This is a genomic window from Actinoplanes sp. NPDC048988 (assembly GCF_043197815.1).
Classification (GTDB): domain Bacteria; phylum Actinomycetota; class Actinomycetes; order Mycobacteriales; family Micromonosporaceae; genus Actinoplanes.
Window position 1 is genome coordinate 1 of record NZ_JBICTW010000019.1, and the last position, 111,755, is coordinate 111,755.

At 71.2% G+C, this 111,755-nt stretch carries 108 protein-coding genes and 1 riboswitch (1 of these 109 running past the window's edge); of the genes, 68 read left to right on the top strand and 40 right to left on the bottom strand.

Features of this window, described 5'->3' with window-relative positions; translation table 11 throughout:
* Positions 1-160 precede the first annotated feature (160 nt).
* Positions 161-883: a hypothetical protein gene (locus ACGFJ7_RS38925; RefSeq protein WP_360251680.1), complete on the bottom strand. Its 723-nt coding sequence runs from the start codon at positions 881-883 to the stop codon at positions 161-163.
* A gap of 78 nt (positions 884-961) precedes the next feature.
* Between ACGFJ7_RS38925 and ACGFJ7_RS38930 the strand changes: the two genes are divergently transcribed.
* The 3 genes from ACGFJ7_RS38930 to ACGFJ7_RS38940 are packed head-to-tail and all read left to right on the top strand — an operon-like array spanning position 962 to position 5,297.
* Positions 962-3,592 carry a valine--tRNA ligase gene (locus ACGFJ7_RS38930; RefSeq protein WP_360251683.1) on the top strand — a complete coding sequence of 877 codons (2,631 nt, stop codon included), beginning with the start codon at positions 962-964 and terminating at the stop codon, positions 3,590-3,592.
* Positions 3,589-4,914 carry a bifunctional folylpolyglutamate synthase/dihydrofolate synthase gene (locus ACGFJ7_RS38935; RefSeq protein ID WP_392646947.1) on the top strand — a complete coding sequence of 442 codons (1,326 nt, stop codon included), beginning with the start codon at positions 3,589-3,591 and terminating at the stop codon, positions 4,912-4,914. The genes ACGFJ7_RS38930 and ACGFJ7_RS38935 overlap by 4 nt, the downstream gene beginning before the upstream one ends.
* Positions 4,911-5,297 (top strand): DUF4233 domain-containing protein, encoded by a 387-nt coding sequence (locus tag ACGFJ7_RS38940; RefSeq protein ID WP_360251689.1) that lies wholly within the window; start codon positions 4,911-4,913, stop codon positions 5,295-5,297. The genes ACGFJ7_RS38935 and ACGFJ7_RS38940 overlap by 4 nt, the downstream gene beginning before the upstream one ends.
* An 18-nt stretch (positions 5,298-5,315) precedes the next feature.
* Here the strand turns inward: ACGFJ7_RS38940 and ACGFJ7_RS38945 are convergent, their stop codons facing one another.
* The gene (locus tag ACGFJ7_RS38945) at positions 5,316-8,375 is read right to left on the bottom strand and encodes a VOC family protein (protein WP_392646949.1); all 3,060 of its coding nucleotides are present in this window, start codon (positions 8,373-8,375) and stop codon (positions 5,316-5,318) included.
* A 185-nt stretch (positions 8,376-8,560) separates the two neighbouring features.
* On the opposite strand from ACGFJ7_RS38945, the gene ndk reads away from it, so the two are divergent.
* Complete coding sequence (gene ndk / locus ACGFJ7_RS38950) at positions 8,561-8,977, top strand: nucleoside-diphosphate kinase (protein ID WP_360251692.1); 417 nt, start codon at positions 8,561-8,563, stop codon at positions 8,975-8,977.
* On the opposite strand, the gene ACGFJ7_RS38955 is transcribed toward ndk, so the two are convergent.
* The 4 genes from ACGFJ7_RS38955 to ACGFJ7_RS38970 are packed head-to-tail and all read right to left on the bottom strand — an operon-like array spanning position 8,974 to position 12,543.
* Positions 8,974-9,759 (bottom strand): ABC transporter permease, encoded by a 786-nt coding sequence (locus tag ACGFJ7_RS38955; RefSeq protein WP_360251695.1) that lies wholly within the window; start codon positions 9,757-9,759, stop codon positions 8,974-8,976. The genes ndk and ACGFJ7_RS38955 overlap by 4 nt on opposite strands.
* Positions 9,756-10,526 carry an ABC transporter permease gene (locus ACGFJ7_RS38960; RefSeq protein ID WP_360251698.1) on the bottom strand — a complete coding sequence of 257 codons (771 nt, stop codon included), beginning with the start codon at positions 10,524-10,526 and terminating at the stop codon, positions 9,756-9,758. Before ACGFJ7_RS38960 ends, ACGFJ7_RS38955 begins: the two co-directional genes overlap by 4 nt.
* Positions 10,523-11,500 carry an ABC transporter ATP-binding protein gene (locus tag ACGFJ7_RS38965; protein WP_360251701.1) on the bottom strand — a complete coding sequence of 326 codons (978 nt, stop codon included), beginning with the start codon at positions 11,498-11,500 and terminating at the stop codon, positions 10,523-10,525. The genes ACGFJ7_RS38960 and ACGFJ7_RS38965 overlap by 4 nt, the downstream gene beginning before the upstream one ends.
* 29 nt (positions 11,501-11,529) lie before the next feature.
* The gene (locus ACGFJ7_RS38970) at positions 11,530-12,543 is read right to left on the bottom strand and encodes a helix-turn-helix domain-containing protein (RefSeq protein ID WP_360251704.1); all 1,014 of its coding nucleotides are present in this window, start codon (positions 12,541-12,543) and stop codon (positions 11,530-11,532) included.
* Positions 12,544-12,603: 60 nt separating this feature from the next.
* Between ACGFJ7_RS38970 and ACGFJ7_RS38975 the strand changes: the two genes are divergently transcribed.
* From ACGFJ7_RS38975 to ACGFJ7_RS38985, 3 genes are all read left to right on the top strand, one after another.
* Entirely contained in the window at positions 12,604-14,130 is a 1,527-nt protein-coding gene (locus ACGFJ7_RS38975; protein WP_392646953.1) for an alkaline phosphatase D family protein, read from the top strand.
* 210 nt (positions 14,131-14,340) lie between these two features.
* Positions 14,341-17,460, top strand: coding sequence for an isoleucine--tRNA ligase (gene ileS / locus ACGFJ7_RS38980; RefSeq protein ID WP_392646954.1), 3,120 nt, complete (start codon positions 14,341-14,343; stop codon positions 17,458-17,460).
* A gap of 157 nt (positions 17,461-17,617) precedes the next feature.
* Positions 17,618-18,289 carry a lysophospholipid acyltransferase family protein gene (locus ACGFJ7_RS38985; RefSeq protein ID WP_360251710.1) on the top strand — a complete coding sequence of 224 codons (672 nt, stop codon included), beginning with the start codon at positions 17,618-17,620 and terminating at the stop codon, positions 18,287-18,289.
* Between the two features lie 16 nt (positions 18,290-18,305).
* On the opposite strand, the gene ACGFJ7_RS38990 is transcribed toward ACGFJ7_RS38985, so the two are convergent.
* Entirely contained in the window at positions 18,306-18,875 is a 570-nt protein-coding gene (locus tag ACGFJ7_RS38990) for a hypothetical protein (RefSeq protein WP_392646956.1), read from the bottom strand.
* Positions 18,876-19,806: 931 nt separating this feature from the next.
* Between ACGFJ7_RS38990 and ACGFJ7_RS38995 the strand changes: the two genes are divergently transcribed.
* The 11 genes from ACGFJ7_RS38995 to ACGFJ7_RS39045 all read left to right on the top strand — a co-directional run bounded on the left by ACGFJ7_RS38995 (position 19,807) and on the right by ACGFJ7_RS39045 (position 33,268).
* Positions 19,807-20,604 carry an alpha/beta hydrolase gene (locus ACGFJ7_RS38995; protein ID WP_360251716.1) on the top strand — a complete coding sequence of 266 codons (798 nt, stop codon included), beginning with the start codon at positions 19,807-19,809 and terminating at the stop codon, positions 20,602-20,604.
* Between the two features lie 10 nt (positions 20,605-20,614).
* Entirely contained in the window at positions 20,615-23,119 is a 2,505-nt protein-coding gene (locus tag ACGFJ7_RS39000) for a SpoIIE family protein phosphatase (protein ID WP_360251719.1), read from the top strand.
* Positions 23,116-23,460 carry an STAS domain-containing protein gene (locus ACGFJ7_RS39005; RefSeq protein ID WP_360251722.1) on the top strand — a complete coding sequence of 115 codons (345 nt, stop codon included), beginning with the start codon at positions 23,116-23,118 and terminating at the stop codon, positions 23,458-23,460. The genes ACGFJ7_RS39000 and ACGFJ7_RS39005 overlap by 4 nt, the downstream gene beginning before the upstream one ends.
* Before the next feature lie 19 nt (positions 23,461-23,479).
* A complete protein-coding gene (locus ACGFJ7_RS39010; RefSeq protein ID WP_360251725.1) occupies positions 23,480-25,426 on the top strand; it encodes a TIGR03960 family B12-binding radical SAM protein in 1,947 nt (648 codons plus the stop codon).
* A gap of 1 nt (position 25,427) precedes the next feature.
* Positions 25,428-26,204: a TIGR03936 family radical SAM-associated protein gene (locus ACGFJ7_RS39015; protein ID WP_360251728.1), complete on the top strand. Its 777-nt coding sequence runs from the start codon at positions 25,428-25,430 to the stop codon at positions 26,202-26,204.
* Positions 26,205-26,356: 152 nt separating this feature from the next.
* Positions 26,357-29,878, top strand: coding sequence for an Rne/Rng family ribonuclease (locus tag ACGFJ7_RS39020; RefSeq protein WP_392646959.1), 3,522 nt, complete (start codon positions 26,357-26,359; stop codon positions 29,876-29,878).
* 118 nt (positions 29,879-29,996) lie between these two features.
* Complete coding sequence (locus ACGFJ7_RS39025) at positions 29,997-30,482, top strand: hypothetical protein (protein WP_360251734.1); 486 nt, start codon at positions 29,997-29,999, stop codon at positions 30,480-30,482.
* Between the two features lie 154 nt (positions 30,483-30,636).
* The gene (rplU, locus tag ACGFJ7_RS39030; RefSeq protein ID WP_360251737.1) at positions 30,637-30,951 is read left to right on the top strand and encodes a 50S ribosomal protein L21; all 315 of its coding nucleotides are present in this window, start codon (positions 30,637-30,639) and stop codon (positions 30,949-30,951) included.
* Between the two features lie 14 nt (positions 30,952-30,965).
* A complete protein-coding gene (gene rpmA, locus ACGFJ7_RS39035) occupies positions 30,966-31,223 on the top strand; it encodes a 50S ribosomal protein L27 (protein ID WP_097320297.1) in 258 nt (85 codons plus the stop codon).
* A 77-nt stretch (positions 31,224-31,300) separates the two neighbouring features.
* Positions 31,301-32,809 carry a GTPase ObgE gene (obgE, locus tag ACGFJ7_RS39040; protein WP_360251741.1) on the top strand — a complete coding sequence of 503 codons (1,509 nt, stop codon included), beginning with the start codon at positions 31,301-31,303 and terminating at the stop codon, positions 32,807-32,809.
* 60 nt (positions 32,810-32,869) lie between these two features.
* Positions 32,870-33,268, top strand: coding sequence for a GNAT family N-acetyltransferase (locus ACGFJ7_RS39045; RefSeq protein ID WP_360253125.1), 399 nt, complete (start codon positions 32,870-32,872; stop codon positions 33,266-33,268).
* On the opposite strand, the gene trpS is transcribed toward ACGFJ7_RS39045, so the two are convergent.
* Complete coding sequence (gene trpS / locus ACGFJ7_RS39050) at positions 33,257-34,231, bottom strand: tryptophan--tRNA ligase (RefSeq protein WP_360251744.1); 975 nt, start codon at positions 34,229-34,231, stop codon at positions 33,257-33,259. The two genes, ACGFJ7_RS39045 and trpS, sit on opposite strands and share 12 nt — an antisense overlap.
* A gap of 203 nt (positions 34,232-34,434) precedes the next feature.
* On the opposite strand from trpS, the gene pepN reads away from it, so the two are divergent.
* Complete coding sequence (pepN, locus tag ACGFJ7_RS39055; protein WP_360251747.1) at positions 34,435-36,930, top strand: aminopeptidase N; 2,496 nt, start codon at positions 34,435-34,437, stop codon at positions 36,928-36,930.
* A 52-nt stretch (positions 36,931-36,982) separates the two neighbouring features.
* Entirely contained in the window at positions 36,983-38,488 is a 1,506-nt protein-coding gene (locus tag ACGFJ7_RS39060; RefSeq protein ID WP_360251750.1) for an ATP-binding protein, read from the top strand.
* A 31-nt stretch (positions 38,489-38,519) separates the two neighbouring features.
* Here the strand turns inward: ACGFJ7_RS39060 and ACGFJ7_RS39065 are convergent, their stop codons facing one another.
* Positions 38,520-39,659, bottom strand: a complete 1,140-nt coding sequence (locus ACGFJ7_RS39065) for an FAD-dependent oxidoreductase (protein WP_392646963.1) — start codon at positions 39,657-39,659, stop codon at positions 38,520-38,522.
* Between the two features lie 80 nt (positions 39,660-39,739).
* Between ACGFJ7_RS39065 and ACGFJ7_RS39070 the strand changes: the two genes are divergently transcribed.
* From ACGFJ7_RS39070 to ACGFJ7_RS39095, 6 genes are all read left to right on the top strand, one after another.
* Positions 39,740-40,327 (top strand): helix-turn-helix domain-containing protein, encoded by a 588-nt coding sequence (locus ACGFJ7_RS39070; RefSeq protein ID WP_360251756.1) that lies wholly within the window; start codon positions 39,740-39,742, stop codon positions 40,325-40,327.
* Positions 40,328-40,391: 64 nt separating this feature from the next.
* Positions 40,392-40,976: a nicotinate-nucleotide adenylyltransferase gene (gene nadD, locus ACGFJ7_RS39075; RefSeq protein WP_360251759.1), complete on the top strand. Its 585-nt coding sequence runs from the start codon at positions 40,392-40,394 to the stop codon at positions 40,974-40,976.
* 62 nt (positions 40,977-41,038) lie between these two features.
* The gene (gene rsfS / locus ACGFJ7_RS39080) at positions 41,039-41,428 is read left to right on the top strand and encodes a ribosome silencing factor (protein ID WP_360251762.1); all 390 of its coding nucleotides are present in this window, start codon (positions 41,039-41,041) and stop codon (positions 41,426-41,428) included.
* On the top strand, positions 41,425-42,054 hold the full coding sequence (locus tag ACGFJ7_RS39085; RefSeq protein WP_360251765.1) for a histidine phosphatase family protein: 630 nt from the start codon (positions 41,425-41,427) through the stop codon (positions 42,052-42,054). Before rsfS ends, ACGFJ7_RS39085 begins: the two co-directional genes overlap by 4 nt.
* A 172-nt stretch (positions 42,055-42,226) precedes the next feature.
* Positions 42,227-42,520, top strand: a complete 294-nt coding sequence (locus tag ACGFJ7_RS39090) for a hypothetical protein (protein WP_360251768.1) — start codon at positions 42,227-42,229, stop codon at positions 42,518-42,520.
* A 28-nt stretch (positions 42,521-42,548) separates the two neighbouring features.
* The gene (locus tag ACGFJ7_RS39095) at positions 42,549-43,394 is read left to right on the top strand and encodes a DegV family protein (protein ID WP_392646966.1); all 846 of its coding nucleotides are present in this window, start codon (positions 42,549-42,551) and stop codon (positions 43,392-43,394) included.
* On the opposite strand, the gene ACGFJ7_RS39100 is transcribed toward ACGFJ7_RS39095, so the two are convergent.
* Positions 43,391-44,611, bottom strand: a complete 1,221-nt coding sequence (locus tag ACGFJ7_RS39100) for a hypothetical protein (protein WP_392646968.1) — start codon at positions 44,609-44,611, stop codon at positions 43,391-43,393. The genes ACGFJ7_RS39095 and ACGFJ7_RS39100 overlap by 4 nt on opposite strands.
* Before the next feature lie 4 nt (positions 44,612-44,615).
* Entirely contained in the window at positions 44,616-45,383 is a 768-nt protein-coding gene (locus ACGFJ7_RS39105) for a putative protein N(5)-glutamine methyltransferase (protein ID WP_360251775.1), read from the bottom strand.
* Between the two features lie 469 nt (positions 45,384-45,852).
* Between ACGFJ7_RS39105 and ACGFJ7_RS39110 the strand changes: the two genes are divergently transcribed.
* The 5 genes from ACGFJ7_RS39110 (at position 45,853) to ACGFJ7_RS39130 (ending at position 51,237) form a co-directional block, all read left to right on the top strand.
* Positions 45,853-46,671 (top strand): helix-hairpin-helix domain-containing protein, encoded by an 819-nt coding sequence (locus ACGFJ7_RS39110; protein WP_392647096.1) that lies wholly within the window; start codon positions 45,853-45,855, stop codon positions 46,669-46,671.
* Positions 46,668-49,001, top strand: coding sequence for a ComEC/Rec2 family competence protein (locus ACGFJ7_RS39115; RefSeq protein WP_392646970.1), 2,334 nt, complete (start codon positions 46,668-46,670; stop codon positions 48,999-49,001). The genes ACGFJ7_RS39110 and ACGFJ7_RS39115 overlap by 4 nt, the downstream gene beginning before the upstream one ends.
* A gap of 7 nt (positions 49,002-49,008) precedes the next feature.
* Positions 49,009-49,548: a GNAT family protein gene (locus tag ACGFJ7_RS39120; RefSeq protein WP_360251781.1), complete on the top strand. Its 540-nt coding sequence runs from the start codon at positions 49,009-49,011 to the stop codon at positions 49,546-49,548.
* 226 nt (positions 49,549-49,774) lie between these two features.
* Positions 49,775-50,752: a DNA polymerase III subunit delta gene (gene holA / locus ACGFJ7_RS39125; protein WP_360253129.1), complete on the top strand. Its 978-nt coding sequence runs from the start codon at positions 49,775-49,777 to the stop codon at positions 50,750-50,752.
* A complete protein-coding gene (locus ACGFJ7_RS39130) occupies positions 50,749-51,237 on the top strand; it encodes a hypothetical protein (RefSeq protein WP_392646972.1) in 489 nt (162 codons plus the stop codon). Before holA ends, ACGFJ7_RS39130 begins: the two co-directional genes overlap by 4 nt.
* A 139-nt stretch (positions 51,238-51,376) precedes the next feature.
* Here the strand turns inward: ACGFJ7_RS39130 and rpsT are convergent, their stop codons facing one another.
* Entirely contained in the window at positions 51,377-51,643 is a 267-nt protein-coding gene (gene rpsT, locus ACGFJ7_RS39135; protein WP_360251787.1) for a 30S ribosomal protein S20, read from the bottom strand.
* Between the two features lie 155 nt (positions 51,644-51,798).
* Positions 51,799-52,776 carry a phosphotransferase gene (locus ACGFJ7_RS39140; protein ID WP_392646974.1) on the bottom strand — a complete coding sequence of 326 codons (978 nt, stop codon included), beginning with the start codon at positions 52,774-52,776 and terminating at the stop codon, positions 51,799-51,801.
* 54 nt (positions 52,777-52,830) lie between these two features.
* Between ACGFJ7_RS39140 and ACGFJ7_RS39145 the strand changes: the two genes are divergently transcribed.
* From ACGFJ7_RS39145 to ACGFJ7_RS39160, 4 genes are all read left to right on the top strand, one after another.
* Positions 52,831-53,364 (top strand): DUF4240 domain-containing protein, encoded by a 534-nt coding sequence (locus ACGFJ7_RS39145; protein ID WP_360251793.1) that lies wholly within the window; start codon positions 52,831-52,833, stop codon positions 53,362-53,364.
* Positions 53,365-53,436: 72 nt separating this feature from the next.
* Positions 53,437-54,423, top strand: coding sequence for an MOSC domain-containing protein (locus ACGFJ7_RS39150; RefSeq protein ID WP_392646976.1), 987 nt, complete (start codon positions 53,437-53,439; stop codon positions 54,421-54,423).
* Between the two features lie 298 nt (positions 54,424-54,721).
* Positions 54,722-56,602 (top strand): translation elongation factor 4, encoded by a 1,881-nt coding sequence (gene lepA, locus ACGFJ7_RS39155; RefSeq protein ID WP_360251799.1) that lies wholly within the window; start codon positions 54,722-54,724, stop codon positions 56,600-56,602.
* Positions 56,603-56,685: 83 nt separating this feature from the next.
* Positions 56,686-56,961, top strand: coding sequence for a GlsB/YeaQ/YmgE family stress response membrane protein (locus ACGFJ7_RS39160; protein ID WP_097320277.1), 276 nt, complete (start codon positions 56,686-56,688; stop codon positions 56,959-56,961).
* Positions 56,962-57,028: 67 nt separating this feature from the next.
* Here the strand turns inward: ACGFJ7_RS39160 and ACGFJ7_RS39165 are convergent, their stop codons facing one another.
* From ACGFJ7_RS39165 to ACGFJ7_RS39175, 3 genes are all read right to left on the bottom strand, one after another.
* Entirely contained in the window at positions 57,029-58,666 is a 1,638-nt protein-coding gene (locus tag ACGFJ7_RS39165) for a PAS domain-containing protein (RefSeq protein WP_360251803.1), read from the bottom strand.
* 140 nt (positions 58,667-58,806) lie between these two features.
* The gene (locus ACGFJ7_RS39170; RefSeq protein WP_360251806.1) at positions 58,807-59,673 is read right to left on the bottom strand and encodes a hypothetical protein; all 867 of its coding nucleotides are present in this window, start codon (positions 59,671-59,673) and stop codon (positions 58,807-58,809) included.
* A gap of 52 nt (positions 59,674-59,725) precedes the next feature.
* Positions 59,726-60,505: an enoyl-CoA hydratase-related protein gene (locus ACGFJ7_RS39175; protein WP_360251809.1), complete on the bottom strand. Its 780-nt coding sequence runs from the start codon at positions 60,503-60,505 to the stop codon at positions 59,726-59,728.
* Positions 60,506-60,541: 36 nt separating this feature from the next.
* Here ACGFJ7_RS39175 and hemW point away from each other — a divergent pair, with 36 nt between their 5' ends.
* Positions 60,542-61,744: a radical SAM family heme chaperone HemW gene (hemW, locus tag ACGFJ7_RS39180; RefSeq protein ID WP_360251812.1), complete on the top strand. Its 1,203-nt coding sequence runs from the start codon at positions 60,542-60,544 to the stop codon at positions 61,742-61,744.
* Between the two features lie 33 nt (positions 61,745-61,777).
* Here the strand turns inward: hemW and ACGFJ7_RS39185 are convergent, their stop codons facing one another.
* Positions 61,778-62,332, bottom strand: coding sequence for a DUF4870 domain-containing protein (locus tag ACGFJ7_RS39185; protein ID WP_360251815.1), 555 nt, complete (start codon positions 62,330-62,332; stop codon positions 61,778-61,780).
* A 153-nt stretch (positions 62,333-62,485) separates the two neighbouring features.
* On the opposite strand from ACGFJ7_RS39185, the gene hrcA reads away from it, so the two are divergent.
* Both hrcA and dnaJ read left to right on the top strand, forming a co-directional pair.
* The gene (gene hrcA, locus ACGFJ7_RS39190; protein WP_360251818.1) at positions 62,486-63,508 is read left to right on the top strand and encodes a heat-inducible transcriptional repressor HrcA; all 1,023 of its coding nucleotides are present in this window, start codon (positions 62,486-62,488) and stop codon (positions 63,506-63,508) included.
* Between the two features lie 17 nt (positions 63,509-63,525).
* Positions 63,526-64,668: a molecular chaperone DnaJ gene (gene dnaJ, locus ACGFJ7_RS39195; RefSeq protein WP_360251821.1), complete on the top strand. Its 1,143-nt coding sequence runs from the start codon at positions 63,526-63,528 to the stop codon at positions 64,666-64,668.
* 258 nt (positions 64,669-64,926) lie between these two features.
* On the opposite strand, the gene ACGFJ7_RS39200 is transcribed toward dnaJ, so the two are convergent.
* The 3 genes from ACGFJ7_RS39200 to ACGFJ7_RS39210 all read right to left on the bottom strand — a co-directional run bounded on the left by ACGFJ7_RS39200 (position 64,927) and on the right by ACGFJ7_RS39210 (position 67,900).
* Positions 64,927-65,235 carry a hypothetical protein gene (locus ACGFJ7_RS39200; protein ID WP_360251824.1) on the bottom strand — a complete coding sequence of 103 codons (309 nt, stop codon included), beginning with the start codon at positions 65,233-65,235 and terminating at the stop codon, positions 64,927-64,929.
* A 364-nt stretch (positions 65,236-65,599) separates the two neighbouring features.
* Entirely contained in the window at positions 65,600-66,460 is an 861-nt protein-coding gene (locus tag ACGFJ7_RS39205) for an IclR family transcriptional regulator C-terminal domain-containing protein (RefSeq protein WP_360251827.1), read from the bottom strand.
* A gap of 3 nt (positions 66,461-66,463) precedes the next feature.
* Positions 66,464-67,900, bottom strand: a complete 1,437-nt coding sequence (locus ACGFJ7_RS39210; protein ID WP_360251830.1) for an amidohydrolase family protein — start codon at positions 67,898-67,900, stop codon at positions 66,464-66,466.
* 178 nt (positions 67,901-68,078) lie between these two features.
* Here ACGFJ7_RS39210 and ACGFJ7_RS39215 point away from each other — a divergent pair, with 178 nt between their 5' ends.
* The 5 genes from ACGFJ7_RS39215 to ACGFJ7_RS39235 are packed head-to-tail and all read left to right on the top strand — an operon-like array spanning position 68,079 to position 72,148.
* Positions 68,079-69,200: a CaiB/BaiF CoA transferase family protein gene (locus tag ACGFJ7_RS39215; RefSeq protein ID WP_392646980.1), complete on the top strand. Its 1,122-nt coding sequence runs from the start codon at positions 68,079-68,081 to the stop codon at positions 69,198-69,200.
* Positions 69,185-69,964 carry a citryl-CoA lyase gene (locus ACGFJ7_RS39220; RefSeq protein WP_360251836.1) on the top strand — a complete coding sequence of 260 codons (780 nt, stop codon included), beginning with the start codon at positions 69,185-69,187 and terminating at the stop codon, positions 69,962-69,964. Before ACGFJ7_RS39215 ends, ACGFJ7_RS39220 begins: the two co-directional genes overlap by 16 nt.
* Positions 69,965-69,966: 2 nt before the next feature.
* Positions 69,967-70,830, top strand: a complete 864-nt coding sequence (locus ACGFJ7_RS39225; RefSeq protein WP_360251839.1) for an extradiol ring-cleavage dioxygenase — start codon at positions 69,967-69,969, stop codon at positions 70,828-70,830.
* Complete coding sequence (locus ACGFJ7_RS39230; RefSeq protein WP_360251842.1) at positions 70,827-71,189, top strand: hypothetical protein; 363 nt, start codon at positions 70,827-70,829, stop codon at positions 71,187-71,189. Before ACGFJ7_RS39225 ends, ACGFJ7_RS39230 begins: the two co-directional genes overlap by 4 nt.
* Complete coding sequence (locus tag ACGFJ7_RS39235; RefSeq protein WP_360251845.1) at positions 71,186-72,148, top strand: zinc-binding alcohol dehydrogenase family protein; 963 nt, start codon at positions 71,186-71,188, stop codon at positions 72,146-72,148. Before ACGFJ7_RS39230 ends, ACGFJ7_RS39235 begins: the two co-directional genes overlap by 4 nt.
* Before the next feature lie 216 nt (positions 72,149-72,364).
* Here the strand turns inward: ACGFJ7_RS39235 and ACGFJ7_RS39240 are convergent, their stop codons facing one another.
* Positions 72,365-73,429, bottom strand: coding sequence for a sigma-70 family RNA polymerase sigma factor (locus ACGFJ7_RS39240; protein ID WP_392646983.1), 1,065 nt, complete (start codon positions 73,427-73,429; stop codon positions 72,365-72,367).
* 139 nt (positions 73,430-73,568) lie between these two features.
* On the opposite strand from ACGFJ7_RS39240, the gene ACGFJ7_RS39245 reads away from it, so the two are divergent.
* The 3 genes from ACGFJ7_RS39245 (at position 73,569) to ACGFJ7_RS39255 (ending at position 75,860) form a co-directional block, all read left to right on the top strand.
* A complete protein-coding gene (locus ACGFJ7_RS39245; protein ID WP_360251848.1) occupies positions 73,569-74,024 on the top strand; it encodes a carboxymuconolactone decarboxylase family protein in 456 nt (151 codons plus the stop codon).
* A gap of 71 nt (positions 74,025-74,095) precedes the next feature.
* Positions 74,096-75,088: a hypothetical protein gene (locus tag ACGFJ7_RS39250; RefSeq protein ID WP_392646985.1), complete on the top strand. Its 993-nt coding sequence runs from the start codon at positions 74,096-74,098 to the stop codon at positions 75,086-75,088.
* Between the two features lie 37 nt (positions 75,089-75,125).
* On the top strand, positions 75,126-75,860 hold the full coding sequence (locus ACGFJ7_RS39255; protein ID WP_360251854.1) for a 16S rRNA (uracil(1498)-N(3))-methyltransferase: 735 nt from the start codon (positions 75,126-75,128) through the stop codon (positions 75,858-75,860).
* 15 nt (positions 75,861-75,875) lie between these two features.
* Here the strand turns inward: ACGFJ7_RS39255 and ACGFJ7_RS39260 are convergent, their stop codons facing one another.
* Complete coding sequence (locus ACGFJ7_RS39260) at positions 75,876-76,715, bottom strand: hypothetical protein (protein WP_392646987.1); 840 nt, start codon at positions 76,713-76,715, stop codon at positions 75,876-75,878.
* Entirely contained in the window at positions 76,715-77,089 is a 375-nt protein-coding gene (locus ACGFJ7_RS39265) for an S-adenosylmethionine decarboxylase (protein ID WP_392646989.1), read from the bottom strand. Before ACGFJ7_RS39265 ends, ACGFJ7_RS39260 begins: the two co-directional genes overlap by 1 nt.
* 1,353 nt (positions 77,090-78,442) lie before the next feature.
* On the opposite strand from ACGFJ7_RS39265, the gene ACGFJ7_RS39270 reads away from it, so the two are divergent.
* The 3 genes from ACGFJ7_RS39270 (at position 78,443) to ACGFJ7_RS39280 (ending at position 82,260) form a co-directional block, all read left to right on the top strand.
* Positions 78,443-79,969, top strand: a complete 1,527-nt coding sequence (locus ACGFJ7_RS39270; protein WP_360251866.1) for an ABC transporter ATP-binding protein — start codon at positions 78,443-78,445, stop codon at positions 79,967-79,969.
* A 91-nt stretch (positions 79,970-80,060) separates the two neighbouring features.
* Positions 80,061-81,791: an ABC transporter ATP-binding protein gene (locus ACGFJ7_RS39275; protein ID WP_360251869.1), complete on the top strand. Its 1,731-nt coding sequence runs from the start codon at positions 80,061-80,063 to the stop codon at positions 81,789-81,791.
* A gap of 40 nt (positions 81,792-81,831) precedes the next feature.
* A complete protein-coding gene (locus ACGFJ7_RS39280) occupies positions 81,832-82,260 on the top strand; it encodes a PleD family two-component system response regulator (protein ID WP_392646991.1) in 429 nt (142 codons plus the stop codon).
* On the opposite strand, the gene ACGFJ7_RS39285 is transcribed toward ACGFJ7_RS39280, so the two are convergent.
* Entirely contained in the window at positions 82,257-84,620 is a 2,364-nt protein-coding gene (locus ACGFJ7_RS39285; protein ID WP_392646993.1) for a glycoside hydrolase family 3 protein, read from the bottom strand. The genes ACGFJ7_RS39280 and ACGFJ7_RS39285 overlap by 4 nt on opposite strands.
* Before the next feature lie 51 nt (positions 84,621-84,671).
* Between ACGFJ7_RS39285 and ACGFJ7_RS39290 the strand changes: the two genes are divergently transcribed.
* From ACGFJ7_RS39290 to ACGFJ7_RS39335, 10 genes are all read left to right on the top strand, one after another.
* Positions 84,672-85,025 carry a histidine triad nucleotide-binding protein gene (locus ACGFJ7_RS39290; RefSeq protein WP_360251878.1) on the top strand — a complete coding sequence of 118 codons (354 nt, stop codon included), beginning with the start codon at positions 84,672-84,674 and terminating at the stop codon, positions 85,023-85,025.
* Positions 85,022-86,401, top strand: a complete 1,380-nt coding sequence (locus ACGFJ7_RS39295; protein ID WP_392646995.1) for a serine hydrolase domain-containing protein — start codon at positions 85,022-85,024, stop codon at positions 86,399-86,401. Before ACGFJ7_RS39290 ends, ACGFJ7_RS39295 begins: the two co-directional genes overlap by 4 nt.
* 145 nt (positions 86,402-86,546) lie before the next feature.
* Entirely contained in the window at positions 86,547-87,623 is a 1,077-nt protein-coding gene (locus tag ACGFJ7_RS39300) for a PhoH family protein (RefSeq protein WP_392646997.1), read from the top strand.
* Between the two features lie 22 nt (positions 87,624-87,645).
* Positions 87,646-88,116, top strand: a complete 471-nt coding sequence (ybeY, locus tag ACGFJ7_RS39305) for an rRNA maturation RNase YbeY (RefSeq protein ID WP_360251887.1) — start codon at positions 87,646-87,648, stop codon at positions 88,114-88,116.
* A gap of 66 nt (positions 88,117-88,182) precedes the next feature.
* Complete coding sequence (locus ACGFJ7_RS39310; protein ID WP_392647098.1) at positions 88,183-89,499, top strand: hemolysin family protein; 1,317 nt, start codon at positions 88,183-88,185, stop codon at positions 89,497-89,499.
* Complete coding sequence (locus ACGFJ7_RS39315) at positions 89,492-89,839, top strand: cytidine deaminase (protein ID WP_392646999.1); 348 nt, start codon at positions 89,492-89,494, stop codon at positions 89,837-89,839. The genes ACGFJ7_RS39310 and ACGFJ7_RS39315 overlap by 8 nt, the downstream gene beginning before the upstream one ends.
* A gap of 441 nt (positions 89,840-90,280) precedes the next feature.
* Positions 90,281-90,709: a hypothetical protein gene (locus ACGFJ7_RS39320; protein ID WP_392647001.1), complete on the top strand. Its 429-nt coding sequence runs from the start codon at positions 90,281-90,283 to the stop codon at positions 90,707-90,709.
* Positions 90,710-90,721: 12 nt separating this feature from the next.
* The gene (locus ACGFJ7_RS39325; protein WP_392647103.1) at positions 90,722-90,907 is read left to right on the top strand and encodes a hypothetical protein; all 186 of its coding nucleotides are present in this window, start codon (positions 90,722-90,724) and stop codon (positions 90,905-90,907) included.
* A gap of 161 nt (positions 90,908-91,068) precedes the next feature.
* The gene (gene era, locus ACGFJ7_RS39330) at positions 91,069-91,962 is read left to right on the top strand and encodes a GTPase Era (protein WP_360253131.1); all 894 of its coding nucleotides are present in this window, start codon (positions 91,069-91,071) and stop codon (positions 91,960-91,962) included.
* Between the two features lie 83 nt (positions 91,963-92,045).
* A complete protein-coding gene (locus ACGFJ7_RS39335) occupies positions 92,046-93,104 on the top strand; it encodes an acyltransferase (RefSeq protein WP_360251899.1) in 1,059 nt (352 codons plus the stop codon).
* Between the two features lie 9 nt (positions 93,105-93,113).
* On the opposite strand, the gene ACGFJ7_RS39340 is transcribed toward ACGFJ7_RS39335, so the two are convergent.
* Both ACGFJ7_RS39340 and ACGFJ7_RS39345 read right to left on the bottom strand, forming a co-directional pair.
* Positions 93,114-93,848, bottom strand: coding sequence for a thioesterase family protein (locus ACGFJ7_RS39340; RefSeq protein WP_392647003.1), 735 nt, complete (start codon positions 93,846-93,848; stop codon positions 93,114-93,116).
* 7 nt (positions 93,849-93,855) lie between these two features.
* On the bottom strand, positions 93,856-94,641 hold the full coding sequence (locus ACGFJ7_RS39345; RefSeq protein ID WP_392647004.1) for a DUF4097 family beta strand repeat-containing protein: 786 nt from the start codon (positions 94,639-94,641) through the stop codon (positions 93,856-93,858).
* Between the two features lie 100 nt (positions 94,642-94,741).
* Here ACGFJ7_RS39345 and recO point away from each other — a divergent pair, with 100 nt between their 5' ends.
* Together recO and ACGFJ7_RS39355 are read left to right on the top strand one after the other, a co-directional pair.
* Positions 94,742-95,530, top strand: a complete 789-nt coding sequence (recO, locus tag ACGFJ7_RS39350; RefSeq protein WP_360251908.1) for a DNA repair protein RecO — start codon at positions 94,742-94,744, stop codon at positions 95,528-95,530.
* Positions 95,527-96,309 carry an isoprenyl transferase gene (locus tag ACGFJ7_RS39355; protein ID WP_360251911.1) on the top strand — a complete coding sequence of 261 codons (783 nt, stop codon included), beginning with the start codon at positions 95,527-95,529 and terminating at the stop codon, positions 96,307-96,309. Before recO ends, ACGFJ7_RS39355 begins: the two co-directional genes overlap by 4 nt.
* On the opposite strand, the gene ACGFJ7_RS39360 is transcribed toward ACGFJ7_RS39355, so the two are convergent.
* Together ACGFJ7_RS39360 and ACGFJ7_RS39365 are read right to left on the bottom strand one after the other, a co-directional pair.
* Entirely contained in the window at positions 96,296-96,973 is a 678-nt protein-coding gene (locus tag ACGFJ7_RS39360; protein ID WP_360251914.1) for an HAD family hydrolase, read from the bottom strand. The two genes, ACGFJ7_RS39355 and ACGFJ7_RS39360, sit on opposite strands and share 14 nt — an antisense overlap.
* Positions 96,970-97,263 carry an MTH1187 family thiamine-binding protein gene (locus ACGFJ7_RS39365; protein WP_097320239.1) on the bottom strand — a complete coding sequence of 98 codons (294 nt, stop codon included), beginning with the start codon at positions 97,261-97,263 and terminating at the stop codon, positions 96,970-96,972. The genes ACGFJ7_RS39360 and ACGFJ7_RS39365 overlap by 4 nt, the downstream gene beginning before the upstream one ends.
* Before the next feature lie 149 nt (positions 97,264-97,412).
* Here ACGFJ7_RS39365 and ACGFJ7_RS39370 point away from each other — a divergent pair, with 149 nt between their 5' ends.
* Both ACGFJ7_RS39370 and ACGFJ7_RS39375 read left to right on the top strand, forming a co-directional pair.
* Positions 97,413-97,646: a DUF2191 domain-containing protein gene (locus ACGFJ7_RS39370; RefSeq protein ID WP_392647007.1), complete on the top strand. Its 234-nt coding sequence runs from the start codon at positions 97,413-97,415 to the stop codon at positions 97,644-97,646.
* Positions 97,643-98,068 (top strand): PIN domain nuclease, encoded by a 426-nt coding sequence (locus ACGFJ7_RS39375; protein WP_392647009.1) that lies wholly within the window; start codon positions 97,643-97,645, stop codon positions 98,066-98,068. Before ACGFJ7_RS39370 ends, ACGFJ7_RS39375 begins: the two co-directional genes overlap by 4 nt.
* 15 nt (positions 98,069-98,083) lie before the next feature.
* Here the strand turns inward: ACGFJ7_RS39375 and ACGFJ7_RS39380 are convergent, their stop codons facing one another.
* Positions 98,084-98,752 (bottom strand): NADPH-dependent F420 reductase, encoded by a 669-nt coding sequence (locus ACGFJ7_RS39380; RefSeq protein ID WP_392647011.1) that lies wholly within the window; start codon positions 98,750-98,752, stop codon positions 98,084-98,086.
* A 123-nt stretch (positions 98,753-98,875) separates the two neighbouring features.
* Between ACGFJ7_RS39380 and ACGFJ7_RS39385 the strand changes: the two genes are divergently transcribed.
* Entirely contained in the window at positions 98,876-99,721 is an 846-nt protein-coding gene (locus ACGFJ7_RS39385; RefSeq protein WP_392647013.1) for an aldo/keto reductase, read from the top strand.
* A gap of 36 nt (positions 99,722-99,757) precedes the next feature.
* Here the strand turns inward: ACGFJ7_RS39385 and ACGFJ7_RS39390 are convergent, their stop codons facing one another.
* The 4 genes from ACGFJ7_RS39390 to ACGFJ7_RS39405 form a co-directional block, all read right to left on the bottom strand.
* Entirely contained in the window at positions 99,758-100,675 is a 918-nt protein-coding gene (locus ACGFJ7_RS39390; protein WP_360251927.1) for a 5,10-methylenetetrahydrofolate reductase, read from the bottom strand.
* 23 nt (positions 100,676-100,698) lie between these two features.
* Complete coding sequence (locus ACGFJ7_RS39395) at positions 100,699-101,205, bottom strand: hypothetical protein (RefSeq protein WP_392647015.1); 507 nt, start codon at positions 101,203-101,205, stop codon at positions 100,699-100,701.
* Positions 101,202-102,920 carry a twin-arginine translocation signal domain-containing protein gene (locus ACGFJ7_RS39400; protein WP_392647017.1) on the bottom strand — a complete coding sequence of 573 codons (1,719 nt, stop codon included), beginning with the start codon at positions 102,918-102,920 and terminating at the stop codon, positions 101,202-101,204. Before ACGFJ7_RS39400 ends, ACGFJ7_RS39395 begins: the two co-directional genes overlap by 4 nt.
* Positions 102,921-103,227: 307 nt before the next feature.
* Positions 103,228-104,196: a LysR family transcriptional regulator gene (locus ACGFJ7_RS39405; RefSeq protein ID WP_392647019.1), complete on the bottom strand. Its 969-nt coding sequence runs from the start codon at positions 104,194-104,196 to the stop codon at positions 103,228-103,230.
* Between the two features lie 79 nt (positions 104,197-104,275).
* Between ACGFJ7_RS39405 and ACGFJ7_RS39410 the strand changes: the two genes are divergently transcribed.
* Both ACGFJ7_RS39410 and ACGFJ7_RS39415 read left to right on the top strand, forming a co-directional pair.
* Positions 104,276-105,034: an aldo/keto reductase gene (locus tag ACGFJ7_RS39410; RefSeq protein ID WP_392647021.1), complete on the top strand. Its 759-nt coding sequence runs from the start codon at positions 104,276-104,278 to the stop codon at positions 105,032-105,034.
* The gene (locus tag ACGFJ7_RS39415) at positions 104,995-105,255 is read left to right on the top strand and encodes an aldo/keto reductase (protein ID WP_392647023.1); all 261 of its coding nucleotides are present in this window, start codon (positions 104,995-104,997) and stop codon (positions 105,253-105,255) included. Before ACGFJ7_RS39410 ends, ACGFJ7_RS39415 begins: the two co-directional genes overlap by 40 nt.
* 3 nt (positions 105,256-105,258) lie before the next feature.
* Here the strand turns inward: ACGFJ7_RS39415 and ACGFJ7_RS39420 are convergent, their stop codons facing one another.
* The 3 genes from ACGFJ7_RS39420 to ACGFJ7_RS39430 all read right to left on the bottom strand — a co-directional run bounded on the left by ACGFJ7_RS39420 (position 105,259) and on the right by ACGFJ7_RS39430 (position 108,133).
* Positions 105,259-106,062 (bottom strand): energy-coupling factor transporter transmembrane component T family protein, encoded by an 804-nt coding sequence (locus tag ACGFJ7_RS39420; protein ID WP_392647025.1) that lies wholly within the window; start codon positions 106,060-106,062, stop codon positions 105,259-105,261.
* Between the two features lie 58 nt (positions 106,063-106,120).
* On the bottom strand, positions 106,121-107,542 hold the full coding sequence (locus ACGFJ7_RS39425) for an ABC transporter ATP-binding protein (protein WP_360251954.1): 1,422 nt from the start codon (positions 107,540-107,542) through the stop codon (positions 106,121-106,123).
* Between the two features lie 18 nt (positions 107,543-107,560).
* Positions 107,561-108,133, bottom strand: coding sequence for an ECF transporter S component (locus tag ACGFJ7_RS39430; RefSeq protein WP_360251957.1), 573 nt, complete (start codon positions 108,131-108,133; stop codon positions 107,561-107,563).
* Positions 108,132-108,236: riboswitch (TPP riboswitch) on the bottom strand. It overlaps the preceding gene by 2 nt.
* 140 nt (positions 108,237-108,376) lie before the next feature.
* Here ACGFJ7_RS39430 and ACGFJ7_RS39435 point away from each other — a divergent pair.
* The gene (locus tag ACGFJ7_RS39435) at positions 108,377-109,195 is read left to right on the top strand and encodes an alpha/beta hydrolase (RefSeq protein WP_360251960.1); all 819 of its coding nucleotides are present in this window, start codon (positions 108,377-108,379) and stop codon (positions 109,193-109,195) included.
* 52 nt (positions 109,196-109,247) lie between these two features.
* A complete protein-coding gene (locus ACGFJ7_RS39440; protein ID WP_360251963.1) occupies positions 109,248-109,772 on the top strand; it encodes a DUF6328 family protein in 525 nt (174 codons plus the stop codon).
* Here the strand turns inward: ACGFJ7_RS39440 and ACGFJ7_RS39445 are convergent.
* The 4 genes in view from ACGFJ7_RS39445 to ACGFJ7_RS39460 are tightly spaced (at most 20 nt apart) and all read right to left on the bottom strand, a layout consistent with a single transcriptional unit that may run on beyond the window.
* Positions 109,738-110,346 carry a hypothetical protein gene (locus ACGFJ7_RS39445; RefSeq protein WP_360251966.1) on the bottom strand — a complete coding sequence of 203 codons (609 nt, stop codon included), beginning with the start codon at positions 110,344-110,346 and terminating at the stop codon, positions 109,738-109,740. The two genes, ACGFJ7_RS39440 and ACGFJ7_RS39445, sit on opposite strands and share 35 nt — an antisense overlap.
* 20 nt (positions 110,347-110,366) lie before the next feature.
* Positions 110,367-110,774 (bottom strand): Fur family transcriptional regulator, encoded by a 408-nt coding sequence (locus ACGFJ7_RS39450; protein WP_360251969.1) that lies wholly within the window; start codon positions 110,772-110,774, stop codon positions 110,367-110,369.
* Positions 110,771-111,061, bottom strand: a complete 291-nt coding sequence (locus tag ACGFJ7_RS39455; RefSeq protein ID WP_360251972.1) for a metalloregulator ArsR/SmtB family transcription factor — start codon at positions 111,059-111,061, stop codon at positions 110,771-110,773. Before ACGFJ7_RS39455 ends, ACGFJ7_RS39450 begins: the two co-directional genes overlap by 4 nt.
* Before the next feature lie 2 nt (positions 111,062-111,063).
* Positions 111,064-111,755, bottom strand: the 3' portion of a protein-coding gene (locus tag ACGFJ7_RS39460; RefSeq protein WP_360251975.1) for a metal ABC transporter permease. Its footprint extends 178 nt past the window's final position; 692 of the gene's 870 nt are visible here — the last part of the coding sequence; the start codon falls outside the window, past its right edge — the gene reads right to left on this strand; its stop codon occupies positions 111,064-111,066.

Here is a 111,755-nt window from a genome sequence, read left to right on the forward strand (position 1 = left end):
GGAAGCTAAGCCCTCCAGCGCCGATGGTACTGCACTCGGGAGGGTGTGGGAGAGTAGGACGCCGCCGGACTCAACGTGAAACAGTAGGCCCACCCTTCGGGGTGGGCCTACTGTCATTTCTGGGGTCAAATAAAGGCCGGCCCGGATAAGGGCCGGCGATTCAGCGCTTCTGAACGGTCGAGCGGATCTCGCGGAAAAGCGTGGCCGCTTCCGATTCCGTACGGCTGGGGAACATCGCCATGGCCAGGCTGCCGTGGTCGGCCCAGCCGCAGACAGTCAGATCACCGTCGTCGGTCTTGGTGGAACCGCACCTCATGGTGCCGCCCAGCGGGCCGGCGTCGACGTCGTGCAGGCCGGTCACGGCGCCCTCGGCGTCGGAGATCAAGCCGAACGCCGTCTCCAAGTCGTTCGACGGGGTCCAGAACAGGCCGGTGCCGCCCAGGAACAGCACATTCTTCCTTGCGGTGTCCTGGTAGACCGCACCCACCGACTTGTCGAGCTCCACGTCGGCCGAAAGCGCTGTCGACAGGTACTCGGCCGTCTCCTTGCCGGAAGGGCTCTCGTCCAGGCGAAGGTCGCCGATCTGGGCCGGCGCGGAGAGGGTGGCGTCCTTCTCCGTGTAGATCTGCCAACCCGTACGGCCGAAAGCAACCGCACCCGCCAGGCCCACAGCAAGCACCGCCCCGAGGGCGATGCGGCGCACCGTGAAACGGCGGCGCGGCTCCGAAGCGGCGGAAGCGGCGGAAGTGGCGGAAGTGGCGGAAGCGGCGGAAGCGGCCGAAGAGGCGGAAGAAGAGGTGGCGGGAGAAGAAGCCGGAGGAGAGGCGGGGTCGACGGTGCCGATGTCGATCGAGGGGGATTCGGCGGGGCCGGATTCGGACATTCGGCGAGCGTAGCAATCCCGGTCATCAGTGGGTGGTGCGAATTCGGCGTTGTCCTGCGACATCCGTAGACTTGTCGGGTGACCGATGCGACCGAGACCCGCACCCCCGACAGCCGGCCCACTGGTGGCCTCTCAGCCCAGTACCAGCCGGGCGAGGTAGAGCAGCGGCGGTACGAGAAGTGGGTATCGGAGGGCTACTTCACCGCGGACCCCAAGAGCGACAAGCCGCCGTTCTCCATCGTCATCCCGCCGCCCAACGTGACCGGCTCCCTGCATGTCGGGCACGCGCTCGACCACACCATCCAGGACACGCTCGCCCGCCTCAAGCGCATGCGGGGGTACGAGGTTCTCTGGCTGCCCGGCATGGACCACGCCGGCATCGCCACGCAGAACGTCGTCGAGCGGCAGCTCGCCTCGCAGCAGCTGTCGCGGCACGACCTGGGCCGCGAGAAGTTCGTGGAGAAGGTCTGGGAGTGGAAGGCGAAGTCCGGCGGGGCGATCCTCGGCCAGATGCGCCGGCTCGGCGACTCCGTCGACTGGTCGCGTGAGCGGTTCACCATGGACGAGGGCCTGTCGCGGGCCGTGCAGACCATCTTCAAGCGGCTGTACGAGGACGGGCTGATCTACCGGGCCAACCGGATCATCAACTGGTGTCCGCGCTGCCTCACCGCGCTCAGTGACATCGAGGTCGAGCACACCGACGACGAGGGCGAGCTCGTCTCGATCCGGTACGGCGAGGGCGAGAACGCGATCGTCGTCGCCACCACCCGGGCCGAGACCATGCTCGGTGACACCGCTGTGGCCGTGCACCCCGACGACGAGCGCTACAAGCACCTGATCGGCACCGAGGTCGAGCTGCCGCTCACCGGCCGGCGCATCCCGATCGTGGCCGACGAGCACGTCGACCCCGCGTTCGGCACCGGCGCGGTCAAGGTGACGCCGGCCCACGACCCGAACGACTTCGAGATCGGCCAGCGGCACAACCTGCCCAGCATCACCATGATGGACGAGCGCGCGGTCGTCACCGTGCACGGCCCGTTCGAGGGGCTCGACCGTTACGAGGCCCGGCCCGCCATCGTCGCCGCGCTGCGCGAAGAGGGCCGGATCGTCGCCGAGAAGCGGCCCTACATCCACTCGGTCGGCCACTGCTCGCGCTGCAAGACCACCGTCGAGCCGCGGCTGTCGCTGCAGTGGTTCGTCAACACCGGCCCGCTGGCCAAGGCGGCCGGCGACGCCGTGCGCGACGGCCGGGTCACCATCGAGCCGGCCGAGCTGTCCAAGCGGTACTTCGCCTGGGTCGACAACATGCACGACTGGTGCATCTCGCGCCAGCTGTGGTGGGGTCACCGCATCCCGGTCTGGTACGGGCCGGACGGCGAGGTCGTCTGTGTCGGCCCCGACGACGAGGCGCCCACCGGCGAAGGCTGGAAGCAGGACGAGGACGTGCTCGACACGTGGTTCTCGTCGGCGCTGTGGCCGTTCTCGACCATGGGCTGGCCCGAGCAGACGGCCGAGCTCGAGAAGTTCTACCCGACCAGCGTCCTGGTCACCGGCTACGACATCCTCTTCTTCTGGGTCGCCCGGATGATGATGTTCGGCCTGTACGCGATGGACGGCAAGCAGCCGTTCGACGTGGTGAACCTGCACGGCATGGTTCGCGACGGTCACGGCAAGAAGATGTCGAAGTCGTTCGGCAACGTGGTCGACCCCCTCGACTGGATCGAGCGGTACGGCGCCGACGCCACCCGTTTCACGCTGGCCCGCGGCGCCAACCCCGGCTCCGACGTGCCGATCAGCGAGGAGTGGTGCCAGGGCTCCCGCAACTTCTGCAACAAGCTGTGGAACGCGACCCGCTTCGCGCTGATGAACGGGGCCACGGTCGAGGGGCCGCTGCCGGCGCCGTCCGAGCTGTCGGCCATCGACAAGTGGATCCTGTCGCGTCTGCAGCATGTGATCGGCGAGGTCGACCAGTACTTCGAGGCGTACGAGTACGCGAAGATCTGCGACACCCTGTACCACTTCGCGTGGGACGACGTCTGCGACTGGTACCTGGAGCTTTCGAAGCCGGTCCTCGCCGAGGGCGGCGAGACGACCAAGCGGGTGCTCGGTCACGTGCTCGACCAGCTGCTGCGCCTGCTGCACCCGGTCATCCCGTTCGTCACCGAGGAGCTGTGGACCGCGCTCACCGGCGGTGAGACGGTCACCCGGGCCGCGTGGCCGGTGGCCGATCGGGCGCTGATCGACGACGCCGCCGAGGAGGAGCTGGCCGCCCTGCAGAAGGTGGTCACCGAGGTCCGGCGGTTCCGTTCCGACCAGGGGCTCAAGCCGAGCCAGCGGGTCAGCGCGGCCCTCACCGGCCTGGGCAACGCCGGCATCGACACGCACGAGGCGCTGATCCGCTCGCTGGCCCGGCTCGACCGGCCGGCGGCCGACTTCACGGCGACGGCGACGCTCGCGGTGTCCGGCGCGATCACGGTCGACCTGGACACCCGGGGCGCGATCGACGTGGCGGCCGAGCGGGCCCGGCTCGAGAAGGACCGCGCGGCCGCCGAGAAGGAGGCGGCGCAGTGCCGGGCCAAGCTCGGCAACGAGTCGTTCGTCGGCAAGGCGCCGGAGCAGGTCGTCGCGAAGATCAAAGACCGCTTGAGCACGGCTGAGGCCGACCTCACGCGAATTGCGGCCGCCCTCTCAGCGTTGCCTACAGCATGAGCACCTACGAAGAGGTCGAGGCCGCTCTGAACGGGCGCGGCTTCACCCGCATGGCGTTCGACATGCAGAAGATCCGGGACCTGATGGACGTGCTGGGCAGCCCCCAGCGCGCCTACCCGGCGATCCACCTGACCGGCACCAACGGCAAGACCAGCACGGCCCGCATGATCGACGCGGTGCTGCGGGCGCACGGCCTGCACACCGGCCGGTACACGAGCCCGCACCTGGAGACGGTCCGCGAGCGGATCAGCCTCGACGGGGAGCCGATCTCCGAGGAGCGCCTGGCCTCGACGTACGACGAAATCAGCCCTTTGTCCGATCTCATCGACGCGCGGAACGCGGAGCCGCTGACCTACTTCGACATCACCACCGCCATGGCCTACGCCGCGTTCGCGGACGCGCCGGTCGACATCGCGGTCGTCGAAGTGGGGCTCGGCGGCGAGGAGGACGCGACCAACGTCATCGACGCCGGCATCTGCGTGCTGACCCCGATCGGGCTCGACCACACCGAGTGGCTGGGCGACACCATCGAGGACATCGCCTGGGCCAAGGCCGGCATCATCCACAAGGGCGCGACGGTGATCACGGCGTTGCAGACCGAGGAGGCCATGCGGCCCATCCTCGAGCGCACGGCCGAGATGGGCGCGACCCTGGCTCGCGAGGGCCGCGAGTTCGGCGTGGTCGAGCGCACCCAGGCGGTCGGCGGTCAACTGCTCACCCTGCAAGGGCTGGGCGGGGTGTACGACGAGATCTTCCTGCCACTGTTCGGCGCCCACCAGGCGCAGAACGCGGCGCTGGCGCTGGCCGCCGTCGAGGCGTTCCTCGGCGCCGGCAAGGGCAAGCAGCTCGAGGTCGAGCTCGTCCGTGAGGGTTTCGCCTCGGTCGACTCGCCGGGCCGGCTGGAGCGGGTGCGCAGCGCGCCGGCGATCCTGCTCGACGGCGCCCACAACCCGCACGGCATGGCGGCGACGGTGACCGCGCTGGAGGAGGAGTTCGCCTTCCGGCACCTGGTCGCGGTGGTCGCGGTCTTCGCCGACAAGGATGTCTCCGGCCTGCTCGACCTGCTCGAGCCGGTGGCGGCGCGGATCGTGGTGACGCAGAACAGCTCGCCGCGCTCGATGCCGGTCGACGAGCTGGCGCAGATCGCGTCGGACATCTTCGGCGAGGACAGGGTCACCGTGGCGCAGAACATGCCGGACGCGATCGAGGAGGCCGTGGTGCTGGCCGAGGAGGACACGTCGGGCGAGCTGAGCGGCGTCGGGGTGCTGGTGACAGGCTCGGTGGTCACCGTCGCGGACGCCCGGAAGCTGCTGAAGCGATGACGTCCCCTTCGCCGTCGCCCGAGCAGACCCCACGGTCGGGGCTCAAAAACCCTCAGGCGGCCGTACGGGGTATGGGCGCCGGCACGCTCGTCATGGAAGCCATCATCCTGTTGCTGGCGATCCAGCCGATCCGCATCATGGGCGGCGATCTGAGCGGCTGGGGCATCGCCTCGGTGATCGGCCTGGCCGTGCTGGCCATCGCGCTGTCCGGGATGATGAAACGCTCGTGGGCCTGGCCGGCCGGCCTCGTCCTGCAGGTCCTGCTCCTGGCCAGCGGGTTCTTCCACTACTCGCTGGCTGTCCTCGGCCTGATCTTCGGCGCGGCCTGGCTGTACGCCCTGAGCGTCCGCCGCACGATCCTGGGCCGGCCCGGTCTGCTCTGACCGGGCCGGTCAGGGCCGTCAGCGGATGGCCCGCCACTGGGTGATGGCGATGTTGTGGTCGTCCGGATCCCGGAAGGAAGCCGACCAGAGCTCGAGCCGGTCCCCCCGGTTGACCGGCCGGGGGGCGTGCACGAACTCGACACCCTTGGCCCGCAACTCCTCGTAGACGGCCTCCACATCGCCGACCTCAAGATTGAGGTAGATGAGCCGCCCGGCCTCAGCCGCCAGCCCATGCACGGCCCGCAGCACCAGCCGGGTGTCCCCGGAGGCGAGCACGGCGCTGCCCTCGCCATGGTCGATCTCGTAGAACCCGAGCGTGTCCCGGTAGAACCCGATCGACCGCACCAGATCGGTGACCAGCACGGTGATCCCCACCCCGTGAATGGCTCCGGCGGGCCCCGGCCGAGCACTCGGATAGGCCGTGATGACATCGGCCGCACCCTCATCAGGCTCGCGGGTACCGCCAAGCCCGGCCCACGGACTCCGCCCCGCCCCACCCACCGAGCCGGCCGCCACGCCACCCACCGACCCGGCCGCCGCCGCAGCGGCCGCCTCGGCCAGAGCCGCAGCCGCCGGACTAGGCGCATGGGGCCGCGGCGCCGTCTCCCCAACGCCCTCACCGGCCGCAGCTTGAGCGCGGGCGGGAGCCTGCTCGTCGGTGTCGGCGAAGTGGGGTGCCGGGGCCGAAGTGTGGGCGGGGGACTGCTCGGCCGCGGCCGACACCGGAACGGCGGCGACACCCGAGGCGTGCTGGTGGGGTGCCGGGCTGCCCTCCGCCTCTGCGCTGTCCGGGGCCTGGGTGCGCGCGGCGGGCTGCTCCGCGGCGGCTGGCACGGGAACAGCGGCGCCACTCGAAGGCCGAGGCCGCGACCACGGGCTCGTCTCGGCGGCCGGCATCTCGCCGGCGGCCGCCGCCGCGGGCGCCGGCGGACGAGCAGCCGGCTGCGGAGAAACGCCGACCGAACCCACGGCCGCAGCCGCAGGGGCCGGCCCGGCCTCTGCGGCGGACGTCGCGGTGGGGCGCCCAGCCTCTGCGGCGGACGTCGCGGTGGCGTGCCCGGCCCGTGCGGCGGTGGGCGTGGTGGCCGGCCCATCCTCAGCGGCGGACCTCGCGGTGGTGGGCGTGGATTCTGCGGCGGACGCGGCCCCTGCGGCGGTGGGCGTGGTGGCGGGTCCGGACTCTGTGGCGGACTGAGCGGTGGTGGACCGGTAGGCGGCGGGTGACTCGGGCGGCGCGGCGGCTGGCGACGGCCTGACGGTGCGCGGCTCGGCGGCGGAAGGCTCGTCTGCCGAGGGCGCAGCGGCGGAAGGCTCGTCTGCCGAGGGCGCAGCGGCGGAAGGCTCGTCTGCCGAGGGCGCAGCGGCGGGAGGCTCGTCTTCGGGGCGGGCGGCGCGGTCCTGGTCGTGTTTGCCGGTCTTCTTCACGGCGGCCACGGCGGCTGCGGCCACGGCGCTGACGGCGGTGGCCAGGAAGCCGGGTTTCGGTCCGGACTGGGGAGGGGCCTCCGAAGGCTGGGCGGCGTCGGTCACCGGGACCGCGGCGACGTGAGCGGCGTCCGGCTTCGGGGACTGCGCCGGTTCCTGCCTCCATGGGACCGCGGCGACGTCCTCGTCCGGCGGGATGCGATCGCCTGCCCCAAGGGAAGAGGTCGTGTCGCTGGCGGCGGAAGGCGCCGTGTCCGCGTGGGCCGGGGCCTCGGCGGTGCCGGAAGGCGACCTGCCCGGGGAGGGCGGGGTCTCAGCTGCGGGGCGCGAGGTGGCGTCGGCGGGCGAGGCCCCGGAGGAGGTGGGTGCGGTACCGGCGGAGGAAACAGAGGTGGCGTCGTGGGCCGCGTTGGAGACGAAGCGGGTTGAGGAGTGGAACGGAGCGGGGGCGGGCTCGGAGGGGGCGGGGTCGTCGGGGATCGTCTCGGCCGGTGGGGCGATCAAGTCGTCCTGGAGGGCGGAAGCGGCCCGTGGGGTCGTTTCCGGGGCCGGCTCGGGGTTGCTGTCCAGGGGGAGGTCGATCTCGTCATCGATGAAAGCGGGGGGCGGGGTCGACGGGGGCGGCGCCGTGGGGGGCGGTGTCGACGGCGGGGGCGCGGTCGGGAAGGAGCTCACTGGCGCGGGCGTGGCCGGGGTCGACGTGGCTACCGGTTCCGGGCGGAGGGGCTGTGCGGCCGGCTCGTCGAGCGGGATGTCCGTGGGGATCTCGTCGTCGGGGTGTGGCTCGCGCTGGCTCGGGGTGCTGCGGGTGGGTGCTTCCGCGGGGTCGACCGTGGCCGTGGCGCTGCGGTGGGGGTGTGGGCTGGGGCGGCGGGTTCTCGGTGTCGAGGCCGCGCCGGCGGCGGCTCCCGCGGCGGCGGCGCCGGCTGTCGCGGCCACCGTGGGGGTGTCCGGCTCGGCTTTCTGGGCTCGGCGGGGCAGGGTGGGCGGGGTGTCGTCGTGGTCGACGAACTCGCCCTCGACGACCGGGCCGGCGGGGGTGTCGCGGACGACCACCTGGGTGTCGTCCAAGGCCTGTGGGGGCGGTGAGGCCGACGGGGGTGGCGGGGGCGGCGGCTCGTCGGGGCCCCGGCCCCACTGGCGGTCGCGGGTCTTCCACGGCGGGGGCTCGAAGTCGTCCAGCAGGGCCGCGTCGTCGTCCTGGGCCTCGAAGTCGTCGTAGTCGGGCATGGCCGGCGGGGGTGGGTCCTCACCGCGGGCGCCCGGTACCGCCTCGTTCCAGTTGATGCGGACACGGCGCATGTCGTCGACGTCGACCGTGACCGGCAGGGTGTCGCCCGGCGCCGGCCACTTGACGACCGGGATCTTCGACTCGTTGATCTCCACCTCGGAGGTGGGCAGGCCGGGGGCGACCACGACCGCCAGGATGCGGGCCCGGCCGTACGCCGCGGCCGACGTGGGCGGCGGGGTGATCGAGCGGACCTCGGCCGTGCCGGTGACCCAGGCGCGGGCGCCGCGGCGCACCACGTTGACGGAGCCGAGCGCGATTGCCAGCACCAGCAGGACGACGCCGAATATGACCACGCCCATGCTCGGCATGCCGAGTCCCAGCGCCACCACGAAGACCGCGATCGTGCCCGCTACCGCCGCCACCAGCTTCCGTGCCGGTGCGATCGGACGGCCGGTCTGGTTTGCCAATGTGGACCTCCCGCTCGTTACCGTCAGGTTATTGCCCGGCGCTACCGGAGCGAAAGTACGGCAGGTCCGGCGTCTGCTCTCGCCGGATTCCCGGTACCGATAGGCTGAACCTCCCGCGTGTCGCCAAAAGGAGAAACACCGTGTCCAGCAACACCGAGCGTTCGCTCGTGCTCATCAAGCCTGACGCCGTGCGTCGCGGACTGCTCGGCGAGGTGCTCTCCCGGTTCGAGCGCAAGGGCCTGACCGTCGAGGCGCTGGAGCTGCGCACCATGGACGCGGCGCTGGCCGACCAGCACTACGCCGACCACGTGGAGAAGGCGTTCTACCCGCCGCTCAAGGAGTTCATGACCTCGGGCCCGCTGGCCGCGCTGATCCTCAGCGGCGACGAGGTCATCGAGGTGGTCCGGTCCATGATCGGCGCGACCGACGGCCGCAAGGCGGCCGCCGGCACGATCCGTGGTGACTTCTCCCTGTCCAACCGGGAGAACCTGGTGCACGCCTCCGACTCGCCGGAGAGCGCGAAGCGCGAGATCGACCTCTGGTTCCCCAGCCGCTAGAGCGTGTCGAGGCTGGCGCGGCGACGCGACTCGGTCTCGAAGATCTTCAGCAGGATGACGGCCGCGGCCGCGTAGACGGCGCCGACCAGCAGTTCCCGGCCCAGCGCGGGCGCGGCCGCCGTGAGTCCTTCCCCGGCCGCCAGCGTGCGGGCCGCGTCGGCCGCGTGGGTGATCGGCAGCCACTGACCGACCGTCACCATCCAGCCGGGCAGGTCCGCGGCGGGCACGTTCACGCCGGTGAGCAGCAGCAACAGCGCCACCGCGACGTTCGAGATCACCCACACGTCGCGGAACCGCAGGCCCAGCGCGCCCAGCGTGAGCCCGAAGAATCCGCAGGCCAGCGACCCCACCGCCATGGCCAGCAGCAGCCCCGGCAGCGCGGACAGGGGAATCCGCAGCCCGAGCAGCAGCGCTCCCACCGTCAGGGTCACCACGGCGATGAGAAGACCGTTTCCCGCGTACGGAAGAACCCGCCCCCAGAAGATGAGTGTCCGGCTGCGCGGCGAGAGCAGCACGTGCCCGAGCGTGCCGTAGCGCCGCTCGTTCGCCACCGCCATCGTGCCCCCGAAGACGCAGGCCAGCGACGCCGTCAGCACCGCGTTGCCGACGATGTAGAACCGGTCGTCGGCCACCTGCAGCTGCCGGCCCAGGTAGGCGAAGAAGAGCAGCTGGAACAGTGGCCCGACCAGCAGCGTGCCGACGAACATCCCCGGCGTGGTCCAGTTGAACAGGGCGCGGTACGCGATCGTCCCGCCCACGGCCATCAGTCTGATCGTCTTCATGCCAGCGCCAGGGTTGCGGCCGCACGAGCGCGGCGTTCGACGTGTCCCATCACGAAGAACCCGGCCAGCGCGCAGATCAGGCTGATGCCGAGGCAGAGCGCGACCGACGGCCACACCGGCCCGCCGCCGGTGGCCTCGCGCAGCGCCCGGGCACCCCACGTGGTCGGCAGGATCGCCGCCACCGGGACGGTCCAGGCCGGCAGCACGGTGATCGGCACGAGCATGCCGGAGACCAGCCAGATCGGGTATTCGAGCGTGTTCGCGAGCGCGTTGGCGTTGCGCATGAGCACGAACGTCGCGGCCAGCAGCAGGCCGAACATGCCGAGCCCGATCACGCACACCACAGCGGCCACCACGAAGGCGACCGGATGGGCGAAGTCGAGTCGGATCCCGTACAGCAATCGGCCCCAAGCGAGAGTGGCCAGCAGAGCGTAGGTCCCGGTGAGGCCGGTGGCGATGGTGATCGGCAGGATCACCAGGGCCGGCCGGCGCGGCGTCATCATGATCATTTCCAGGGTGCCCTGCCAGCGCTGGTTCTGGATGGCGCCACCGGAGCCGAACAGGACCGAGGACCAGACGCCCATCACGCCGGCGCCGACCGCGGCCTCGAGCAGACGATGCTGTTCGCCGCCGGACCGGAACAGGTAGACCGCGAGCGTGGCCTGGACGACCGGCACGACCAGGGCGATGGCCACTTCGAAGGGCGACCGGCTGATCTGCTTGGCGTGCAGCAGCGTCCCGACCGCCAGCAGTCGTAGTGTCCTCATGCCGCGCTCACGATCGCCACGTACGCGTCCTCGAGGGTGGGCTCGCGGCTGTTCACGCGGCCGAGACGGATGCCGGCCAGCTCGCGCAGCACGTCGCCCTGGACGTCCACGTGGGCGTCCGAGTGCACGGTCAGCAACTGCAAGGAGCCTTTCACTTCAACCGCGGTTTCCCGTACGCCGGGCAGGCCGCGCAGGGAGTCGACGGCGGCCTCCGGCACCCCGTACGCCTCGACCTCCACCACCCGGAAACCGTCCGCGTGCTTCCGCAGCTCGGCCGGGGTGCCCAGGGCCTGGATCCGCCCGTCCGAGATGACCGCGATCCGGTCGCAGAGCTCGTCCGCCTCGGCCATGTAGTGGGTGGTCAGCAGCACGGTCGTGCCCGTCGCGGCCAGGTCGCCGACCGTGCGGCGCAGCTCCCGCGCGGCCACCGGGTCGACGCCGATCGACGGCTCGTCCAGGAAGAGCACGTCGGGGGAGTGCAGCAGGCCACGGGCGATGTGCAGCCGCTGGCGCATGCCGCGCGAGTAGCCCTCCACCCGCTCGCGTTCCCGCCCGGCCAGGCCGACCAGGTCGAGCAGTTCGGCGATGCGGCGCTTCTGCTCGCGGGGCTCCACCCCGTACAGCTCGGCGAAGTACCGCAGGTTGTCCAGGGCGGACAGCCGGTCGTAGAGACCACGGTCGCCGCCGAAGACGTAACCGATGCGCCGGCGTACCTGTTTGGTCTGCGTGACCACGTCGAACCCGCCCACCCGGGCCGTGCCCGAGGTCGGGATGAGCAGGGTGTTGAGCATCTTGATGGTGGTGGTCTTGCCGGCGCCGTTCGGCCCGAGCAGGCCGAACAGCTCGCCGCGGCCGACCGTGAAGGTCACCCCGCGGACCGCCTCGAGCTCCGTGCGCTGCGGCTTGAGCCAGCCCGTACGCGCCCGGTAGGTCCGGCGTAAGTCATCCGCCTCGATGGCGTAGTCGCTCCCCATGGCCCCGACCGTAGGGAAGCCGGGGCCTCTCAGGAAACGAATTCGGTCCGGGCCGAATCCCCGAGGAGATTGACCAGCGCCACTCCAGCCGGTTCAAGTCCGTAGAGCACCCGGCGGCCGGCGCGGCGCCGGTGCACGACCCCGGCCGCCTGCAGGCCGGAGAGGTGTTCGGAGACCGTGCTCGGGGCCAGGCCCAGCGCGGTGGCCAGGCCGGTCGTGGTGGCCGGGACGGTCAGCGCGCGCAGGATCGAGGCCCGGCCCCGGCCGAGCAGCACGGCCAGCCGGTCGTCCGGGCGATCGACGGGCTGGGGCGGGCCGTCGGCGAGGACCGCGGCGCCGCGCGACTGGTAGGTGACCATGACGATCTCGGGGTGGTCGCCCGAGCAGAGCAGCGCGCCCCGCGAGAAGATCAGCGGAACCAGCAGCAGCCGCTGGTTGACCGCCTCCATCTGCTGGTCGAGCGGCTTGATCAGGCTGAGCACCGGCCGTTCCCAGCGGATCCGCTCGTGCAGCCGGGAGAGCAGCGCGTCCGGCCCGTCGGCGGCCAGCGCCCGGGCCCGCAGCAGCACTTCCTCGTCGAGCGCGGCCCGCATGGCCGGCCAGTACGGCGCGATCGCCGCGTCCCAGTAGGCCTGCATGCCGTCGGCCAGCCGGGCCAGCGCGGCCCGCCGGTCGTCGCGGAACGGCCGCATCAGATTGGGCAGATCCCCGTCCGGGAAGTGCTTGGCCAGCTGGAAGTCGATCACGTCGTCCGGGGTGTTCCGGAGCTCGTCGAGCTGCTCCTCGATCGTCGGCAGCGGCGACGTGGGCAGCGGCGCCAGGAAGTCGGGCGACACCGATGGCAGCCGCATGTGCAGCGTGGCCGGGAGGGTGGCCGGGTCGGTCCGCAGGACCTCCCGCGCCCGCCGGGCCCAGCCGTCGTACGGCCACGGGGCCGACGGGTGGCGCTCGAGCAGGTAGAGGCTGACCACGGCCTCGGTCAGCGGGCTGATCGCGATCCGGGTCCGCGCCAGGGTCGGTTCATCGATCTCGATGCGGATCACGCCCCCGATTTTAGGAGACGGCCACCCACGGGTCATGTCCGATCGATAGGCATCGTAGTCATGACGAGTCTGTCCCGACGGAATCTCCTGCGCGCCGGCGTCGCCGGTGGTGTGGCCGGGGTTCTGTTCGAAGCGCCCGCGTTCTCCTCGGCCGGCACCCGCCCGGTCCTCACCCACGGTGTGCAGAGTGGCGACGCCACCGCCGATTCGGCAGTCGTCTGGAGCCGCGCCGACCGGCCCGGGCGGCTCTGGGTCCAGGTCAGCCGCCGTCCCGACTTCCGCGGCTCCCGGGTGGTCCGGGGCCCGGTCCTCACCCCGGCCACCGGCCTGACCGGCAAGCTGAAGCTGGGCCACCTGCCGGCCGGGAGCCGGCTGCACTACCGGGTGCGGGCCGAGAGCCTGGACCGGCCGGGGTTGTTCAGCGCTCCGCTGACCGGCTCGTTCACGACCGCGCCGGTGCGCCGGGAGAACATCCGCTTCGTGTGGACCGGTGATGTGGTCGGGCAGGGGTGGGGCATCGACCCGGCGTACGGCGGACTGAAGATCTTCGCATCGATGCGGCGCCGCCGGCCGGACTTCTTCCTGCACAGCGGGGACACGGTGTACGCCGACGGGCCGCTGGCCGAGTCGGTGACGCTGCCCGACGGCCGGGTCTGGCGCAACGTGGTGACCGAGCAGAAGCTCAAGGTCGCCGAGACCCTGGACGAGTACCGCGGCCAGTACGCGTACAACCTGCTCGACCCGGCCTACCGGGCGTTCGCGGCCGAGGTGCCGCAGCTCAACCAGTGGGACGACCACGAGGTCACCAACAACTGGTATCCGGGGGAGATCCTGGACGACGCCCGGTACACCGAGAAGCGGGTGGACGTGCTGGCCGGGCGGGCCCACCAGGCGTACCACGAATGGGTTCCGACGCCGTTGGGCGAGGGACCGGTCTATCGCAAGATCTCGTACGGGCCGCTGCTCGACATCTTCGTGCTCGACATGCGGACGTACAAGGACGTCAACGACGGCAACACGTACGCGGACCCGAAGCGTGGCCTGCTCGGCCCGAAGCAGCGCGAGTGGCTGATCCGCGGCCTGCGCGAGTCGCGGGCGACCTGGAAGGTCATCGCCAACGACCTGCCGCTCGGCCTGGTCGTGCCGGACGGCGGCGCCGCTCAGGAGGGTGTCGCCCAGGGCGACCCGGGCGCGCCACTGGGGCGCGAGCTCGAGTTCGCGCAGGTGCTGCGGGACGCCCACCGGCACCGGGTGACCGGCATCGTCTTCCTGACCGCCGACGTGCACTACACCGCGGCCCACCACTACGACCCGGCCCGGGCGGCGGTCCAGGACTTCACGCCGTTCTGGGAGTTCGTCTCCGGCCCGGCCCACGCGGGCGCGTTCGGGCCGAACGCCCTCGACGGCACCTTCGGGCCCAAGGCCGTCTTCGTCAACGCGCCGCCGGTGGCCAACGCGTCGCCGGCGTCCGGGTTCCAGCACTTCGGCGAGGTGGAGATCGACGCGCGGACCGGGGCCTTCACGGTCCACCTGCGGGACCGGGAAGGGAAGTCGCTTTGGTCCACCACCCTCGGGGTAATGCGGTAGTGGGCGCCCGGTGATGGCCGGTATCGTTGTCTCGCACACAGGCGACGATCCGGCCATCACCGGGGAGCCTCCGGAAGAACGGGCCCCAGGGCCTCATTAGAACCGGGCACGAATGAGCGGGCGGGTCGTCATGATCCGTCAAGCGAGGTGGTACCGCGGGCGTGAATCGCTCGTCCTCGCAGTCTGATCACGACTGTTGGAGGACCACCGATGGCCTATCCCCAGCACACCGACGCCGTGGGCGTCCCGGCGAGCCCGGATCTGCCCGCGGTCGAGCGCGCGGTCCTGTCGCACTGGGGGGCCGACAAGACCTTCGAGGCCTCCGTCGACCAGCGGCCGGCCGGCGAGAACGGCGCCAACGAGTACGTGTTCTACGACGGGCCGCCGTTCGCCAACGGCCTGCCGCACTACGGGCACCTGTTCACCGGTTACGTGAAGGACCTGGTGCCCCGGTATCAGGCCATGCGCGGCAAGCACGTCGAGCGGCGGTTCGGCTGGGACACCCACGGGCTGCCGGCCGAGGTCGAGGCCGAGAAGCAGCTCGGCATCACCACCAAGGCGCAGATCGTCGAGCTCGGCATCGACAAGTTCAACGAGGCCTGCCGTACGTCGGTGCTGGCCTACACCAAGGACTGGGAGCGCTACGTCACCCGGCAGGCCCGGTGGGTGGACTTCGAGAACGACTACAAGACGCTCGACCCGGCCTACATGGAGTCGGTCATGTGGGCGTTCAAGACCCTGCACGACAAGGGCCTGGTGTACGAGGGTTTCCGCGTCCTGGCGTACTGCTTCCGGTGTGAGACCCCGCTGTCCAACACCGAGACCCGCATGGACGACGTCTACCGCGACCGCACCGACCCGGCGCTGACCGTGACGTTCCGCCTCGAGACCGGCGAGAAGATAGCGGTGTGGACCACCACCCCGTGGACGCTGCCGTCGAACCTGGCCCTCGCCGTCGGGCCCACGATCGAATACGCCGTGCTCGAGAAGGACGGCGAGAAGCTCATCCTCGGCGGGTCGCGCGTGGCCGCGTACGCCAAGGAGCTGGAGGGCTGGGAGCAGGTCGGCACCGTGCTGGGCAGCGAGCTGGCCGGGCGGCGGTACACGCCGCTGTTCGACTTCCTCGTGGAGGCCGGTGGGCCGAACGCGTTCCAGGTGCTCGCGGCCGACTACGTCACCGACGAGGACGGCACGGGCGTCGTCCACCAGGCGCCGGCCTTCGGCGAGGACGACCAGAACGTCTGCAACGCGGCCGGCATCCCGACCGTCGTGACCGTCGACGACCACACCCGGTTCACCTCGCTCGTGCCGGACTGGCAGGGCGTGCAGGTCTTCGAGGCCAACAAGCCGATCATCGCTCTCCTGAAAGAGCGGGGCGTCGTTCTGCGGCACGAGGGCTACACCCACTCGTACCCGCACTGCTGGCGGTGCGACACCCCGCTGGTCTACAAGGCGGTGTCGTCCTGGTTCGTCGCGGTCACCAAGTTCCGCGACCGCATGGTCGAGCTCAACCAGGAGATCACCTGGACGCCGGCGCACATCAAGGACGGCTCGTTCGGCAAGTGGCTGGCCAACGCCCGCGACTGGTCGATCTCCCGCAACCGGTTCTGGGGCTCGCCCATCCCGGCCTGGAAGTCGGACGACCCGCAGTACCCGCGCGTCGACGTCTACGGCTCTTACGAAGAGCTGGAGAGGGACTTCGGGGTCAAGGTCACCGACCTCCATCGGCCGTACGTCGACGAGCTGACCCGCCCGAACCCGGACGACCCGACCGGCAAGTCGGTCATGCGCCGCGTGCCCGAGGTGCTCGACTGCTGGTTCGAGTCCGGGTCGATGCCGTTCGCCCAGGTGCACTACCCGTTCGAGAACAAGGACTGGTTCGAGCACCACTACCCGGGCGACTTCATCGTCGAGTACATCGGCCAGACCCGCGGCTGGTTCTACACCATGCACGTGCTGGCCACGGCCCTGTTCGACCGGCCCGCGTTCCGCAACTGCCTCAGCCACGGCATCCTGCTCGGCGAGGACGGGCGCAAGATGTCCAAGTCGCTGCGGAACTACCCGGACGTCTACCGGGTCTTCGACTCGTACGGGTCGGACGCCATGCGCTGGATGCTCATGTCGTCGCCGGTGCTCCGGGGTGGCGACATGGCCGTCACCGAGGTGGCCATCCGCGACTCCGTCCGCCAGGTGCTGCTGCCGCTCTGGAACGTCTGGTACTTCTTCAGCCTCTACGCGAACGCGTCGGGCCACGAGGCCTCGTTCCGGACCGACTCCACCCACCTGCTGGACCGCTACATCCTGGCCAAGACCGGCGAGCTGGTCACCGACGTGCAGCGGCAGATGGACGAGTACGACATCTCAGGCGCGGCGGCGTCGGTCCGGTCGTACCTCGACGCGCTGACCAACTGGTACGTACGCCGTTCGCGGGACCGCTTCTGGCAGGGTGACCGGGACGCGTTCGACACCCTGGCCACCGTCCTCGAGACCGTATGCCGGGTGGTGGCCCCGCTGGCCCCGCTGACCGCCGAGGAGATCTGGCGCGGGCTCACGGGCGGCCGCTCGGTGCACCTGACCGACTGGCCGTCGGCGGCGGGCCTGCCGGCCGACCACGACCTCGTCGCCTCGATGGACGCGATCCGCGACGTGGCCTCGGCCGCGCTGTCGCTGCGCAAGGCCCGCGCTCTGCGGGTCCGGCTGCCGCTGGCCCGGCTCACGGTCGCGACCCCGCAGGCGCCGGCCCTGTCCGGCTTCGCCGACCTGCTCGCCGACGAGGTGAACGTGAAGGAGGTCGTCTTCACCGGCGACGTGACCGCGTACAGCCAAAAGGTCTTGACCGTCGTGCCCCGGGCCCTGGGGCCGCGCCTCGGCAAGCAGGTCCAACAGGTGATCAAGGCGGTCAAGGCCGGCGACTGGGAGCTGGTCGACGGCGCGCCGGTCGCCGCCGGGGTAACCCTCCAGGAGGGCGAGTACGAGCTCAAGCAGGTCGCCTCCGACGTCGAGAACTCGGCACCGCTGCCGGCGGGCGCGGGTGTCGTCGTGCTCGATACGGCGGTGACCCCCGCGCTCGCGGCCGAGGGGCTGGCCCGGGACGTGATCCGGGTCGTGCAGCAGGCCCGCCGGGACGCCGGCTTCGAGGTCTCCGACCGCATCACGCTCGTGGTCTCGGCCTCGGCGCCGGTGCGGGAGGCGGTCGAGGCGCACCGGGACTTCGTGGCGGGCGAGACCCTGGCCACCGGCCTGAGCTTCGGCCCGGTCGCTTCGGGTGGTTTCGCAGGTGAGGTCGGTGACGGCGAACAGGTGACGGTCGAGGTGTCCCGAGAGCACTAAGCTGTGAAACTAGCAACCGGACCCGGACATTTCCCACCTTCTACGGTGAATGTCCGGGTCCGTCGGCAAGATCGACAGGGACTTCCCTGGTGACGTCCGCTACCCTCACAGCCGCCCCCCACTGTTTTCGCACCACCCCGTTCCGGAGGAACCCCCGTTGCCGCTGCTCTATACGATCGGCAAATTCACCGTCGGCAATGCGCTCAAGTACGGCTGGCGACCGCGTGTCGAGGGACTCGAGCACGTCCCGAAAACGGGCGGCGTCATCTTCGCGAGCAACCACCTGTCGGTGGCCGACGAGCTGTTCCTCGGCGCGGTAGTGCCGCGGCACCTGTGCTTCTGGGCCAAGTCCGACTACTTCGACGGTACGGGCCTCAGCGGCTGGTTCACCCGCAACCTGCTGAACGGGCTGGGCGCGGTGCGGGTCGAGCGGGCCGGCGGGCGGGCCGCGCTGGCCGCCTTCGACGGCGCCATCCCGGTGCTCAAGGCCGGTGACCAGGTGGTGGTCTACCCGGAGGGCACCCGGTCACCCGACGGCAAGCTCTACCGGGGGCGTACGGGCGTGGCCCGGCTGGCGATCGGCGCCCAGGTGCCGATCATCCCGGTCGGCTGCCTCGGCACCGACAAGATCCAGCCGATCGGCCAGCCGTACCCGACACCGAGCCTGCGCGGCGGCGCGGTCACCCTGAAATTCGGCAAGCCGATCGACCCCACCGGCCGCTCCGACGACCGCACCACGCTGCGCGAACTCACCGACGAGGTGATGGCCGAGATCCAGAAGCTGACCGGCCAGGAGTACGTGCCGCGCTACGCGCCGAAAAAGGACTGACCCTCAGCCGGCATCTTCAGCCGCGAGTGAGCACCGCTTCTCTCAGGCGCGCCACGAGATCGGCGCTGTCCTGGACCGAGCGGCGGGTGAGCAGCACGGTGGCCAGGCTGCCGTGATCGGCCCAGGCGCAGACCACGACGGTGGCGCCGTCGTCACGGCCGACGCCGCAGCTCTCGTGCGCGCCGAACTCGCCGAGGTCGAACTCGCGAACGTCGGAGAGCTTGTACTCGTCGGCGACCTGTTCGAGGTGGGCGCCGACGTCGTCGCCCGGGTTGAGGCGGAAACCGGTCGTGCCGAAGACGGTGACCCGCTTGCCGCGGTCGTCCTTGTACTCGCCGGCGAAGCTGTCGGCCCCGGTGTCCTGGGTGTCGCGCAGCTGAAGGTCCGCGAAGGACTCCGGCAGCACGGCGGTGACCGGGTACTGGGCCGACGAGAGCCGGTAGGCCGCGAACGGCGCCCCGCAGCAGCAGGCGACGCTGAGCAGGCTGAACAGCGCCAGCCGGCGTCCCCACCGCCGCTTCCGCCGAGGTGGCGGAGGCAGCGGCCGGGCCGGTTGGCGCGGCGCCCAGGGCGGGGGAGCGGGCAACGGCCCTCGGCCCGGCGGCCCGCCGGGACCCCCGGCCGGGGGCCTGCTCGGCGCTCCGGCCTGGGGCCTGCTCGGCGCTCCGGCCTGGGGCCTGCCCGGCGCTCCGGCCTGGGGCCTGCCCGGCGCTCCGGCCTGGGGCCTGCCGGTGGGAAGGGTGGGTGGCGCGGCCTGGCGCTTGGCCGCTTTGCGGTCCCGCCGGCGCTGCTTGGCGGGCTTGGGCGGCAGCGGCGGCCCCGTCACCGGGCGCGACCCGGCCGCCGGGTACGGCCCTGCAGCCGGGCCGGCTGGGACTGGGCTGGCCGGGACCGGACTGGGCGGGACTGGGCTGGCCGGGACTGGGCTGGCTGGGACTGGGCTGGCTGGGACTGGGCTGGCTGCGGCTGGGGCGGGCGGGGCCGGCTGGGCCGCGATCGGTGGCCGGTGGGTGAACGTCGGTGGCTGTGGCGCCGCCGGCGGCTCGGTCCTCGTCGGAGACGGGGTCTCGACCCGCGTGGGCGGCAGGGGGGACTCGGGAACCGCCGGGAACGGGTCGAGCGGGGTGTCGTAGTCGGCCCACGGGTCGACCGCCGGGGTGGCCAGGCGGTCGTCCTCCGGCTCGGTGGGGCGCTGCCACCACCGCTTCCTCGGCTCGGGCGGTACCACGGCCGCGGCCCCGCTCCAGCGGGCCGGCGCGTCCACCGTGGAGGGTTCCGCGCCGTCCTCGAGCCGGGTCGGGTCGGGCATCCCGGCTGCCGGCGTGGTGTCGCCCGGCTGCTGGTCGGCCATCCGTCGATCTCCTTCGCTGCCGGTGGTGATCTCCGGCGAGGGGTCTTGTCCCAGGTTAAATGCGGTTCGCCACCCCGGAAGATCACGACGAAGGTGAAACCGCATGCAAATGCCGGACAACCAGGGCGATGTGCGGAACGCTCTGGAGCCGTATGGTTACCGGGACATGAGAACGACACAGAGAAACGCCGTCACGTTGACCGGCAACGGCACCGGTCAGCCGATGGTGTTCGCACATGGCTATGGCTGCGACCAGAACATGTGGCGCCACGTCGCTCCGGCCTTCGCGGACAACTATCGGCTCGTCCTCTTCGATCACGTCGGCAACGGCAAGTCCGACCTGTCGGCGTACGACGACGATCGCTATTCGACCCTCGGCGGCTACGCCGACGACCTCCTCGAGATCCTGCACGAGCACGACCTGCGAGACGTGGTCTTCGTCGGCCACTCGGTCAGCTCCATGATCGGCGTGCTGGCCGCGGTCAAGGAGCCCGAGCGGTTCGCCAAGCTGGTGCTGATCGGCCCCTCCCCGCGGTACATCAACGAGCCGGCCGAGGATTATGTCGGCGGCTTCAACCGGGCCGACATCGAGTCGCTGCTCGACTCACTGGACAGCAACTATCTCGGCTGGTCGAGCACGATGGCGCCGGTCATCATGGGCAATCCGGACCGGCCGGAGCTGGGCGACGAGCTGACGAACAGCTTCTGCCGCACCGATCCCGAGATCGCCAAGAAGTTCGCGCGGGTCACGTTCCTCTCCGACAACCGCGATGATCTGCTCAAGCTGCGTACCCCCGCCTTGATCCTGCAGTGCTCGGATGATGTGATCGCTCCCGACACCGTCGGCGACTACGTTCACAAGCACACGGCGAACAGCACGCTGGTACGGCTGAACGCCACGGGGCACTGCCCCAATCTGAGCGCACCGGACGAGACGATCGACGCCATGAAGGCCTGGCTGTAAGAAGCGGACCGTGAGTGATCCTGGTGGCCCGGACGTGACGCAGGAACTGCGTCTGCCCTGGGACGAAGACCCTGACGACCTGTACGAGCACGCGCCGTGCGGGTACCTGACCACGCTCCCCGACGGCACGATCGTCCGGGTCAACCAGACCTTCCTGACCTGGACGGGGTACACGCGCGGGGAGCTGGTCGGGCATCGGCGTTTCCGTGACCTGCTCAGCTCCGGCGGGCAGATCTATCACGAGACCCACTACGCCCCGCTGCTGCGGATGCAGGACGAGGTGCACGAGCTGGCTTTCGACGTGGTCTGCGCCGACGGCCGCCAGCTGCCGACCCTGGTCAACTCGACGCTGGGCCGGGACGAGGCGAAACAGCCCCGCGCGATCCGGACGATGATCTTCAACGCGACCGAGCGGCGGCAGTACGAGACGGAGCTGCTGCTCGCCCGCCGGATCGCCGAGGCCTCCGAGCGCCGGGTCCAGGTGCTCCAGAAGATAGTGGCCGACCTGTCGGCCGCGCCGACCGAGGCCGAGGTGGCCGAGTCGGTGGTGCGGGCGCCCGAGGCCGCCTTCGGCGCCGCCAGCAGCAGCATCTATCTGGTCGACGCCGAACGTGACCAGATCGTGGCCGTGGCCTCGACCGACCCGACCACCGGCAACTGGGACGACATGCCGCGCTCCTCACCGCGCGCCGTGGCCCGGGTCGCCGAGCGCGGCGACCTGCACGTGGTCGGCTCCATCACCGAGGCCAAGCAGCACTTTCCCGACCTGGTCGACTCGATGCGGCGGTCCGGGCGCAACACTGTCGTTTTGTTGCCCTTGACCACCGGACCTACCGACGAACACGCCGGCATCCTCACGCTGGGCGTGCTCGCCTTCAGCTTCAAGGGCGAGCACAAGCTCAGCGACGGCGAGCTGCGCGTGGTCCGGCTGCTCGGCCAGCAGGCCGGTCAGGCGCTCGACCGGGCCCGGCTCTACGACGACGTCCGCCGCCGCGAGGAGCGCAGCCAGTTCCTGGCCGAGACGACCGGCGCGCTCGACGAGGTGTACCGGCTCGAGCCGCGCATCCGCCGGCTGCTCGACCGGCTCGTGCCCGAGATCGCCGACTGGGCCGAGGTGCGCCTGCAGGTCGGCGCCGTGCCGATCGAGGAGACCAAGGGCAGCCCGGCGCCCGACCCCGAGCTCCTGCAGAAACGCCTCGGCAAGGTGGCCGCCAGCGGCGAGGCGATCTTCCCGGTCGAGGACGACGTGCTCGACTGTTCGGTGCTGCCGCTGACCGCGCGCGGGCTGGTGCTGGGCACGCTGGCGCTGCGGATGGCGCCGGACCGGCGCGACGCCGCGGCCGAGCGGGTCTTCCTCGGCGACCTGGCCGACCGGGCCGGGCTCGCGCTGGAGAACGCCCGGCTCTACGAGCAGGAGCGGCAGATCGCCCGCACGCTGCAGCGCAGCTTGCTCGCCGGCGACCTGCCCAGCGGCGACAACCGGTTCGCGGTCGAGACCTTCTATCAGGCGGCGGCGCAGGACCTCGAGGTCGGCGGCGACTGGTACGACGCGTTCCTGATCACCGTCGACAAACTGGCCGTGGTGGTCGGCGACGTGGTGGGCCGGGGCATCGACGCCGCCACCACGATGGGCCAGCTGCGCAGCGCGGTCCGCGCGCTCGCCTCGAACGAGGACGGCCCGGCCCGGCTGATCGAGAGCCTCGACCGGTTCTGCGAGCGGGTCGAGTCGGCCCGCATGGCCACTGTGGCGTACGCCGAGATCGACCTGAACACGGGCGAGATGGCGTACTGCTGCGCCGGTCACCTGCCGCCGCTGCTGCAGGAGCCGGCCGGGTCGCCGGAGTTCCTGATGCACGCGCGCTCGGCGCCGATCGGCAGCCGGGCCGGCGACATCAGCCGTAAGGAACACCGCCGCCGGCTGACCGCCGGCAGCCGCATGCTGCTCTACACCGACGGCCTGATCGAGCGGCGCAGCCGCCCCATCGACAAGGGCTTCGAGATCCTGGCCCGCGAGTACGCGAGGCGGCGCGACGCCCCGCTGCCGGGCCTGGCCGCCGGGCTGGCCGACACCCTGGTCGGCAAGGACCACGCCGACGACGTCTGCATGCTCTGCCTCACGCTCGGCACCGAGGAGCGCATCGAGCGCACCATCGGCGCCGACCGGATGCAGATCGCGCTGCTGAGGGCCGACCTGCGGGGCTGGCTGGTGGCGCACGGCGTCGGCGCCGAGTGCCGCGACGCGGTGCTGCTGGCCTGCTCCGAGGCGGTGGCCAACGCGATCGAGCACGGTTACCGCGACGACCCGTTCGGCATGATCGACGTGGTCGCGACGGTGACCGCCGACGCGGTCGAGGTGCGGGTCACCGACCGCGGCACGTGGCGGGGGCCGCTCGCCGACGTCTCCCGCGGCCGGGGCCTTCAGCTGATCCGGGAATCGATGGACCAGGTGCTGTTCGACCGCAGCGACGGCACCACGGTCACGATGAGGCGCAGCCGCGGAGAGGACGACGAGTGACCGACCAGTGGGTCAGATTCTCGAAGTTCGGCGATGCCGAGCTGGTCAGCCTGACCGGCGAGATCGACCTGGCCAACGCCCCCGACATCGGCAAGGCGATCGTCAAGCGGATCCAGTCGGCCGGCAAGGTGCTGATCGACCTCACCACTGTCTCGTTCCTCGACAGCGCCGGCGTACGGCTGCTGGACGCCCTGGTCGGCGACCTGTCCGATCATGGGACCCCGACCCGGCTGGTCGTCGGCGAGCGCGGGGCCGCCCGGATGACGCTGCAGCTGTGCGCCTTCCGCGAGGACGTGCTGGCCACCGATCTGGACCGGGCGGCGGCGGATCTTTCGGGATAGCCGCGTACCCTGGAGCCCCATGAGCGTGAGTTCCGTCTTCCCGCAGCTCGAGCAGCTGCTGCCCCGGGTCAGCAAGCCGATCCAGTACGTGGGCGGCGAGCTCGGCGCCGTCGTCAAGGACTGGGACGAGACCACGGTCCGCTGGGCCCTCATGTACCCCGACGCGTACGAGGTGGGCCTGCCCAACCAGGGCGTCCAGATCCTGTACGAGGTGCTCAACGAGCAGCCCGACGTCCTGGCCGAGCGCACGTACGCGGTCTGGCCCGACCTTGAGGCGCTGATGAAGGAGAACGGCGTCCCGGCCTTCACCGTCGACGCGCACCGCCCGGTGCGGGCGTTCGACGTGCTGGGTCTCTCCTTCGCCACCGAGCTCGGCTACACCAACATGCTCTCCGCCCTCGACCTGGCCGGCATCCCGCTGGACAGCGCCGACCGCACCGAGGACGACCCGATCGTCCTGGCCGGCGGCCACGCCAGCTTCAACCCGGAGCCGATCGCCGACTTCATCGACGCCGCCGTGCTCGGCGACGGCGAGGAGGCCGTCCTCGAGATCACCGGGATCATCCGGGAGTGGAAGGCCGAGGGCCGCCCCGGCGGCCGCGACGAGCTGCTGCTGCGCCTCGCGCGCACCGAGAGCATCTACGTCCCGCGGTTCTACGACGTCGACTACCTGCCCGACGGCCGCATCCAGCGCGTCGTGCCCAACCGCCCGGACGTGCCGTTCCGGGTCGCCAAGCGCACGACGATGGACCTCGACGCCTGGCCGTACCCCAAGAAGCCCCTGGTCCCGCTGGCCGAGACGGTCCACGAGCGGTACGCGGTGGAGATCTTCCGCGGCTGCACCCGTGGCTGCCGCTTCTGCCAGGCCGGCATGATCACCCGCCCGGTCCGGGAGCGCTCGATCACCACGGTCGGCCAGATGGTCAAGGAGGGCCTCGAGTTCTCCGGCTTCTCCGAGGTCGGCCTGCTCTCGCTCTCGTCGGCCGACCACTCCGAGATCGGCGACATGTGCTCCGGCCTGGCTGAGCAGTACGCGGACACCAACGTCTCGCTGTCGCTGCCGTCGACCCGCGTCGACGCCTTCAACATCGACCTGGCCCAGGAGCTCTCCCGCAACGGGCGGCGCACCGGCCTCACCTTCGCCCCCGAGGGCGGCTCCGAGCGGATCCGCAAGGTCATCAACAAGATGGTGACCAAGGAAGACCTGATCCGGACGGTCGTCACCGCGTACGGCAACGGCTGGCGCCAGGTGAAGCTCTACTTCATGTGCGGTCTGCCGACCGAGACCGACGAGGACGTCCTCGAGATCGCCCAGATGGCCCATGAGGTCATCCGGGCCGGTCGCGAGGCCGCCGGCACCAAGGACATCCGCTGCACGGTGTCGATCGGCGGGTTCGTGCCCAAGCCGCACACCCCGTTCCAGTGGGCCCCGATGGAGCGCCCCGAGGTCATCGACGCCCGGCTCAAGATGCTCAAGCAGGAGATCAACAGCGACCGCGGGCTGGGCCGGGCCATCGGCTACCGCTACCACGACGGCGAGCCGTCGCTGATCGAGGGCCTGCTCTCGCGGGGCGACCGCCGGGTCGGCGCGGTCATCCGCCGGGTCTGGGAGAAAGGCGGCCGGTTCGACGGCTGGAGCGAGCATTTCTCGTACGCCCGCTGGGTCGAGGCCGCGGCCGAGGTGCTGCCCGGCTTCGGCGTCGACCTCGACTGGTTCACCACCCGGGAGCGCGAGCAGCTCGAGGTCCTGCCCTGGGACCACCTCGACTCGGGCCTGGACAAGGACTGGCTCTGGCAGGACTGGCAGGACTCCCTGACCGAGTACGAGCAGGACGACTGCCGCTGGACCCCGTGCTTCGACTGCGGCGTCTGCCCGTCCATGGACACCGAGATCCAGATCGGCCCCACCGGCAAGAAGCTGCTGCCCCTGACCCCGGTCAAGAACACTCTGCAGGTGTCGGCCTGACATGGCGCCCAAGAATCAGCCCGTCGGCGGCCAGGCCCCGGTCGTCCAGCGCGTCCGCCTCCGCTACGCCAAGCGCGGCCCGCTGCGCTTCACCTCCCACCGCGACTTCGCCCGCGCCTTCGAGCGGGCGCTGCGCCGGGGCGGGGTGCCCATCGCGTTCTCGCAGGGCTTCACCCCACACCCCAAGATTTCGTACGCCAGCGCGGCGCCGACCGGGGTCGGCAGCGAGGCCGAGTACCTGGAGATCGGCCTGCAGGCGGAGGTGGACCCGGAGAAGCTGCGGGTCGCCCTCGACGCGGCCCTGTCGCCGGGCCTCGACGTCCTCGAGGCGGTGATCGCGCGGGAGGGCGGCGGCAGCCTGGCCGACCGGATCGACGCCTCACACTGGCGCCTCGAACTCCCCACTGTTGAATCGGCCACGGCCGCCTCGGCCGTCAAGGCGTTCCAGGATGCCGAAGAAGTGCTGGTCGAGCGCATGACAAAGCAGGGCAAGCGCACCTTCGACGCCCGCCAGGCAGTGACTCGCATCGCTGTGACGCAGCAGTCCGACCTACCTTCCGGGGCGGACGGCACACCGTGTGCGATAATCGACCTTGTCGTACGACAGGTGACGCCCGCCGTGCGACCCGATGACGTCCTTTCCGGCCTGCGCGCGGTAGCGGGCCTGGAGCCGCCGGTGCCCCCGCGGGTGACCCGGCTGGCCCAGGGCATGCTCACCGCGCAGGGGGAGATCGTCGATCCGTTGAACGCGGATCGCGAACCAGCCCTTCCTGGGTAAGGACGCCCCCATCGGAGGGCGCTAGCTACTGCCGGCGTCCCTTGACAGACTTCGGAAGCCCGCCGCTAACCCGGCGGGACCGAAATACTTGCGGCGACCCTGCGTGGCAGCGCTCAAACGCGCCCGGGGCCGCCAGAACTGGAGAGCGCCCCATGCTCGATAACGAGCCCCGAGACAACTCGGGAGACCAGGGCGGTGAGCAGGGCGGAGCAGTCACTCCGCCCGACGCCACCGCAGCCACCACTCCCGCGCGCCGCACGCGTGCCCCGCGCCGCAAGGCCGCGGCCCCGGCGGCCAAGCCACCGGCCGACGCCCCCGGCGCCGAGCCGGGCGCGGCCACCGAGGCCGCAGCCGCTTCCGGCGGCGCTGCGGCTCCGGAGAGCGCTGCCGTTTCCGGCGGCGCTGGTGCTTCCGGGGGCGCTGCCGCTTCCGGGACCGCTGGTGCTTCCGGGGGCGCTGCCGCTTCCGGGGATGCTGCCGCGACTTCCGGTGACTCGATAGCCGCGGCCGCCGAGGCCGTCACCTCGCCGGCGGCCGAGGAAGCCCCGGTCAAGCCGGTGAAGCGGACCCGCCGCAAGGCCGCGGCTCCCGCTGCCGCGCCCGCGGCCGCCGCTGAGGATCCCACTCCGGCCGAGGTGCCGGCGGGTGAGGCCGCTCCGGCCGCCCCGGTGAAGCGCACCCGCCGCAAGAAGGCAGCCGCTCCGGCGGCGGCCGAGGCGCCCGCCGCCGAGCCGGCCCCGCTCGAGCCGGTCGTCGCCGAGGTGGCTCCGCTCGAGCCCGTCGCCGAGACGCAGGCCCAGGCTCCGGCCGCGGCCCAGGCTCCGGCCGCGTCCGCCGCTGAGACCTCAAGCCCCGCCGCTGCTGGTGAGACGTCGGTTCCGGCCGCGAATCTCGTCGCGGGCGAGGAGCCGGCCGTCGAGGAGCCCGAGGCCGAGGAGTCCGAGGAGGCCACCGTCATCGGTGTGCTGCCGCTGGACGCCGACTTCGTCGAGGAGAAGCCGGCGCCGCGTAGCCGCCGGCGGGCCGCCGCTCTGCCGCCGGCCGTGCTGTTCATGCCGCCGGACCCGACCGAGGCCGAGGCGGCGCCCGCGCCTGCCCGCCGGTCCCGGCGGGGCACCGCCGCCGTTCCGCCGGCGATCGCACCCGAGGTCGCCGAGACCGAGGCCGAGGCGCCCGCGCCGACCCGCCGTACCCGTCGCGGCGCCACCAGCGTGCCCGCGGTGACCGCGCCGGAGACCGCCGACGAGCCGGTCGGCGAGGCCGAGGCCGAGGTCGCCGACCTGCCCGTGGTCGAGGAGCCCGCCGAGGGGACCCGGCGCACCCGCCGGCGCCGTCGCGGCGCCGCCGAGGAGCAGCCGGCCGAGGTCGAGGCCGTCGACACCGTGACCGAGCCGGTCATGGACGAGGCCGACGAGAGCGCCGACGACGTCGAGGACGGCGTCGACGACGACGCCGACGATGACGACGACTCCGCGAGCGGCCGTCGCCGTCGCCGCCGGGGACGCCGCGGCCGCGGCCGTGGCAAGGGCCCGGCCGACGAGGCCGACCAGGACGAGAACGACCAGGACGACGAGGACTCGGACGAATCGGGCGCCGAGGCGTCGGCCGACGAGGACGACGACGAGACCGACGGCGAGGGTGTCACCCGCCGCCGGCGCCGGCGGCGCCGTAAGGGCTCGAGCGGCGACGGCGAGACCGGCGGCATCGAGGACGGGGTGCACACCGTCGTGCGGGTGCGCGAGCCGCGCCGTACCGATGAAGTGCAGGGTGTTTCCGGCTCGACCCGGCTCGAGGCCAAGCGCCAGCGCCGGCGTGACGGCCGTGAGCAGCGCCGCACCCGGCCGCCGATCCTGAGCGAGTCGGAGTTCCTGGCCCGCCGCGAGGCCGTCGACCGGGTCATGGTCGTGCGCCAGAAGCCGGACCGGATCCAGATCGTCGTGCTCGAGGACGGCGTGCTCGTCGAGCACTACGTCTCCCGCAGCACCTCCGGCACCATGGTCGGCAACGTCTACCTCGGCAAGGTGCAGAACGTGCTGCCGAGCATGGAGGCGGCGTTCGTCGACATCGGCCGGGGCCGCAACGCCGTGCTCTACGCCGGTGAGGTCAACTGGGACGCCACCGGGCTGGAGGGCCGGGCCCGCTCGATCGAGCAGGCGCTGCGTTCCGGCGACTCGGTGCTGGTCCAGGTCACCAAGGACCCGATCGGGCACAAGGGCGCCCGGCTGAGCAGCCACATCGCGCTCTCCGGCCGGCACCTGGTCTACGTGCCGAACGGCAACGCCTCCGGCATCAGCCGCAAGCTGCCCGACAACGAGCGCAAGCGCCTGCGGGACGTACTCAAGAAGCTCGTGCCGGACGGCGCGGGAGTCATCGTCCGGACCGCCGCCGAGGGTGCGAGCGAGGACGAGCTGGCCCGCGACGTCAAACGGCTCCAGGCCCAGTGGGAGGACATCCAGCGCAAGGCCGCCGACGGCCACGCCCCGGCCGCCCTCTCCGAGGAGCCCGACCTGGTCATCCGGGTCGTCCGGGACCTCTTCAACGAGGACTTCCGCGAGCTGATCGTGCAGGGCGACTCGGCCTACACCGAGCTGGAGAACTACCTCGAGTCGGTCTCGCCCGACCTGCTCGAGCGCATGCACCGCTACACCGGCGTGGGCGACGTCTTCGCCGACAAGCGGATCGACGAGCAGATCCTCAAGGGCCTGGACCGCAAGGTCTTCCTGCCCTCGGGTGGTCACCTGGTCTTCGACCGCACCGAGGCGATGACCGTGGTCGACGTCAACACCGGTAAGTACACCGGTGCCGGCGGCAACCTCGAGGAGACGGTGACCCGCAACAACCTCGAGGCGGCGGAGGAGATCGTCCGGCAGCTGCGGCTGCGCGACCTCGGCGGCATCGTGGTCATCGACTTCATCGACATGGTGCTGGAGAGCAACCGCGAGCTGGTGCTGCGGCGGCTCACCGAGTGCCTGGGCCGCGACCGCACCAAGCACCAGGTCACCGAGATCACCTCGCTCGGCCTGGTGCAGATGACGCGCAAGCGGATCGGCGCCGGCCTGCTCGAGGCGTTCAGCGAGACCTGCGACCACTGCAAGGGCCGCGGCGTGCTGATCCACACCGAGCCGGTGCCGGAGAAGCGCCCGAACGGCGCGGCCAACCAGGTCAAGGCGGTGGCCGCGGCCACCACGACCGCGCCGCCGGCGCCTCAGCAGCAGCAACAGCCGGCGAAGGAAGGCAAGTCCCGCCGTCGCCGGGGCGGCGGCGAGAGCGCGCCGGTGGCCGAGGCGGCCGTGGTGGAGGTCGAGACTCCGGTCGAGACGCCGCTGGAGAACCCGCCGGCGACGCCGACCGAGGTCGTCCTCAGCGAGCCCGGCGAGAGCCCGGTCGCGCTGGTGGCCGAGCTGCCGCCGGTCCACGGTTCGGGCATCGTCACGCCGGGGGCCAAGCTGACCGCGGCCGAGCCGGACGACGACTACGACATCAGCGGGTACGACCTGTCCCGTTACGCGGAGCCGGAGCCCGAGACCGAGCCGCTGCGCCTGACCGGCGCGGACGACCCGGACGCGGCCGACGACGAGGACGAGGACGCGGCCGACGACGAGGAGCCGGTGGGCGCCGGCGCCGGGCGGCGCAGGTCGCGCCGCGGCGGCACGCGCAGGCGTACCCGTCCCTGATCAGAAGTGAGAAAGGGCGGTTCGGTAAAGAAAGTTAACTACCGAGCCGCCCTTTTCCATCGACGTCGGTTACCCTCGCGGGATCGATCCCCGTTCCCCCGAGGAGACCGAGTCCCCCATGCGTTTCTCTCTTCCGGCCGTCGCGGCCGTGGTTCTTGTTTCCCTCGCCGCCTGTTCGGGTGGTGCCGCTGATCAAGGGAAGACGCCGGCGTCCCCGGCCCCGCCGGCCCCGGCCGACCCGTCGGTCGCGGCCTCGGCCGACGCCGCCCTCAGTGCCGACACCCAGGCCATCTGTGCCCAGGCGGGCCGGGTCAGCACGACCTTCGGCGAGACCTTCATCGCCGACCTCAAGCTTCAGATCGACGCCGCGAGCCAGGGCGCCGCGGCCAAGCAGCAGGCCGACCAGAAGATCGAGCGGGACGTGACGAGCTACTCGTACGCCCTGGCCGACATGGCCAAGCTGACCACCGACCCGGCGCTGAAGAAGGCGCTGACCGACATGAGCAAGCAGGTGACGGCGCTCAAGGGCGATCTCACCAAGATCAACGCTGAGAAGATGTCCCAGATCACCGGTACACTCGACAAAGCGTGCGGAAAGGGCTGAGCCTCGTCCCCGGTTTGGGGATGGGGCCCCTGATGAAGTACGCTTTCGGACGGCGCTTTTTCCAGCGTCGTGTTCCCGTGCCTGACAATCCGGGACCAGCAACATCCGCCAAGCAGTGCCTTTCGCTGCGTAAGTCTCAGGGAGTCCGCGTCCGATGTACGCGATCGTCAAGACCGGCGGCAAGCAGTACAAGGTTGCCGAGGGCGACGTGATCGAGGTCGAGAAGCTCGTGGGTGCGCCCGGCGATGCCTTGACGCTCGCCGCGGTCCTCCTCGTCGACGGTGACAACCTGGTGACCGATGCGGCCAAGCTTGCCAGCGTGACGGTGTCCGGCGAGATCGCCGAGCACACCAAGGGTCCGAAGATCCGGATCCACAAGTTCAAGAACAAGACCGGCTACCACAAGCGCCAGGGTCACCGCCAGCCGCTGACCCGCGTCAAGGTGACCGGCATCAAGAGCGGGAAGTAAGGGGCGGATCACTCATGGCTCACAAAAAGGGTGCTTCCAGCTCGCGCAACGGCCGTGACTCCGCCGCTCAGCGGCTCGGTGTCAAGCGGTTCGGTGGCCAGCTGGTCAGCGCGGGCGAGATCCTGATCCGTCAGCGTGGCACGAAGTTCCACCCGGGCGAGCTCGTCGGCCGTGGTGGCGACGACACGCTGTTCGCCCTGGCGACCGGCAACGTCCTGTTCGGCACGAAGCGTGGTCGCAAGACCGTCAGCATCGTTCCGGCTGCGGAGTAAGTTTTCAAGAAGCGGGCCGCGGACCCTCGGGGTCCGTGGCCCGCTTTCTTTTTTGTTCTTCAAAAGGAGTTCGAGCAGTGACCACGTTCGTCGACCGGGTTGTGCTGCACCTGCAGGCGGGTGACGGCGGGCACGGCTGTGTCTCGGTGCGCCGCGAGAAGTTCAAGCCGCTCGGCGGCCCCGACGGCGGCAACGGCGGGCACGGCGGCGGCATCACGCTGGTCGTCGACCCGCAGATCCACACACTGCTCGACTTCCACTTCCACCCGCACGTCAAGGCGTCCAACGGTGGCGGCGGGGCCGGCGCCAACCGCGACGGGGCCAACGGCAAGGACCTGGTTCTCAAGGTGCCCGACGGCACCGTCGTGCAGACCGCCGACGGTGAGACGCTGGCCGACCTGATCGGCGCCGGCACCACCTTCGAGGTGGCCCGCGGCGGCCGCGGCGGCCGGGGCAACGCCTCGCTGGCCAACACCCGCCGCAAGGTGCCGGGCTTCGCCGAGCTCGGCGAGCCGGGCGACTCGCTCGACGTCGTCCTCGAGCTCAAGAGCGTGGCCGACGTCGGCCTGGTCGGCTTCCCGTCGGCCGGCAAGTCCTCGCTCATCTCGGTGATCTCGGCGGCCAAGCCGAAGATCGCCGACTACCCGTTCACCACACTGGTGCCCAACCTGGGCGTGGTGCAGGCGGGCGACCAGACCTTCACCGTGGCCGACGTGCCCGGCCTGATCCCGGGCGCGGCCACCGGCAAGGGCCTGGGCATGCAGTTCCTGCGGCACATCGAGCGCACCTCGGTGCTGGTGCACGTGCTCGACGCGGCGGCGCCCGAGATCGAGCGCGACCCGCTGGCCGACCTCGACGCGATCGAGGCCGAGCTGGCGGCGTACGGCGGCCTCGAGGACCGCCCCCGGCTCGTGGTGCTCAACAAGATCGACATCCCGGACGGCCGCGACCTGGCCGAGATGGTCCGCCCCGACATCGAGGCCCGCGGCTACCGCGTCTTCGAGGTCAGCGCCATCACCCGCGAGGGGCTCAAGGAGCTGACGTACGCCCTGGCCAAGGTCGTCGAGGAGCACCGGCTGGCCCAGCCCGAGCCCGAGCCGACCCGCATCGTCCTGCGCCCGCAGGCCGTCGACGACTCCGGCTTCACCGTCGAGCAGGACGACGAGGGCGTCTTCGTGGTGCGCGGCGCCAAGATCGAGCGCTGGGTCCGGCAGACGAACTTCGACAACGAGGAGGCCGTCGGCTACCTGGCCGACCGGCTGGAGCGCGTCGGCGTCGAGGACATGCTGGCCAAGAAGGGCGCCCATGCCGGCGACCCGGTCCGGATCGGCACCCGCGAGTTCGACTGGCAGCCCAACGCCGGCGAGTTCGTGGCCGGCCCGCGCGGCACCGACGCCCGCCTCGAGGAGGAAAGCGGCCGCGCCTCGGCCGCCCAGCGCCTCGCGGCCCGCAAGGCCCGCCGGGTCCGCTCGGACGACGAGCTGCTGCACATGGCGGCCGACGGCACGGTCACCAGCGTGTCGAACGCCAAGCGGCCGGTCCTGGTCGAGGACGGCGAAGACGATGAGGACGACACCGCCGAATAGGCAGTCGTCCAGATTGCGGCAACCATCCGGAAACGGATGTCGCTTAGAGTCACGACCGTGATGATCGAAGCGCGGCCCGCCCTTGACCCCGAGCTCGCCGCGCTGGTCGCGGCCCAGCAGCACGAGCTGCGCTCCGCAGCCTTCACCCCCGACGATGACGCTACGTACCTGGTGGCGGTCGTGGACGGCCGCGCGGTGGCCTGCGCGGCCTGGCGTCCGACCCTCGACCCCGGCATCGCCGAGCTGCAGCGTGTCTACGTGCGCCCGGCGTTCCGGGGCCGCGGCATCGCCCGCCAGCTGATCGTCTGGATCGAGGAGGAGACCCTGGCCGCGGGTCGCTCGATCATCCGGCTCGAGGCGGGCCCGTGCTCACCCGCGGCCCAGGCCCTGTTCCAGTCGTCGGGCTACGACCAGGTCGACGGTGCCTTCGTGAAGCGCGTGGTGGCGTTAGTCCCATAGGCCCAGGGCCGCACGGACCCGGCGTACGGTCTCCTCGGCCCGGGGACGCACCCGGGCCCGGCCCTCCGCCAGGATCTTCTGGATGTGGCCGGGGTCGTCGGCGAGCTCGGCGTGACGCGCCCTGACGGGCGCCAGGACCGCCTCGATCGCGTCGGTCACCTCGCGCTTCAATTGGCCGTACGAGGTGAACGCGCCGGGCGCCTCGCCGGTGCAGGCGCGCAGGATCTCGAGCAGGTTGGTGACGCCGGGCTGGTTCTCGGCGTCGTGGCGGACGACGCCGACGGTGTCGGTGACGGCGCGGGAGACCTTGCGGCGGATCACGTCCGGCGGGTCGAGCAGGCCGATGCGGCCGGCCGGGTTGGGCGCGCTCTTGCTCATCTTCCGGGTGGGGTCGGTGAGGTCCATGATCCGCTCGGCGGCGTCGGGGCGGATGGCCTCGGGCACGGTGAACGTGGGGCCGTACCGGTTGTTGAAGCGGATGGCGATGTCGCGGGCCAGCTCCAGGTGCTGACTCTGGTCGTCGCCGACCGGCACGTGATCGGTGTCGTGCAGCAGGATGTCGGCCGCCATCAGCACCGGGTAGGTGAGCAGGCTGAGCCGCACCGGGCCACCGCCGGCCGACTTCTCCTTGAACTGGATCATGCGAGCGGCCTCGCCGTAGCCGGTGACGCATTCGAGCAGGTAGTGCAGCTCGGAGTGCTCGGGCACCTGCGAGTTGGCGATCAGGGCAGTGCGCTGCGGATCCACGCCGGCGGCCAGCAGCAGCGTGGCGACGTCGACCGTGGTGGCGCGCAGCCGTTGTGGATCATGTTCGACCGTGAGCGCGTGCAGGTCGGCGATCATGGCGATCGAGTCGGACGTGGCCGGATCGTCCTGTGCGGCCACGAGCGGGCGCATGGCGCCGAGCAGGTTGCCGAGGTGCAGGTTGCCGGTGGGCTGGAAGCCGGTGAGCCGACGGGTCATGGTGGGTCCTTCCGGGTGGGGGCGGCACCCTCCGGAAGGCCGGGGAAACGAGAACGGCCGCCCGAAGGGGGCGGCCGTTTCTGCGCGATGGGGTAGCCGCCCGTCTAGGGCAGCCACCAGGTGAGGTTCGCGCAACGCATGAACCCACCATAGCAATGGGGTGGTGGTGTGACGCCAGTGTGAAAACCGGCATGATGGTCGTCATGCCGAGTTTGACCCGCGCCGAGGCCACCGCCCGCGCCGCCACCGTCGACGTCCACGAGTACGAGATCGACCTCGACCTGACCGCCGAGGGCGACACCTTCGGCGCCCGTACGGTGGTGCGGTTCTCGACCACGCCCGGCGCCTCGACCTTCCTCGAGTTCGAGCCGGTCTCGGTCGCCTCGATCACGCTGAACGGCGCGCCCGTGCCGGCCGAGGCCATGGACGGCGAGCGGCTGCACCTGAGCGGCCTCGCCGAGCACAACGAGCTCGCGGTCGACGCGGTGATGCGCTACTCGAACGACGGCGAGGGCCTGCACAAGTACGTCGACCCGGCCGACGGCTCGACATACCTCTACCAGCACATGTTCATCAACAACGCCGGGCGCATCCTGCCCAGCTTCGACCAGCCCGACATGAAGGCGTCGTTCCGGGTCAGCGTGACCGCGCCGGCCGGCTGGCTGGTGGCCGCGAACGGCCCGCTGGTGGCCGGCGGGGAGGGGCGCTGGGAGTTCGCGCCAACCAAGCCGATCTCGACGTACCTGTGCTCGCTGATCGCCGGCCCGTACCACTCGGTCACCAGCGAGCACGACGGCATCCCGCTCGCCCTGTACGCGCGCAAGGCGCTGGCCGAGCCGCTCGAGGCCGAGGCGCCCGAGATCTTCGAGGTCACCCGGCAGTGCCTCGACCGCTTCCACGAGATCTTCGACATCCGGTACCCGTTCGGGCACTACCAGCAGGCGTTCGCCCCCGAGTTCAACTTCGGCGCCATGGAGTACCCGGGCCTGGTCGTCTTCCGGGACGAGTTCATCTACCGCTCGGCCGTCACCGAGAGCGAGCGCGAGCACCGGGCCAACGTGATCGCGCACGAGATGGCCCACATGTGGTTCGGCGACCTGGTCACCATGGCCTGGTGGGACGACCTGTGGCTGAACGAGTCGTTCGCCGAGTACCTGGGCACCCGTATCGCCTCCGAGGCGACCCGCTTCCCGGACACGTGGACCACGTTCGCGATGCAGCGCAAGGCGTGGGGCCTGCGGGCCGACCAGCACCCGTCCACCCACCCGGTGGCGCCGGCCGAGGTCACCGACACCGACCAGGCGCTGCTCAACTTCGACGGCATCTCGTACGCGAAGGGCGCGGCCGTGCTCAAGCAGCTCGTCGCCTGGGTGGGCGACGAGGCGTTCCTGGCCGGGGTGAACGCGCACTTCCAGGCGCACGCGTACGGCAACGCCACCCTGGCCGACCTGCTCGAGGCGCTGTCGGCGTCGAGCGGGCGCGACCTGTCCGCCTGGGCCGACGTCTGGCTGCGCCGGGCCCAGGTCAACACGTTGCGGACCGAGGTGGTCCGAGAGGGCGGGGCGTACGCGTCGGTGGCCGTGCTCCAGACCGCACCGGAGCAGTACCCGACGCTGCGCCCGCACAAGGTCGGCCTGGGGCTGTACGACCGTTCGGCCGACGGCGCCGTGGTCCTGCGCCGGCGGATCGAGATCGAGGTCGAGGCGACCGGGCGGACCGAGGTGCCCGAGCTGGCCGGCGAGCCGGTCGCGGACCTCCTGCTCCTGAACGACGGTGACCTCACGTACGCCAAGATCCGTCTCGACGAGGAGTCGACGGCGGCCGTGCCGGCCCTGCTGCCCCTGCTCGACGACTCGCTGGCCCGGGCCGTGCTCTGGGCCTCGACGCTCGACGCGGTGGTCGACGGCGAGCGCCCGGTCGCCGAGCTGGTGACCCTCGTGCTGGCCGCGCTGCCGGTCGAGTCCGAGGTCGTGGTGGTGGAGGACGTGCTGCGGGCCACCCGCAGTCTGGTCGACCGCTACTCGACGCCGGAGACGCGTCCGGCCGCCCTCGAGCTGGTCGCGCAGGCGGCCGACCGGCTGCTCGCGGTCTCCGAGCCCGGCGGATCGCGCCAGCTCGCGGCGGCCCGGGGCCTGATCGGCGCCACCGTCGACGTCAAGCGCCTGCTCGGCTGGCTGGAGGGCCGTGAGGTGCCGGAGGGCCTGGCCGTCGACGCCGACCTGCGCTGGCTGATCGTCTACCGGCTGGCCGTGCTCGGTGCCGCCGACGGCGCGGTGATCGACGCGGAGTTCGAGCGGGACCGCAGTGCCACCGGCGAGCAGTGGGCGGCCCGGTCGCGGGCGGCCCGGCCCGACGCGGAGGCCAAGGCGGCCGCCTGGGAGTCGATCATCGGCGACACCAAGCTGTCCAACCGGCTCGTCGAGATGACCGCGTCCGGCTTCTGGCACGCCGAGCAGCTCGACCTGATCCGCCCGTACGTGGCGCGGTACTTCGCCGACATGCCCGAGATGATGCGGGTGCGCAGCGGCATGAGCGCGGAGAAGACGGCCGGGTACGCGTTCCCGGCCGTGATGGTGGAGCCGGAGACCCGCGAGCTCGCGGCCGGGCTGCTGGCCTCGGACGATCTCGACCCGATCCTGCGCCGGGTGGTCCAGGACGCCGACGACGATCTCCGCCGGGCGCTTGCTGCGCGCTTTTGACCTTTCGCCACGCTTTCAACCGATACCCTCGTAGATCAACGGGGGTGAAGGCGTGGAGTGGTCCGAGGAACTGGCCGGTGGCCTGCTGCAAGCCGCCCCGGACGCCATCCTGGTCATATCGGGCAGCACGATCGTGCTGGCCAATGACCGGGCGCTGGAACTGTACGGCTACGCGCGCGACGAACTGGTCGGCCGCGACATCAACGACCTCGTCACCGAGGACGCCCGGACGATGCTCCCCGAGCGCCGCAGGCGCATCGAGGAGGGACGTCCGGGCCCCATCGGGGCGGTCACCACGACCGTACGCCGGCGCGACGGCTCCGAGGTGCCGGTCGAGTCGTCGGTGTCGATCGTCGACACGCCGCAGGGGCGGCTCGCCCTGGCGGTGGTGCGCGACCTCTCCGAGCGGGACCGGGCCGAGCAGGAGAAGGCCCGGCTCCGGGCCGAGGCGCAGGCCCACCGCAGCCAGCGGCTGGAGAGCCTGGGCCAGCTCGCGGGCGGCATCGCGCACGACTTCAACAACATGCTCGGTGTGATCGTCAACTACGCGAGCTTCGTGGTCGAGGAGGCGGAGTCGGCCCAACCGGACGTCACGATGATCGCGGCCGACGCGAAGCAGGTCATCAAGGCGGGCGAGCGCGGCACTGATCTGACCCATCAGCTGCTGGCCTTCGCCCGGCGCGAGGTCGTACGCCCGCAGGTGCTCGACCTGAACAAGGTGATCGCCGCCGTCGAGGCGATGCTGCGCCGGTCGATCGGCGAGCACATCACGCTGCTGTTCCGGCCCGAACCGGACCTGCCGCCGGTGACGTTCGATCCCGGCCAGATCGAGCAGATGCTGGTCAACCTGGCTTTGAACGCGCGCGACGCGATGCCGTCGGGCGGCAACCTGGTGATCGACACCGGGCGGCACGGCGACCAGGTGCGGCTGCGGATCAGCGACTCGGGCAAGGGGATGACGCCGGAGGTGGTGGAGCGGGCCTTCGAGCCGTTCTTCACCACCAAGGCCAGCGGGGAGGCGACCGGCCTGGGCCTGGCCACCGTCTACGGGATCGTCACCCAGGCCGACGGCGAGGTCGGCATCACCTCCGAGCCCGGCCTGGGCACCACGGTGACCGTTCTTCTGCCCGCGGCCGCCACCTCCGCGACGTCACCGGCCGTCGCGGAGCCGGCGGCTGACACCCGGGGCCGCGGGGAGACGCTGCTCGTGGTCGAGGACGAGGACGCGCTGCGCGATGTCGCCGGCCGGATCCTCTCCGGCGCCGGATACCAGGTGCTCAAGGCCGAATGTGGCACCAAGGCGCTGGATGTGGCGGCACGGCATTCCGGGCAGATCGACCTGTTGCTGAGCGATGTGGTCATGCCCGGCATGCTGGGCAAGGAGCTTGCGGAGCGGTTGGTACGGGAACGCCCGGACACCCGAGTGCTCTACATGTCCGGATACGCGCAGCCCGTACTCCACACACAAGGCACCCTCGATCCCGGCGTCGCCCTCCTGGAGAAGCCTTTCACGGCGGATGACCTGCTGACCGCCGTACGAAAGCGCTTGGATGGTTGATTCTTCATCCGGCCGCCCCGCCGCTGTGCCGTCAGGCGCCGTGATCGTCGCCGAACTCGGGCGGCAGGTCATCGCTGAGCAGATCTTCGGCGCGGCCTTCGAGCAGCTTGGCGGTCTCGGTGGAGCGCGGCAGCATGACGTCCTCGTAGGCGCGAAGAGCCTCATCGATGGTCGCGGAGCCGGCGAGCGCGAGCGCCAGTCCGGCGGCGTCGAGCATGGCGAGGTTGACACCGACGCCGAGTGGGGGCATGAGGTGGGCGGCGTCACCGAGCAGGGTGACGGTGGGATCGTGGTCCCAGACGTGCGGGACGGGGAGCGCGAAGATCGGCCGGTCGACGTACCGGCCGTCGTTGTCACTGATCATCCGCCGCATGCCGGGCGACCAGCCGGCGAACTCGTCGAGCAGGTGGGCGCGGATACCGGCGGTGTCGTCGGGCCGTAAGCCGGTGGCGGTGATCCAGTCGGCCGGGACCCGGCGGATGATGTAGACGCGGATGTGGTCACCGCTGTTGCGCTGGCCCCACAGTGCGCGCCGGCCGTCGGCTCCGGTGGCACTGCCCGGGCCGATGAGTGTGGACAGCTCGGTGTGCCGATCGTCCACGGCGTGGAACCAGGCTTCGGTGAAACTCACGCCGGTGTACTGCGGGACGGCCGGGGAGACCGCCGGGCGAACCCGGGAGAACGCCCCGTCGGCGCCGATGACCAGGTCCGTCTCGACGGTGGAGCGGTCGGCGAAATGCAGTGTGCGGGGGCCGTCGGCAGGCCCGCTGACATGGGTGAGCGCCCGGCCCCACCGGACGGTGCCGGGCGACAGCGAATCGAGCAGAAGGTCGCGCAGCCGGCCGCGGTCGATCTCGGGTTTGAACAGTTCGCCCTCCTCCGGGGCGATGCGTGCCCGCAGCTCGCCGTCGGCGCCCAGGATGCGCATCTCCTGGCCCTCCGGGCGGGACAGCCGGAGGAATTCGTCGAGGAGGCCGGCCTCGTGCAGGGCGAGCTGGCCGCTGTCGGCGCGTAGGTCGAGGCTGCCGCCCTGGTCGCGGGCGCCGGGGCCGGGGTCACGGTCGTGGACGGTGACCGTGATGCCGTGCCGTTGCAGGATGCGAGCGCAGGTGAGCCCGGCGGGCCCGGCGCCGACGATGTCGATCCGCGCTTCTCTGGTGAGTGAGGTCATGCCCCAAGAAAAGCAGAACGAATGCAAAAGTGCAACGACTCAACTTATTGCTTGATGCCACCTATCCGTATACTCGGCTCATGACCCAGACACCCGTCGGCCGCCGAGAACGCAAGAAGGCGGCCACCCGGCAGGCGATCGCCGACGCGGCCCTTCGCCTGTTCCTCGAGCACGGTTACGACCGGGTGAGTCTGCGCGAGATCGCCGACGCGGCCGACGTGTCGACCACGACGCTGTTCAAACATTTCTCCGGCAAGGAGGCGCTGGTCTTCGACCAGGAGCGGGACAACGAGGCTCAGCTGATCGCCGCGGTGCGCGGGCGAGCCGGCGGCCAGGACATCGTCGGCGCCCTCCGCGAGCACTTCCTGGGCGCCTACCTGCCCATCGCGCGGCATCCTCAGGCGGCCGAGTTCGTCGCGCTGGTCGACGCCACGCCGGCGCTGCGCTCGTACGCCGAACGCATGTGGACCCGGCATGCCGACAGTCTCGGCGCCGCCATAGCCGAGGAATGCGGTGCGGATCGCGACGACCTCGGCTGCATGGCCCTTGCCCGATTCGTCCTGGAGATCCCCGCCCTCGTCCGCGGCCGGCCGGATCCGCGCACCGCCATCGAGGCGATCTTCGACATCCTGGCACGGGGCTGGGTGCCGCCGGACCCGGTCAGGTGACCAGTGGCACGTCGCCGGCGGCGTCCACGATCCGCCGGATCCGGAAGGGATCTATTCTCTTTCGATGGGCGGACGCCGTATCGGGATCATGGGCGGGACCTTCGACCCGATCCATCATGGGCACCTTGTCGCGGCGAGTGAGGTTCAGGCCCGCTTCGACCTGGACGAGGTCGTTTTCGTGCCGACCGGGCAGCCGTACGAGAAGGGCAAGGTCTCTCCGGCCGAGGACCGGTACCTGATGACGGTGATCGCGACCGCGTCGAACCCGCGGTTCCATGTGAGCCGGGCCGACATCGACCGCGACGGTCCCACGTACACCATCGACACCCTGCGTGACATGCGGGCGATCTACGGCGCCGACTCGAAGTTGTTCTTCATCACCGGAGCCGACGCGCTCTCGCGCATCCTGGGCTGGAAGAGCGCGATGGAGATGTTCTCGCTGGCCCACTTCGTCGGGGTCACCCGGCCGGGGTTCGAGCTCACCGACGCCCACCTGCCCCGCGACAGCGTCACGCTCGTGGAGGTGCCGGCCATGGCCATCTCGTCGACCGACTGCCGGGCGCGGGCGACGGCCGGGAAACCGGTCTGGTATCTCGTGCCGGACGGAGTCGTTCAGTACATCAACAAGCGTGGGCTCTATCGGGGCTAAGGGAATGTCATACCTGTGTGAGAGGCTTGAAGTCACCTGGACACCTACCCGAGGGGACTTTCTTGTCCGTTACCGAACGCGCTCTTGAACTGGCGATGACGGCCGCCCAGGCCGCCGCCGACAAGAAGGCGCAGGACATCGTCATCATCGACGTCGCCGACCAGCTCTACATCACCGACGCCTTCGTGATCGCCTCGGCGTCCAACGAGCGTCAGGTGATCGCCATCGTCGACGCGGTCGAGGAAGCGCTGCTCAACCTGCCGGAGAAGGCGAAGCCGGTCCGGCGTGAGGGCGAGCGTCAGGGCCGCTGGGTCCTGCTCGACTACGTCGACATCGTCGTGCACATCCAGCATGCCGAGGAGCGCGAGTTCTACGCCCTCGACAAGCTGTGGAAGGACTGCCCGACCATGCCGTTCGTCGACCGCGACCTGGCCGACGCGGAAGCGCAGTGACCCGCCTGATCGTCTGGCGGCACGGCAACACCGACTGGAACGCGGGGTCCCGCGTCCAGGGGCAGACCGACGTGCCGCTCAACGACCTCGGCCGCCAGCAGGCCGTGGACGCCGCCGAGCTCCTGATCAAGTTCAGGCCCGACGCGATCGTGGCCAGCGACCTGCTGCGCGCCTCCGACACCGCGGCCGCGCTGGCCGCGCTCAGCGGCCTGTCGATCACGTTCGACAAGCGGCTGCGCGAGCGGTATTTCGGCGCCTGGCAGGGCCTCACCATGACCGAGGTCGCCGAGCGGTTCCCGGCGCAGTACGCGGCCTGGAAAGCCGGCCAGGAGGTCGGCGGCGAGGTCGAGACGCTCGAGGCGCTGAGCGTGCGGGTCGCCGACGCGCTGCGCGAGGCGGCCGCGTCGGTGCCGTCCACCGGCACGGTGGTGGTCGCCACCCACGGCGCGGCCGCCCGCCAGGGCGTCGCCCGAGTGCTGGGCTGGTCGATGGAGCAGGTGCGGACGCTGCGCGCGCTGCAGAACTGCCACTGGGTCGAGCTGATCCACGACGACGACCGGGGCTGGCAGCTGGCGACCTACAACGTGGGTCCCTTCACGGAACGGCCGTCTCCGCCACCGGTGTAGGGAACCCGCGAAGATCCGGTAGCGTCCAAGCATCATGCTGACGACTCGTGCCGTTCCTGCCGTATTGCTCCTTGTGCTGGCCGCGGGCTGCGCCGGTAGCGACCCGGCCGCCGCGCCGGCGTCCGCTCCTTCCGCCCCCGCTGCATCCGCCCCAGCTCCTTCCTCCTCCGACGTGATCGATCTTCCGGTGCCCACTGCCAAGACGTCCGGTCCCGCCGGTGAGCCCAGCCGGCCCGCGGCCGGAGCGAAGACGATCACGGGCACGGTGACCGCCGGGGTCGAGCCCAACTGCCTGATCCTGAGCGACTCCTCCGGGTCGTACCTGCTCGTCTTCGACGACGAGGCGATGCGCTCCGACGCCACCGTGGGCCGCAAGGTCACGGTCTCCGGCCAGGCCAAGCAGGGCATGATGTCCACCTGCCAGCAGGGCACACCCTTCCTGGTGACGTCCATCCGCGCGGCCTGAGCACAGCGGGCCCTGTTAACGTGCCCGCATGCCCGTCGCGGTCGTCACCGACTCCACCGCGTACCTCCCCGCCGAACTCGGCGGCACCTATGACCTGACGGTCGTGCCGCTGACCGTGGTGATCAACGGCGTGGACGGGCTCGAAGGGCTCGAGATCCAGCCGTCCGAGGTGGCCCGGGCGCTGGGCGGGCGGCGCTCCCAGGTGAGCACGTCCCGGCCGGCGCCGACCCAGTTCGCCGCGGCGTACAGGGAGCTGCTGAAGGCGGGCGCGGACGGGATCGTCTCGATCCACCTGTCGGCGAAACTGTCCGGCACGTACGAGGCGGCGGTGCTGGCGGCGGCCGAGATCGGCCCGTCGGTGCAGGTGGTCGACAGCGGGACGACCGGGATGGGCCTGGGCTTCGCGGCGCTGGCGGCGGCCACGGCCGCCTCGGAAGGTCAGGACCTTGCCTCCGTACGGGCGTCGGCGGTGACCCACGCGTCGCGGGTGAGCACCCTGTTCTACGTCGACACGCTGGAGTTCCTCCGCCGGGGCGGCCGGATCGGGGCGGCGCAGGCGCTGCTGGGCACGGCGCTGTCGGTGAAGCCGATCCTGCACGTGGTGGACGGCTCGATCGTGGTCCGGGACAAGGTGCGCACGGCCGGGCGGGCGCTGGCCAAGCTGGTCGACTTCGCGGTCGAGGCGGCGGGCGACGGCGACGTGGACATCGCGGTGCACCACCTGGAGGCCGAGGAGAGGGCGACGGCCCTGGCCGACGCGGTGGCGATGCGCCTGGGCGACCGCATGCGCGACTGCTACATCACCGAGATCGGCGCCGCCGTGGCCGCCCACGTCGGCCCGGGCCTGGCCGGCGTGGTGGTACACCGCCGCTAGCGCCCCACCGGCCACCCGTCGGCCGCCCAGCGCCGCGGATCGAACCCGGGCGCTCTGCTGAGATGGCGAGCGAGCTCCGCCCAGGCCACGATGCGGTCACCGAGCTGCACCTCGTCGGCCTCGGGCAGCAACACGGCTTCGTCACGCTCCCAGATGGCCTTCGTCCGCCAGCCGCCTACCTCGTCTCCCACGAGCTCGATATCGGCCAGCTCCAGGGCCCTGCCTTCCACCGCGCGGCCCGTACTCCCGTTGCCTTTCGCCGCGCGCACCGTGCCCGCGTCGCCTTTCGCTGTACGGCCCGTACCCGCGCTGCCTTCTGTTGTGCCGCCCGCGTCGACGTCCGCGCCGTCGACGTCCGCGGCGGCCTCGCCTCGCGCTGACTTGTCGGAAATTTCGGCTTTTTGGAGGGTGTACTGCTGGATGGCGAGGATGCGTTCGGCTCGGGATGCGGCGTGGTGCAGGGGATGGCCGCGAGGGGCTTTGTAGGGGATCGTGCAGCCGTGGGCGTCACTGACGTACGCCATGGGGGTGATGGGTCGCAAGGATTTCGCGTAGATCTCCTCGGCCTGGGCGAAGAGGGCCGGGAGATGCCGGCTGCCGTCGGCGGTGACCAGCAGGGTTCCGCGGTCGGGGGCGAAGGCCACGGGGGAGCCGCCGACCTGCGGGGCCAGGCGTTCCAGCCAGTGTTCCAGCAGAAGGTGGGAGACCCAGTACGAGTCGCCGTCGTCGACGAAGTGGACCACTACCGGCTCGGTGGCCTCGCCCTGGAGGACGGCGCCGGACAGGTTGGCGCGGGCCGCGGCGAAGACGTCCTCCGGGCGTACGCCCCATTTGCTCGGCTGGTCGGCGGTCACGTAGATCATCGTTTCCGGATGGTCGACGACCACATGTTCGTACAGGAAAGGAAGCACCGGGCGTCTCAGCGGGGCGCCGGGGGTGACGCCGCGCAGGACCGGGCGCAGTAACGGGCGTACCGCAGACCAGGCCGGAGGCAGGACGGCCGGGAGAAGACCGGCCAGATGGTGGTCTATGTCCTTTTTCTTGCTGCTCGTGAAGTGGGCCAACTCGACGATCGTGGGGGCGTCGTCGCCGGGCGGGGTCCAGCACAGCTGGAATGTGTGTGCGTCGTAGCGCGCGCCGGTGACGCCGGCGCGACGGAGACGCCGCATGACCCGGGCGGCCAGGCGCGCCCGGGCAAGCCTTCGCAGCAGGCCCACCGCGCTACTCCCTCTTCCGGCCTCGGATCACTCGCGCTTCGAGATCTTCGTCGTAGATCACGTCGGCGTCCAGACCCTGTCGGGTCACGGTCCGCACGGCGGTCTCCTCCTGAGCCTCGGTGATCTCGGAGAGGAGTACGCCGTGGGGAGCGAGCCACATCATGGCCTGCCCGGCGACGCGGCGGAAGATGTCGAGGCCGTCGATACCCCCGTCGAGGGCGGTTCCGGGCTCGTGGTCGCGGGCCTCGGCGGGGAGCAGGGGGATGTGGGCGGTGGCCACGTAGGGGACGTTGGCCAGGATCACGTCGAAGCCGCGCTGGAGCTCCGGGGGGAGCGGGGCGTAGAGGTCGCCCTGGTAGGCGTGGGTGATGCCGTTGTCGCGGGCGCAGGCGACGGCTACCGGGTCGAGGTCGGTGGCGTGGAGCTCGATGTCCCGGTGGTGTTGGACGGCCAGTCCGAGGGCTCCGGAGCCGCAGCAGAGGTCGAGGACCCGGTACGGGCTTTCGGCCAGCGCGGTGCGGACCAGGAGCTCGCTGCGAACCCGGGGGACGAAGACGCCTTTACGGAGGGTGACCCGGACGCCGGCGAAATCGGCGTAGCCGACGACCTGCTCCAGGGGCTCGCCCTGGGCGCGGCGGGCGACCAAGGTGGCCAGTACGGCGTCGTCGGTGGCGGCTTCGCCCAGAATGTCGGCCTCGTCTTCGGCGAAGACGCATCCGGCGGCGCGAAGCCGCTCGATGGCGGTGGCCAGCGCGGATTCGGTGATTGTCACGGTCTTCCCATAGCACGGTCGGGGGCGGGTCGGTGAGTTATCCACAATGCACCGCTGTCCACAGGGCCCGCGGCGCGGGGTCGCCGAAGTCCCTAGCGTCCAGGCCGTGCGAGAGCGGAAGAATGCGGACGAGGCCGTCGCCGAGAGGCTGCGGTCGGCACTGGCGCCCGGGCCGGACCGGGGGCTGGCCGACCTCGCTGTGGTGGGCGAGCCTCTGAACTGGTCAGACATCATCCCGGCGTGGCCGGACGACGTCGACCTCGATCCGGCCGGTGTCGCGTTGCCGGCTCCTGATTCTTCTTCACCGGCCGTTGGCTCCTTGCCGGCCTCGGTCTCGTCCTCGCCGGCCGTCGGCTCGCCGGCCGCGGAGGGCCGTTTTCCGGCCGGGTCGGCGTGGGCGGCGCCGCCCGGCCGCGATGTCGGGCGGCCGCAGGTCGAAGCCGCGGTTTCGTCCGGGTCTGAGCGGCGGGTGCTGCCGCCGCCGGCCTGGGTTCTGCCGGAGGGGGACGAGCCCCACCCGCCGATACCCTCGTCCCCCTCCACCTCCGACGGCGTCCCCTACGCGTGGCCGGCGGAGCCGGAGGAGGAACCGGCCGGGCTCAGCGCGGCCGGCGCGTTCGGCGAGGAGCGGCGCTTCGGCTGGCGAGCGTTCGACCCCGGCCGGCGCGGCGTGAAGGCACTCGCCCTGGTCGCCGTACTGGTCATCGTGATCGCCGCCTTTCTGGCGTGGCGCGCCCGCCCGCAGGTCGACTCGGTGGATCCGCCGGCTTTCGAGTCGGCGCCGCCGGCCGGCGACACCGCCGGCACCGGCGCGGCGGCCCTCACCGGTGCGACGCCGGACGCCTCCCAGGCGGCCGAGGTGGTCGTCGCCGTGGGCGGGAAGGTCCGCCACCCGGGCCTGGTCCGCCTGCCCGCCGGTGCTCGCGTGGCCGACGCGCTCAACGCCGCCGGCGGTGCCGACCCCGGCGTCGACGTGGCCCTGCTCAACCTGGCCCGCAAGGTCGTCGACGGCGAACTGATCCTGGTCGGCGTCACCCCGCCGCCGGGCGCCGTGGTGCCGACCGGTCCGGCTGCTGGTGGCACCCCGGCTCCCGGCGCCCCGGTCAACCTCAACACCGCCACACTGTCCGACCTCGACGCGCTGCCCGGTGTCGGCCCGGTCCTGGCTCAGCGGATCCTCGACGCCCGAGACGCCCAGGGCGGCTTCAAGTCCGTCAGCGATCTCCGCAAGGTCGACGGCATCGGCGACGCCCGCTACGAGCAGCTCAAAGATCTGGTGACGGTATGACCTCCGGCGTGGCTGATCTTCGGCTGGCGGGGTTCGCGCTGGCGACGTGGCTGTCGGCGCTGGCCGCCCTGCACCTTTCCGCGCGGTCCGGGGTGCTGCTCGGTGTCGGGGCCGCCCTGCTGGCCGGAGCGGCCACGACGCGATCCGCCCGGCGGCGCCTGCGGGCGGCGCGCTGGGTGGTGGTGGCGTCGCTGCTCGGGGTGGCCTGCGGGGCCGTGACCACCGCGGCGCGGGTGAGCGTGCGGGAGGCGGGGCCGCTGGTGGCGCTTGTGCGGGCGGGTGACCCCGTACACCTGGAAATGGTCGTGCGTGATGACCCGCGTGCCCTGCGCGGATCGCCGGGGATGCCGCCCACCTATCTTGTCGCGGTCGAGCTGGTGACGGTACGGGCGGACGGGTCGGCGCCGCTGCGGTTGCCGGCTCGGGGGCTGGTGCTGGGGAGTGATCCCGGGTGGCGGGGGCTGTTGCCGGGTCAGCGGGTGGCGGCTCGGGGCAAGCTCATGCCGCCGCGCGGGGGCGACCTGCGGGCCGTGGTGGCGTCGGTGCGGGAACCGCCGGCGTTGCTGGGGGAGCCGCCGTGGGCGCAGCGGGCGGCGGGTGCGTTGCGGGCCGGGCTCCAGCGGGCCTGCGAACCGCTGCCCGACCTGCCCGGCGGCCTGCTGCCGGGGCTGGTGGTGGGTGACACGAGCCGGCTCGACCCGGCGCTCGAGGAGGACTTCCGGACGACCGGGATGACGCACCTCAACGCCGTGTCGGGGGCGAACGTAGCCATCGTCGTCGGGGTGGTGCTGTTCGCGGTGCGGCGGACCCGGGCCGGGCCGGTGGTCACGGCGTTGGTGTGCGCGGTGGCGTTGGTGGGGTTCGTCATCCTGGCCCGGCCGTCGCCCAGCGTCGTGCGGGCGGCCGCGATGGGGGCGATCGGGTTGCTGGGGCTGGCCTCGGGGCGGCCGCGGGCGGCGCTGCCGGCGCTCGGGGCGGGGGTGGCCGTGCTCGTGCTGGCCGATCCGGAGTTGGCGGGTGATCCGGGGTTCGCGCTGTCGGTGCTGGCCACGAGCGGTCTTCTGCTCATCGCGCCGGTCTGGCGGGACGCGCTGCGGCGGCGTGGATGCCCGGCCGGGCTGGCCGAGGCGCTGGCCGTTCCGGCGGCCGCACAGGTGGCGTGCGGTCCGGTGGTGGCGGGGCTGTCCGGCACGGTGAGCCTGGTCGCGGTGCCGGCGAATCTGCTGGCGGTGCCCGCGATCGCGCCGGCCACGCTGCTCGGGGTGGGCTCGGCGGTGCTGTCGCCGCTGTGGCCGGCCGGCGCCGAGTTCGCGGCCTGGGCCGCGCACTGGCCGGTGCGGTGGCTGGTGCTGGTGGCGACCTACGGCGCGCGGGTACCGGCGGGCGCGCTGCCCTGGCCGGGCGGGGTGACCGGGGCGGCCTTGCTGGCCGTGGTCACGGTCGGGCTGCTGGTGGCGGCGCGGCGGCCGCTGATCCGGCGGCTGGTCACCGTGGTGGCGCTGGGCGGCGTTCTCGGTGCCCTTCCCGTGCGCCTGCTGGCGCCGGGGTGGCCGCCGCCGGGCTGGGTCGTGGTGGCGTGTGCCGTCGGGCAGGGTGACGCCGTGGTCCTGCCGGCCGGGCGGGGCAGCGCGGTGGTGGTCGACGCCGGGCCGGAGCCGAACGCCGTCGATCATTGCCTGCGGCGCTTGGGGGTACGGCGAATCGTGCTCTTCGTGGCCAGCCACTTCCACGTCGACCACATCGGCGGGGTGGCGGGCGTCTTCCGGGGGCGTGACGTGCTCGCCGTGGCGGGGCCGGACTGGCCGGAACCGCCGGCCGGGCGATCCGCCGTGGCGGCGGCGGCCGGGCGGGTGCCGCTGCGCGTGATCCGTCACGGGTGGACGTACACGGTGGCGGGCCTGGAGCTGGCGGTACTGGGACCGATCGCGCCGATGCGCGGTACGAACTCCGACCCGAACAACAACTCCCTGGTGCTGCGGGCGCGAGTGGACGGCCGGACGGTCCTGCTGGCCGGGGACGCCGAGACCGAGGAGCAGGAGGATCTGCTGCACCACCTGGGGCCCGAGGCGGTTCGGGCCGACGTGCTCAAGGTGGCTCATCACGGGTCGAGCTACCAGTCGCCGGCCTTCGTCGACCGGATCGATCCGGACGTGGCCCTGGTGTCGGTGGGGCGGGACAACGACTACGGCCATCCGAACGCGTCGCTTCTGGCGCGCCTGACCCGGCGTGGGGCGCGGGTGTTGCGTACGGACCAATCGGGCGACATCGCCGCGGTGAACACGGGCCGGGGGCTGGCCGTGGTGGCCCGGGGCAGTCCGCCGGCCGCATGATCGTGGGGTGGAACTTGATGTGGTCGAAGCGGGGGAGATCAGGCTGCGGCCGTTCACGGAGGCGGACATCCCGTGGGTCTACGAGGTGTCGCTGGATCCGGCCGTGCAGAAATACCTCCAGATTCCGATTCCCTATCGCCTGTCGGACGCGGACTACTTCGTACGGGAGATGGCGATCGCGGCGTGGCCTCGCCGGCAGCGGGCCGAGTTCGTCGTCGAGCGGGCGGGGGAGGACGTGCCCTTGGGGCGGGTCGGGTTCGGGCTGGACGGGAGTGGGGCGGCGCAGATCGGCTACTGGATGGACCCGAAGGCGCGGGGGCGTGGGCTGGCCACGGCGGCGGTCCGGGCCCTGTGCGGGTGGGGTTTCGGGCCGCTCGGGCTCGGGCTGATCGAGTGGCGGGCCGAGGTGGGCAACGTCGCGTCGCGGCGGGTGGCCGAGAAGGCCGGGTTTCGGTACGAGGCGGTCCTGCGGCAGCGGCTGGTGCATCGGGGCGTACGGGTCGACGCCTGGATCGGCTCGATGGTGCCGTCCGACCTGCTGAAGTGACGACACGCCCGGGGTCGTCCTTTCGGGCACCGCTTGTCGCGGGGGACGGGGGTCGATGGACGTTCGGGTCGTCGCCGGCGGCCGGGTGGGGTATGCGGCCTGATTGCGTGACGGTGTTGTGGCCGGGGATATGGCAGAACGCCGATATGTCGGGTTTCGCGTTCTCTGGCGGGTGCGCCTGCGCTAAGGAGTGAGCCACGCGGAAACGTCAGTCCCTCGTGCGACGATATTGGACGTGAACACCGCGCCTCCCCCGCTGCTGCTCGTCCAAGGCGATGAGGAACTGCTCGCCTCCCGTGCGATCACGGCGGCGGTCGAGGGGGCGCGGGCCGCCGATCCCGGCGCCGACGTCCGGGAGTACGAGGCGGGTGCGCTGTCGGCCGGTGAGGTGGCCGAGATGCTGAGCCCGTCCCTGTTCGGCGGCCGGCGTGTGCTGGTCGTCCGCAGTGGACAGGACGCGCGGAAAGACCTGATCACCGCCCTGGTGGCGTATGCCAAGAACCCGGACCCGGAGGTCTCGCTGATCGTCTCGCACCTCGGCGGGGCCAAGGGCAAGGCGCTGGCCGACGGGCTGCGGTCGGCCGGGGCGACAGTGGTGGCGGCGGCCAAACTGAAGGGCGACCGCGAGCGGGTCGCCTTCGTGCGCGACGAGTTCCGGCGCAACGGGGGCCGCTGCGACGAGGCGGCCGCGGCCGCGCTGCTGGCCTCGGTCGGCAACGACCTGCGGGAGATCGCGGCGGCCTGCTCGCAGCTGATGGCGGACACCGACGGCAAGATCACTGAGGCCGTGGTGGCGCGCTACTACAAGGGCCGGGCCGAGGTGAGCGGCTTCACGGTGGCCGACGCCGCGATGGTCGGCGACGTGCCGGGTGCGCTCGAGGCGCTCCGGTGGGCGCTGCACGTCGGCGTCGACCCGGTGCCGATCGCCGACGCCATCGCCGACGGGGTGCGGACTGTGGCCAAGGTCGCCTCGGCGGGGCGCGGGAACCCGTACCAGATGGCCAGCTCCTTGGGCATGCCCGCCTGGAAGATCCAGCGGGCGCAGGAGCGCGCCCGCGGCTGGACGCCCGAGGGGCTGGTCGACGCGATGCGCGCGGCCGCCGACTGCAACGCCGCGGTCAAGGGCGGCGCCGAGGACCGGGGATACGCGCTGGAGCGGGCCGTGTTCGCGGTCGCCGCCGCGCGCCGGGGCGGTGGCCGATGACCGCCGTTCACCAGCCGCTCTACGCGCGCATGCTGCGGCTCCACCACGTGGCGCCGAGTGGGTTCCTGTGTTTCGTCTACCTCGAGGGCGCTGTCGCTCTCGGCATTCTGCTCGCGCTGGCCGAGCTGGTCAGCTGGTGGGGCGTCCTGGCCCTGCCGGCGACGGTCGCGGTGATGGTCAAGCTGAACGACGTCATCGCGGGCTCGCTGATCCAGTCCCACCCGGCGACCAGGGCCGCGATGAGCGAGAGCCCGCCGCTGCGACCGGCCTCGCCGTACGGTCCTGCTCCGGCGGCGTACGGGCCTGCTTCGGCGTACGGTCCGGTGGAACACGCGCCGGCCGTGCGGGTGTCCGAGGATGCCACGCGGCGGCTGCCGGGCCTGATCGACAGTGGGCGGGGCGCGCCCGTCAAGCGGCCGTGGGTCGAGAAGGCCGAGGTCCAGCAGCAGTGGATCCGCCAGTCGGCCACCCGCCGCTACGAATAGCCGAAACGACACCGGGCACCGCCGCGGACCCCTGGGTCCGGCGATGCCCGGTGACTGCCGTTGCGGTGAACAGCGAAAGCGGCGAACAGCCAAACGCTCGGCCCCTGACGGATCAGGCGGCCGAGCGGATCAGCGATGATCAGGCAGAGAGCGCCGCGACGCGCTTGGCGATGGCCGACTTGCGGTTCGCCGCCTGGTTCTTGTGGATGACGCCCTTGCTGACGGCCTTGTCCAGCTGACGGGAAGCGTCACGCAGCAGCGTCGTAGCGGTCTGCGCGTCGCCGGCCTCGCTCGCCTCATTGAGCTTGCGGATCACGGTCTTCAGCGACGACTTGACCGACTTGTTGCGCAGCCGGGCCTTCTCGTTCTGCCGGTTGCGCTTGATCTGGGACTTGATGTTCGCCACGCGACAGCCTTGTCCTGACTAGTTGTTCGGAAACGGTCTCAGCGGGGTGGCCCCAAGTCTCTGTCGAAACAGCGATCAACGGCGCGTCACCACACGCGAAGGACCAGATTACCAGCACCGGGGCGCGCCGCCAAAACGGTGCCCAGCTCAGGGCCTCATGAGGCCGGCCAGCCTCGGCGCGTGGCCAGCCAGGACAGCGCTTGCTCGCCGCTGAAACGCTGATGCTGACGGCTGTGCGGGGACGCGCTGCTCGGCCCGCCGGCCGCCCGTACGAGCCAATACCCGGCCAGCGCGGCCAGGGCGCCGTCGACCCCGTCCGGTGGGGCGTTCCATTCCCGGAGGTACGCGTCCGCGTCGAGCCCACTCGCGAAGGCGGTCACCAGCAGCGTGACGGTGTCGAACCAGGGCGCTCCGAGGCACGGCCACGTCCAGTCGCAGAGGCGGGCGGCGCCCGTACCGTCGATCATGATGTTGTCGATCCGCAGGTCGCCGTGCATGAGGCCGGAGCCGGCGACCAGGGCGGGCGCCGCCCGTTCGAGCTCGGCCAACTCGGCGAGGCGGCCCGGGGCGACGGTGTCCCGTGCGGTGTGCGGCATCGGCTCCCGGCCGGCGGCGATCTCCGACCACCAGGACATCTCGGCCCGCATGATCTCCGGCAGGGCCGGGATGCCGCTCGCCAGCAGCTCGGGCGACGGTACGGCCAGGGCCCGCGCGGCGGCCGACCAGGCCGACAGCGCGGCGTCCAGCTCGGCCGGCGACCAGGGCAGCGCCGGTACGTGCCCGTCCACGGCCTCCAGGCACAGCGTGAAGTAGCCGGCCTCGGCGATCGACCACAGCGGTCGGGGGGCCGCGACCCCGGGTGGCAGCAGCGAGGTGATCCAGCCCTCACGGGCGTACCACTCGGAAGTGGGGTCCTTGAGGGGTGCGGCCTTGACGAAGAAGCTGGGCCCGTCGGCGGTGGTCAGGACGGCGGCGAAGGCCCGGGTGAAGCCGCCGCCGGCGCCACGCGCGGCGACGACCGGCGCGCCGAGTCTCGCGGTGATCGCCTTACGCACGCTTTTCGGCAGGTCAGACCAATTCGGCCGTACGGCGGTGGCGCCGTATGGCACGTCGGGGAGGGAAATCGGCCGCACGGCACCATCCTGCCGCGCGCGTTCTTGTCGTACCCCGCTGGCAGGATCCTCGTCATGAGAACCGACGACTTCTGGGCGGTCATCGGCCGAGCGACCGCCGACCGGCCCGCCTCGCCCGCCGAGGTGGCCAAGCGCGCCGCCGCCGACCTGGCGACCCGCGATCCGGAGGAGATCGTGGCCTGGGGTCGACATCTCGACAAGGTCATGGTCGCCTCGGGCACGGCCGACCTGTGGGCGGCGGCCTACCTGATCAACGGTGGCTGTGACGACGAGGGCTTCGACAGCTTCCGGGGCTGGCTGATCGCGCACGGCCGGGACGCGGTGGCCCGCACGGTGAAAGCGCCCGACTCGCTGGCGAACGTGCAGGCGGTGAAGAACGCGGCCGACACCGGCGCCGTCTTCGAAGCCGAGGAGGTGCTGCACATCGCGGCCGACGCCTACGCGCAGGCCACCGGGCAGGAGCTGCCGGCCGAGGACCGGCCCGCGACGCGGCCCGACGCGGGAGACCTGTGGGATTTCGACAACGAGGAGGAGATGCAGAGGCGGCTGCCCAAATTGTCGGCGTTGTTCCTGGCGCCGCCGGATTGACGAACCCGCGTCCGCGTTCCGGGGTGCGGGAAACGGGTCGAGCCGGCCGGGCGGCCCGGCGAGACTCTGCACATGACTCTTCTCCGGGGAACGGTCGCTTCGGTCAGTCGCAACGACGTCTACTCGTTCACCAAGCCGGCGCGGGACGAGATCGTGCTCGTGGCGGGCCTCGGGGTCGAGGGTGACGTGCACGCCGGGGTGAACGTGCGGCATCGCCACCGGGTGAAGCTGGATCCCACGCAGCCCAACCTGCGGCAGGTGCACCTGATCCACGAGGAGCTTTTCGGGGAGGTCGGTGAGAAGGGCTACTCGGTCAACCCCGGCAACCTGGGCGAGAACGTGACGACCAGCGGCGTCGACCTGCTCGGGCTGCCCTTGGGCACGATCCTGCGCTTCGGCCCGCCGCGGCCCGCCGCTGTCTCGGACGCCGCCAGCTCCGGTTCCGCCGGCTCGGGTTCCGCCGGCTCGGGTTCCGCCGGCTCGGGTTCCGCCGGCTCGGGTTCCGCCGGCTCGGGTTCCGCCGGCTCGGGTTCCGCCGGACCGGACGCTGCCAGCTTGGGTGCCGCCGGGCCGGACGCTGCCAGCTTGGGTGCCGCCGAGGCGGGTGTTGCCGGTTTGGGTGCTGCCGGGGCGGGTGTTGCCGGTTTGGGTGCCGCCCGGGCGGGTGCTGCTGGGGCCAACGGCGCCGGGGGAGTCGACGGCTCGGCTGCGCTGGCGGGTGTGCTGGAGGCGGCTGGGGCGGCGACGCTGGACGAGGCCACGGCGGTGGCGGCGGCGGGGGTGGCGGCTGCGGCGGAGCGGAGCGATGCGGCGGCTCGGGAGAACGGGGAAGACCCGCGGCCGGCGGTGATTCTTGCCGGGCTGCGGAACCCGTGCCAGCAGATCAACCGGTTCCAGCGGGGGCTGCTCAAGGAAGTGATCGGGCAGGACGAGCAGGGCAACGTGGTGCGCAAGGGCGGGGTCATGGCCGTCGTGCTCCGTGGCGGGCCGGTTCGGGCCGGGGACGCCATCAGCGTGGAGCTGCCTCCGGCGCCGCTCGTGCCGCTCGAGTGCGTCTGAGCGCAGGCAGCCGCCGGGCGTCGGCGGGCCGTGCCGCTCAAGGGCGTCGGACCGGTAACGCTGCTCGTGCCGCTCAAGGGCGTCGGAGGGGTGGGGGCTGCTCGTGCCGCTCAGGGGCGGCGGTGCTCTTGCCGTTCAAGGGTGCGGTGGGGCGGCACTGGCGGTGGTGTGGCGGCTCGGAGTGGGTGGGGTTCGGAGCGCTTGAACGGGTGTGGGCGGGGGCCGCCGCGCGGGCGTGGGACGATAGAGCGTGTCGGTGGATTGCCGGCGTACTTCGGCTTGAGAAGAACGGAAGATCGTGCCTGGACCGCTCGACCCCGGCGTGAACGTGATCGGCAACACCGATCCCGCTCGGATCCGCAACTTCTGCATCATCGCCCACATCGACCACGGCAAGTCGACGCTGGCTGACCGCATGCTGCAGATCACCGGGGTGGTCGACCCGCGTCAGATGCGTGCGCAGTACCTCGACCGCATGGACATCGAACGTGAACGTGGCATCACGATCAAGTCGCAGGCCGTGCGCATGCCCTGGGTCGTCCGCGAGGGTGACCGCACGGGCGAGACCGCGGTCCTCAACATGATCGACACCCCGGGCCACGTCGACTTCACGTACGAGGTCTCCCGGAGTCTCGCCGCCTGTGAGGGCGCGATCCTGCTGGTCGACGCCGCGCAGGGCATCGAGGCGCAGACCCTCGCCAACCTGTACCTGGCGATGGAGAACGACCTGCACATCATCCCGGTGCTCAACAAGATCGACCTGCCGGCCGCGCAGCCCGAGAAGTACGCCGAGGAGCTGGCCAAGCTGATCGGCTGCGAGCCCACCGACGTGCTGCGGGTCTCCGGCAAGACCGGTGTCGGCGTCGACCACCTGCTCGACGAGATCGTGCGGCAGTTCCAGGCGCCGGTCGGCGACGCGGCCGCCCCGGCCCGGGCGATGATCTTCGACTCGGTGTACGACGTCTACCGGGGCGTGGTGACCTACGTCCGGGTGATCGACGGGCGGATCGAGGCCCGCGACCGGATCAAGATGATGTCCACCGGCGCCGTGCACGAGCTGCTCGAGATCGGCGTCGTGTCGCCCGAGATGGAGAAGGCCGGCGCGCTCGGCGTCGGCGAGGTCGGCTACCTGATCACCGGCGTGAAGGACGTTCGCCAGTCCCGGGTCGGTGACACCGTCACCGGCAACGTCCGGCCCGCCACCGAGCCCCTGGGCGGCTACAAAGACCCGAAGCCGATGGTCTACTCGGGCCTCTACCCGATCGACGGCTCCGACTACCCGGCGCTGCGCGACGCGCTCGACAAGCTCAAGCTCAACGACGCCGCGCTCGTCTACGAGCCGGAGACCTCGGCCGCGCTCGGGTTCGGCTTCCGCGTCGGCTACCTCGGCCTGCTCCACCTGGAGATCATCGGTGAGCGGCTGGAGCGCGAGTTCAACCTCGATCTGATCTCGACCGCGCCCAACGTGGTCTACCGCGTCTTCACCGAGGACGCCGAGGAGAAGATCGTCACCAACCCGAGCGAGTTCCCCACCGGCAAGATCGCTGAGATTCACGAGCCGGTCGTACGGGCCACTGTGCTCGTTCCCAACGACTACGTCGGCGCCGTGATGGAGCTGTGCCAGAGCCGGCGCGGGTCGCTGCTCGGCATGGAGTACCTGTCGTCCGAGCGGGTCGAGCTGCGGTACACGCTGCCGCTCGCGGAGATCATCTTCGATTTCTTCGACCAGCTCAAGAGCAAGACCAAGGGGTACGCGTCGCTCGACTACGAGCCCTCCGGCGAGCAGGTGGCCGATCTGGTCAAGGTGGACATTCTGCTGCACGGCGAGCCGGTCGACGCCTTCAGTGCGATCGTGCACAAGGACAAGGCCTACAACTACGGCGTGACCATCGCGGCCAAGCTGCAGAAACTCATTCCGCGGCAGCAGTTCGAGGTCCCGATCCAGGCCGCCATCGGCAGCCGGATCATCGCCCGCGAGACCATCCGGGCCATCCGCAAGGACGTGCTCGCGAAGTGCTACGGCGGTGACATCAGCCGTAAGCGCAAGCTGCTCGAGAAGCAGAAGGAAGGCAAGAAGCGGATGAAGATGGTCGGGCGGGTGGAAGTGCCGCAGGAAGCCTTCATCGCCGCGCTCTCGACATCCGACTCCGCGGACACCAAGGGAGCAAATAAAAAATAGGGCGGTTTGGTTTTCGGGGAGCTCGGGAACACATGGTCTCGACGGACGCAACAACTTGCTCCACCCCCGAGGAGGAACCCCCAATGACTGTCACCGGCATCATCACCGCGCTCATCGTCGGTCTGATCATCGGCGCCCTGGGCCGCCTGGTTGTTCCGGGTAAGCAGAACATCCCGCTGTGGCTCACCCTGGTCATCGGCGTCGTGGCCGCCCTGCTGGGCACCGTGATCGCCCGCGCGACCGGTGTCGCGGACACCAAGGGCTTCGACTGGATCGAGCTGTTCTTCCAGGTTGTCCTGGCCGCGATCGGTGTTGCCCTGGTGGCGGGTGTCGGCGGTCGTCGCCGCCTCACCCGATAAGGCAAGCCAAACGAAGCGCCGGACCATTGTGGTCCGGCGCTTCGTGCTTTCCGGGAAAGGCCGGAAGCTAGTACCGGAACTTGTGCTGGGCGCTGCGGCGATTGACCCAGGCCGGCAGGTCCTCCACCTGATCCCGGTGCGGAAGGGTCTCGACCGCCGGCTGGCCCTCGGTGACGTTGCGCATCGTCACCACGAAACCCTGGACCAGACGGTCCTGGCGGAGATCGCGGTACGTGGCCTCGACCAGCACCCGGCTATCGTCCGGCCGGCGCAGCGCACAGAAGATCGTGCCGTCGCCGCCGGAGGCGAAGGCCCGGCGGATCTGGCCCCGGTCGTCGCCGTCGGCCAGGTCGGCGAAGGTGGAGAGCGGGGAGAGGTCGTCGTCGCCCAGCAGCTCGTGCAGGCCGGGGCTGGCGTAGCGGACGCGCTGATCCTCGTCGAGAACCAGCATCAGATCGGCTGTGTTGCGGATCACAGCGCGCAGGTAGAGGTCGCTGTCGCGGCGGCCGACCGCTTCGACCAGGCTGATCCGGTCGAGGGCCAGGGCGGCCTGCCCGGCCAGGACCTCGAGCGCGTCGCGGGCCGCGACCAGGGCGTCGCGGCGGCCGGTCAGGACCAGGGCGCCGCCGCTGGGGCGGGCCACGGCCAGCGGTTCCAGCCAGAGCGGGCAGATCAGGGTGCCCTCGGCGGTGGGTGACTCGTCGGTCCACCAGCTGCGCGGGCGGCGGCCGGCGGGAGCGGGCGGCAGGGCCTCGAGCGCCATCTGCCGGTCGTCGGTGGCGAAGACCACACGCCGTACCGTCTGCTCCGGAAGCAGGAGGGCCACCGCGGAACGGACCGCCTCGTCGACGGCGGGCAGGTCGGGCGCGGCCACCAGGTCGGCGCTCGCGCTCCGCAGGCCGCGCTCGCGGGCCAGGGCGCGGCTGTTGAGGGTCACCGCGTCGGCCAGGCGGGTGATGGTGAGGGTGAGTGTGATCACAGCGGCCACGGCGATCGGCACACCGTCGTCCACCGTCCCGGTGAGCGCCTCGATCATGAGGACCAGTGGCGGGGTCGCCACGGACAGGACCAGCAGTGCCGCCCAGTGACCGCGCCAGGCGGGCGGGCGCGGCGTCTCGGGCATGGTGAGCCGGCTCATCGACGGATGCAGGGCGGCCAGGCCCCAGGCCACATAGAGGACCCGGTAGCCGGTCTCGGTCGCCGTGCCCGGGGCCAGCGGGTAGGCGATGTCGCCGGCCAGCATGCCCAGCGCGCCGACCAGCAGCAGCATGGCCGCGACGTTGCGCCCGGTGGCCAGGTTGAGCCGGACCGCGACGCCGACCAGCAGGATGGAGCCGATCACGTCGGCCGCCGAGATGCCGCCGAGCTCGGACATGCCGCCGACCACGAAGACCCACAGGACCAGCAGGCTGGCGCAGGCGAAGGCGAGCAGATCGATCAGCCGGGCCCGGTCGTCGATCACTGACCCGCCGCTGGTGAAACGCAGCAGCGCGCCGGCGACCAGCACGTACATCGCCAGATAGAACCCGTCGGCCAGGCCGTGATCACGCAGAGCGAAGAAGACGTCGCCCGTGGCCAGTGACGCGACTGCGCCGGCCAGCAGCAGCCAGGGGCCGAACCGGGCCGGGCGATGCGCCCGCACACCGGCCAGGATCGCCAGACAGCTGCCAGAACCTAGAAGGATCCACTCGATCGCCCTCGACACGTCCTACTTAGTACCAGGACGGTAGCTGTCTGTCCACGTCTATGTATACGCTACGCAACTGCGTACCGAAAACGCTCAACATCACTCAGGGTGAGTAAAACGCCGTCCGAAATTTCCGGCCACACACCGAAAATCGGACGTCAATCGAACACTTCGGCGATCACGCGGCCCCTGTCGGCGCCACCCTGCGCGGTCGCCGCCTGCCACTTGCCGTCCGGCGCGTGCCACTCCAGATCGGCGAAACGTACCCGTTCGAGACCGGTCGCCGAGGCATGGGCGACGAGCCAGTGGGCATAGCGCCAGCCGGCGTTCACGTCGGCCACCGCGACGGTCAGGCCGGCCACCGGCCCGGCGGTCGCCGACTCGGTCAGGCCCTTGCCCCAGTCGAGCCGCAGGCCCTCCATCAGGGCGGCCGACGCGGCGGCGCCACGCAGCACCGGCGAACCGCTCACCGAGCACTCCACCGCGCCGGTGGCCCGGCCGGTCAGCGCCTTGGCCAGCACGGCGGACTCGTCGGCCCACTTCTCGTACGCGTTCGGGTAGGCCGAGCGCTGCACCTTCTGCGCGGCGTCGGTGACCCGCATCTTCTGGTAGCCCTTGACCTTCTTCAGCGCGGTGTAGAACCGGTCGGCCGAATACCTCGGATCCTTGATCTTCTCGACCGTGCCCCAGCCCTGGCTGGGACGCTGCTGGAAGAGGCCGACCGAGTCGCGGTCGCCGGTGTCGAGGTTCTCCAGCTTCGACTCCTGGAGCGCGGTGGCCAGCGCGATCACCACGGCCCGCTCGGGCATGCCCTTGCGGACGCCCACGGCCGTGATGGTGGCCGCGTTGGCCATCTGCACGTAGTCGAGCGTCACCTCGCCGTCGGCCCGCACGACGCACTCCGGGCCGATCTTGGGCAGCTTGAGGCCGCCGGAGAAGGAGCGGACGACGGCGAACACGCCGAGCGCACCAACGAGCGTCACCACCGCCAGTGCCGCCACGACCGGTGTCCTGCGCACCCACACCCCCAAAGTTGTTCAGGCAACAAGAGTAGTCAACGAGATCACCACTACCTGGTCACTGCTGACCGGTCGCTGGGACCCAGGCGGCGTCGCGCTTCTCCCGGAAGGCGGCGACACCTTCGCGGCCCTCGGCCGAGCGGAAGTATCCGGCCGAACGCTGAGAGAGTTCTGCGAGCTCCTCGCGGACGCTTTCCTTGGGCGTACGGCGGAGAAGTTGTTTGGCGCCCGCGAGGGCGAGTGGCCCGCCGCGCACGAGCCCGGCGCAGTACCGCTCGATCGAGGCGTCCAGATCGGTGGCCTCGACGGCCGCGGTGACCAGGCCGATCTCGGCCGCCCGGGCGCCGTCGAAGACGTCGCCGGTGAGGTAGAGCTCGGCCGCCGCGCGCGGCGCCAGGCGGGGGAGCACGGTGGCGCTGATGACGGCCGGGATGACGCCGAGGCGTACCTCGGAGAAGGCGAACGTCGCCTCGGTCGTGCAGACGGCGATGTCGGCGGCGGCGATCAGGCCGAGCCCGCCGGCGCGGGCGGGACCGCCGACGCGCGCGACCACGGGCTTGGGAAACTCCCAGAGCGCGGCCAGGACGTCGGCCAGGAGCTCGGCCGGGACCCGGCCGGTCTCGCGGGCCTCGGCGGTCTCCTTGAGGTCGGCGCCCGAGCAGAACACGGGGCCGGTGTGCGAGAGGACCACGACCCGGGCCGAGGCGTCGGTCACGGCCTCGGCCAGCGCGTCCAGCAGCTCGCGCATCAGGGGGGTGGAGAGTGCGTTGCGGTTCGCCGGGCTGTCCAGGGTCATGGTGGTCACCCCGGCGTCGGTGACGGTACGGACCAGAGCCATGGCGGCACCCTAACGGGCGGCGTGCACACTTGAGGGATGGCCGGCGCACTTCCCGATGGTTTACCTGTTCCTTCCGACGGGTCGCTTCCCGCGACCGCGACGGCTGAGGCCGGCAAGAACGGATTCGCGGTCTATGTCCACGTGCCGTTCTGCGCTTCTCGATGCGGTTACTGCGATTTCAACACCTATACCGCGTCGGAGCTGGGCGGCGGGGGCAGCCGGGAGGCGTATGCCGAAACGGTTCTGCGCGAGTTGAGGCTGGCAAGTAAAGCCGTAAATCCCGAAAAAGTGGACACGGTGTTCTTCGGCGGCGGAACGCCGACGCTCCTGAGCGCGGACGATCTCGGGCGGATCCTCGCCGGGATCGATGAGACGTGGGGGTTGGCGCCCGGCGCCGAGGTGACCACTGAGGCGAATCCGGAATCTGTTGATCTGTCGTATCTGAGGACGCTGCGAAAGCACGGCTTCAACCGGATCTCGCTCGGTATGCAGTCGGCGGCGCCCGCGGTGCTGCGGATCCTGGACCGCAAGCACACGGCGGGCCGCGCGCCGCAGGCCGCCCGCGAGGCCCGCGAAGCCGGGTTCGAGCACGTCAACCTCGACCTCATCTACGGGACGCCGGGCGAGACGGCGGAGGACTTCGACGCGTCGCTGCGGGCGGTCGTCGACGCGGGTGTCGACCACGTCAGCGCGTACTCCCTGATCGTCGAGGACGGGACCCGGATGGCCGCCCGCATGCGGCGCGGCGAGATCCCGTACCCCTCGGACGACGTCGCCGCCGACCGCTACCTGGCGGCCGAACAGCAGCTGAGCGGGGCCGGCTTCGAGTGGTACGAGGTGTCGAACTGGGCCACCTCGGACGCGGCCCGCTGCCGGCACAACCTGCTCTACTGGACCGGCGCCGACTGGTGGGGTCTCGGGCCGGGCGCGCACAGCCACGTCGGCGGGGTGCGCTGGTGGAACGTCAAGCACCCCACGGCGTACGCGCAAAGGCTGGCCGAAGGTGTCTCGCCCGGTCACGCGCGCGAGCTGCTGACCGACGAGGACCGGCACGTCGAGGACGTCATGCTGCGCGTGCGGCTGCGCGACGGCATCGCCCTCGACCGGGTCGACCAGGTCGGCGCCAAGCAGGCCCTGGCCAACGGCTTGCTTGACGCCCGGGCGTACGAGAAAGGGCGTCTGGAACTGACCCTGCGTGGCCGGTTGCTGGCCGACGCCGTGATTCGCGACGTCGTCTGACTGTGGAACGCCGGGCCCCCGTGCCCGGCTCGGCTACTTGATGAGCTTCAACGACATCGGATAGTCGTACGGCTCGTTGTTGCTCGCCTTCACACCGGCGATGATGCCGAAGATGATGGCGATCAGCGCGGCCACCGGAATGATGATGAAGCCGATGACGATGCAGGACGTCACCCAGCCGATCAGGGTGACGATCGCCCAGGTGATCTGGAAGTTGAGCGCCTTCACCGACTCGGCGCGCACCGACGGCGACAGGTTGCCCTTGGCCAGCAGCGAGATCAGCGGCGCGATCCAGCCGGAGAGGCCACCGCCGAGGAACGCGCCCGCGGCCCCGCCGAAGTGGGCGACCAGGATCCACGTGCGGTCGTCCTGCGTGGGAGCACCGCCGTATCCCTGCTGGTAACCCGGGGGAGGCGGCTGGTAGCCCGGCGGGGGCGGCTGATATCCGGGCGGCGGGCCGTAACCCGGCGGCGGGGTGTACGGCGGCGGTGTCGATCCGGAAGTCGGGTCGTTAGCCGCATAAGGGTTGAACGGCCTGGTGGGGTCATTCGGGTTCGGTTCACCAGGCGGACGAGGCGGTTCAGTCATGGCTGACACGGTAGGGCCGCACTTCAATGCGGTCGAGGGCGACATGCTGATGCCCTGTCTATTCATCCGCACTCGATCATCGCGCTGCCGTCCGCGGCGACGTAGACTGGCACTCTGTCATCCGGAGTGCCAAAGCAGTGGGGGAGGGGTCATATGAGTCTCGATGACCGCAAGCTCGAAGTGCTTCGGGCGATCGTCGAGGACTACGTCGAGACCCAGGAGCCCGTCGGCAGCAAGGCACTGGTCGAGCGCCACCAGCTGGGCGTCTCCCCGGCCACTGTGCGCAACGACATGGCGGTGCTGGAGGAGGAGGGCTACATCCGGCAGCCGCACACCAGCGCCGGCCGGGTGCCCACCGACGCCGGCTACCGGCTGTTCGTCGACCGCCTCTCCAAGGTCAAGGCGCTGAGCCCGGCCGAGCGGCGAGCCATCGAGCGGTTCCTGATCGGCGCCGTCGACCTGGACGACGTCGTGCACCGCACGGTGCGCCTGCTCGCCCAGCTCACCCGCCAGGTCGCGGTCGTGCAGTACCCGTCGCTGGCCCGCTCCTCGGTGCGTCACCTCGAGCTGGTGCCGATCTCCACCACGCGCCTCATGCTGGTGATGATCGCCGACACCGGCCGCGTCGAGCAGCGGCTGGTCGAGCTGCCCGGCCCGGTGCCGCCCGAGGACGTCACCGACCTGCGCCGCCGCGTCAACGAGAAGCTCGCCGGCAAGAAACTCGCCGACACCCCACCGCTGGTGCAGGGCCTGGTCGACGACTGCGCGCCGGAAAGCCGGGCCACGATGGCGTGCCTGGCCTCGGTGCTCCTCGAGACCTTGGTCGAGCGCAGTGAGGAACGCCTCGCGTTGGCGGGTACGGCTAACCTGACAAGAGGTGGGGTGCTGGACTTCCAAGGCACCCTCCGCCCGGTCCTCGAAGCCCTCGAGGAAGAGGTCATCCTGCTGAAGTTGATCGGCGACCTGGAACCGAGCACCACGCGGGTCCGGATCGGCGACGAGAACGAGATCGACAACCTGCGGTCGGCGTCCGTGGTCAGCACGGGGTACGGCCCCGGTGCGACGATCGTCGGTGGGCTCGGTGTGCTCGGCCCCACCCGGATGGACTACCCCGGCACCATCGCGACCGTGCGCGCGGTGGCACGCTACGTGGGCGACCTTCTAGCACAAAATTGACGAGGATTGCGGAGCCCGTGGCCAAGGACTACTACGGCATTCTCGGCGTGAGCCGGGAAGCCACCGACGACGAGATCAAGCGCGCCTACCGCAAACTGGCTCGGCAGTACCATCCGGACGTCAACCCGGACCCGGAAGCGCATGAGAAGTTCAAGGACATCAACGCGGCGTACGAGGTCCTGTCCGACGACCAGAAACGCCAGATCGTCGACCTGGGCGGCGACCCGCTCGCGCCCGGCGGCGGCATGGGTCCCGGCGGACCCGGCGGGGCCGGCGGCCCGTTCGTCGGCTTCCAGGACATCATGGATGCCTTCTTCGGCTCGGCGGCGGGCGGCGGCGGCCGCGGCCCACGCCCCCGCACCCGGCCCGGAGCGGACGCGATCCTGCGGCTCGAGCTGGACCTGAACGAGACGGCCTTCGGCGTCGAGGCGCCGATCACCGTCGACACGGCGGTGCTGTGCACCCAGTGCTCGGGCGCGGGCACGGCGCCGGGCACCCACCTGGCGACCTGCGAGACGTGCGGTGGCCGCGGCGAGGTGCAGAGCGTGCAGCGCACCTTCCTCGGCCAGGTGGTCTCGTCGCGCCCCTGCGCCACCTGCCAGGGCCACGGCACGGTCATCCCGCACCCGTGCCCGACCTGCGCCGGCGACGGCCGGGTGCGCACCCGCCGCTCGCTGACGGTGAAGATCCCGGCCGGCGTCGAGGACGGCATGCGCATCCGCCTGGCCCAGCAGGGCGAGGTCGGCCCCGGCGGCGGCACCCCCGGCGACCTGTACGTGGAGATCCACGAGCGCCCGCACGACGTCTACTCCCGCAAGGGCGACGACCTGCACTGCCGGGTGACGCTGCCGATGACCGCGGCCGCGCTGGGCACCCGCCTGACGATCAAGACGCTGGACAGCGAAGAGGCCATCGAGGTCAAATCCGGCACCCAGCCGGCCAGCACGCTGCGCATCCGCGGCAAGGGCGTGCCCCACCTGAGGGGCCAGGGCCGGGGCGACCTGTTCGTTCACCTCGACGTCAAGACCCCGACCAAGCTGACCGCCGACCAGGAACGCATGCTGCGCGACTTCGCCAAGACCCGAGGCGAGGACGTGGCCGAGCTCAGCAAGCAGGGCGGCTTCTTCAGCCGCATGCGAGACGCCTTCAACGGCCACTGAGCCTTTCCAGGTCAAAGGCAGGATGTCGTAGCGGGGTGGGGCGTACAGATCGCTGCTCCCGCCGAGGGCCCGGGCGGGGCGAGCAGGGCGCTGCGCGCCCGGAACGCTCACCCCACCCGGGCGACGTGCGTGAGTGGTCGCGCTCAAACCCCTAGCCCGGTCGTGGCGCTTCGGTCAGCCGCCTACTCGGCTGCTGGCCCGGCCGTGGTCCTTCGGTCAGCCGCCTACTCGGCTGCTGGCTCGGTCGTGGTCCTTCGGTCAGCCGCCTACTCGGCTGCTGGCTCGGTCGAGGAGCAGGGGGATGAGCTCTGCTCGCCAGATGTCCAGGTGGACGGCTCCGCTGGACGGCCCACCGTGGGCGAACTCCTCACGGACCACCCACGCGGTGGTCTCGGAGGCCAGGTTGACGCTGACCAGGCGGTCGAACTCGGCGTAGAGCAGCCGCTCGACCTCACTGAGGGACGGCGGTAGATAGGTCGTGGCGAGCCGCTCGGCCATCGCCCGCCACACCCATGGATCACCCCGGAGGCCCCAGCGTGGCGGCTCGGGTTCGAAGAGCTCAGACACCACCTTCATGAAATTCACTCATACCCGCCGATGGCCCGCCCCAAGCGGCCCTTAGCACAGTCTGGAAGCGCGACCGGCCCAAACGCCAACGCCCGGGCGCAGCCCTCGATCCCGGCGCGGACGTCCCCGGTCATTGCGCGACGGCATCCGTCGTGACGGGGCGGGACGGGTGGGGACGTCGGTACGGCGCCCGTCGTGACGGGGCGGGACGGGTGGGGACGTCGGTACGGCGCCCGTCGTGAAGGGGCGGGACGGGTGGTGACGTGGCCACGGGCGCCTGTCGTGGCGCGGGCGGCGCCGGTCGTCGTGTAGGGACGGGCGCCGGTCGTGGTGTGGGGGCGGCGCCGTCGCGGTGGAGGTGGCGTCAGTAGTGGGAAGCGGCGTCCATCGTGGCCGAGGCGGCGTCGGTCATGGCGGCGGCGGCGACCGTCGTGGTGGGGACGGCGGCCAGGCGGGCGTAGTCGGCGCTGATGTCGGCGGCGGTGCGCAGCAGGTGGGGCAGGTGTTTCTGGACCAGGGTCTCGACCGACGTCTCGGCCGCGTGCACGGTCACGTTGATCGCCGCGATGACCTGGCCGTTGCCGTCGCGCACGCCCGTGGCGACGGACCTGATCCCGGGCGCCAGGTCCTGGTCGGCGAGCGCCCAGCCGCGAGCCCGCACCTCCAGGAGCGCCGTCATGAAGACGTCGAGCGTGGGCCGGTACCGCGCGACGATGCCCGACCGGGAGTGCTCGGCCAGGATCTCGGGCACCACCCGGGGCTCCTTCGCGGCGAGCAGCACCTTGCCCATCGACGTCGCGGGGGCCGGGAACCGGGTGCCGATCGAGACCGCCAACGTCACGATCTTGGGTACCGCCACCCGGGCCACGTAGACGATGTCGCAGCCGTCAAGCTGCGCCATCGAGGTCGACTCGCCGGTGATGCCGACCAGCTCCTCCATGTGCGGCCGGGCCACCTCCCACAGGTTCAGCGAGTTGACGTACGCCATGCCCAGCTCGAGCACCCGCGGGGTCAGCGCGAAGCCGCGGCCCTCACTGCGCGCGTAGCCGAGCGCCTCCAACGTGAGCAGAATGCGACGCACCGTAGGCCGGGCCAGGCCGGTTTCGGCCGCGATGTCGCTCAGCGTCATCGACGGCTGGCCCGGACGGAAGGAACGCAGGACATCAAGGCCGCGCGCGAGGGCCTCGATGAAGTCAGGCCCCGTGCCCCTTCCGGTGTCGGTCATCTCCTAATGCTTCCACTGCGCCGATCCGGCGTCCCACTCGGTGTACTGGTACGGGTTCTCACGGATCGCCGTCTCGGGCACGTCGGGGTTCATCCCGCGCCGCCAGGCCTGTTCACCCATCGTCTCGCGCAGGTAGTCGACGGTCGCCTCGACCTTGGCCCGGGCGGCGGCCAGGTCGACGTCGACGAGCCGGCCGTCCTGCTTCACGACCCGGCCGCCGACCAGCACGGTGTGCACGTCGCCGCGCTGCGCCTGGAAGGCGACGTGCCCGTACGGGTGCAGGACCGGGAACATCACGGGCGACGCGTCGTTCTTGATCAGTACGATGTCGGCCTGCCGTCCCGGCGTGAGCGCGCCGAGCTGGGAGTCCAGGCCGAGCGCGCGGGCGCCGCCCCGGGTCGCCCACTCGACGACATGCTCGGCCCGCAGGTGGGCGTGTGTCACGGTCTCCTGCTTGGAGTGCGCCTCCAGGTGCTCACGCGAGCGGTCGGCCCCGAGCGTGGTGCGCATCGCGGAGAACAGGTCACCGCTCCACCAGACGCTGGTGTCCATCGACAGCGAGACCGGGATGTCGTGGTGGCGCAGCTGGAAGGTGGGCGGGTAGCCCTGGCCGGCGCTCTGCTCGCTCTCGGTGGAGACCGAGACGGAGCCGCCGGTGGCGGCGATCCGGTTGTACGAGTCGTGGGTGAGGGTGGCGGCATGCACGTACACGTTGCTGGGACCCATGAATCCGTTCTCGTGCATGAGCCGGATGCCGTCGTCGTTGGTGGCGCCCCAGACTCCGGCGTGCGTGGTGACGGCGACGCCGAGCTCGCGGGCGACCTCGAAGGCCGCCTTCTCCGGGAAGGCCGGGTCGCCGGTGACGTCGAAGGCCATCTGGAACCCGGCGAGCTTGCCGCCGTCGACCCGCCGGCGGTAGAAGTCGCGGAAGGCGCCGGAGGTCGCCCACTCCCACGGTCCCTGCTGGATGTTGCCGTAGGCCAGGACGAACCGGCCGGGCACGGCCTCGAGCGCGTCGACCGCGGCGTCGGCGTGATCGGCGGTCTGCAGGCCGTGTGACCAGTCCACGGTGGTGGTGACGCCGGCGTCGATCGCCTCGATCGCGGCCAGCAGGTTGCCGGCGTGGATGTCCTCGGGGCGGAACAGCTTGCCCGATTCCAGGTAGTACCAGACGAAGTACTGCGTGAGGGTCCAGTCGGCCCCGTAGCCGCGCATGGCGGTCTGCCACATGTGCCGATGGGTGTCGATCATGCCCGGCATGATCACGCCGCCGGTGGCGTCGATCTCGAGGGCGCCCTCGGGCGCGGTGAGGCCGGTGCCGACCTCGGCTATCCGGCCGTCGACCACGAGCACGTCGGCCCCGGAAAGAACGGTGTGTGAGTCGTCCATGGTCAGGACCAGGCCGTTACGCAGGATGGTCGGCCGGCTGTTCGTGCTCATCGCAGCTCCTCTCGGACGCTCGTCCGTCAAGCGGACAACGAGTTCGCGCCAGTCTTCTCCCGCCCTCTTCGCGGTGTCAATGGTTTGTTTCGAGCAGATCAACAGGCGTTGACAGCATGCAGATCTTGGTCGAGGCTGGTCCGGCGGACACATGTCCGTAGAACGGCGGTTGGGATTGATGGGGCCATTGAACGGCTTGCTGGTGGCGGACTTCTCGCGGATCCTCGCCGGGCCGTACGCGACGATGCTGCTGGCCGACCTCGGCGCGCAGGTGATCAAAGTGGAGGGACCGGGCGGCGACGACACCCGCACGTGGATGCCGCCCACCCGCGACGGCGTCTCGACGTACTACCTGGGCATCAACCGCAACAAGCGCTCGATCGCCCTCGACCTCAAGGATCCCGGCGACCTGGCCGCGGCGCGTGAGCTCGCCCGTCGGGCCGACGTCATGATCCAGAACTTCCGCCCGGGTGGCCTCGCCCGCTTCGGCCTCGACTACGAGTCCGTCGCCGCGGCCAACCCGGCGATCGTCTACGCGAGCATCAGCGGCTTCGGGTCCGGCGCCGGCGCCGACCTGCCCGGGTACGACCTGATGATCCAGGCGATTTCCGGCCTGATGAGCCTCACCGGCGACCCCGACGGGCCGGCTTACCGGGCCGGCATCTCGGTCTTCGACGTGATGGCCGGCATGCACGCCAACATCGGCATCCTCGCCGCTTTGCACCACCGCGGCGAGAGCGGGCGCGGTCAGCACGTCGAGGTCAACCTGCTCAGCTCGGCGCTCTCCGGCCTGGTCAACCACTCCAGCGGTTACGTCGCGGGCGGCACGGTGCCCTACCGGATGGGCAACGCCCACCCCAGCCTTTTCCCGTACGAGCCGTTGCCCACCGCCGACGGCGAGCTGATCGTCATCGCCGGCAACGGCGGGCAGTTCCGCAAGCTGTGCCAGGTGCTGGGCCTGCCCGACCTGCCGTCCGACCCGCGGTTCGGCCGCAACCAGGACCGCACGGCCAACCGTGCCGAACTGCGCCCGCTGCTCGTCGAGCGGCTGACGACCCGAACCAAGGACGAGTGGTTCCGCGACCTGATCGCGGCCGGCGTGCCGTGCGCGCCGATCAACACGATCGACGGCGGAGTGGCCCTGGCCGAGGAGCTCGGGCTCGACCCCGTCGTCACCGTCGGCGACGTGCCCGGCGTCCGTAACCCCATCACGTTTTCCGGCACTCCGGCGCGGTACGAGCTGCCGCCGCCCGGTCTGGACGAGCACGGCGAGGAGATCCGCAAGTGGCTGAGGAGCTGAGCTTCCCGACCGGCATCGGCACGTCGACGCCGACCAGCATCTCGCTGCTGGGACAGGATCTCGCCGCCGACCTGATGGGCAAGGTCGGCTTCGGTGAGCTGGCCTACTGGCTGGTCGCCGGGCGCCGGCCCACCCCGGGCGAGGTGCGGGTCTTCGAGGCGGTGCTCGTGGCGCTGGCCGATCACGGCTTCACCCCGACCGCGATCGCCGCCCGCCTGACGTACCTCTCCGCGCCGGAATCGTTGCAGGGCGCCCTGGCCGCCGGGCTCCTCGGCGGCGGTTCCCGGTTCCTCGGGGTTACCGAGGACTGCGGGCGCTTCCTCGCCGACACCTTGATCGAGGCCGGGACCGAGCGCGACTACGACGTCATCGCGCTCGAGGCGGTGCGCCGCGCCAAACAGGACGGTCGCTTCGTTCCGGGGCTCGGCCATCCGGTGCACAAGGACGAGGATCCGCGTACGCCCGTGCTGATCGCGATCGCCGAGCAGGAGGGACTGCGCGGGCCGCATCTGCGCCTGTTCGAGGCCATCGGGCGGGTCCATCCGCAGGTGCTCGGGCGCAAGCTGCCGCTCAACGGCGCCGGGGTGTGCGGCGCCGCCCTCGCCGACCTGGGGCTGCCCACCGAGCTGTTGCGGGGCTTCGCCCTGCTGGCCCGGGCGGCCGGCCTGCTCGGGCATCTCGCCGAGGAACGCCGCCGGCCGCTCGGCATGGAGATCTACAAAACCGTCGACCGCAACGCCGTCTACGAACCCCGAGAGGATTGACTATGGCCAGCATCGTCGCGGTCATCGCCTCCACCCACCACCCGTTCTACTACCGGGCCAGCACGGCGACGGGGGAGGACAGGCCGCCCTTCGCCGACGAGTGGACCCGCAAGATCCTGGCATTCCGCGAGACCCTCACCCGGGCCAACCCGGACGTGCTGGTCATGGTCGGCTCCGACCACTTCCACCAGCTCTGGCTGGACAACATGCCGCAGTTCCTGGTCGGCAAGGCGCCCTTCTACGACGCGAACTGGTACAACGAGGAACGCGAGTTCGGCCTGCCGCGGATGCTGCTCAAGGGCCAGGAGGATCTGTCGGCGCATGTGCTGCGGGCCGGCCTGGACGCCGGATTCGACTTGGCGTTCAGCAACGAGCTGCGCATCGACCACAGCATCACGTGCCCGATCATCACGCTGCGGCCCGAGGCCGACCTGCCGATCGTGCCGATCTACACCAACATCTTCGCGCCGCCGCTGCCGCAACCCTCGCGCTTCGTGAAGCTGGGCGAGACGATCCGGCAGATCGTCGAGCAGTGGCCGTCCGACCTGCGGGTCGCGATCATCGGCACCGGGCATCTGTCGCTCGAGCTGGGTGGCCCGCGGCAGTTCGGGCCGCACGGCCCCGACCCGGAATTCGACCGGCGGGCGGTCGAGTGGATCGCCTCCGGCGACCTCGACAACTGCCTGCGCGAGGTGACGCTGGACAGCCTGCACTCGCCGGGCAACGCCACCCACGGCTTCATGGACTTCATGCTGATGATGGGCGTGGCCGGGGCGGGGGCGAAAGCCCATCACGTCGACACGCTCGACCTGTTCCACACCATGGAGGCGTACTTCACCTGGTATCCGAACGGAGTTCCGGCGTGAGCAAATACCTGCTGAACAAGTTTTTGTACACAGTGGACCGCGACCCCGAGCTGGTGGAGCGCTACCGCGTCGAACCGCGCGAGATGGTGACCTGGTGGGAGGCCGAGCGCGCCAACTCGGTGCTCAACTGCCACACCGGTGAGGCGAGTACGTGGCTGCGCTTCTCCGACGCCGAGCGGGAAGCGCTCATCGCGCACGATCACGTGCGCCTGTTCGAGCTGGGCGCCCATCCGTTCCTCACGCTGACGCTGTTCATCGCGATGTTCGAGCGGGACAACACCGAGCCGCTGGAATACCAGAAGGCGTTCGGGATGCGGCTGGCCCACTTCGCGCAGCCGTACCCGGACATCGCGACATGATCCGCGCGGCCGTGCTGACCGTGTGCGGGCTGCCGCCGGCGGTGGCGGAGCGGCCCGCGCCGCCACCCGGCGACGGCCTCGTGCCGATCACTGTGGCGGCCGCGCCGATCACGCCGCTCGACCTGCTCTGCGCCTCGGGTACGAGCTACTTCGGTACGCCGGCCACACCGTACGTGCCGGGCGTGCAAGGCGTGGGGCACCGGGCGGACGGGGCGCCGGTCTGGTTCGCCACGCCCGCCGGCATGCGCCCGGGCGACGGCAGCATGGCGGCCGAGGTGGCGGTGCCGGCGGACGATGTCGTGGAGCTTCCGCCGGCGGTGCCGCTGCCATTGATCGCGGCGCTCGGGCTGTCGGCGGTGGCGGCCCACTCGGCTCTGACCCGCGCCGGCGGACTGGCCGCCGGGGAGCAGGTCGTCGTGCTCGGCGCCGGGGGAGTGGTGGGTCAGGCGGCGGTGCAGCTCGCGCTGCTGGCCGGTGCGCGCCGGGTCATCGCGGTGGCGCGCTGGGCGGATGCCCGGGCTCGGGCGGCGGAGCTCGGCGCGGCGGCGACCGTCCCGTTCACGCCCGGCGACGACGTGTCCACTATGGCCGGTTTGCTCCGGGAAGCCGCGGACGGGCCGGTCGATCTCGTGCTCGACCCGGTCTTCGGTGTGCCGGCCGCGGCCGCGCTGCGCGTGTTGCGGCCGGGCGGGCGGCTGGTCAACCTGGGCAGTGCGGCCGGCGCCGAGGCCCCGATCGAGTCGGCGGTGCTGCGTGCGGGTTCGCTGCGAATCATGGGCTACACCAACAACGGGCTGTCGCCCGGCGAGCGGGCCGAGTCGTTGCGGGTGATCGCCGGGCACGCCCTGGCCGGGCGCCTGGTCGTCGACCACGAGGTGGTGCTGTTCGAGTCCGTGGCCGAGGCATGGCAGAGGCAGGCGAGAGGAGAGGCTCGGGGCCGCATGGTGCTGACGTTCTGAGTCTCCGCATGTCGATCACGCGTTGGGGGAACTGCACGGATCGCGGCCGTCGCCGTCCGCTTCCCTCCGCCAGTCGCGCGGTCACCGGGCGTCTCCCGATCCCCGTCTCCCGGATCAAGCGAAGGGTGAGGTGCCGCCACATCTCACCCGGCGCCGGTCCGGGAGGCGGCCCGTCCGGGGGAGTGGATGCTGGGCTGCTCGGGCTTGGGGAGATCTCTAGAGCGGTTCGATGGTGAGTGTGGACAAGCGGGTGGGGTCGGCTATGGCGTCCATCGCGGTGATCTGACCGGCCTCGAAAGTGAGCCGGACCGCTATCCGGGTCATGCCGCCGGGGGCGACGGCTATGCCGACGGTGCCGTCGATCAGGGCGGTGACGGCGGTTGCGGCGCGGCCGGAGAAGAACTGGGCCACGAGGGTCGAACCGTCGATCTCGGCGGGGGCGCCGAGCTTGCGGCCGGCCTCGTCGACGCGGAGGCGGACGTCGGGGTCGAGCAGGCTCAGCAGGGTGACGAAATCGCCGGCCCGGGAGGCGGCCAGGAAAGCGTCGACGATGTCGCGCGGGGCCGTTCGGTGGGACGCGGGGCGCCCGGCATCACGTCTCAGGGACGCCCGCCCGGTCACCGGCGTGGCGACTTCGGGAGTCGCGGTCTCGGCCATTGCGATGGGCGGTGCCGGGGTCGACGGTGCCGCGCGGGGCGGTGCCGAGGTGGGCGTCGTCGCGCGCGGCGGTGCTGGGGTGGGCGGTGTCGCGCGGGGCGGTGCCGGGGTGGGCGGTGCCGCGTGGGGCGGTGGTGTGGGCTGCGGCTTGGTGTGGGACTGGATTCGGCGGCGGGCTCGGCTGGCCAACTGGCGGGCGGCTTCGGGGGAGCGGCCGACTACGGGGGCTATCTCGTCGAACGGGACGGCGAAAAGGTCGTGCAGGACGAAAGCCAGACGCTCCACCGGGGACAGGGTTTCCAGGACGACCATCAAGGCCAGGCCCACCGAGTCGGCCAGAACGGCTTCCTGTTCGGGGTCGGTGGACGGGCGGTGGGCCGGAGGTTCCGTCTCGTACGCGTCCTCGCGGCGCGTGGTTCGGGAACGCAGCATGTCCAGGCAGACGCGGCCGACGACGGTGGTCAGCCAGGCGTCGAGGTTGTCGATGGTGTCGGCGCCGGCTCGGTTCAGGCGCAGCCAGGCCTCCTGGACGGCGTCCTCGGCCTCGGCTGTGGAGCCCAGCATGCGGTGGGCCACCGCTCGCAGCCTCGGCCGGTTCGCCTCGAAGTGGTCGTGCACGTCCATGGTGTCCTCCCCGTGCGGCCGTGACGAACATGTGACGGCCGCCACATCGGTCACAGTGTGGCGGTCCGGTCCGTCGACCTGCCGACGGATGAGAGCGCGCGGATGTGACGCGTTCCGAACGAAAGTCGGAGGAGACATCATGCAGGCGCGGATCGAGAACCCGGCGGAACTGCTTCCGGACGCGGTCAAGGCGATCAACCTGTTGTACAAGGCGGCACACTCGGCGGGCGTGCCCGCCGGCACGCTGGAACTGGTGCATCTGCGGGCGAGTCAGATCAACGGTTGTGGGCCGTGCGTCGACTCTGGGGCGCGGGCCGCGCGCAAGAACGGCGAGACGGACGAGCGGCTCTTCGCCATCGCGGTGTGGCGGGAGACGCCGTACTTCACCGAAGCCGAAAGAGCCGCGCTCGCCCTGGCCGAGGCGGCGACCCGGCTGGCCGACCGGGCCGACGCGGTGCCCGACGACATCTGGAACGAGGCGGCGAAACACTTCGACGACAGCGGACTGGCGGCGATCGTGCTGTGGATCGCCACCACCAACCTGTTCAACCGCATCAACGTCACGACCCGGCAGCAGGCGCCGCAGAACTGGTGACCGAGTCGGAACGGCGACGATCGGCCATTCAGCCATGGAACGTGACGTGCTCACCGGACTAACATGCCGTCATGACGGGGAGCGACGTCCCCCGCGGAGTCCGGGTGATCACGCTGCTGGCCTGGCTGATGGTGCCGGCCGGAGTGTTGCTGGTCGCCGCCGGCGTGCTCGATCTGACGTGGTGGGCGTCCGGCGACGCGGCCCGGCTGACCGCGGTCATCACACAGACCAAGATTGAGTACGGGATCAACGAGCCCGCGCTCCTGCGAAACGGCGACGGGGCGGTCACGCTGATCGTGCTGGGGACGGCCGGTTTGACGTACGGGCTCCTGGCCCCGAAGATCCACCGCGGTCAGAAGTGGGCGCGGAGTTGGGCGCTCGGGATCGGCTTCGCGATCTTCCTGATCGGGATGCTGGGCGTCGGGGCGGACGCGAGCCAGCCGAGCTACCTGCGGGACTACTACGAGACGCTGACGTGGACGACGCAGACCGACCGGATGGCCGAGATCAAGGCTCTCGTCTACCCGGCCTGGTACCAGTGGTTCGAAGACTTCGCGCAGGGGCTGGGCGCGGTGGCGGCACTCGCCGTCGTGATCGGATTGTCGTGGTCCGCCGTCGTGCACGCCGACTACTTCGTGGGGGCACGCCCCGGTCGCTCCGGTGCGGGCAGTCCTAAGGACAGACCGGACGAGTGGGACGCCGCGCTGGCCCGGATCCGCGCCAGCGGCGGCATCGACGCGGTCCACGACGACCACCGCGCCGCCGGTCCGGCCCTGGACGCCCCGGATCGTGGTGGCCCGGCCGGTGATGGCCCGTTCAGTGGCGGCCCGCGTGATAGCGGCCGGGACAGCGGCGGCCGGGACAGCGGCGGGCCGGAAAGTGGCGGGCCCGACGCTGGGGCGATCGCGGGCTTGAACGACGGTCGCGGCTCGGGCGGTGCGGCCGGCGGCGGTGGTGGATGGGGCGGGAAGGGGACGTCCCGGTACGACGACGACATCGAACGGCTCTATCGGAGGCCGCCCAGGACGAACGGTGACGGCACCGACGCCGGGAAGGGTGACTGAGCGGCGGGGCGCGCGGGCGGTTCGGTAGCGTGCGGGAGTGTCTGCGCCGCTCTTTCTGGTTGAGGTCCTGCCTGGTGGGGCCACCTGCACGCTCGACGGGCCCGAAGGTCACCACGCCGCCACCGTGCAGCGGCTTCGGGTCGGTGAGTCGCTGATCCTCGCTGACGGGCGGGGTGGCAGCCTGACCGGCCGGGTCACCGCGGTCGGCAAGGGCAGCGTCGACGTCGAGGTGGTCGAGCGGGAGCAGGTCGCCGCGCCCGATCCGCGGCTGGTGGTGGTGCAGGGCATCGCCAAGGGCGACCGGGGTGAGCTGGCCGTGCAGGCGATGACCGAGATCGGTGTGGACGAGATCGTGCCGTGGGCGGCGTCCCGCTCGGTGGCGCAGTGGCGCGGGGACCGGGGCTTCAAGTCGCGGGACCGCTGGGCGTCCACCGCCCGCGAGGCGGCCAAGCAGGCGCGCCGGGCCTGGCTGCCCGAGGTCGGCGGCGATCCGGACTGCTCGACCAAGCAGGTCGCCGTACGCCTGTCCGCGGCGGCCGCGGCTTTCGTTCTGCACGAGGAGGCCACGGAACGTCTGACCACAGCGGACCTGCCGAGCGAAGGCGAGATCGTCCTGGTGGTCGGTCCCGAAGGTGGCATCAGCGACGCCGAGCGCGACACCTTCGTACAGGCCGGCGCAGTTGCCGTTCGTCTCGGCCGCGAGGTGCTCCGCACGTCGACGGCCGGGGTCGCCGCTCTCTCCGTTCTGTCCGCCCGGCTTCAGCGCTGGTAGGCGCCGCCGCGGGTGTCAGGACTGCTTGGCCAGCGGGCGGCGGCGCTCGAGGCCGGGGAGGGCGATGTGGGCGTCCAGGCCGCTGCCGGTGGAGACCTGGTGGGAGATCTTGGCGCCGAGGCGGCGGATGATCAGGCGGCGGAGGCCCTTGGCGCGGATCTCGCCGCTGAACGGTGCGCCGAGGCGGCGGAGCAGGCGGCTCTGGCGGGCCAGGGACGGCTCGATGTCGGCGAAGGGGACGTGCAGGGCCATCGTCGACGGTGAGCCCAGGTAGGCGAACGGGGCCGAGCCGGCCATCGGGACGAACGGGACACCCAGCAGGGCCAGGTTGCGGTGGGCGCGGTGGTCCAGGAGGGCTACCAGATGACGTACGCCGGCCCGGTGTCCCGCCTTGAGGAAGGTGCGGTAGAGCAGGGAACTCACCATCAGGCCCGACTTGCCGCCCCGGTAGGCCGGCAGGACGCCGATCGTGGCGAAGTCCCAGATCCGGCCGTCGTGCATGTGGTGCGTGGCGACGATCTCGGACAGGTCCTTGCCGATCAGGTCGGGCGCCTCGTCGAGGGTCTTGCCGCCGCCGTCGATCACCCGTCCGGCGCCGGCCGGCACGCCGGTGCGCCGGTCCAGGACCAGGAAGAAAAGGCTGCTTTCCTCGTACGGGCCGTATTCGGCGGCCATCTCGTCGGCATCGTTGCCGAACGTCTGCTCGAAGACCTGCCGCTCGACCGTACGGGCCACGGCGGCCAGCGGATCGGACGGGCCGACGGCCAGGGCGACGAAACGGCCGGCCGACGGGTGCGCGTCCAAGGCGGCGGCACAGCGAAGGCTGACCTCGGAGGACGAGAGCGCGTACGACATCAGAAGCCCTTCGCGACGATCTCGGTGGTGCGGAAGTACTCGGCCGTGAACGCGACGACCTTCTCCGGGTCGAACGCCTTGCAGGTGTAGATGTCGACGCTGAAGAACGAGATCGGGCGCTCCCACGAGTAGAAGTGCGCGCCCGAGGTCTCCCAGTGGATCCAGCCGGCCCAGCCGTACAGGTCGCTGCAGTGGGTCACCGGCTCGATCAGCGTGATCATGTCGGTCACGACCGACAGCTGGGACAGGTAGTCCTTGATGTGCTCGGCGGTGATCACATACGTGGGGTAACCCTCCACGACCAGTCGCTGACGGTGAATCATCGGAGCGAGGTCACGGTACGTGGCGTCGGCGTGCAGGGCGGGGAGCGTCATGGGAGCGTTCCTTACGGGCTAATCGGACCAACCAGGCGTCTCCTACTATAGGCCGAAATTACGGAGAGTGAAAGCGGCTCTCATCACACAGAGTCACAACGGCGACGAACATGAACGTGATCACGAAGCAGCGAGTTGGTTAGGCTAGCCTTCCGTCATGGTTCTGACGCGCTCCGCAACATCCGCGCGCCCGGCCACCCCGCGCGGCCCGGGTTTGAGGGCCTCCGCCGCCATCCACAGCGCGACCCTTGTGCCGCCGGCCCACGACATCGACCGCCCCGCCATTGGGTCCCGGGGGCTGCCGGCTCCCGTCACCGGCTACCCCGCCACTCGGCCCCGGGGGCTGCCGGCTCCCGTCACCGGCTACCCCGCCACTCGGCCCGGCAGGCTGCTGGCGCGTATCACCGGCCAAGGTGCCATTCGGTTCGGCCGGCTGCCGATGCATGGTGCTGATCGAGGTGGCGTTTGGCTCGGTGGGCTGCTGGCGCATCGTGCCGGTCGAGGCGCCGTTTGGTTCGGTGGGCTGCTGGCGCGCGTCACTGGCCGGGGTGTCATTCGGCTCGGCGGGCTGTCTGCGTATGGGGCCGGTCGACGCGCCATCTGGTCTGGCGAGCCGTCGACCGGCGGCGCCGAAGGGTTGTCGGGCGGTGCGGCGAGCTGTCGGTCGATGTCTCCGGCCGGCCCGTTTTTCCGCTCGGCGAGCTGCCGTCCGGGACCCGTGATCGCCTTCGTGGGCGCTCTGGTCTTGATCTCGGGGATCTGCCGGGCCAAGGTCGGTACCCGATGAACGTGGATCAAGCCGGCCCGGGCGGAGCCTTTCGCGGATGAGCGGTGATTTCGAGCGCCGCGCGATCGTGCCGCGACCGGTCGCCCACGTGCCGGTGCGACCTTCGGCCGTCGCCGCGCGGACGGCAACCCTGACCGGGCCGGGCACCGGCGCATTGGTTCATCGTGAAGGTGGAATCCCGGATGGCCGTGTCGGCGGCTGTCTGTGGGCAGGGGGCGCCCAACGGGCTGGGCTGGAGAAGCGTCGGCCCGGGCGCCGTGCTGCGTGCGCACGGCTTTCGACCGTTCGGGCCGGTGAGCGGCTAGGACGCGTACGGGTCGAAGCGTCTCGTCTGGCCTCTTTGAACGCCGTGCCGCTGATGGCGCATGTGCCCATCCGTGCGCCCGGGTCGTCGTGACGTGGCGGCGCGGTTGCCGGTGGAGGGGACCTATTCCGATGGAAGCTGTTGCGGCAGGGGAGGAAGCAGTGAGTCTCGCGGCACGCGAGCATGAGGGCCCGGACGTGGTCGAGGGCGGGTTCGCGACGATCAGCGCCACGCCGGCCGAACAGACTGCCGGGTGGCGGCCGTGAACATTCTGTGGCGGGCGCTTGTTCGTAATCGGGGCAGGGTTTCCCTCGGCACCTTTCTCATCGGGGTGCACCAGGCCTGCGAGGCGCTGGTGCCGATCCTCATCGGGGTGATCGTCGATCGGGCGGTGGCGACCCGCGATCTCGGGCAACTGGTGATCTGGGTCGGTGTGCTGGGGATGCTCTTCCTGGCGCTGACCACGGCGTACCGACTCGGCGCGCGCCTTCTGATGCGGGCCATCGCCGACGAAGCTCACCTGCTGCGGCTGGAGGTCGCGGCGAAGGTCCTCGATCCGCGCACCGAGGTGCGTACGGGCGACGTGCTGACGATCTCGACTACCGACGCGGACACCACCTCCTACCTGCTGGACTATCTGCCGCGCCTGTTCGGCGCGCTGGTTGCCACGGCCATCTCCGCGGTCGGGCTCTGCCTCATCTCCGTACGGCTGGGACTGGTTGTACTCATAGGGACACCTCTGGTGCTTCTGGCGTTGCAAAGGGCGGCGCCGAGAATCACGAAACGTGTGGCGGCGCGGCAGGAGGTGGCCGGGCGGGCGGCGTCTCTGGCCACCGATCTGGTGACCGGTCTGCGGCCTTTGCGGGGGATCGGCGCGCAGGAGGCGGCAGCGCACCGCTATCGCGAGGTGAGCCGCGAGTCGCTGGAGGCGACGCTGCGGGCGGCCCGCACGATGGGGCGGTTCCAGGCGGCCTCGTCGACCGTCAGCACACTTCTGGCCTGCGGCATCGCGATTCTGGCGGGGTGGTTCGCGCTGAGTGGGCGGATCACGCCGGGCGAGCTGGTGACAGTGATCGGGCTGGCCGCGTTCCTGGGCGAGCCGTTCGGGACGCTGTCGGCGGCGCCCGGCTGGATCGCGTCGTCGCGGGCGTCGGCCGAGCGGATCGCCTCGGTGCTCACCGTCTCGCCGCAGAACCCGCCGGCCGGAGAAAATCCGATTCCTTCGGTACGGGGTGGTGAATGCGTCGGCGTGGTGGTCGAGTCCGACGCGGCCGCCCTGGTCGAGCTCTTCGACGACGGTTCGCCCGACGTGCTGGTCGCGCCGCATCATCCCGAGCTGTTCTCCGGCACGATCCGCCAGAACCTCATAAACCCCGAAAAATCTGATTTGCCGTACGTGTTGACGGCATCAGCGGCGGACGACGTTGTAGCGGCCCACCCGGACGGCCTGGACCACGCGATCGCCGACCGGGGCGCGGCACTGAGTGGCGGACAGCGGCAGCGGCTGGCACTCGCCCGCGCGCTCCTGGCCGAGCCGAAACTGCTGGTCCTGCACGAGCCGACGACGGCCGTGGACGCGGTGACCGAGCACGCGATCGCCCGCGGCATCCGCGACCTGCGCCACCGCCCGGGCTCGACACTGGGCACGCTGCTGGTCACGACGAGCCCCGCCCTGCTGGCCGTCACCGACCGCGTGGTCGTCCTCCGCGACGGCGAGGTGGTCGCCACCGGCACACACGCGTCGCTCGCCGCCACAGACGAGACGTACCGCGCGGCGGTCCTCCGATGACGGGTGATTCGGATTTGTCCGCTGTGAAGAGATGCGGCGGCCTACTGCAAAGCGGCGAGCGTGGTGGTGGGTGGGGAAGGGTGATGCTCCGGTGAGCGATTCTTCTCTGCCGATCGCGTCTACCGGGGAGACGTGGGCCTGGGTCTGCCGGCAGTTGCGGGAGCGGAAAGGGGAACTGGCGCTCACCGTGGCCGTCGGGCTTGTGGCGGCGGGGGCCTCGGTGGTTCCGGTGACCGCGCTGGGGCGGTTGGTCGATCTCGTGCGGGATGACGCCTCGCACACCAGCCTCGTGTCGATCGCTGTGCTTGTCGTGGTGGCCGCTCTCGTCGGGGGTGTCGCCGCCGGGGCCACCACCGCCCTGGTCAGCCGGCTGGGGGAGCGGATCCTGGCCAAGCTTCGCGAGGAGACCGTCGGGGTCGCGTTGCGGCTGCCGGGGCCGACGCTCGACCGGGCGGGGCGCGGCGACCTGCTCTCGCGGGTCGGGGCCGACGTCGCCGCCGTCGGTAACGCCGCCGGGGAAGTCCTGCCCACCGTCATCTCGGCGCTTCTGCTCGGTGTGCTCAGCCTGGCCGCGATGTTCGGGCTGGACTGGCGGCTCGGGGTGGCCGGGCTCGCCGCCGTACCGTCCTATCTTCTCGCCCTTCGCTGGTATCTGCCCCGGTCGGCGCCGATCTACGCGGCCGAGCGCTCCGCCATCGGGGCCCGGTCGCAGCTGCTCATGGAGAGCCTTCAAGGTGTGCGCACCGTGCACGCGTACCGGCTGGAACGCCGTCACCTGAACGCGATCGACGACGCCTCGGCCCGGGCCCGCGATCTCTCCGTCGGGGTTTTCACGCTCTTCACCCGGTTTGTCGGGCGGATCAACCGGGCCGAACTGCTCGGCCTCGCGACGATTCTGGTGGCCGGGTTCTGGTTCGTGCGGGCGGGCTGGGTCACCGTCGGTGAGACCGCCGCCGCGGCCGTGCTCTTCCACCGGCTGTTCAACCCGATCTCGATGATCCTGTTCACCTTCGACGAGATCCAAGCCGCCGGGGCCGGGCTGGCCCGCCTGGTCGGGGTGGGCACGCTGCCGGTGGCGCCGGCCGGCACGGCGCCGCTGCGTACGGCCGAACTGACCCTCGACAATGTGACCTTCGGGTACGACGACCGGGTGAAGGTGCTCGACGGGATCACCCTGCGGGTCGCGCCCGGCGAGCGGGTGGCGCTGGTCGGCTCGACCGGCGCCGGCAAGACCACCGTCGCCTCCATCGCGGCCGGGATTCTGCGGCCCTCGGCGGGTACGGCCGCTGTCGGTGGGGTCCCGGTCGACCAGTTGGCGCCCGGGATCGTGGCGATCATCAGCCAGGAGACCCACGTCTTCGCCGGGCCGCTGATCGAGGATCTGCGGCTGGCCGCACCGGACGCCGACCGGGAGGAGGCCGAGGCCGCCCTCGAACGGGTCGGCGCGCTCGACTGGGCCCGCGCCCTGCCCGCCGGGCTCGACACGATCGTCGGCGAGGGTGGTCATCCGCTCACCGCCGCCCAAGGTCAGCAGCTGGCGCTGGCCCGGCTGGTCCTGCTCGACCCCGCGGTCGCCGTGCTCGACGAGGCGACGGCCGAGGCCGGCAGCGCCGGGGCGCGTGAGCTGGAGGAGTCCGCGCTCTGCGCCACCAAGGGCCGTACCACCCTGTTGGTCGCGCACCGGCTCACCCAGGCCGCCGGCGCCGATCGGATCATCGTGCTGGAGCACGGCTCGGTGCTGGAGGAGGGCACCCACGACGACCTGGTCGCGGCCGGCGGGCGCTACGCCACGCTCTGGTCGGCCTGGCAGAGCCGCGGCTGACTTCTCTCATGCCCGGAGGGCGGGAGCCGATGGTGGGGCCATGAAGTTGTCGTTCAAGCTGGATGGGTCGGGCATGGCGAGCTGGAAGCCGGCCGACGACCCGGTCGTGCTGGTGGCCGACGACGACGAGGACGTCCGCGACCTGCTGACGTTCAAGCTCGAGCGAGCCGGCTTCCGGGTGATCGCCGCCGACAACGGCGCGACGGCGCTGGACCTGGTCCGGGCCAACCGCCCGGACGCGGTCATCCTCGACATCGACATGCCGGGCCTGGACGGCCTCACCGTCTGCCATCAGCTGCGCGCCTCGGCCGCGACCCACGGCATCCCGGTGCTGATGTGCAGTGGCCGCACCCGCGACCTCGACGTGGATTTCGGTTTCCACGTCGGGGCCGGGGACTACGTGGTGAAGCCGTTCAAGCCCGACGACCTGCTGCGCCGCCTGCGTCTTCTGCTGCTGGGCGGCAGCTAGATCTTCAGGGTGGCGGTCACCTGAGGAGCGTCCACCGCGCGGCTCGCGATGATCCGGTACTCGCCGGGCAGCCGCTTCCAGCCGCCGTCCCAGATCTCGAACACGCGCGGCGGCAACGGGATCCGCACGGTCACCGTCTCGCCCGGGTGGGCCTCGACGTTCTCGAAACCGGCCAGCCAGCGCTCCGGACGGTTGGGGTCGACCGGCGACGGTCCCACGTACACCTGCACGACCTCCCGGCCGGCCCGCGCGCCCGTGTTGGTCAGGGTCACCACCGCCTCGGTCTCGTTGACGGCCATCTCGTCGTACCGCCACGAGGTGTAGCCCAGACCGTGACCGAAGGCGTAGAGAGGCGCCACGCCGGAGCGCAACCAACCCCGATAACCCATGAAGACGCCTTCGTCGTACGCCACGACACCGTCCCGCGGCTCGATCGCCAGCACCGGGCAGTCCTCCTCCCGGCGCGGCCAGGTGGTGGGCAGGCGCCCGCCCGGCTCGGCCACGCCGAGCAGCACGTCGGCCAGGGCGGCGCCCGCCTCCTGACCGGGGAACCAGGTGAGCAGGACGGCCGCGACCTGGTCGGCCCACGGCATCAGCACCGGGGAGCCGGCGTTGACCACCACGACCGTCCGGGGATTGGCCGCGGCCACCCGCGACACCAGCTCGTCCTGCCGGCCCGGCAGCGCCAGCGACCGCCGGTCGAAGCCCTCCGACTCGACCTGCTCGGTCGTGCCGACCACCACCACCGCCACGTCGGAGCCGGCGGCCAGGCGCACCGCCTCTTCGATCATCCCGTCCGCGTCCGGCGACGGCGGGCGGTGACCGAGCGTCGTCGCGACCGAGTGGGCCATGCCGCGTTCGAGGGTCTGGCGCAGCACGACCGGTGCCGGCACGCCGGCCTCCAGCTCGACGGTGACCCGCTGCTCGCGCGGGGACAGCAGCAGGTCGGCGCGGCCCGTGCCCGGCGGGTGCAGCGAACCCTCGTACAGAAGCGTGTCGTTGATCCTCAGCTCGAACGTGCCGAAGCCGGAGACGGCGAAGGTGTGCTCGCCCGCGACGTCCGGGACGAAGGTGGCCTCCAGCACGATGGACTCGACGTCCTGGGGGTCGAGGCCGCCGGGCAGCGAGCCGATCCAGCGGACGGCGGCCGGGTTGACCGTGAAGGAGTGGCTGCCGACGGTGACGCGGGTGTCCGACCACTGCGGACCGTGGGCGGCCGGCAGGAACGGGCGGGGGTCGGCGCCGATCGCGTATTCGACGTCCACTCCGGACAGTGCGCGGGCCAGGCCGTCGAGCGGAGAGATCGTGTGCGGTGGGGAGACCTGAGCGCTGCCGCCGCCGAGCACCCGCGCGTCGGTGGCCAGGGCGCCGATGACGGCGACCTTGGTCAGGGCCGCCGCTTCCAGCGGCAGGGTGTAGTTCTCGTTCCGGACCAGCACGAACGAGCGCGCCGCGACCTCGTGTGCCACCGCGTCGCCATCGTACTTATCGGGATTTGCCGGAATCGGGCCGAGGGCGCCGACGCGCCGGGCGAGCCGGAGAACCCGCCTGACCTTGTCGTCGATGATCTCCTCGGCGACCTGCCCGCTCTTCACCGCCGCGACCAGTTTGCCGCCCCACGGGTTCTCCAGCGCCGGCATGGCGATGTCGAGACCGCCCAGGGCGGCGTCGACCGTGCTGCGCGCCGCCCGCCAGTCGGAGACGACGACGCCGTCGAAGCCCCACTCGTCCTTCAGGACGCCCTGCTGGAGTGGTCCGTTCGAGGCCATCGGGAGGCCGTTCACGCCGTTGTAGGCGCTCATCACGCCCCAGCCGCCCTCCTGGACGACCCGCTCGAACGGCGCCAGGTAGATCTCGCGCAGCGCCCGCTCGGGGATCCGGACGTCGACCTCCATCCGGTCGGTCTCGAAGTCGTTGCCGACCAGATGCTTGACCGTCGTGCCGACGCCCTCGCCCTGCACGCCGCGCACGAAACCGGCCGCGATCTCGCCGCTGAGCAGCGGATCCTCCGAGTAGCACTCGAAGTGCCGCCCGTTCAGCGGGGTGCGCTGCATGTTCACCGTCGGCCCGAGCAGCACGTGCACGCCCTTGCGCCGCGACTCCAGCCCGAGCAGCCGGCCCGCCCGCTCGGCCAGCTCGACATCCCACGCCGCGGCCAGCGCCGTCGGGCTCGGCAGCGCGACCGACGGGTCGTCCGGGGCCCAGCCGGTCCCGCGTACGCCGATCGGCCCGTCCGACATCACCAGCGAGCGCAACCCGATCCGCTCGATCGCCGGCAGCGACCAGAAGTCCTGCCCGGCCAGCAGCGACACCTTCTCCTCGAGGCTCAACTGCCCGAGCAACCGCTCGACATCGTCCATGGAAGCGCTCCCATCCCTGTGGTTCACGCGAGTGAGCTTAAGATCTGCGAGGTGGACACCGACTGCCTGTTCTGCCGCATCGTCGCGGGGGAGATCCCTGCGACGGTCGTGCACGAGACCGACACCACCCTCGCCTTCCGCGACATCGACCCCAAGGCGCCCGTGCACGTGCTGGTCATCCCGAAAAGCCATCACCCGGACGTGGTCACCCTCGCGCGGGCGGATCCGGCCGTCTCGGCCGATCTGCTGAGCACGGCCGCCGCGGTGGCCGAGGCCGAGGGGCTTCTCACGGACGGATTCCGGTTGCTCTTCAACACAGGTGCGTACGCCGGGCAGGAAGTGTTCCACGTCCACGGCCACGTTCTCGGCGGCGAGCCGCTCGGTCCCATGCTGGCGCCCCGATGAGCGCCGAGGAGCGGTACGAGCGGGCCGCCCGCCAGGCGCAGGCCCAGGGCCGGGTGCCCGCCCTGTCGGTCGCCCTGCACCGGGCCGACCGCGAGCCGTGGGTCTTCACCGTGGGCGACTCCGGCACCCCGGGCCGGCCCCTGACCCCCGACACCCGGTTCCGGATCGGGTCGATCACCAAGACGTTCACCGCCGTGCTGGTGCTCCAGTGCCGCGACGAAGGGCTGCTCGACCTCGACGACCCGATCGCGAAGCACCTCGACGTGCCGGCGCACGGCGACGCCACCGTCCGGCGGCTGCTCTCGCACACGTCCGGGTTCCAGCGCGAACCGTACGGCGACGTCTGGGACACCCTGGCCGCCCCCGACGACGCCGGCCTGATCGCCGAACTCGACCGGGCCGAGCGGGTACTGCCCAACGCCCGCCGCTTCCACTACTCCAACCTCGGCTTCGCCGTCCTCGGCCAGCTCGTGGCCAAGCTGCGCGACAGCACCTGGGCGGCCGTGCTCCAGGAGCGGATCCTCGACCCGCTGCGGCTCACCGCCACCACCCTCGAACCGCCCGCGCAGGCCGCTGTCGGCTTCGTGGTCGACGCGTACTCCGACGCCGCCCGGCCCGAACCGCGGACCGACCTCGGCGGGGTCGCCCCGGCCGCCCAGCTCTGGAGCACCGCGAGCGACATGGCGACCTGGGCCTCGTTCCTGGCCCACCCCGAGCTCATCGACCCCGACGGCAAGGTGCTGGCCGCGGCCACGCTCGAGGAGATGCGCTTCCCGGCCACCACCACGAACGAGACGCTCTGGAGCGCCGGCTGGGGCCTCGGGCTCATCCTCATCCCGCACCCCAAGCGCGTGGTCGACGTCGGTCACGACGGCGCCATGCCCGGCTTCCTGGCCGGCGCCTACGGCCGTCGCGGCAACGGCGTCCCGGCCGGCCTGGCCGCCGCCGTGCTCGGCTCCTCCGGCACCGCCGGCGAGATCAACGACCTGGTGCCGGAACTGCTGCGCCTCGCGGTCGAGCTCGACCCGGCCGACATCCGGCCCTGGCGCGCGGCGCCGCCGGCCCCGCCCGAGTACCGCTCGATCCTCGGGCCGTGGTGGGGCGAGGGCTCGCAGTTCATCTTCTCCTGGCACGACGGGGCCCTGCAGGCCCGCTCGGCCGAGGCGCCGGCCGACACGCCGCCGGCGATCTTCGAGCCGCTGCCCGGGCAGCCCGACGTGCTCCGGACGGTTTCCGGGCGCGAGGCCGGGGAACTCCTGCGCCTGACTCGCTCCGCCGCGGGCGAGGTCGTCAAGATGCACTGGGCCACCTACCGGTTCGCCCGCGTTCAGGAGGGCTTCGACGGAGGCCGGGCTTCCGACGGGGTTTTTTCCTGATAAGGACGCAGGCCGTCCGGCGATAATGGCATCGGCGTCCGGGCGGCCGAGCGGATACGATGGCACTCTTCCTTCGAAGCACGCCGCCCAGGTTTGGGTGACGCCGAGAACGAGAGCAGGTGGCGGAGGCCTTCCAGGCCGCCCTATGACCGGTACGCCGAACCCTTCCAGCGCAGGCTCCAGCAGCTCAGCGCGGGTGCAAACCAAGATCTCGGTCGCCGACCCGAAGATCATGGTGAACCTCCTGGGTGCCAAGGACGAGATCCTGCGGCTCATCGAGCGAACTCTCGCCAGCGACGTCCACGTCCGCGGCAACGAGATCACCATCACCGGTGATCCCGCCGAGAACGCCACCGCGGAACGCCTCTTCTCCGAGCTCATCGAGCTCATCGAGAAAGGCGAGACGCTCTCGGTCGACTCGGTGCGCCGCACCGCGGCGATGCTGGAGGACGAGACCGCCGAGCGCCCGGCCGAGGTGCTCACCCTCAACATCCTGTCCCGCCGCGGCAAGACCATCCGTCCCAAGACGCTGGGCCAGAAACGCTACGTCGACGCCATCGACGAGAACACGATCGTCTTCGGCATCGGCCCCGCCGGTACCGGTAAGACGTATCTGGCGATGGCCAAGGCCGTGCAGGCGCTGCTGGCCAAGCAGGTCAGCCGCCTCATCCTGACCCGCCCGGCCGTCGAGGCCGGCGAGCGCCTGGGCTTCCTGCCCGGCACCCTGAACGAGAAGATCGACCCGTACCTGCGCCCGCTCTACGACGCCCTGCACGACATGCTCGACCCCGAGGCGATCCCGCGCCTGATGGCCGCGGGCACGATCGAGGTCGCCCCGCTGGCGTACATGCGTGGCCGGACCCTCAACGACGCGTTCATCATTCTGGACGAGGCGCAGAACACGACGCCCGAGCAGATGAAGATGTTCCTGACCCGGCTCGGGTTCGGTGCCAAGATCGTCGTTACCGGTGACGTCACGCAGGTGGACCTGCCGGGTGGGACCACCAGTGGTCTCAAGGTCGTGCGCGAGATCCTGCAGAGTGTCGAGGACGTGCACTTCGCCGAGCTGTCCAGCTCCGACGTGGTCCGGCACCGGCTGGTGGCGGAGATCGTCGACGCGTACGCGAGGTACGACGCCGAGCAGGAACAGAGCTCAACTCAATCCGTCCACGCCGTGCCGGGACGGGCCGCCAGCGGCGGCCGGTCCGGGCGACGGCGCTGATTCAAGGGGTAAACGCACCACTATGTCCATCGAGATCGCCAACGAGTCGGGAGTCGAGGTCGACACCGACGCGATCCTCGCGGTGGCCCGGTACGCGCTCGACGAGATGGGGGTCAACCCGCTCGCGGAGCTGTCGATCCTGCTCGTCGACATCGAATACATGGCCGAGCTGAACCATCGCTGGATGGGTGGTGACGGGCCCACCGACGTTCTCGCCTTCCCGATGGACGAGGGCAGCGTCGACCACGGGCCCGGCGAGGCCGGCACGGGTGAGCCGGCGCTGCTCGGCGACATCGTGCTGGCCCCCGAGGTGGCCGCCAAACAGGCCGCCGCGGCCGGGCACTCCGCCGCCGACGAGTTGCACCTGCTGACCGTGCACGGCGCGCTGCACCTGCTCGGTTACGACCACGCGGAGCCGGAGGAGGAGCGCGAGATGTTCGGGCTCCAGAACCGCCTGCTGCAAAGCTGGCGGGCCAGCCGGAAGACCGGCTGACGCGCCGTGGACCCCGCCAATCTATTCGCGGCAGGCGCGGCCGAGGCTTCGGCCGGCCTGCCGGACCTGCAACTGATCATTTTCGCGGTGCTGCTGGTGCTGCTGGCCGGCCTCGCCTCGATGGCCGACGCGGCGCTCGGCTCGGTGTCGCCGGCCCGCGCGGGCGAGATGGCCCGCGAGGGCGAGCGGGGCGCCGGAGCGCTGGCCGCCGTCGCCTCCGACGTCGTCCGCCACCTCAACCTGCTGCTCCTGCTGCGCCTGCTGTGCGAGCTGACCGCGACCACGCTGGTCGCGCTGGTCGCGGTGGACAGCTGGGGCATCGGCTGGACGGCGGCCCTGGTCACCGCGGGCACGATGACCGTGGTGAGCTTCGTCGTGGTCGGGGTGGCCCCGCGCACGGTGGGGCGCCAGCACGCGTACGCGGTGGGCCGCGCGGCGGCGCCGCTCGTGCGGTGGCTGGGCAAGGTGCTGAACCCGCTGGCCTCGCTGCTGATCCTCATCGGTAACGCGGTGACGCCGGGCAAGGGCTTCCCCGAGGGACCGTTCGGCAGCCAGGTGGAGCTGCGGGAACTGGTCGATCTGGCCGAGCAGCGCGGCGTCGTCGAGCACGGTGAACGCGAGATGATCCACTCGGTCTTCACGCTGGGCGACACGATCGCCCGCGAGGTGATGGTGCCCCGCACCGAGATGGTGTGGATCGAGGGCTCGAAGACCCTCCAGCAGGCGCTCTACCTCTTCCTGCGCTCCGGCTTCTCGCGCATCCCGGTGATCGGCGAGAGCGTCGACGACGTGCTCGGCCTGCTCTACCTGAAAGACGTGATCCGCCGTACGCAGTCGGGTTCGACGGGCGACGCGGTGGCCGACCTGATGCGCCCGGCGACCTTCGTGCCCGAGTCGAAACCGGTCGACGACCTGCTGTCGGAGATGCAGGCGGCCCGCACCCACCTGGTGATCGTGGTGGACGAGTACGGTGGCACGGCCGGGCTGGTCACGATCGAGGACATCCTCGAGGAGATCGTCGGCGAGATCACCGACGAGTACGACGTCGAGCGCCCGCCGGTCGAGCACCTGCCCGACGGCGCGGTGCGGGTGACGGCCCGGCTGCCGATCGAGGATCTCGGCGAGATCTACGGGGTGGAGCTGCCGGCCGACGAGGTCGAGACGGTCGGTGGGCTGCTGGCCCAGGCGCTGGGCCGGGTGCCCATCCCGGGCGCGACAGTCGACGTGGGCGGCCTGCACCTGGTCGCCGAGGGAACAACCGGCCGGCGCAACCGGATCGACTCGGTGCTGGTGCGCCGAGTGGAACCGGAACAGCCGGACGACGAGGGAGCCGAGTCGCCTGCCGACTCCGAGGACGAGGAAAGACAAACCGCGGATGCCTGACACTTTCGCTTTGAGCGCCGAGGACAACAAACTGGTCACGCTGGCGCGTTCGGCCCGGGCCCGGGTGGGTGCGGCTGAGGGCGCGGCGGTACGGGACCAGGACGGCCGTACGTACGCGGCGGCCACCGTCGCGCTGCCGTCCCTGGCGATCAGCGCGCTCCAGCTCGCGGTGGCGTCGGCAGTTGCCTCGGGCGCGACGAAGATCGAGGCGGCGGCGGTGGTGACTTCGGCGGTCGGCCTGGAAGAGGCGGGCCGGGCGGCGGTCCGCGACCTGGCGCCGTCGGCCCCGATCCACGTGGCGAACCCGACCGGCACCGTCCACGGCACGGTCACGGCATGAGCGACGCACGCGAGCGCCCGGACGCGGCCGGCCGGAACGAAGAATCGCCCCGCAGCAGCCGCTCCACCGGCGGCAACCGGCCGACCGGTGGCGGCCGAGCCGTGGAGGGCAAGCGTTCCGGTGCCGACGGTAAGCGGTCCGGCTCCGATGGCGCGCGGTCTGGGGCTGACGGTAAGCGCTCCGGATCCGATGGCGCGCGGTCTGGGGCTGACGGTAAGCGGTCCGGATCCGATGGCGCGCGGTCTGGGGCTGACGGTAAGCGGTCCGGCTCCGATGGCCCGCGGTCCGGGGCTGCTGGTACTCGGGTCGGGGCCGATGGTGAGCGGCGGCTGACGGCGGGGGAGCGGAACGAGCTTCGCCGGCAGGAGCGCCGCGCCGCCCGTCGGACGGACAAAGTCGGCGGTTCCGGGACGAATCGCGGCGCCGGTCAGCGCGGCGGCGGTGCGCCCGGCACGGGCGCGGGCGCGGGTCAACGTGGCGGCGGCGTGGGCCGGGGCCTGGTCGGCTCGGGCGCGGGTCAGCGTGGCGGCGGCGTGGGCCGAGGTGCGGTCGGCTCGAGCGCGGGTCAGCGTGGCGCTGCCGGCCGGGATGCGGACGGTCTGGGTTCGGGGCGGGGCGGTGACTCGAGCCGGAGTGCGGCCGGCCCGGCTGCGGGCCAGCGTGGCGGTGCCGGTGAGCGTGGCGGTTCCGGGCGGGACTCGGGCGGACTCGGGTCGGGGCGGCGCGGTGGCGCGAGCCTGGGTGCTGATGGACCGGATGCGGGGCGGCGCGGTGGCGCGAGCCTGGGTGCTGATGGACCGGATGCGGGGCGGCGCGGTGGCGCGAGCCTGGGTGCTGACGGACCGGATGCGGGGCGGCGTGATGGCGTGAGCCTGAGTGCTGGTGGCCCGGATGCGGGGCGGCGCGGTGGCGCGGGCCGGGGCGTGGACGGGCCCGGCGATGGGCAGCGTCGCGCAACGGGTCAGCGTGGCCCTGTGGGCGGTCCAGCCGGGGCTGGGCAGCGGGGTGGCGCCGGCCGCCGGGGTGCGGGTGCGCCTGGGGTCGCCGATGTGCGGCCGCGCGATGTGACTCTTGGCGGGGAAGCGAAGGTCCGGAAGCCGCGGAAGCCTCGTGGGGCCAATCTGGCGCCGCGTGTCTCCGAAGCGCCGGCGATCGTCGCTCCGAGTGAGCGTCGGGAGGATGTGCGTGAGCCGCGGAAGAAGCGGCACCGGCATCAGGAAGCGTCGCGGATCGAAGTGGCCGATGACGTTTACCGGGCCGGGTTCGCGTGCTTTGTCGGGCGGCCCAATGCCGGCAAGAGCACGCTGACGAACGCGATCATCGGGCAGAAGATCGCTATCACGTCGAACAAGCCGCAGACGACCCGGCACGTCATTCGGGGCATCATGCACCGGGAGAACGCGCAGCTCGTGCTGGTGGACACGCCCGGTCTGCATCGGCCGCGGACGCTGCTCGGGGAGCGGCTGAACGATCTCGTGCGCGAGGTGTGGAGCGAGGTCGACGTGATCGGCGTCTGCTTCCCGGCCGATGAGCCGGTGGGGCGCGGCGACCGGTTCATCTCGGCCGAGATGGCCGAGCTGAAAGCGACGATCATCGCGGTGGTGACCAAGGTCGACCTGGTTGATCCGGCCACCTTGGCCAAGCATCTGCTCGCGGTGAGTGAGCTGTACGACTTCGCGGAGGTCGTGCCGGTCAGCGCGGTGTCCGGGCATCAGGTGCAGACGCTGGTGGACGTGCTGGTCAAGCACCTGCCGGAGTCGCCGCAGCTCTACCCGGACGATGTACTGACCGATGAGCCGGAGCAGGTGCTGATCGCCGAGCTGATCCGTGAGGCGGCGCTCGAGGGCGTTCGCGACGAACTGCCGCACTCCATCGCCGTGCTGGTCGAGGAGATGATGGTGGAGAACGGCGTCACCAAGATCTACGCGGATCTGTACGTGGAGCGGGACAGCCAGAAGTCGATCGTCATCGGCTCGCGGGGAACCCGCCTCAAGGACGTCGGCAGTCAGGCCCGTACGGAAATCGAGAATCTGCTCGGCACCCGGGTCTATCTCGATCTTCATGTGCGGGTGGCGAAGGAGTGGCAGCGGGATCCGCGCCAGCTCCGAAAGCTCGGTTTTTGATCTTAAATAGGACAATCTTTCGATTATGGGATAACTCACGCTGATTTGCGGCTCTGGTCCGGAATTGGGTAACAACATGCCCTATGCGGAATCGGTACCTGGATCTTTTGCGTGCCGTGGCAACCGTCCGGGTGGTGATCTACCACTCCAGCGGCTGGGCGGCCCTGACGATCGTCTTCCCGGCCATGTCGGTCATGTTCGCCCTGGCCGGGAGCATGATGGCGGCCTCCCTGGACCGTTACGGCCCCTGGGCGGTCGAGCGGCGGCTGCAGCGCCTGCTGCCCGCGCTCTGGGTGCTGGTGGGCGTCGCCGTCCCGTTCATGCTGATCGGCGGGATGGCCTGGGACTGGAAGGTGCTGCTCTGGGCCTTCCCGGTCGAGGACCCGCCGGCCACCGGCTTCTGGCTCGAGGGCCTGGCCGCGATGTGGTACCTGCGGGACTTCCTGTGGTTCGTGCTGCTGTCACCGCTCGCCCTGCCGCTGTTCCGGCGCTTTCCGCTTCCCACGATCATCGCTCCCTACCTGGGGCTGGCGGTGATCACTTTCGCCGGGCTGACGCCGCCGGCGATCGTGCGGGACCTTTGCTTGTACGGCAGTGCGTGGCTCCTGGGCTTCGCCCACCACGACGGCCTGCTGTCCCGTGACGGCCTGCTCCACCGGCACCGGTGGTGGCTGGCCGGCGTGCTGGGCGCCGCCGGCGCGGCCTGGGCGCTGACCCACCCGGGGCCGCGCGGGCTCGACCTCAACGACATCCCGCTGGCCAACGCGCTCTGGTCGACCGCGTTCATCCTGATCGCGCTCAGTGTGAACCCGCGCATCCCGTCGTGGCGGGTGCTCACCGTGCTCAACGCCCGGGCCCTCACCGTCTACCTCTGGCACGTGCCGCTGATCCTGCTGGTGGTGCGGCTGGCCAACGCGACCGGCCTGCCGATCTTCGGCTGGGTCGGCATCTCGTGGCGCCTGATCGTGGTCACGGCCCTGCTGGCGCTGGTGGTGATGGCCCTCGGCTGGGTCGAGGACTGCTCGGCGGGCCGCCGCCCGGCCCTGATCCCGGGCCGCCGTCCCCGCGCGGTCCCGGTCTCGCCGGCGCCCGCCTTCACCGATCTGGCCGTCACCGGGCCCGCCCCGCGATCGGCCGACTGACCGCGGGTTTCAGCGGGCGCGGACCACCAGGGGCTGGGTGACCTGGCCGATGGCGCCGTCGGCGTCGTACAGCTCGCCCGTGCACAAGCCCAGACCGTCGTCGCTCAGGGCGGTTCGGCAGGACAGGTGGACCCACTCGCCGACGGGTTCGCGCAGCAGGGCGGTGCTCATGGTGGGCGGGATGGACAGCCACTTGTCCAGCGGCAGCACCGCGGAGACACCGTTGGCCGAGTCGGCGATGATCAGGGCCCGGTCCTGGCCGGTGAGTTCGGTGCTGTCGATCAGGGGCTGTTCGACCCTGGTCCAGATGCGCGTCCGGTCGGTGGCGCGCCACTCGATGGCCTGGCCGTACCCCCAGTCCGGCTTCTCCGGGAAGAAGACGCCGGCGGTGGCCGGCAGCGGGTCGGCCGTCGTGGTCTCCGTGATCACGGGTGGCTGGGGGCCGGGGGCGATGTGCCAGGCGCGCGCGATCACCGCCGTACGGCCGTCAATCGTCAGTTTCGCCTCGTTGAGCGTGGTGAGGCGGCCCGGCTTGAGAGGGGACACCTCGACCCGGAAGTCGCGGCGGGGGATCGGTCCCAGGAAGTCCACCGAGATGCGGGCCAGGCGCTGACCGTCGACGCTGAGCAGCCGGCCCAGCAGGGCGGCCGGCGGGCCACCGTGCTGCATCTCGGTGTCCCAGGGGCTCTCGGTCGCCTTGGTGGGCCGGAACTCGTCGTCGCCCAGCGGGAGATAGAAGCTCATGCTCCGATCATGGCGTCGCGACCAGCAGCGCGTCACCACTGGAGGTGCGCAGATCGAGCGTGTTCTTGGCCGCCGGGTCGCTCGTGAGCCCCTGGATCTCGTCGTCGCCGGAGCCGGTGTGCGAGGTGATCTTGTACGCGCCCTGTGGCACCCGCACCTGCACGTCGCCGCTGGTGGTCTGGGCCTTGACCGAGGCCGGGGTGGTCAGCGAGGCGTTGATGTCGCCCGAGGTGATCCTGAGGTCGAGCGCGCCCGCCGCGTCCAGCACGTTGACGTCGCCCGAGGTGGACTGGACGGTGACCTTGTCCTTGGCGTTCAGGACCCGTACGTCACCCGAGGTCGCTCTGATGAGCACCGGTCCCGCGGGCTCGTGCACGTTGATGTCGCCCGAGGTCAGCTTGAGGTCGGTGGCGCCGATGCCGGTCAGGTTGACGTCACCGGAGCGCAGGTCGCCGCGCACGGTCACCCCGGCCGGGGCCTCGACCTCGTACGACACCGAGCAGTCGGCACCGCACGAGGTGTCGAGCAGCAGGACCGAACCGTCGAGCCGGTACGAGTCGCCCGGGTCGGAGCTGTTGCGGATCACGCGCTTGATCGTGGTCTCGGTCACGGACCCCGTGGTGATCGACACGTCCCCGGCACCACCGGACAGGCGGATCTCGGTGATCTTCGCCTTTTCGACGTCGTTGTAGGTCAGGGTGGCCCCGACGACCCCGCCGCACGCGGTCAGGGCGGCCGTAGCTGCGCCGATGAGGACGAGGATCCCGGTGCGCCGGGCCCAGGTGGTGGTCATGATGGTGACGCTATGGCCCGGTGACCCGGTGGCACCATCGGAGCCCTCCCGGAGATGACCCTGAGATCCGGGTCAGGGTCTGTCGTACCCACCGGGCAGAATGGCTGTCGTGCCCACCGGATATCGCCGCCACCTCTACCGCGACGACGCGGTGGTCCTGCGTGTGCAGAAACTGGGCGAGAGCGACCGGATCATCACGCTGCTGACCCGCCGGCACGGCCGCCTGCGCGCGGTCGCCCGGGGCGTGCGGCGCACGACGTCGCGGTTCGGGGCGCGGCTCGAGCCGTTCGGTCACATCGACCTTCAGCTCGCCGGCTCGCCCGAGGGCGTGGGCAGCGCGCTGCACTCGGTGAGCCAGGTCGAGGCGGTCGCGCTCTACGGCAAACAGTTCCTGGGCGACTACCCGCGTTACACGGCGGCCAGCGCGATCGCCGAGACGGCGGAGCGGCTCACCCCGGTCGAGCGCGAGCCGTCGCTGCGCCTGTTCCAGCTCACGCTCGGCGCGCTCAAGGCGCTGGCCGTCGGCGAGCACGCGGGCAGTCTGGTCCTCGACGCCTACCTGCTGCGCGGCATGGCCGTGGCGGGCTGGGCGCCGGCCGTGGCCGAGTGCGCGGTCTGCGGTACGCCCGGGCAGCACGCGGCGTTCTCCGTCCCCGCGGGCGGAGCGGTCTGCCCCGATTGCCGTCCGCCCGGCGCCGCCCACCCGAGTCCGGCCACATTGGGGCTGATGTCCGCCCTGACGGTCGGCGACTGGACCATCGCGGACGCCGCCGAGGCCGGTGTGCGCCGCGAGTGCAGCGGCCTGGTCGCCGCCCACCTGCAATGGCACATGGAGCGGGCGCTGCGCTCGCTCCCGCTGGTCGATCGACGGGAGAGTCCCACCGCATGACGCCGCGTCCACCCACCCCGCACATCTCCGGCGTGACGCCGCCCGCGCTGCCCAAGGCGGCGCTGCCCAAGCACGTCGCGATCGTCATGGACGGCAACGGCCGCTGGGCCAAGGAGCGCGGACTGTCCCGCACCAAGGGCCACGAGCAGGGTGAGTACTCGCTGTTCGACACCATCGAGGGCGCCATCGAGCTCGGCATCCCCTACCTTTCGGCGTACGCCTTCTCGACCGAGAACTGGAAGCGCTCGCCCGAGGAGGTGCGCTTCCTGATGGGCTTCAACCGCGACGTGATCCGCCGCCGCCGTGACCAGCTGGTCGACCTCGGCGTCCGCGTCGTGTGGTCGGGCCGCCGGGGCCGGCTCTGGAAAAGCGTGATCTCCGAGCTGGAGACGGCGCAGGAGATGTCGAAGAAGAACAAGACGCTCACCCTGCAGTTCTGCGTGAACTACGGCGGCCAGGCCGAGATCGCCGACGCGGCGGCCGCGATCGCCCGCGACGTGGCGGCGGGCCGGCTCGATCCGGACAAGGTGAACGAGAAGACGATCGGGAAATACCTTTACCACCCCGAGGTGCCCGAGGTCGACCTCTTCCTGCGCCCGTCGGGCGAGCAGCGCACGTCGAACTTCCTGCTCTGGCAGTCGGCGTACGCCGAGATGGTCTACCTCGACACCCTCTGGCCCGACTTCGACCGGCGCCACCTCTGGTACGCGTGCGAGCTGTACGCCAGCCGCGACCGCCGCTTCGGTGGCGCCCTGCCCAACCCGGTCAGCCCGACGTAAGAAGCTCCACGGTGGCGTCCACGTCGGAGAGATCCGGCAGTACGGCGTGGGCGCCGGCCGCGACCAGCTCGGCGGCCGGGGTGGAGCCGGTGGCCACGGCCACGGCGAAAGCGCCGTTGGCCAGCGCGGCCGTGACGTCGTTGACGGTGTCGCCGATGACCACGGCCCGGAAACGCTCGCCGTACTTGGCCTCGGCCCGCTCCAGGCTTCGCCGCACCAGGGTGGCCCGCACGGAGTCGTCGGTGCCGTAACCGCCGACCTCGTCGTCGAAGGCCGCGCTCAGCTCGAAGGCGGCCACCTTGGCCCGCGCGACCTCGGGAACGTTGCCGGTGACCAGCGTCTGCACGACGCCGGGCCGCTCCTCGAGACGGGCCAGGACCTCCCGTACGCCGGGCATCAGCTCACCCTGCACCGCGAAGAGATGCTTCGTGTTCTGGACGTTCTCGACATAGCGCAGGAAGAACCGCTCGGGCGTGCAGTCGGTGACCCCGTGAGTGGCGAAGACCTCGGCGCAGATGTCCATGTCGGTGCGCCCACCGAAGATCGGCGTCTCCCGCCACGGAACGCCGGTGAGCTCGGTGAAGGCGGCCTTCCAGGCAGTGGCGGCCACCCCGCCGCCGCGCAGCAGCGTGTAGTCGATGTCCCACATGACGAGGCGCTTCACTCGGACAGAACCTTCTCGATGTAGGCCACCTTGGAGGTCAGGCCGTCGGTCACGCCGGGCCGGATGTCGGCCTTGAGCGACAGGCTGACCCGGCCGCCCTTGGCCCCGACGGCCTCGACGGCCTGCTTGACCACGGCCATGCACTCGTCCCACTCACCCTCGATGGTGGTGAACATGGCATCGGTCCGGTTCGGCAGCCCCGAGGCCCGCACGACCCGCACGGCTTCGGCGACCAGGTCACCCACGGACTCACCCACGCCGATCGGCGTCACAGAAAAGGCAACAAGCACCCCACCATCGTCTCAGCCCACCCCGCCTGCATCACACCGAACCCCTGTTCGAATTCAAAGCCGCCGGCCCATTGGCGCTTCGATGTCTCATGACTACCCTAGTCGTATGCCAGCTAGGCACGAGATCGTAAAGCTATATTGCGAAGGAGGTGAGCGGAACCATGGGGGCGTTGATGGGCCGGATCGAGATCGAGCTTGACGACGAAACGCTGGCCGAGGCCGCTGCTTTTCTGGGGACGTCGAGTCCCGCGGACACCGTCAAGGCCGCTGTGCTCGACGTCGTCGAGGGCAAACGTCGCCTCGAGGCCTTCGACCGGCTGGCCGGGATGGCCGCGGCCGGCGAATTCGATCACTTGAAAGACAAGACGAACTATCGGCCATGAAAACGCCGATCTTTCTCGTCGACACCAGCGCGTTCTATCGTCTGCTCCGCAATCCGGAGCTGAACGCCATCTGGCGCACGCATATGAGGCACGGGCTCTTCGCGGATTGCGAGATCACCGAGCTCGAAATCCTCCATGGCGCTCACTCCCGGGCCCATCGCGACGAACTGGAAGCCGAGCTGCAGCAATCCTATCGATGGATTGTCATGCCGGAGCGTGTGTGGTCACGGGCGAGGTTGGTGCAGCGGTTACTCACCGACGGCGGCAGTCATCGATCGGCCGGTCCGGTCGACCTGTTGGCCGCCGCGGCGGCGGAGGAGCACGGCATGGTGCTCCTCCACTACGACGCGGACTTTCACCAGATCGCCGAAGTCACTGGCCAGGAGACGTTCTGGGTTGCTCGGCGCGGGTCGGTCGACTGAGGCAGCCGGCCTCTGTCAGCGCTGGGCGGCGGCTATGGCGTCGCGGATGGTGGCGGCGCCGGCTGGGGTGCCGGTGGGGTCCTCGAAGGCGCCGTAGGGCGGGCCGTAGACGGGCTGGCCCGGTTCCTGGCGCCACGACTCGGAGAGGGGGCCGATGTCGACCGCGTCGTACCCGATGGCGTTGAGGAACTCGGTGGTGGTCTTCTTGGCCGGGTCGTCGTCGCCGGCGATGGGCAGGGCCGAACGCTCCGGGGAGCCGGCCGGGCGGGCCAGGGAGGCCAGGTGCTTGAAGTTGATGTTGTTGAAGACCTTGACCACCTTCGCGCCGGCCAGATGCTCCTGCTCGATCTGGGCGCTGGTGGTCTGCTTCGAGTCAAGGGCCTCGAAGTTGCCGTCGCGCTGCGGGTAGTAGTTGTTCGTGTCGAGCACTACCTTGCCGGCCAGCTCGGCCACCGGGAGCTGAGTGTGGGCCTTGAACGGGACGCTCACCACGACGATGTCGCCGGCCGTGGCGGCCTCGACCGCGGTGGCGGCGCGGGCCCTCGGGCCCAGCTCGTCGACGAGGGACTTCAGCGTCTCGGGGCCGCGGGAATTACTCACCACGACGTCGTAGCCGGCCGCGACGGCCAGCCGCGCCACGGCGCTGCCGATGTAGCCGCTGCCGATGAATCCGATAGTCGTCATAGTCGCGACAACCGACGGCCGGTGTGTTTGATTCCGACCCTAAAAAAGTAGCAGTGAGCAGGGAAATCGGTATCGGATGATGAGGGGAGTGCGTGTGGGGCCCGCGCGGCTAGCGTTTTCGCAGTGATCAGAGCGGACGCCGCGGGCGTGGGGAAACTCGGGGACAGGGTCGTCAACCGGCTGGGTTTCGGGTCGATGCGGCTCACCCCGCGGGCGGACACCTCGGTGGCGATCAAGGTGGTGCGGGCGGCGGTCGAGCTGGGGGTCGACCACATCGACACTGCCGCCTTCTACGTTTCGCCCGGTGGTGTTCTCGACGTCGGTGAAGGGGCTCCGCGCTACGCCACCGAGTTGATCCGGGAAGCACTTCATCCGTACCCCCGGGAACTGGTTCTGGCGACCAAGGTCGGGCCGTGGGCGGAGACGGCCGACGACCTGCGCGCTCACGTCCATGAGAACCTGCGGCGGCTCGGTGTCGAACGGCTCGACCTGGTCAATCTGCGCCTGACCCGGCGCGGCGGTTCGCTCGCGGAACGGTTCCGGGTGCTGGCCGATCTGCGCGCCGAAGGGCTGATCCGCGACCTCGGGCTGTCGAACGCGACGCTCGACCAGGTCGACGAGGCTTCCGCGATCGCGCCCGTGGTCTGCGTGCAGAATAGTTACGCCGTTGACCTGCGGCGCGACGACGACCTGGTGCCGGCGCTGGCCGCGCGGGGCATCGCCTTCGTGCCTTTCTTCGCCATTGCCGGGCCGCGCCGCGAGGACGGCGCGAGCGACGACCACGACGAGGCCGTACGGCGGATCGCGCGCACGCACGGGGTGACACCGCATCAGATCCGGCTTGCCTGGACGCTCCATCAAGGACCCAACGTCTTGGCTGTTCCCGGTACGGGCGACCCGCGGCACCTGCGCGAGAACATCGCCGCCGGCGCCGTCCGGTTGACGGCGGACGAGCTGGCGGCGCTCTGAGTCCATCAATGGCCGGCGCCGCCGGGCTCGGGCGGGTCAGCCGCGCAGAAGGGTGGCCACCTCGGCGGCCAGGTCGGTGGCGGCCTCGATTTCGGCTCGGCGGATGGAGACGCTTTCGACGTGGAAGCCGAAGGGCATGCCCAGGCGGGTGCAGAAGCCGTGCAGGTCGCGGGCTATGGCCAGGGTCTCGCGGTACGAGTCGGCCAGTGGGTCGGCGGAGTGGCTCAGTGTCGTGGAGAGCCAGCGGGGTACGTCGACGCCCAGCCACTTGAGGAACTCGAGGGTCTTCTCCGAGCCGCACAGGGACAGCGTGAAGATCACCGGGCGCGGCGTCAGGCCGAGCGCGCGGCACTCGAAGAAGTAGTCGGTGAGCAGGTTCTTCGTCTCGTTCAGGTCGTAGATGACCTGGGTGACGAAGAAGGTGCTGCCGCGGCGCTGCTTGGCGATCATGCGGTGGTGCTCGTCGCCGTTGCGGGCGTGCCGTTCGCCGATCACCACGGAGCCCAGGGGCAGGTTCGGCCGTACGGCGGTGCGCAGCTCCTGGGCCTGGCGCAGCGTCGTGCGGACCTCTTTGTCGCCCGACGACGCTCCGACGAAGACGCTGAGCACGTTGGCGTCGGCCGAGGCCATCCAGGCACTCAGATCGTCCGGCGCGTACTTGCCGACACAGCGGTAGATGATCGCCGGCTTTTCCCAGGCGCCCAGAAACGAGGTGTAGAAGACCGCGGGGTCCATGGTCGGCAGGTAGGGGAACGGGCGCTCGTCCGGGTTCCGGTCCGACTCGTCGTCGATGTCGTACAGGATGAGGCCGTCGAGATCGAGGCCGGCCAGCCGCTTCACGGTGACCTCGGCGATCTCCTGGACCTTCTCCGGTGTGGCGCTGCGGCGGGGCGGGGTGACGCCGAAAAGCATCACCCCGCCCGTGGCCTGCTCGAGCTTGGACTGCAAAGACATCCGACAAGCGTAGAAAGTGCTGGTCAGTGGTCGGCGCAGCAGGGGGTCGGTTCCCGCGTTTCGAACGGGACGAGCACCCCGCCGGCGGCCGGTGTCGTGGTCAGCACAAGATCGCCACTGCGGAATTGCGGCCGTACGAAATCCCGGGTGTCCACGATGTCGGCATCGTCGGCCGGGCCGGAGCCCAGGATCTCGACCCGGTCTATAGCGCTGATCTTGAGCACTTCGGCCACCGTCAGCGTGCCGGTCAGTTCGGCTGAGCCGCGGAAAATCACGGCTCGCCCGAATTTTCCGGACACAGCGGCGTCAGCTGCCTCCTGAAGCTCCGGAGCGGTCTCGAACGCTCCGGTCACACTGATCGCCACGTGCGGGAACGGGCTCTGCACCAGATGCGTGCAGGCCAGCGACGGTGCCGGGTCCAGCGACAGGATCCAGTGATCGGCTTCCGCCGTCGTGCGGTGGCCGAGGCTGACCCCGGACACCGCCGACGTGGACACCGCCGACGTGGACACCGAGCGGTACAAGGTCACCGGCCCGACGGCAGGACGAAGATCGGGTTCGTGTAGAACCACAGGTCACCCCACGGGTCGGCGTCGCCCGAGACGTCGAGCTTGGGGCCGAACGGGTCGACCGTCGCGCCGAGCAGGCCGGGCTGCGTGCGCTTGCCGTCGGTGCCGCGGACCCGTACGTAGAAAGGCTTGTCCAGGCGGCCCAGCGAGAACGTCAGCGACGCCTTCTTGGCGCCCGCGTTGATCTCGAAGGACTTGACCACCTTGGTGTCGGGGGCCTGGAACGTGTCCCGGTCCTTCACCGGGCCGGTGATGGTGCCGACGATGACGTCGACCCGCTTGAGGACCGGCACGAACTGCGCCCAGTTCGGCACGTCCTGCAGGTCGATCTCGAGGGTCAGCTCGGTGCTGGTGCCCCGCCTGACCTGGTGCACGCCGCCGAGCGGGGTGCCGGTGAACGGGCGGCGGTCGCCGGACGTACGGACCCGGGCGTCCAGGCCCTTGATCAGCCGGCCGTGGTCGACCCAGACGCGGCCGGCGCGCAGGCCGTCCATGACCGCCTTGTAGCCGAACGAGGTGGCGCCCACGTTCGTACGGCCGTAGAAGCCCGGCCAGAAGTCGCCGGCCGTGGTCAGCGTCTTACCGGTGTAGACCGGGTCGTTGTACTTGCCGTTGACGTCGAAGTTGCTGTCCGGTCCCCGGTCCGACTGGTCCAGGTAGTTGACGTGCGAGTCCGAGTTGACGGTGATCCACCACGCCTTGCCCTCGGCGAGCAGGCTGTCCCACAGGCCGCCGACGGTGGCGGTCATCCAGTCGAAGCCGCCCCACGTCCGGTAGCTCTCCAGCGGGTAACCCGGGAACGACGCGGCCGACGGGTTGTTGTCGTAGTAGCCCCGGGCGCCGCCGCGGCCGTTGGGGGCCGGGATGCCGGCGGCCTGGTGGCCGGGCGCCCCCTCGAAGCCGACCGCCACCGACGGGTCGGCGTCGCGCCAGTTGCGGATCTCGTGCGGCGAGTCGATGCCACGACGGGCCGGGTGGTTGGCCAGGAACAGCGCGCCGTCGATCTTGCGGGCGCGGACCTGCGAGCCGAGGAACTTGATGCCGGCGATCGCGGCCGCCTCGTTCTGCGCGGTCGTGTTGGTGGCCGGCAGCAGGTTGCCGTCGTAGTTGTTCTCGAACTGCTTGAGAACCTCGACCTCGTTCCGGCTCGGGGTCACGAAGACGGTCGCGTGCTCGGCGGCCGGGATGTTCCACTCCAGACCCTGGAAGGTCAGGAGGTCCTTGTACTCCTCGCGGGTCTTCCGGATGTCCGGGTTGACCTTCTCCACGCCGATCTTGGCGTGCGCGACGCTGCCGTGGTCGGTGATGACGACCCAGTCGAGGCCGAACGCGCGGCCGTGACGGGCCTGGTCGATCACCCGGTACTGGGCGTCCGAGCTGTACTGCGTGTGGATGTGGTGGTCGCCGGCGAGCCAGCGGAACCCGCCCTTGTCCGACCCGCCACCGACCGGGCCGTGCGAGTGCGGCAGGCCGGCGGCCTGGGCGGCCGACGGGACGGCGAGCACGGAGGCGGCGGCGCCGGCGCCGAGCAGGCCCGCGCCGCGCAGGAAACCGCGCCGGGAGACGTCGGACGGCGACAGCTCGCTGTCCGGAATGCTCAGGTCGAGGGCGGGGGCGAGGTCGCCACCGGCGCTCTCGTGCGTGTGGTCGTGCGTGTGGTCGTGGCCGTGACCCATAGCGAGTTCTCCCAGTTGGAGATAGACACATGCTCTTCCTGGCACACGTTGTCCGGATCACGCCAACACCCGCTGTCGATCTAGTGACGTACGGGGAAATTACTTTCGTAAGGTCGATCGCGGCCGTTGGTGTCGGGTGCCGGGCACCCCCGCGCTCACAGCGTTCCGGCCATGGCGATAACGCTGCGAGAACTGACAAAGAGGTACGGGCTGGACGAGGCATCTAGGGCCGAACGGGGCCGGCCAGCCGACCACGATGCGCATGGTGCTCGGGCTCGACCGGCCCTACGTCGAGTACCGGTGCCGATCAGCCGGTGGGCGGTCGGCTCGCGGCGATGTCGATCAGGTGGCGGCGGCAGGCTCGTGTGGCGGCGCCGAGACGGCGGTCGCGATGGTGGATCACGCCGATCGCCGGATGCGCCGGGGCGTCGGCCAGCGGCACGACCGCCACCGGCGGGCCGGGGGTCTCGGCCGCGGTGCCGGCCAGCAGAGCCACGCCGAGACCGGCCGACACCAGCTCCCGGATGCTGGCCGCGCTGTGCGACTCGAAAGGCACCCAGGCGGTGAATCCGGCCGCCCGCGCCGCCTCGTCCAGGATGGCCCGGAGCCCGCTGCCGGCCGGAAGGCAGACGAACGGCTCATCGCGCGCTTCGCCCAGGTCGATCGGGCGCTCGTGGGTGAGGTTCGCGTCGAGGGGGCGCGGCCCGGCCCGGCGTTTTCCGGCTGGGGCTGTCGCGCGCGTGCGGGCCAGCCGGTGGCCGGGTGGGACGATCAGGACCACGCTCTCATGGGCGATCGTGCGGGCCGAGAAACGCGACGGCAGATCCGCGTGGACCGGGCCGACCACCAGGTCGGCTGTGCCGTCGTCGAGGCGGGTCAGCAGATCGGCGATCAGGCCGGTGCGCAGGCTCAGCGCGACACCCGGATAACGGCGGTTAAACCCGGCCAGGGCGCCGGGCAGGTCGAATCCGCCGAGCACCGCTGTCGCGCCGAGTGTCACCCGGCCGGTCAGCACGGCGGCCAGGTCCTCGAGGTCGGCCCGGGCGCCGTCGAGTTCGCCGAAGGCGCGGCGTACGCGGTGCAGCAGTAGCTCGCCGGCCTCGGTGAGGGTGACCCGCCGGGTCGTTCGGGTGAACAGCTCGGCGCCCAGCTCCGCCTCGAGCAGCCGGATCTGCGCGGACACCGCGGACTGGGCCACGTGCAGCTGCTCGGCGGCCCGGGTGAAACCGCCGCAGCGGGCGACCGCCTCGAAGTAGGTCAGCTGGCGCAACTCCATCGATTCATCTTGGACGGCGATGAATGTCAGCGCCAACGAGTCTTGGACATATCAACGGTAGCGGCCCAGGCTCGTCGGCATGGAACAGAAGACGCTCGGGGCCACCGGCCCGGCCACCTCCGCGATCGGGCTCGGCTGCATGGGCTTCTCCCAGGCCTACGGCCCGGCCGACGACGAGGTGTCGGCCGCCGTCATCCGGGACGCCCTCGATCACGGCATCACCCTGATCGACACGGCGATGAGCTACGGCCGGGGCCACAACGAGACGCTGGTCGGCCGTGCGATCGCCGGCCGCCGCGACGAGGTCGTGCTGGCCACCAAGTTCGGCATCGTCCGCGGCGAGGACGGCACCCGCCTCGACGGCCGCCCGGAGAACGTTCGCGGATACTGCGAGGCGTCGCTGCGGCGGCTCGGCACCGACCACATCGACCTGTACTACCTGCACCGGGTCGATCCGGAGGTGCCGGTCGCCGACACCGTCGGCGCGATGTCCGACCTCGTCGCCGCCGGCAAGGTCCGCCATCTCGGCCTCTCCGAGGTCAACCCGGCGCAGCTGGGCCAGGCCGCGGCCGTGCACCCGATCGCCGCCGTGCAGTTCGAGTGGTCCCTGGCCTGGCGCGAGCCCGAGGACGACGTGGTGCCGGCGGCCCGGGCGATCGGCGCCGGGCTGGTGCCGTACAGCCCGCTCGGCCGGGGTCTGCTGACCGGAACGCTGCCCTCCGGCCCGTTCCCGGAGGGCGACTTCCGCCGTGCCGACCCCCGGTTCGGACCGGAGCATCTGCCGGCCAACCTCGCCTCGTGCGGGCCCTGGCCGAGGTGGCCGAGGCGCACGGCGTGACGCCCGGGCAACTCGCCCTGGCCTGGCTGCTGGCGCGCGGCCCGGACGTGGTGCCGATCCCCGGCACCCGCAACCGCCGGCGGCTCGCGGAGAACGCGTCGGCGGCCGGCATCGTGCTCGCGGAGCGGGACCTGGCGGCGCTGGACGCCGCGGTGCCCCGCGAGGGCTGGCGGGGCGACCGCACGTCGTTCGCGGCCCACGGCACGGTGCGCACCCGCTGACGATCAGCCGATGATCGGGCGGAACAGGCCGAGGGCGATGCTGGTGCCCAGGGCCACGGCCGACAGGGCCACGGCGCCCAGCAGCAGGGCGGTGTCGGCGGGGGTGAAGATCTGGCGGCGGGCGTAGGTGCGGGGCAGGCCCGAGTCGAAGCCGCGGGCGTCCATGGCCACGGCCAGGCGGCCGCCTCGGCGCAGGGCTCCGACCAGCAGGGCGAACGCGGTGGAGACGAACAGGCGCAGGGCCGCTACGGGGTTGCGGCCGGCGTCGACGCCGCGGGCTCGGCGGGCCAAGGTGATCATCTGCCATTCCTGGTCGAGCAGGGGGAGCAGGCGGAAGGCGGCCAGGGCGCCGATGGCGAAGCGGGGTGGGGCCTTGGCGTTCTGGACCAGGGCGTCGGCCAGGTCGGTGGGGTCGGTGGTGGCGAAGACGATCACGCCGGGGACGGCGATGGCGAACAGGCGCAGGATCAGGCCCAGGGCCGACACCAGCACGCCGGTGGTGATGTCGAACGGGCCCAGGTCGAGCAGGAGGCGGCCGCCGCGGTCGGCGGCGAACAGGACCATCGTGGCCAGCAGGCCCAGCGCGGCGATCAGCAGGGGCCAGGCGCGGCGGGCCAGGACCGACAGCCGTACGCCGAAGAGAGGAAGCACCGCCAGCTCGATGGCCAGGGCGATCGCGGGGGTCAGCGGGTCGAGTGTGGACAGCAGCGGCAGCGTGAAGAGCAGCGCCGCGCCCAGCTTGGCCACGGGATTGCGCCGGGCCAGCGGGGCCGCGGGGTCGGCGACGGGTTGAAGGACGAAGCTCATCCGCGCCGCTGCCGGGTGAAGAGGGTCGCGGGAGGGCCGAGGCTGTGCGCTAGGTGGTTCACAGGCGCCGCCGGCGGGGGAGCGGGTCGGGCAGGCGCGGGGTGCCGAGCGGAAAGGTGCGGTCGGCGATCGTCTGGACGAAGTCGTCGTCGTGGGTGACGGCGATGATGGCGTGGCCGTCGTCGCGCAGGGTCGACAGCAGGGTGACCAGCTCGATCCAGGTGCGCCTGTCCTGGCCGAAGGTGGGCTCGTCGAGCACGAGCAGCCGCGGCGCGGTGGCCAGGGCGGTGGCGACGCTGAGGCGGCGGGCTTCGCCGCCGGAGAGGGTGTACGGGTTGGCGGCCGCCAGCTTCGTCAGCCGCAGCCGTTCCAGCAGGTCGTCGATGACCTGCTGGTCGTAGCGGCCCAGCCGGCGCGGGCCCAGGGCCAGCTCGTCGACCACCCGTGTCGTCACGAACTGGTGTTCCGGGTTCTGGAAGACCGAGCCGATCCGGCCGGTCAGCGTGGCCGCGCGCCAGCGGTGCGGAGGCTTCGGGTCGTCGAAGGCGTGCACGCGGCCCCCGGTCGGGGCGAGCAGGCCGCCGAGCAGCAGGGCCAGGGTCGACTTGCCGGCGCCGTTGGGGCCGGTCACCGCCAGGACCTCGCCCTCGCCGGCGCCGAGCGACACGGGGGCCAGGCGCCCCGCGACTGTGGCCTGCTCCGTGCGTACGAGGGAAGGATCTGCCGTTGATCTTGATTTGAGCGGGGGAATGGTGAAGCCCGGAACCCAGACACCCTCGTCGGCCAGGCGATCGCCGTAGGCCGCGAACACGACCTCGGGCGCGCCGTCGGCCCGGACGCCCCCGGCCGGCTCGAGCACGACGACGCGGTCGACCAGGGGCAGCGCCTCGGCGACCCGGTGCTCCACGATGATCATGGAGGCGTCCAGGCGGAGGGCGGCGATGGCCTCGCGGACCAGGACGGCGCCGTCCGGGTCGAGGTTGGCGGTGGGCTCGTCGAGCAGCAGCAGGCGAGGGCTGAGGGCGAGCACCCCGGCCAGCGCGAGCCGCTGGGCCTCGCCGCCGGAGAGCGCCGCGGTCGAGCGGATGATCGGATAAGGGAAGCCGACCCGGTCGAGCGCGTCGCTGACCCGCGGCCAGATGTCGGCCGGTGGGACCCCGCGGTTCTCCAGGCCGAAGGCCACGTCGTCGCCGCTGCGGGCCATGACGAGCTGGGTCTGCGGATCCTGGAAGACGATGCCGACCTGGTCGCGGGCCTTGCGCGGGTCGAGGCCGTCGATCTCGATGGCGCCCTCGGACTCGCCCGAGTCCTCCGGCAGCAGGCCGGCCAGCGCGGACAGCAGGGTGCTCTTGCCCGCCCCGGAGGGCCCGAGCAGGAGCACCCGCTCGCCGTGCTCGATCCGCAGGTCGACGTCGCGGACGGCCCAGGCGCGACGGCCCGCGTGCCGCCAGCCGAAACCGCGCAGAACGACCTCACTCATATCGGGAATGAGACCAGATCAGACCAGGGCGCGCGACCGGCCCGCCGGAAACCGGTCGAGCACACCGGTCTGTGCCAGGGCGCGGGTCAGCGCGACGCTGCCGAAGCCGGCGATGACCAGCGACGACAGCGCGGTGATGACGATGTACCAGATGCGCATGGTGGCCCACGAGGTGCCGCCGTACCAGACGAAGGCGTCGTAGACCGAGGCCACGACCCCGGCCGTGGTGGCCGCGAGCAGGGCCACCGGCAGGTTGTAGGCCTTGTAGGCGAAGGCGGCGAACACGAGCTCGGCCCCGAGCGCCTCGAGCGGTCCCTGGATGACCAGGGTCCAGCCCCAGCTCGTGCCGACCGCGGCCGACACCAGCGCGGCCAGGGTGAGGGTGTAGAAGGCGGCGCCCGGCTTACGGACGATGAGGGCGCCGAGGACGGCCGGCACCAGCCACACGCCGTAGATCACGGCCCGGCCGGGCAGCGGGATGGCGTCGGCGGGGCCGTTCCAAAGCAGGCCCCAGGCCCAGAAGATCACGCCGAAGGCGACGGCGATGATCGAGGCGATGACGATGTCGATGGTGCGCCATCGAGATGACATGTGGTTCCTCCCGAGCTTCCTGCGCTGGCATTACCCAGATCAGGTACGAGGGTCTGCGGTGTCACCCGCACTCTCAGCGCTGTGCGCTCCCCTGTCGGACGAGGTTTATTCGCGACCTACCCTGAGTTGCAGATGCGGCGACTCTGGGATGGCGTCTGCACCGTCGCGAATAAACCTCGTGCATTAGTTTCGATGACGCTAACACCGCTTGCTTCTGTGCGCCCAGCGAGGGAGTGATCACACATGGAGATCAAGGCCCGGGGTTTGACCTTCGATGTCTTCGAGGGCGGCCCTGCCGACGGCGACCCGGTTCTGCTGCTGCACGGCTTCCCGCAGGACCACCGCGAATTCGATCTGCTCGCGCCGAAACTGCATGCGGCCGGCTTGCGGACGTACGCCATGGACCAGCGCGGCGTCTCCCCGGGCGCCCGCCCGGCGGACGTCGGCGCCTACCGGATCACCGAGGCGGTGGCGGACGCGGTCGGCGTGCTCGACGCCCTGGGCCTCGAGTCGGCGCACGTCATCGGCCACGACTGGGGCGCCAACGTCGGCTGGATGCTCGCCGCCTGGCATCCCGAGCGGGTCCGTACGCTCACCGCGGTCTCCGTCCCGCACCCCAAGGCGCTGCAATTGGCGTTGCGGACCCGGCCGTCGCAGCGGGCCCGCCTGGCGTACTTCAAGGTCTTCCAGTCGGCCGCCGCCGAGCGACTGCTGCTCGCCAACGACGCCGCCGCCCTGCGCTGGATGCTCAAGCCGATCGGCGAGCGGGCCGGCCTCTACGTCGAGGCCAACCGGGAGCCGGGCCGGCTCACCGGCGGCCTGAACTGGTACCGGGCGCTGACCTTCGACCAGCTCAAGGACGTACGCCTGATCCAGGTGCCCACCACCTACGTCTGGAGCGACAAGGACGGCGTGGTCTCGCTGACCGCGGCGCTGCGCACCCGCGACTGGGTCGACGCCGACTACCAGATGGTCGCTATGCGAGGAATCAGCCACTGGGTCCCCGAGCAGGCGGCCACCGCCCTTGCGGAAGCGGCCATAGCGCGCATCCAGGGAGTTTGATTCACGTTCACCTTGGGGTACTCGTCGCGGCATGCCACCCGAGAAGCCGCGGATGAAGCACGAGTCGGAGAAACAACGCTGGGACCGCAACTTCGCCGATCTCCTCCAGGAGCTGCGGGTCGCGCAGACCGGCATCCAGATCCTGTTCGCCTTCCTGCTGACCCTGCCGTTCAGCAACGGCTTCCCCAAGGTCACGCAATTCCAGAAGGACACGTACGTGGTGGCGCTGCTCGCCGCCGCGGGCGCCACCGCGATGATCATCGCGCCGGTCGCCTTCCACCGGGCGCTGTTCCGTCAGGGCCGCAAGCCCGAACTGGTCCGGTACGCCCATCGGATGGCGACCGGCGGCCTCGCGTTCCTGCTGGTCTCGATGGCGGCCAGCGTCCTGCTGGTCACCGACTACATCCTGGACCGGCCGATCGCCTTCATCTTCAGCGCCCTCACCGCCCTGTTCTTCCTGACCTTCTGGGCCGGCATCCCGTGGCTGCGCCGCAACTGGATCGACGAGGACGACGAGGACGACGAGCAGGACTACGCCGAGGCTAGCGACGAGAACCTTTCAGGCCGAGACTCCTGAGCTCCAGCTCGGCCAGCGCGTCGACCGCCTCGGGGTCGCCGTTGCGCCAGCTCTGCGCGATGTCCGGGCCCATCTTGGCCAGCCGGTTCAGCGGCTGGCCGGCCAGGGCCCGCAGCGCGAGCAGGTCACGGCCGGCGGGCTGATTCCGTACGGAGGTGGCCACGCCGGCCCGGCGGATCCAGCGGATCCGCAGCGGCAGCCAGATCAACAGCACCAGCGCCAGCGGCACGGCGACCGCGGCCAGGGCCATGATGACGGCCATCTGGTCGACGATCTCCTGCTGCTGGCGCCCGGCCTCGGCCAGGTTGCGGGCGGCGTCGGCGGCGCCGGTGAACGGCTTGACCAGCTGGTCACCGACGAGCGGCACCTTGCCGACCTTGCCGCCGGCGTCGGCCAGGTTGTCGGCGATGCCGCCGCCCGCGCTCTCCAGCTTGGCGCCGGGCACGCCCAGCTTCTCGACCATGTCGTGCACCCACAGGCCGGCGCGAACCCAGAGGTAGACCCAGATCACCACGACGATGTCGGTGATCAGCTGGCGGACGGCGGTGGGGATCCTGTCGGCATAGAGCTTCACGCCGTTAGGGTCCCATGTGCTCAGTCCCGGGGCCTGGCCGCGCAGTCGGGGCAGGTTCCGAAGATCTCCATCGTGTGCGAGACGTCGACGAAGCCGTGCTTGCCGGCCACCTTGTCGGCCCACGACTCGACCGCCGGGCCCTCCACCTCGACCGCGCGGCCGCACGACCGGCACACCAGGTGGTGATGGTGCCCCTGGCTGCACCGGCGGTACAGGTGCTCGCCGCCGGGTGGGCGCATCACGTCGATCTCGCCGGCGTCGGCCAGGCCCTGCAACGTGCGGTAGACGGTGGTCAGCCCCACCCGCTCCCCGCGCTCGCGCAGGATGGCGTGCAGCTCCTGGGCGCTGTTGAAGCCCTCGGTCTCGGCCAGCACGGCGCTGACCGCACTGCGCTGCTTGGTGTTGCGCTGCTGACTCTCGGTGCTCACGAACGAACCTCCCTCGCATGGCTGACGGCGTCGGCGACGATGTGTGCGACGTGGTCGTCCACCAGGGAGTATGCGATCTCCCGGCCCCGTCGTGCACCTCGCACCACACCCGCGCCGCGCAGGACCCGCAAATGCTGGGACACCAGCGGCTGCGGCGCGCCCAGCTTCTCGACCAGCTCGTGCACGCAGCGCTCGCCGGCGCCCAGCTCGGCGACGATCGCGACGCGGATCGGCGCGGAGAGCGCCCGCAGCAGCTCGCCGGCCGGCTCGTACGTTTCGTAACCCATTCTCAGGCCTCCTGGAGAACCACGTCAGGGGGCTCCACCTCGCGCGGCGGGTGGGCCCGGCGGCGCAGGACCCGCCAGGTCGCGCCGCCGACGGCGATCGCCACGAAGATGGCCAGGGCCAGGATGACGGTGGTGGCGCCGGGCGGGGTGTCCACCTCGGCCGAGAAGACGACGCCGGCGCCGGCCGCGCCGACGCCGATCAGCATCGCCGCCACCATCGTGCTGCGGAAGCCGCGGGTCACCTGCTGCGCGGCCGCGACCGGGATGACCATCAGCGCCGAGACCAGCAACAACCCGACGGTGCGCATGGCGATGGTCACGGTGACGGCGGTGGTCACGGCCATCAGAAGATTGAGGGTACGGACGGGAAGGCCGCTCACCCGGGCGTACTCCTCGTCGTTGCAGACGGCGAACAGCGCCGGCCGGAAGGCCAGCATCGCGATCAGCACCAGGGCGCCGAGCACGGCGATCAGCGCGATGTCGGTGGGCGACGTCGTGATCAGCGAGCCGAACAGATATTGGATCAGGCTGTTGCTGCTCGCGTCGTCGGAGAGCGACACCAGCACCACGCCGCCGGCGATGCCGCCGTAGAAGAGCAGGGCCAGGGCGAGGTCGCCCGAGGTACGGCCGCGTTCGCGGATCAGCTCGACGCCGATGGCGCCGGCGGCCGAGACGATGACGGCGGCCAGCACGG

Excerpts from the sequence above, each read along its gene's own strand:
- ACGFJ7_RS39300 (WP_392646997.1), top strand. The coding sequence starts at position 86,547 with ATGACCGGTACGCCGAACCCTTCCAGCGCAGGCTCCAGCAGCTCAGCG.
- ACGFJ7_RS39355 (WP_360251911.1), top strand. The coding sequence starts at position 95,527 with ATGACGCCGCGTCCACCCACCCCGCACATCTCCGGCGTGACGCCGCCC.
- ACGFJ7_RS39115 (WP_392646970.1), top strand. The coding sequence starts at position 46,668 with ATGACCTCCGGCGTGGCTGATCTTCGGCTGGCGGGGTTCGCGCTGGCG.
- ACGFJ7_RS39010 (WP_360251725.1), top strand. The coding sequence starts at position 23,480 with ATGAGCGTGAGTTCCGTCTTCCCGCAGCTCGAGCAGCTGCTGCCCCGG.
- ACGFJ7_RS39095 (WP_392646966.1), top strand. The coding sequence starts at position 42,549 with ATGCCCGTCGCGGTCGTCACCGACTCCACCGCGTACCTCCCCGCCGAA.
- ACGFJ7_RS39015 (WP_360251728.1), top strand. The coding sequence starts at position 25,428 with ATGGCGCCCAAGAATCAGCCCGTCGGCGGCCAGGCCCCGGTCGTCCAG.
- hemW (WP_360251812.1), top strand. The coding sequence starts at position 60,542 with ATGGCCGGCGCACTTCCCGATGGTTTACCTGTTCCTTCCGACGGGTCG.
- ACGFJ7_RS39130 (WP_392646972.1), top strand. The coding sequence starts at position 50,749 with ATGACCGCCGTTCACCAGCCGCTCTACGCGCGCATGCTGCGGCTCCAC.
- ACGFJ7_RS39160 (WP_097320277.1), top strand. The coding sequence starts at position 56,686 with ATGACTGTCACCGGCATCATCACCGCGCTCATCGTCGGTCTGATCATC.
- ACGFJ7_RS39455 (WP_360251972.1), bottom strand. The coding sequence starts at position 111,061 with ATGGGTTACGAAACGTACGAGCCGGCCGGCGAGCTGCTGCGGGCGCTC.
- ACGFJ7_RS39260 (WP_392646987.1), bottom strand. The coding sequence starts at position 76,715 with ATGTCGTACGCGCTCTCGTCCTCCGAGGTCAGCCTTCGCTGTGCCGCC.
- ACGFJ7_RS39420 (WP_392647025.1), bottom strand. The coding sequence starts at position 106,062 with ATGAGCTTCGTCCTTCAACCCGTCGCCGACCCCGCGGCCCCGCTGGCC.
- ACGFJ7_RS39150 (WP_392646976.1), top strand. The coding sequence starts at position 53,437 with ATGACTCTTCTCCGGGGAACGGTCGCTTCGGTCAGTCGCAACGACGTC.
- ACGFJ7_RS39410 (WP_392647021.1), top strand. The coding sequence starts at position 104,276 with ATGGAACAGAAGACGCTCGGGGCCACCGGCCCGGCCACCTCCGCGATC.
- ACGFJ7_RS38955 (WP_360251695.1), bottom strand. The coding sequence starts at position 9,759 with ATGAAGACGATCAGACTGATGGCCGTGGGCGGGACGATCGCGTACCGC.
- ACGFJ7_RS39340 (WP_392647003.1), bottom strand. The coding sequence starts at position 93,848 with ATGAGCTTCTATCTCCCGCTGGGCGACGACGAGTTCCGGCCCACCAAG.
- ACGFJ7_RS39345 (WP_392647004.1), bottom strand. The coding sequence starts at position 94,641 with ATGACCACCACCTGGGCCCGGCGCACCGGGATCCTCGTCCTCATCGGC.
- ACGFJ7_RS39065 (WP_392646963.1), bottom strand. The coding sequence starts at position 39,659 with ATGACCTCACTCACCAGAGAAGCGCGGATCGACATCGTCGGCGCCGGG.
- ACGFJ7_RS38935 (WP_392646947.1), top strand. The coding sequence starts at position 3,589 with ATGAGCACCTACGAAGAGGTCGAGGCCGCTCTGAACGGGCGCGGCTTC.
- ACGFJ7_RS39020 (WP_392646959.1), top strand. The coding sequence starts at position 26,357 with ATGCTCGATAACGAGCCCCGAGACAACTCGGGAGACCAGGGCGGTGAG.
- ACGFJ7_RS39145 (WP_360251793.1), top strand. The coding sequence starts at position 52,831 with ATGAGAACCGACGACTTCTGGGCGGTCATCGGCCGAGCGACCGCCGAC.
- pepN (WP_360251747.1), top strand. The coding sequence starts at position 34,435 with ATGCCGAGTTTGACCCGCGCCGAGGCCACCGCCCGCGCCGCCACCGTC.
- ACGFJ7_RS39430 (WP_360251957.1), bottom strand. The coding sequence starts at position 108,133 with ATGTCATCTCGATGGCGCACCATCGACATCGTCATCGCCTCGATCATC.
- ACGFJ7_RS39335 (WP_360251899.1), top strand. The coding sequence starts at position 92,046 with ATGCGGAATCGGTACCTGGATCTTTTGCGTGCCGTGGCAACCGTCCGG.
- trpS (WP_360251744.1), bottom strand. The coding sequence starts at position 34,231 with ATGACCCGTCGGCTCACCGGCTTCCAGCCCACCGGCAACCTGCACCTC.
- ACGFJ7_RS39240 (WP_392646983.1), bottom strand. The coding sequence starts at position 73,429 with ATGGACGTGCACGACCACTTCGAGGCGAACCGGCCGAGGCTGCGAGCG.
- ACGFJ7_RS39405 (WP_392647019.1), bottom strand. The coding sequence starts at position 104,196 with ATGGAGTTGCGCCAGCTGACCTACTTCGAGGCGGTCGCCCGCTGCGGC.
- ACGFJ7_RS39225 (WP_360251839.1), top strand. The coding sequence starts at position 69,967 with ATGGCCAGCATCGTCGCGGTCATCGCCTCCACCCACCACCCGTTCTAC.
- ACGFJ7_RS38975 (WP_392646953.1), top strand. The coding sequence starts at position 12,604 with ATGACGAGTCTGTCCCGACGGAATCTCCTGCGCGCCGGCGTCGCCGGT.
- ACGFJ7_RS38925 (WP_360251680.1), bottom strand. The coding sequence starts at position 883 with ATGTCCGAATCCGGCCCCGCCGAATCCCCCTCGATCGACATCGGCACC.
- ACGFJ7_RS39235 (WP_360251845.1), top strand. The coding sequence starts at position 71,186 with ATGATCCGCGCGGCCGTGCTGACCGTGTGCGGGCTGCCGCCGGCGGTG.
- recO (WP_360251908.1), top strand. The coding sequence starts at position 94,742 with ATGGCTGTCGTGCCCACCGGATATCGCCGCCACCTCTACCGCGACGAC.
- ACGFJ7_RS39315 (WP_392646999.1), top strand. The coding sequence starts at position 89,492 with ATGCCTGACACTTTCGCTTTGAGCGCCGAGGACAACAAACTGGTCACG.
- nadD (WP_360251759.1), top strand. The coding sequence starts at position 40,392 with ATGGGCGGACGCCGTATCGGGATCATGGGCGGGACCTTCGACCCGATC.
- ACGFJ7_RS39215 (WP_392646980.1), top strand. The coding sequence starts at position 68,079 with ATGGGGCCATTGAACGGCTTGCTGGTGGCGGACTTCTCGCGGATCCTC.
- ACGFJ7_RS39425 (WP_360251954.1), bottom strand. The coding sequence starts at position 107,542 with ATGAGTGAGGTCGTTCTGCGCGGTTTCGGCTGGCGGCACGCGGGCCGT.
- ACGFJ7_RS38995 (WP_360251716.1), top strand. The coding sequence starts at position 19,807 with ATGAGAACGACACAGAGAAACGCCGTCACGTTGACCGGCAACGGCACC.
- ACGFJ7_RS39295 (WP_392646995.1), top strand. The coding sequence starts at position 85,022 with ATGAGCGCCGAGGAGCGGTACGAGCGGGCCGCCCGCCAGGCGCAGGCC.
- ACGFJ7_RS38940 (WP_360251689.1), top strand. The coding sequence starts at position 4,911 with ATGACGTCCCCTTCGCCGTCGCCCGAGCAGACCCCACGGTCGGGGCTC.
- ACGFJ7_RS39280 (WP_392646991.1), top strand. The coding sequence starts at position 81,832 with ATGAAGTTGTCGTTCAAGCTGGATGGGTCGGGCATGGCGAGCTGGAAG.
- ACGFJ7_RS39380 (WP_392647011.1), bottom strand. The coding sequence starts at position 98,752 with ATGACGACTATCGGATTCATCGGCAGCGGCTACATCGGCAGCGCCGTG.
- ACGFJ7_RS39070 (WP_360251756.1), top strand. The coding sequence starts at position 39,740 with ATGACCCAGACACCCGTCGGCCGCCGAGAACGCAAGAAGGCGGCCACC.
- ACGFJ7_RS39375 (WP_392647009.1), top strand. The coding sequence starts at position 97,643 with ATGAAAACGCCGATCTTTCTCGTCGACACCAGCGCGTTCTATCGTCTG.
- ACGFJ7_RS39400 (WP_392647017.1), bottom strand. The coding sequence starts at position 102,920 with ATGGGTCACGGCCACGACCACACGCACGACCACACGCACGAGAGCGCC.
- rplU (WP_360251737.1), top strand. The coding sequence starts at position 30,637 with ATGTACGCGATCGTCAAGACCGGCGGCAAGCAGTACAAGGTTGCCGAG.
- ACGFJ7_RS38965 (WP_360251701.1), bottom strand. The coding sequence starts at position 11,500 with ATGGGGAGCGACTACGCCATCGAGGCGGATGACTTACGCCGGACCTAC.
- ACGFJ7_RS39285 (WP_392646993.1), bottom strand. The coding sequence starts at position 84,620 with ATGGACGATGTCGAGCGGTTGCTCGGGCAGTTGAGCCTCGAGGAGAAG.
- ACGFJ7_RS39250 (WP_392646985.1), top strand. The coding sequence starts at position 74,096 with ATGACGGGGAGCGACGTCCCCCGCGGAGTCCGGGTGATCACGCTGCTG.
- hrcA (WP_360251818.1), top strand. The coding sequence starts at position 62,486 with ATGAGTCTCGATGACCGCAAGCTCGAAGTGCTTCGGGCGATCGTCGAG.
- ACGFJ7_RS38960 (WP_360251698.1), bottom strand. The coding sequence starts at position 10,526 with ATGAGGACACTACGACTGCTGGCGGTCGGGACGCTGCTGCACGCCAAG.
- ACGFJ7_RS39265 (WP_392646989.1), bottom strand. The coding sequence starts at position 77,089 with ATGACGCTCCCCGCCCTGCACGCCGACGCCACGTACCGTGACCTCGCT.
- ACGFJ7_RS39435 (WP_360251960.1), top strand. The coding sequence starts at position 108,377 with ATGGAGATCAAGGCCCGGGGTTTGACCTTCGATGTCTTCGAGGGCGGC.
- ACGFJ7_RS39185 (WP_360251815.1), bottom strand. The coding sequence starts at position 62,332 with ATGACTGAACCGCCTCGTCCGCCTGGTGAACCGAACCCGAATGACCCC.
- ACGFJ7_RS39025 (WP_360251734.1), top strand. The coding sequence starts at position 29,997 with ATGCGTTTCTCTCTTCCGGCCGTCGCGGCCGTGGTTCTTGTTTCCCTC.
- ACGFJ7_RS39245 (WP_360251848.1), top strand. The coding sequence starts at position 73,569 with ATGCAGGCGCGGATCGAGAACCCGGCGGAACTGCTTCCGGACGCGGTC.
- ACGFJ7_RS39210 (WP_360251830.1), bottom strand. The coding sequence starts at position 67,900 with ATGAGCACGAACAGCCGGCCGACCATCCTGCGTAACGGCCTGGTCCTG.
- ybeY (WP_360251887.1), top strand. The coding sequence starts at position 87,646 with ATGTCCATCGAGATCGCCAACGAGTCGGGAGTCGAGGTCGACACCGAC.
- ACGFJ7_RS39440 (WP_360251963.1), top strand. The coding sequence starts at position 109,248 with ATGAAGCACGAGTCGGAGAAACAACGCTGGGACCGCAACTTCGCCGAT.
- ileS (WP_392646954.1), top strand. The coding sequence starts at position 14,341 with ATGGCCTATCCCCAGCACACCGACGCCGTGGGCGTCCCGGCGAGCCCG.
- ACGFJ7_RS39175 (WP_360251809.1), bottom strand. The coding sequence starts at position 60,505 with ATGGCTCTGGTCCGTACCGTCACCGACGCCGGGGTGACCACCATGACC.
- rpmA (WP_097320297.1), top strand. The coding sequence starts at position 30,966 with ATGGCTCACAAAAAGGGTGCTTCCAGCTCGCGCAACGGCCGTGACTCC.
- ACGFJ7_RS39045 (WP_360253125.1), top strand. The coding sequence starts at position 32,870 with ATGATCGAAGCGCGGCCCGCCCTTGACCCCGAGCTCGCCGCGCTGGTC.
- ACGFJ7_RS39205 (WP_360251827.1), bottom strand. The coding sequence starts at position 66,460 with ATGACCGACACCGGAAGGGGCACGGGGCCTGACTTCATCGAGGCCCTC.
- ACGFJ7_RS39390 (WP_360251927.1), bottom strand. The coding sequence starts at position 100,675 with ATGTCTTTGCAGTCCAAGCTCGAGCAGGCCACGGGCGGGGTGATGCTT.